General features: G+C 66.5%; 107 protein-coding genes, 2 pseudogenes and 2 riboswitches (1 of these 111 running past the window's edge). Of the genes and pseudogenes, 50 read left to right on the forward strand and 59 right to left on the reverse strand.

The genetic code is table 11. From position 1 onward, the window contains the following. From ACH49N_RS24395 to ACH49N_RS24405, 3 genes are all read left to right on the forward strand, one after another. On the forward strand, positions 1-567 hold a 567-nt coding region (locus ACH49N_RS24395), incomplete at its 5' end, for a carboxyl transferase domain-containing protein (RefSeq protein ID WP_397504783.1). Next, the gene (locus ACH49N_RS24400) at positions 564-920 is read left to right on the forward strand and encodes an acyl-CoA carboxylase subunit epsilon (RefSeq protein WP_358275240.1); all 357 of its coding nucleotides are present in this window, start codon (positions 564-566) and stop codon (positions 918-920) included. The genes ACH49N_RS24395 and ACH49N_RS24400, both read left to right, overlap by 4 nt. Before the next feature lie 34 nt (positions 921-954). Then, entirely contained in the window at positions 955-1599 is a 645-nt protein-coding gene (locus ACH49N_RS24405) for a nucleoside triphosphate pyrophosphatase (RefSeq protein WP_159925837.1), read from the forward strand. On the opposite strand, the gene ACH49N_RS24410 is transcribed toward ACH49N_RS24405, so the two are convergent. Then, on the reverse strand, positions 1519-3303 hold the full coding sequence (locus tag ACH49N_RS24410) for an MFS transporter (protein WP_358275238.1): 1785 nt from the start codon (positions 3301-3303) through the stop codon (positions 1519-1521). The genes ACH49N_RS24405 and ACH49N_RS24410 overlap by 81 nt on opposite strands. A 250-nt stretch (positions 3304-3553) precedes the next feature. Here ACH49N_RS24410 and ACH49N_RS24415 point away from each other — a divergent pair, with 250 nt between their 5' ends. The 10 genes from ACH49N_RS24415 (at position 3554) to ACH49N_RS24460 (ending at position 12749) form a co-directional block, all read left to right on the forward strand. Further along, complete coding sequence (locus ACH49N_RS24415; protein ID WP_358275236.1) at positions 3554-5035, forward strand: condensation domain-containing protein; 1482 nt, start codon at positions 3554-3556, stop codon at positions 5033-5035. Next, positions 5035-6477, forward strand: a complete 1443-nt coding sequence (locus tag ACH49N_RS24420; protein ID WP_358275234.1) for a condensation domain-containing protein — start codon at positions 5035-5037, stop codon at positions 6475-6477. Before ACH49N_RS24415 ends, ACH49N_RS24420 begins: the two co-directional genes overlap by 1 nt. Before the next feature lie 36 nt (positions 6478-6513). Continuing rightward, positions 6514-6939, forward strand: a complete 426-nt coding sequence (locus tag ACH49N_RS24425) for a hypothetical protein (protein WP_358275232.1) — start codon at positions 6514-6516, stop codon at positions 6937-6939. 91 nt (positions 6940-7030) lie between these two features. Further along, on the forward strand, positions 7031-7930 hold the full coding sequence (locus tag ACH49N_RS24430; protein WP_358275231.1) for a sulfurtransferase: 900 nt from the start codon (positions 7031-7033) through the stop codon (positions 7928-7930). Continuing rightward, complete coding sequence (locus ACH49N_RS24435) at positions 7927-8343, forward strand: SufE family protein (protein WP_109331326.1); 417 nt, start codon at positions 7927-7929, stop codon at positions 8341-8343. Before ACH49N_RS24430 ends, ACH49N_RS24435 begins: the two co-directional genes overlap by 4 nt. Before the next feature lie 20 nt (positions 8344-8363). After that, a complete protein-coding gene (locus ACH49N_RS24440) occupies positions 8364-9740 on the forward strand; it encodes a condensation domain-containing protein (RefSeq protein ID WP_358275230.1) in 1377 nt (458 codons plus the stop codon). 131 nt (positions 9741-9871) lie between these two features. After that, positions 9872-11662, forward strand: coding sequence for an acetyl/propionyl/methylcrotonyl-CoA carboxylase subunit alpha (locus ACH49N_RS24445; protein WP_358275229.1), 1791 nt, complete (start codon positions 9872-9874; stop codon positions 11660-11662). Between the two features lie 16 nt (positions 11663-11678). Continuing rightward, positions 11679-12074, forward strand: coding sequence for a DUF1707 domain-containing protein (locus ACH49N_RS24450; protein WP_159925823.1), 396 nt, complete (start codon positions 11679-11681; stop codon positions 12072-12074). A gap of 1 nt (position 12075) precedes the next feature. Further along, a complete protein-coding gene (locus ACH49N_RS24455; RefSeq protein ID WP_159925821.1) occupies positions 12076-12414 on the forward strand; it encodes a hypothetical protein in 339 nt (112 codons plus the stop codon). 2 nt (positions 12415-12416) lie between these two features. Further along, positions 12417-12749: a VanZ family protein gene (locus ACH49N_RS24460; RefSeq protein ID WP_159927560.1), complete on the forward strand. Its 333-nt coding sequence runs from the start codon at positions 12417-12419 to the stop codon at positions 12747-12749. Here ACH49N_RS24460 and ACH49N_RS24465 read toward each other — a convergent pair. From ACH49N_RS24465 to ACH49N_RS24475, 3 genes are all read right to left on the reverse strand, one after another. Next, the gene (locus ACH49N_RS24465) at positions 12713-13501 is read right to left on the reverse strand and encodes a tyrosine-protein phosphatase (protein ID WP_358275227.1); all 789 of its coding nucleotides are present in this window, start codon (positions 13499-13501) and stop codon (positions 12713-12715) included. The two genes, ACH49N_RS24460 and ACH49N_RS24465, sit on opposite strands and share 37 nt — an antisense overlap. Continuing rightward, the gene (lat, locus tag ACH49N_RS24470) at positions 13498-14841 is read right to left on the reverse strand and encodes an L-lysine 6-transaminase (protein WP_358275226.1); all 1344 of its coding nucleotides are present in this window, start codon (positions 14839-14841) and stop codon (positions 13498-13500) included. The genes ACH49N_RS24465 and lat overlap by 4 nt, the downstream gene beginning before the upstream one ends. Positions 14842-14906: 65 nt before the next feature. Then, complete coding sequence (locus ACH49N_RS24475; protein ID WP_358275225.1) at positions 14907-15371, reverse strand: Lrp/AsnC family transcriptional regulator; 465 nt, start codon at positions 15369-15371, stop codon at positions 14907-14909. 30 nt (positions 15372-15401) lie between these two features. Here ACH49N_RS24475 and ACH49N_RS24480 point away from each other — a divergent pair, with 30 nt between their 5' ends. From ACH49N_RS24480 to ACH49N_RS24495, 4 genes are all read left to right on the forward strand, one after another. Next, positions 15402-16628 carry a 2-oxoadipate dioxygenase/decarboxylase family protein gene (locus tag ACH49N_RS24480; RefSeq protein WP_358275223.1) on the forward strand — a complete coding sequence of 409 codons (1227 nt, stop codon included), beginning with the start codon at positions 15402-15404 and terminating at the stop codon, positions 16626-16628. After that, positions 16625-18142 (forward strand): aldehyde dehydrogenase family protein, encoded by a 1518-nt coding sequence (locus ACH49N_RS24485; protein ID WP_358275222.1) that lies wholly within the window; start codon positions 16625-16627, stop codon positions 18140-18142. Before ACH49N_RS24480 ends, ACH49N_RS24485 begins: the two co-directional genes overlap by 4 nt. Positions 18143-18172: 30 nt before the next feature. Further along, a complete protein-coding gene (locus ACH49N_RS24490; protein WP_358275220.1) occupies positions 18173-19177 on the forward strand; it encodes an acyl-CoA dehydrogenase family protein in 1005 nt (334 codons plus the stop codon). Positions 19178-19265: 88 nt separating this feature from the next. Further along, the gene (locus ACH49N_RS24495) at positions 19266-19409 is read left to right on the forward strand and encodes a hypothetical protein (RefSeq protein WP_159925809.1); all 144 of its coding nucleotides are present in this window, start codon (positions 19266-19268) and stop codon (positions 19407-19409) included. A 27-nt stretch (positions 19410-19436) separates the two neighbouring features. On the opposite strand, the gene ACH49N_RS24500 is transcribed toward ACH49N_RS24495, so the two are convergent. Beyond that, the gene (locus ACH49N_RS24500; RefSeq protein WP_358275217.1) at positions 19437-20894 is read right to left on the reverse strand and encodes a DUF222 domain-containing protein; all 1458 of its coding nucleotides are present in this window, start codon (positions 20892-20894) and stop codon (positions 19437-19439) included. A gap of 112 nt (positions 20895-21006) precedes the next feature. Between ACH49N_RS24500 and ACH49N_RS24505 the strand changes: the two genes are divergently transcribed. Beyond that, a complete protein-coding gene (locus ACH49N_RS24505; protein ID WP_358275215.1) occupies positions 21007-25515 on the forward strand; it encodes an ATP-dependent helicase in 4509 nt (1502 codons plus the stop codon). A 1-nt stretch (position 25516) separates the two neighbouring features. Next, positions 25517-26266 (forward strand): DNA-formamidopyrimidine glycosylase family protein, encoded by a 750-nt coding sequence (locus ACH49N_RS24510; RefSeq protein WP_159925803.1) that lies wholly within the window; start codon positions 25517-25519, stop codon positions 26264-26266. Here the strand turns inward: ACH49N_RS24510 and ACH49N_RS24515 are convergent. Both ACH49N_RS24515 and ACH49N_RS24520 read right to left on the reverse strand, forming a co-directional pair. After that, positions 26263-26994, reverse strand: coding sequence for a DUF1353 domain-containing protein (locus tag ACH49N_RS24515; RefSeq protein WP_358275214.1), 732 nt, complete (start codon positions 26992-26994; stop codon positions 26263-26265). The two genes, ACH49N_RS24510 and ACH49N_RS24515, sit on opposite strands and share 4 nt — an antisense overlap. 7 nt (positions 26995-27001) lie before the next feature. Continuing rightward, positions 27002-27580: a TetR/AcrR family transcriptional regulator gene (locus ACH49N_RS24520; RefSeq protein WP_358275213.1), complete on the reverse strand. Its 579-nt coding sequence runs from the start codon at positions 27578-27580 to the stop codon at positions 27002-27004. Between the two features lie 53 nt (positions 27581-27633). Between ACH49N_RS24520 and ACH49N_RS24525 the strand changes: the two genes are divergently transcribed. Both ACH49N_RS24525 and ACH49N_RS24530 read left to right on the forward strand, forming a co-directional pair. Beyond that, positions 27634-28593 (forward strand): oxygenase MpaB family protein, encoded by a 960-nt coding sequence (locus tag ACH49N_RS24525; RefSeq protein ID WP_358275211.1) that lies wholly within the window; start codon positions 27634-27636, stop codon positions 28591-28593. Between the two features lie 41 nt (positions 28594-28634). Next, positions 28635-29171, forward strand: a complete 537-nt coding sequence (locus ACH49N_RS24530; protein WP_159925797.1) for a hypothetical protein — start codon at positions 28635-28637, stop codon at positions 29169-29171. Here the strand turns inward: ACH49N_RS24530 and glpD are convergent. Next, positions 29149-30891: a glycerol-3-phosphate dehydrogenase gene (glpD, locus tag ACH49N_RS24535; RefSeq protein WP_159925795.1), complete on the reverse strand. Its 1743-nt coding sequence runs from the start codon at positions 30889-30891 to the stop codon at positions 29149-29151. The two genes, ACH49N_RS24530 and glpD, sit on opposite strands and share 23 nt — an antisense overlap. Before the next feature lie 50 nt (positions 30892-30941). Here glpD and glpK point away from each other — a divergent pair, with 50 nt between their 5' ends. After that, the gene (gene glpK / locus ACH49N_RS24540) at positions 30942-32435 is read left to right on the forward strand and encodes a glycerol kinase GlpK (RefSeq protein WP_358275210.1); all 1494 of its coding nucleotides are present in this window, start codon (positions 30942-30944) and stop codon (positions 32433-32435) included. On the opposite strand, the gene ACH49N_RS24545 is transcribed toward glpK, so the two are convergent. From ACH49N_RS24545 to ACH49N_RS24555, 3 genes are all read right to left on the reverse strand, one after another. Further along, positions 32420-33604 (reverse strand): PLP-dependent aminotransferase family protein, encoded by a 1185-nt coding sequence (locus tag ACH49N_RS24545; protein ID WP_358275209.1) that lies wholly within the window; start codon positions 33602-33604, stop codon positions 32420-32422. The two genes, glpK and ACH49N_RS24545, sit on opposite strands and share 16 nt — an antisense overlap. A gap of 167 nt (positions 33605-33771) precedes the next feature. Continuing rightward, entirely contained in the window at positions 33772-35175 is a 1404-nt protein-coding gene (locus ACH49N_RS24550; protein ID WP_317746887.1) for an NAD(P)H-quinone dehydrogenase, read from the reverse strand. Positions 35176-35332: 157 nt separating this feature from the next. Beyond that, entirely contained in the window at positions 35333-36229 is an 897-nt protein-coding gene (locus ACH49N_RS24555) for an SDR family oxidoreductase (protein ID WP_358275207.1), read from the reverse strand. A gap of 181 nt (positions 36230-36410) precedes the next feature. On the opposite strand from ACH49N_RS24555, the gene ACH49N_RS24560 reads away from it, so the two are divergent. Further along, the gene (locus tag ACH49N_RS24560; RefSeq protein WP_109335211.1) at positions 36411-36872 is read left to right on the forward strand and encodes a gamma-glutamylcyclotransferase; all 462 of its coding nucleotides are present in this window, start codon (positions 36411-36413) and stop codon (positions 36870-36872) included. A gap of 15 nt (positions 36873-36887) precedes the next feature. On the opposite strand, the gene ACH49N_RS24565 is transcribed toward ACH49N_RS24560, so the two are convergent. The 3 genes from ACH49N_RS24565 to ACH49N_RS24575 are packed head-to-tail and all read right to left on the reverse strand — an operon-like array spanning position 36888 to position 39907. Beyond that, positions 36888-38039 carry a M20 family metallopeptidase gene (locus ACH49N_RS24565; RefSeq protein ID WP_159925785.1) on the reverse strand — a complete coding sequence of 384 codons (1152 nt, stop codon included), beginning with the start codon at positions 38037-38039 and terminating at the stop codon, positions 36888-36890. Continuing rightward, the gene (locus ACH49N_RS24570; protein WP_159927556.1) at positions 38036-39184 is read right to left on the reverse strand and encodes a M20 family metallopeptidase; all 1149 of its coding nucleotides are present in this window, start codon (positions 39182-39184) and stop codon (positions 38036-38038) included. Before ACH49N_RS24570 ends, ACH49N_RS24565 begins: the two co-directional genes overlap by 4 nt. A 24-nt stretch (positions 39185-39208) precedes the next feature. Further along, the gene (locus ACH49N_RS24575) at positions 39209-39907 is read right to left on the reverse strand and encodes an enoyl-CoA hydratase/isomerase family protein (protein ID WP_250769133.1); all 699 of its coding nucleotides are present in this window, start codon (positions 39905-39907) and stop codon (positions 39209-39211) included. Between the two features lie 20 nt (positions 39908-39927). Between ACH49N_RS24575 and ACH49N_RS24580 the strand changes: the two genes are divergently transcribed. Continuing rightward, entirely contained in the window at positions 39928-40710 is a 783-nt protein-coding gene (locus tag ACH49N_RS24580; protein ID WP_213577237.1) for a purine-nucleoside phosphorylase, read from the forward strand. Next, positions 40707-42296, forward strand: a complete 1590-nt coding sequence (locus tag ACH49N_RS24585; protein WP_358275204.1) for a phospho-sugar mutase — start codon at positions 40707-40709, stop codon at positions 42294-42296. The genes ACH49N_RS24580 and ACH49N_RS24585 overlap by 4 nt, the downstream gene beginning before the upstream one ends. Position 42297: 1 nt before the next feature. On the opposite strand, the gene upp is transcribed toward ACH49N_RS24585, so the two are convergent. After that, a complete protein-coding gene (upp, locus tag ACH49N_RS24590; protein ID WP_159925777.1) occupies positions 42298-42921 on the reverse strand; it encodes a uracil phosphoribosyltransferase in 624 nt (207 codons plus the stop codon). 190 nt (positions 42922-43111) lie between these two features. Between upp and ACH49N_RS24595 the strand changes: the two genes are divergently transcribed. Genes ACH49N_RS24595 through ACH49N_RS24615 form a run of 5 tightly spaced genes read left to right on the forward strand, consistent with a single transcriptional unit; the run spans position 43112 to position 46570 of the window. Then, on the forward strand, positions 43112-43435 hold the full coding sequence (locus ACH49N_RS24595) for a type VII secretion target (protein ID WP_358275202.1): 324 nt from the start codon (positions 43112-43114) through the stop codon (positions 43433-43435). A gap of 2 nt (positions 43436-43437) precedes the next feature. Beyond that, on the forward strand, positions 43438-44625 hold the full coding sequence (locus ACH49N_RS24600) for an NlpC/P60 family protein (RefSeq protein WP_358275200.1): 1188 nt from the start codon (positions 43438-43440) through the stop codon (positions 44623-44625). 8 nt (positions 44626-44633) lie between these two features. Beyond that, positions 44634-44978 (forward strand): hypothetical protein, encoded by a 345-nt coding sequence (locus ACH49N_RS24605; RefSeq protein ID WP_358275248.1) that lies wholly within the window; start codon positions 44634-44636, stop codon positions 44976-44978. After that, positions 44975-45280, forward strand: a complete 306-nt coding sequence (locus tag ACH49N_RS24610; protein ID WP_358275198.1) for a YbaB/EbfC family nucleoid-associated protein — start codon at positions 44975-44977, stop codon at positions 45278-45280. Before ACH49N_RS24605 ends, ACH49N_RS24610 begins: the two co-directional genes overlap by 4 nt. A 48-nt stretch (positions 45281-45328) precedes the next feature. Beyond that, complete coding sequence (locus ACH49N_RS24615; protein WP_358275196.1) at positions 45329-46570, forward strand: primosomal protein; 1242 nt, start codon at positions 45329-45331, stop codon at positions 46568-46570. Positions 46571-46582: 12 nt separating this feature from the next. On the opposite strand, the gene ACH49N_RS24620 is transcribed toward ACH49N_RS24615, so the two are convergent. The 3 genes from ACH49N_RS24620 to ACH49N_RS24630 are packed head-to-tail and all read right to left on the reverse strand — an operon-like array spanning position 46583 to position 49370. Then, a complete protein-coding gene (locus ACH49N_RS24620) occupies positions 46583-47668 on the reverse strand; it encodes an adenosine deaminase (protein WP_159925767.1) in 1086 nt (361 codons plus the stop codon). A 9-nt stretch (positions 47669-47677) separates the two neighbouring features. Further along, positions 47678-48973: a thymidine phosphorylase gene (locus ACH49N_RS24625; RefSeq protein ID WP_358275194.1), complete on the reverse strand. Its 1296-nt coding sequence runs from the start codon at positions 48971-48973 to the stop codon at positions 47678-47680. After that, positions 48966-49370 carry a cytidine deaminase gene (locus tag ACH49N_RS24630; protein WP_159925763.1) on the reverse strand — a complete coding sequence of 135 codons (405 nt, stop codon included), beginning with the start codon at positions 49368-49370 and terminating at the stop codon, positions 48966-48968. The genes ACH49N_RS24625 and ACH49N_RS24630 overlap by 8 nt, the downstream gene beginning before the upstream one ends. 253 nt (positions 49371-49623) lie before the next feature. Here ACH49N_RS24630 and sdhC point away from each other — a divergent pair, with 253 nt between their 5' ends. From sdhC to ACH49N_RS24650, 4 genes are read left to right on the forward strand one after another with little or no spacing between them, the layout of a single operon-like run. Next, the gene (gene sdhC / locus ACH49N_RS24635; RefSeq protein WP_109335215.1) at positions 49624-50028 is read left to right on the forward strand and encodes a succinate dehydrogenase, cytochrome b556 subunit; all 405 of its coding nucleotides are present in this window, start codon (positions 49624-49626) and stop codon (positions 50026-50028) included. Between the two features lies 1 nt (position 50029). Continuing rightward, entirely contained in the window at positions 50030-50473 is a 444-nt protein-coding gene (locus ACH49N_RS24640) for a succinate dehydrogenase hydrophobic membrane anchor subunit (RefSeq protein WP_005239887.1), read from the forward strand. 15 nt (positions 50474-50488) lie between these two features. After that, positions 50489-52240 carry a succinate dehydrogenase flavoprotein subunit gene (gene sdhA / locus ACH49N_RS24645; protein ID WP_159925761.1) on the forward strand — a complete coding sequence of 584 codons (1752 nt, stop codon included), beginning with the start codon at positions 50489-50491 and terminating at the stop codon, positions 52238-52240. Next, positions 52240-53019 carry a succinate dehydrogenase iron-sulfur subunit gene (locus ACH49N_RS24650; protein WP_109331418.1) on the forward strand — a complete coding sequence of 260 codons (780 nt, stop codon included), beginning with the start codon at positions 52240-52242 and terminating at the stop codon, positions 53017-53019. The genes sdhA and ACH49N_RS24650 overlap by 1 nt, the downstream gene beginning before the upstream one ends. 94 nt (positions 53020-53113) lie before the next feature. Here the strand turns inward: ACH49N_RS24650 and ACH49N_RS24655 are convergent, their stop codons facing one another. Then, positions 53114-54478: an FAD-binding oxidoreductase gene (locus tag ACH49N_RS24655; RefSeq protein WP_358275193.1), complete on the reverse strand. Its 1365-nt coding sequence runs from the start codon at positions 54476-54478 to the stop codon at positions 53114-53116. Positions 54479-54493: 15 nt separating this feature from the next. Further along, on the reverse strand, positions 54494-55963 hold the full coding sequence (locus tag ACH49N_RS24660) for an amino acid permease (protein WP_358275191.1): 1470 nt from the start codon (positions 55961-55963) through the stop codon (positions 54494-54496). Between the two features lie 327 nt (positions 55964-56290). Between ACH49N_RS24660 and ACH49N_RS24665 the strand changes: the two genes are divergently transcribed. Continuing rightward, positions 56291-57571 carry a D-alanyl-D-alanine carboxypeptidase family protein gene (locus tag ACH49N_RS24665; RefSeq protein ID WP_358275189.1) on the forward strand — a complete coding sequence of 427 codons (1281 nt, stop codon included), beginning with the start codon at positions 56291-56293 and terminating at the stop codon, positions 57569-57571. Positions 57572-57580: 9 nt separating this feature from the next. On the opposite strand, the gene yhjD is transcribed toward ACH49N_RS24665, so the two are convergent. The 5 genes from yhjD to ACH49N_RS24690 all read right to left on the reverse strand — a co-directional run bounded on the left by yhjD (position 57581) and on the right by ACH49N_RS24690 (position 63198). Continuing rightward, a complete protein-coding gene (gene yhjD, locus ACH49N_RS24670; RefSeq protein WP_250769101.1) occupies positions 57581-58603 on the reverse strand; it encodes an inner membrane protein YhjD in 1023 nt (340 codons plus the stop codon). Positions 58604-58608: 5 nt separating this feature from the next. Continuing rightward, complete coding sequence (trpS, locus tag ACH49N_RS24675; protein ID WP_159925751.1) at positions 58609-59643, reverse strand: tryptophan--tRNA ligase; 1035 nt, start codon at positions 59641-59643, stop codon at positions 58609-58611. A 51-nt stretch (positions 59644-59694) separates the two neighbouring features. Next, positions 59695-60501, reverse strand: a complete 807-nt coding sequence (locus ACH49N_RS24680) for an exodeoxyribonuclease III (RefSeq protein WP_358275187.1) — start codon at positions 60499-60501, stop codon at positions 59695-59697. Positions 60502-60536: 35 nt separating this feature from the next. Continuing rightward, on the reverse strand, positions 60537-61760 hold the full coding sequence (locus ACH49N_RS24685; RefSeq protein ID WP_250769099.1) for an MFS transporter: 1224 nt from the start codon (positions 61758-61760) through the stop codon (positions 60537-60539). 214 nt (positions 61761-61974) lie between these two features. Continuing rightward, complete coding sequence (locus ACH49N_RS24690; protein WP_109331429.1) at positions 61975-63198, reverse strand: NADP-dependent isocitrate dehydrogenase; 1224 nt, start codon at positions 63196-63198, stop codon at positions 61975-61977. Between the two features lie 273 nt (positions 63199-63471). Beyond that, positions 63472-63591: riboswitch (SAM riboswitch) on the forward strand. A gap of 119 nt (positions 63592-63710) precedes the next feature. Between ACH49N_RS24690 and ACH49N_RS24695 the strand changes: the two genes are divergently transcribed. Together ACH49N_RS24695 and ACH49N_RS24700 are read left to right on the forward strand one after the other, a co-directional pair. Continuing rightward, positions 63711-64994, forward strand: coding sequence for a bifunctional o-acetylhomoserine/o-acetylserine sulfhydrylase (locus tag ACH49N_RS24695; RefSeq protein ID WP_317767768.1), 1284 nt, complete (start codon positions 63711-63713; stop codon positions 64992-64994). Positions 64995-64996: 2 nt separating this feature from the next. Beyond that, positions 64997-66115 carry a homoserine O-acetyltransferase gene (locus ACH49N_RS24700; RefSeq protein ID WP_397504784.1) on the forward strand — a complete coding sequence of 373 codons (1119 nt, stop codon included), beginning with the start codon at positions 64997-64999 and terminating at the stop codon, positions 66113-66115. 21 nt (positions 66116-66136) lie between these two features. Here ACH49N_RS24700 and ACH49N_RS24705 read toward each other — a convergent pair whose 3' ends face one another. Genes ACH49N_RS24705 through ACH49N_RS24715 form a run of 3 tightly spaced genes read right to left on the reverse strand, consistent with a single transcriptional unit; the run spans position 66137 to position 67922 of the window. Continuing rightward, positions 66137-66421, reverse strand: coding sequence for a DUF3017 domain-containing protein (locus ACH49N_RS24705; protein WP_109331438.1), 285 nt, complete (start codon positions 66419-66421; stop codon positions 66137-66139). 1 nt (position 66422) lies between these two features. Beyond that, positions 66423-67283, reverse strand: coding sequence for a bifunctional methylenetetrahydrofolate dehydrogenase/methenyltetrahydrofolate cyclohydrolase (locus ACH49N_RS24710; RefSeq protein ID WP_358275184.1), 861 nt, complete (start codon positions 67281-67283; stop codon positions 66423-66425). A gap of 33 nt (positions 67284-67316) precedes the next feature. Next, positions 67317-67922: a pentapeptide repeat-containing protein gene (locus ACH49N_RS24715; protein WP_109331440.1), complete on the reverse strand. Its 606-nt coding sequence runs from the start codon at positions 67920-67922 to the stop codon at positions 67317-67319. Between the two features lie 43 nt (positions 67923-67965). On the opposite strand from ACH49N_RS24715, the gene ACH49N_RS24720 reads away from it, so the two are divergent. Further along, the gene (locus ACH49N_RS24720; RefSeq protein WP_358275182.1) at positions 67966-68433 is read left to right on the forward strand and encodes a tRNA (cytidine(34)-2'-O)-methyltransferase; all 468 of its coding nucleotides are present in this window, start codon (positions 67966-67968) and stop codon (positions 68431-68433) included. On the opposite strand, the gene ACH49N_RS24725 is transcribed toward ACH49N_RS24720, so the two are convergent. Beyond that, positions 68414-69337 (reverse strand): LysR family transcriptional regulator, encoded by a 924-nt coding sequence (locus ACH49N_RS24725; RefSeq protein ID WP_358275180.1) that lies wholly within the window; start codon positions 69335-69337, stop codon positions 68414-68416. The genes ACH49N_RS24720 and ACH49N_RS24725 overlap by 20 nt on opposite strands. A gap of 89 nt (positions 69338-69426) precedes the next feature. On the opposite strand from ACH49N_RS24725, the pseudogene ACH49N_RS24730 reads away from it, so the two are divergent. Then, positions 69427-70404 (forward strand): annotated as a pseudogene (locus tag ACH49N_RS24730) (TDT family transporter); the annotation flags it as partial. 27 nt (positions 70405-70431) lie between these two features. On the opposite strand, the gene ACH49N_RS24735 reads toward ACH49N_RS24730, so the two are convergent. The 7 genes from ACH49N_RS24735 to ACH49N_RS24765 all read right to left on the reverse strand — a co-directional run bounded on the left by ACH49N_RS24735 (position 70432) and on the right by ACH49N_RS24765 (position 78670). Then, positions 70432-70737, reverse strand: coding sequence for a rhodanese-like domain-containing protein (locus tag ACH49N_RS24735; protein ID WP_159925735.1), 306 nt, complete (start codon positions 70735-70737; stop codon positions 70432-70434). Beyond that, positions 70734-71621, reverse strand: a complete 888-nt coding sequence (locus ACH49N_RS24740; protein ID WP_358275178.1) for a DUF4349 domain-containing protein — start codon at positions 71619-71621, stop codon at positions 70734-70736. The genes ACH49N_RS24735 and ACH49N_RS24740 overlap by 4 nt, the downstream gene beginning before the upstream one ends. A 78-nt stretch (positions 71622-71699) precedes the next feature. Then, positions 71700-74954 (reverse strand): error-prone DNA polymerase, encoded by a 3255-nt coding sequence (locus ACH49N_RS24745; RefSeq protein ID WP_358275177.1) that lies wholly within the window; start codon positions 74952-74954, stop codon positions 71700-71702. A gap of 141 nt (positions 74955-75095) precedes the next feature. Beyond that, a complete protein-coding gene (locus ACH49N_RS24750; RefSeq protein ID WP_317767771.1) occupies positions 75096-75827 on the reverse strand; it encodes a (2Fe-2S)-binding protein in 732 nt (243 codons plus the stop codon). Next, the gene (locus ACH49N_RS24755) at positions 75820-76596 is read right to left on the reverse strand and encodes an ABC transporter ATP-binding protein (RefSeq protein WP_358275247.1); all 777 of its coding nucleotides are present in this window, start codon (positions 76594-76596) and stop codon (positions 75820-75822) included. The genes ACH49N_RS24750 and ACH49N_RS24755 overlap by 8 nt, the downstream gene beginning before the upstream one ends. Further along, entirely contained in the window at positions 76593-77678 is a 1086-nt protein-coding gene (locus tag ACH49N_RS24760) for an iron ABC transporter permease (protein ID WP_358275175.1), read from the reverse strand. Before ACH49N_RS24760 ends, ACH49N_RS24755 begins: the two co-directional genes overlap by 4 nt. Further along, complete coding sequence (locus ACH49N_RS24765) at positions 77675-78670, reverse strand: ABC transporter substrate-binding protein (protein ID WP_358275173.1); 996 nt, start codon at positions 78668-78670, stop codon at positions 77675-77677. Before ACH49N_RS24765 ends, ACH49N_RS24760 begins: the two co-directional genes overlap by 4 nt. 106 nt (positions 78671-78776) lie before the next feature. Then, a riboswitch (cobalamin riboswitch) is annotated at positions 78777-78921 on the reverse strand. Positions 78922-79010: 89 nt separating this feature from the next. Here ACH49N_RS24765 and ACH49N_RS24770 point away from each other — a divergent pair. Both ACH49N_RS24770 and ACH49N_RS24775 read left to right on the forward strand, forming a co-directional pair. Further along, complete coding sequence (locus ACH49N_RS24770) at positions 79011-81131, forward strand: MMPL family transporter (RefSeq protein WP_317767775.1); 2121 nt, start codon at positions 79011-79013, stop codon at positions 81129-81131. Between the two features lie 32 nt (positions 81132-81163). Then, entirely contained in the window at positions 81164-83158 is a 1995-nt protein-coding gene (locus ACH49N_RS24775) for an SDR family oxidoreductase (protein ID WP_358275171.1), read from the forward strand. Between the two features lie 10 nt (positions 83159-83168). Here ACH49N_RS24775 and ACH49N_RS24780 read toward each other — a convergent pair whose 3' ends face one another. From ACH49N_RS24780 to ACH49N_RS24815, 8 genes are all read right to left on the reverse strand, one after another. After that, positions 83169-84047, reverse strand: a complete 879-nt coding sequence (locus tag ACH49N_RS24780; RefSeq protein ID WP_358275169.1) for a sucrase ferredoxin — start codon at positions 84045-84047, stop codon at positions 83169-83171. A 29-nt stretch (positions 84048-84076) separates the two neighbouring features. Continuing rightward, positions 84077-84655, reverse strand: a complete 579-nt coding sequence (locus tag ACH49N_RS24785) for a YdeI/OmpD-associated family protein (RefSeq protein ID WP_358275168.1) — start codon at positions 84653-84655, stop codon at positions 84077-84079. Between the two features lie 10 nt (positions 84656-84665). After that, positions 84666-85169 (reverse strand): hypothetical protein, encoded by a 504-nt coding sequence (locus ACH49N_RS24790; RefSeq protein ID WP_358275166.1) that lies wholly within the window; start codon positions 85167-85169, stop codon positions 84666-84668. 55 nt (positions 85170-85224) lie between these two features. Continuing rightward, positions 85225-86199, reverse strand: a complete 975-nt coding sequence (locus ACH49N_RS24795; protein ID WP_358275164.1) for a R2-like ligand-binding oxidase — start codon at positions 86197-86199, stop codon at positions 85225-85227. 144 nt (positions 86200-86343) lie between these two features. Next, complete coding sequence (locus ACH49N_RS24800; RefSeq protein WP_358275163.1) at positions 86344-87120, reverse strand: alpha/beta hydrolase; 777 nt, start codon at positions 87118-87120, stop codon at positions 86344-86346. Positions 87121-87202: 82 nt separating this feature from the next. Continuing rightward, positions 87203-87799: a dihydrofolate reductase family protein gene (locus ACH49N_RS24805; RefSeq protein ID WP_358275161.1), complete on the reverse strand. Its 597-nt coding sequence runs from the start codon at positions 87797-87799 to the stop codon at positions 87203-87205. Continuing rightward, a complete protein-coding gene (locus tag ACH49N_RS24810) occupies positions 87792-89345 on the reverse strand; it encodes a DNA polymerase Y family protein (RefSeq protein ID WP_159925707.1) in 1554 nt (517 codons plus the stop codon). Before ACH49N_RS24810 ends, ACH49N_RS24805 begins: the two co-directional genes overlap by 8 nt. Beyond that, a complete protein-coding gene (locus ACH49N_RS24815; protein ID WP_358275159.1) occupies positions 89342-90178 on the reverse strand; it encodes a hypothetical protein in 837 nt (278 codons plus the stop codon). The genes ACH49N_RS24810 and ACH49N_RS24815 overlap by 4 nt, the downstream gene beginning before the upstream one ends. Before the next feature lie 199 nt (positions 90179-90377). Between ACH49N_RS24815 and ACH49N_RS24820 the strand changes: the two genes are divergently transcribed. After that, complete coding sequence (locus ACH49N_RS24820; RefSeq protein ID WP_358275157.1) at positions 90378-91589, forward strand: serine/threonine-protein kinase; 1212 nt, start codon at positions 90378-90380, stop codon at positions 91587-91589. 13 nt (positions 91590-91602) lie between these two features. Here ACH49N_RS24820 and ACH49N_RS24825 read toward each other — a convergent pair whose 3' ends face one another. After that, positions 91603-92262 carry a response regulator transcription factor gene (locus ACH49N_RS24825; protein ID WP_250769034.1) on the reverse strand — a complete coding sequence of 220 codons (660 nt, stop codon included), beginning with the start codon at positions 92260-92262 and terminating at the stop codon, positions 91603-91605. Beyond that, positions 92259-93566 (reverse strand): PspC domain-containing protein, encoded by a 1308-nt coding sequence (locus tag ACH49N_RS24830; RefSeq protein WP_358275245.1) that lies wholly within the window; start codon positions 93564-93566, stop codon positions 92259-92261. The genes ACH49N_RS24825 and ACH49N_RS24830 overlap by 4 nt, the downstream gene beginning before the upstream one ends. A gap of 197 nt (positions 93567-93763) precedes the next feature. On the opposite strand from ACH49N_RS24830, the gene ACH49N_RS24835 reads away from it, so the two are divergent. Together ACH49N_RS24835 and ACH49N_RS24840 are read left to right on the forward strand one after the other, a co-directional pair. Beyond that, on the forward strand, positions 93764-95221 hold the full coding sequence (locus ACH49N_RS24835) for a PspC domain-containing protein (protein ID WP_358275154.1): 1458 nt from the start codon (positions 93764-93766) through the stop codon (positions 95219-95221). After that, positions 95199-95438 (forward strand): hypothetical protein, encoded by a 240-nt coding sequence (locus ACH49N_RS24840; RefSeq protein ID WP_159925701.1) that lies wholly within the window; start codon positions 95199-95201, stop codon positions 95436-95438. The genes ACH49N_RS24835 and ACH49N_RS24840 overlap by 23 nt, the downstream gene beginning before the upstream one ends. A gap of 63 nt (positions 95439-95501) precedes the next feature. Here the strand turns inward: ACH49N_RS24840 and guaA are convergent, their stop codons facing one another. The 4 genes from guaA to guaB all read right to left on the reverse strand — a co-directional run bounded on the left by guaA (position 95502) and on the right by guaB (position 101813). After that, complete coding sequence (guaA, locus tag ACH49N_RS24845; RefSeq protein ID WP_159925699.1) at positions 95502-97073, reverse strand: glutamine-hydrolyzing GMP synthase; 1572 nt, start codon at positions 97071-97073, stop codon at positions 95502-95504. Between the two features lie 67 nt (positions 97074-97140). After that, positions 97141-98919 carry a GMC family oxidoreductase N-terminal domain-containing protein gene (locus ACH49N_RS24850; protein ID WP_159925697.1) on the reverse strand — a complete coding sequence of 593 codons (1779 nt, stop codon included), beginning with the start codon at positions 98917-98919 and terminating at the stop codon, positions 97141-97143. Between the two features lie 204 nt (positions 98920-99123). Further along, on the reverse strand, positions 99124-100263 hold the full coding sequence (locus ACH49N_RS24855; RefSeq protein WP_159925695.1) for a GuaB3 family IMP dehydrogenase-related protein: 1140 nt from the start codon (positions 100261-100263) through the stop codon (positions 99124-99126). A 26-nt stretch (positions 100264-100289) separates the two neighbouring features. Further along, the gene (gene guaB / locus ACH49N_RS24860; RefSeq protein WP_109331493.1) at positions 100290-101813 is read right to left on the reverse strand and encodes an IMP dehydrogenase; all 1524 of its coding nucleotides are present in this window, start codon (positions 101811-101813) and stop codon (positions 100290-100292) included. Positions 101814-102032: 219 nt separating this feature from the next. On the opposite strand from guaB, the gene ACH49N_RS24865 reads away from it, so the two are divergent. Beyond that, entirely contained in the window at positions 102033-102437 is a 405-nt protein-coding gene (locus ACH49N_RS24865; protein ID WP_005239778.1) for a DUF5319 domain-containing protein, read from the forward strand. A gap of 83 nt (positions 102438-102520) precedes the next feature. On the opposite strand, the gene ACH49N_RS24870 is transcribed toward ACH49N_RS24865, so the two are convergent. The 5 genes and pseudogenes from ACH49N_RS24870 to ACH49N_RS24890 all read right to left on the reverse strand — a co-directional run. After that, the gene (locus ACH49N_RS24870; RefSeq protein WP_159925693.1) at positions 102521-103534 is read right to left on the reverse strand and encodes an anti-sigma-D factor RsdA; all 1014 of its coding nucleotides are present in this window, start codon (positions 103532-103534) and stop codon (positions 102521-102523) included. Beyond that, positions 103518-104096, reverse strand: coding sequence for a sigma-70 family RNA polymerase sigma factor (locus ACH49N_RS24875; RefSeq protein WP_109331498.1), 579 nt, complete (start codon positions 104094-104096; stop codon positions 103518-103520). The genes ACH49N_RS24870 and ACH49N_RS24875 overlap by 17 nt, the downstream gene beginning before the upstream one ends. A 148-nt stretch (positions 104097-104244) precedes the next feature. Further along, a complete protein-coding gene (locus ACH49N_RS24880) occupies positions 104245-105096 on the reverse strand; it encodes a hypothetical protein (protein WP_358275151.1) in 852 nt (283 codons plus the stop codon). Positions 105097-105177: 81 nt separating this feature from the next. Then, entirely contained in the window at positions 105178-105786 is a 609-nt protein-coding gene (locus tag ACH49N_RS24885; RefSeq protein ID WP_358275243.1) for a transcriptional regulator, read from the reverse strand. 159 nt (positions 105787-105945) lie between these two features. Further along, positions 105946-106131 (reverse strand): annotated as a pseudogene (locus ACH49N_RS24890) (MerR family transcriptional regulator); the annotation flags it as partial. 305 nt (positions 106132-106436) lie between these two features. Between ACH49N_RS24890 and ACH49N_RS24895 the strand changes: the two are divergent. From ACH49N_RS24895 to ACH49N_RS24905, 3 genes are all read left to right on the forward strand, one after another. Then, a complete protein-coding gene (locus ACH49N_RS24895; protein ID WP_005239766.1) occupies positions 106437-106730 on the forward strand; it encodes a WhiB family transcriptional regulator in 294 nt (97 codons plus the stop codon). Positions 106731-106889: 159 nt separating this feature from the next. Next, positions 106890-107558: a sigma-70 family RNA polymerase sigma factor gene (locus tag ACH49N_RS24900; RefSeq protein ID WP_358275149.1), complete on the forward strand. Its 669-nt coding sequence runs from the start codon at positions 106890-106892 to the stop codon at positions 107556-107558. A 1-nt stretch (position 107559) separates the two neighbouring features. Then, positions 107560-108291 carry an anti-sigma factor gene (locus ACH49N_RS24905; protein WP_358275148.1) on the forward strand — a complete coding sequence of 244 codons (732 nt, stop codon included), beginning with the start codon at positions 107560-107562 and terminating at the stop codon, positions 108289-108291. Positions 108292-108408: 117 nt separating this feature from the next. Here the strand turns inward: ACH49N_RS24905 and groL are convergent, their stop codons facing one another. Together groL and groES are read right to left on the reverse strand one after the other, a co-directional pair. Continuing rightward, positions 108409-110019 carry a chaperonin GroEL gene (groL, locus tag ACH49N_RS24910; protein WP_109331503.1) on the reverse strand — a complete coding sequence of 537 codons (1611 nt, stop codon included), beginning with the start codon at positions 110017-110019 and terminating at the stop codon, positions 108409-108411. 93 nt (positions 110020-110112) lie between these two features. Further along, complete coding sequence (gene groES, locus ACH49N_RS24915) at positions 110113-110412, reverse strand: co-chaperone GroES (protein ID WP_003940763.1); 300 nt, start codon at positions 110410-110412, stop codon at positions 110113-110115. A 229-nt stretch (positions 110413-110641) separates the two neighbouring features. Here groES and ACH49N_RS24920 point away from each other — a divergent pair, with 229 nt between their 5' ends. Further along, on the forward strand, positions 110642-112360 hold the full coding sequence (locus ACH49N_RS24920) for a TIGR03767 family metallophosphoesterase (protein ID WP_358275146.1): 1719 nt from the start codon (positions 110642-110644) through the stop codon (positions 112358-112360). On the opposite strand, the gene ACH49N_RS24925 is transcribed toward ACH49N_RS24920, so the two are convergent. Then, on the reverse strand, positions 112361-112894 hold the full coding sequence (locus tag ACH49N_RS24925; protein ID WP_250769011.1) for a potassium channel family protein: 534 nt from the start codon (positions 112892-112894) through the stop codon (positions 112361-112363). A 208-nt stretch (positions 112895-113102) separates the two neighbouring features. On the opposite strand from ACH49N_RS24925, the gene ACH49N_RS24930 reads away from it, so the two are divergent. Then, positions 113103-114668, forward strand: coding sequence for an Hsp70 family protein (locus ACH49N_RS24930; protein ID WP_358275144.1), 1566 nt, complete (start codon positions 113103-113105; stop codon positions 114666-114668). On the opposite strand, the gene tsaD is transcribed toward ACH49N_RS24930, so the two are convergent. Beyond that, positions 114661-115343, reverse strand: partial view of a tRNA (adenosine(37)-N6)-threonylcarbamoyltransferase complex transferase subunit TsaD gene (gene tsaD, locus ACH49N_RS24935; protein WP_159925679.1) — the 3' portion only. Its footprint extends 355 nt past the window's final position; only the last 683 of its 1038 coding nucleotides appear in the window; its start codon lies off the right edge, out of view; the stop codon is at positions 114661-114663. The two genes, ACH49N_RS24930 and tsaD, sit on opposite strands and share 8 nt — an antisense overlap.

The following is a 115343-nucleotide window of genomic DNA, read 5'->3' on the forward strand; positions in this document are numbered from 1 at the left end:
GGCTGCCTCGACATCGACGCCTCCGAAAAAGCCGCCCGCTTCGTGCGCACCTGCGACGCGTTCAACGTCCCGATCATCACCCTCGTCGACGTCCCGGGCTTTCTGCCCGGCACCGACCAGGAGTTCAACGGCATCATCCGCCGCGGCGCGAAACTGCTCTACGCCTACGGCGAGGCCACCGTCGGGAAGATCACCGTGATCACCCGCAAGGCCTACGGCGGCGCCTACGACGTGATGGGCTCCAAACACATGGGCGCCGACGTCAACCTGGCCTGGCCCACCGCCCAGATCGCCGTCATGGGCGCCTCCGGCGCCGTCGGGTTCGTCTACCGCAAACGCCTCCTCGAGGCCGCCAAGAACGGCGACGACGTCGACGCACTGCGCCTGCAACTGCAACGCGAATACGAAGACACCCTCGTCAACCCCTACGTCGCCGCCGAACGCGGCTACGTCGACGCCGTCATCCCGCCCTCCCACACCCGCGGACAGATCGTGGCCGCCCTGCGCCTCCTCGAACGCAAAATGGTCACCCTCCCGCCCAAGAAGCATGGGAACATCCCCCTATGACCGCTTTCACTGAAGAGCGCACGGAGAACGGTTCGGACACGGCTGCCGAGAGGTCGTCGGTCAACGGTTCCGCCGCCGAGGCCGCCCTCGCGGACGCGGACACCACGCTGTTGCCCGGTGCGGAACCGGGTGCCGCCGCCACCGAACCCTTCGTGACGGTGATCAAGGGCTCGCCCACCGATGAGGAGATCGCGGCCCTGGTCATCGTGTTGACGGCCGCCGCGAACAGCGGCAGCGGAAACCCCGATTCGCATCTGCCACCGGAGTCCTGGGGCGCTCCCACGCGTATGCACCGCAGTGTGGCGCCCTTCTCGCCGTACGCGTTCCCGAATGTGTCGGCATCCCGGCGTTGACGGTGACGCTGCCGGTGGTCGTGAGGCGCCAACTGTGACGGCGTTCGTACTTGCCTCGGCCTCCCCGGCGCGGCTCGCTGTGCTGCGCAGCGCCGGGGTCGAGCCGATCGTCCGGGTGTCCGGCGTCGACGAGGACGCGCTCATCGCGGCACTCGGTGCCGAGGCGCCCCCGGAGCACGTCGTCACCGAACTGGCCCGCGCCAAGGCGAAGGATGTGCTGCCCGGCCTGACGAGCGAGGGCCTCTCCGACTTCGTGGTGGTCGGATGCGACTCCATGTTGCTGCTCGACGGCGAGTTGCAGGGCAAACCCGGGTCGGTCGAAGTGGCGCGCTCTCGCTGGGCGTCCATGGCCGGCCGTAGCGCGACCCTGCTTACCGGGCACAGTGTTCTGCGGGTGGTGAACGGCTCCGTGATCGGCGACGCATACGAGTCGAGCGCCACGGTGGTTCACTTCGCCAGCCCTGAGGACTCCGACCTCGAGGCGTACCTAGCCACGGGAGAGCCCCTGCAGGTTGCGGGCGCGTTCACACTCGACAGTCTCGGTGGTTGGTTCGTCGAGCGCATCGACGGTGATCCGTCGAGCGTGATCGGGATCGGTCTACCCCTCGTGCGCACTCTGCTCGGCCAGGTGGGCGTCGGTATCGCCGAGTTGTGGGCGACGTCGGGCCGTACCGCCTGACTCTGCTTCGCCCTGCCGGTTCCGCCGCGGAAGGGTGAGCGACGCCACGCCGATTGCCGCGGCCACCGCCGAGATGATCCACAGGATGCGCCGCTCCGCCTGCAGGAAGGCCTCACCCGCCGCCGCACGCGTGGATTCTCGGGCGGCGACCAGGGCGGAATCTGCGATCTGCTGCCCCGAAGCACCCAAGGCCGTAGCGCTTCCCGACCCGAGCGACCGGCAGTCGTCAGGCACCTTCATCGGCGAGGTCGACCCGAGCTGGTCCGTGGCACACCGCACGAAGGTCTCCTCGGCCCGCGGAACGAGGGGCGCCGGCACACCGACCCGTACCAGTTCCGCGGTGAGGGAAGATCTCTCCGCCTGGACAGCCTCCGACGACTGCGTAGCCACCAGGTTGAAGAACACCACCCCGATCAGGGCGAGGCCGAGGGAACTGCCTACCTGCTGGACCGTGGGAAGCAACCCGGACACCGAGCCCGCATTGTCCGGTCGCACAGTGGCGAGGATCGCCGTCTGCAGCGGGGCGACGAACAACCCGAGCCCGGCACCTCCCAGGAACAACGGACCTGCCAAGGCCCCCCACCGTGGATCGGTTCCCTCGTGCTGTAACTGAGCGGCCAGCACGACGAGCGAGCCCGCGAACAGGAGCATCCCCAGCGGAAGTACGAGGTTGCCGATTCGCCGGTAGACCACCGAAGACGTCAGCGCGGCGAGACCCGTACCCAACGCCCACGGCAACGTCATCACCCCCGCGCGCAACGGCGAAAATCCGAAGCCGAACTGGAGCGTGAGCGAGATGGTGAAAATCAGCGAGGTAAGTGTCCCGAAGAATACGAAGGCGATGACGGCGCCGATCGAAAACGCACGATCGGCGAACAGTTCCACCCGCAGCACCGGGTCACCACCCCGGCGCCCGAGACGCCACTCGTACACGACGAAGGTGATGAGCACCGGCACCGAGCAGGCCAGCATCACCACGATCGAGGTCGGCCAGTCCCGCTCGCGTCCCTCCGCCAGCGGGAAGATGAGCAGGAAGAGGCCCACCGCCGACAGGACGGCGCCGCCCACGTCGAGTCGCCGGACACCGTCAGCCTTGGCGTCGACGAGATAGAAGTACCCGAGCACCAGCGCGGCGATGCCGAGCGGGATGTTCACGAAGAAGATGAGGCGCCACCCCCAACCGAGCAGATCCCACTGGATGAGAAGCCCCCCGACGAGGGGACCTGAGATCGTCGCAAGCCCGATGATCGCTCCGTAGATACCGAAGACCCGCGGGTGGGCACGTTGGGGAAACAGGCCCGAGATGATGGCGAAGGTCTGGGCAGACATCGATCCGGCAGCCAGGCCCTGCCCGGCCCGCGACAGGACCAATTCCATCGGCGTCTGTGCCAGCCCGCAGAGCAGGGATGCGAGAACGAACACGGCCAGAGCGGTGAGGAAGACCCGGCGCCTGCCGAGCAGATCACCCAACCGAGCGGCCGTGATCAGCGAACATGCGAACGAGAGGGTATACACGCTCACCATCAGCAGCTGGGCAGACACCGAAGCGCCGAGGTCGACCGCGATGCTCGGCAGCGCGACGTTGACGATCGTGGCGTCGAGGAGTTGCATGAACACGGCAGCGAGACTGGTGGTGAGACCCAGCCACGGGGCCCATCGACCGAGCTCTCTGCGGTCGGGGATTTCATGCTGTGTCACAGGCATCCGCACAGGCTAGTAGCCCGAAGTGTGCCGCGGGTTGTGAGGTAGTTCAAAAAACCGAGATATTACGCCAGGAAGTTGCAGCGTAGGGGGCGTTTGATCGACACTTGACTGGACTGGAACCGACCTGTAATCAATCTCCGTACTCCGTTACCTCTCGCGGTAAGGCACTCAGTGCCGCATCCTGTTGCGAGACGCGCGTGCACGACCGAACTCGCACACCTCGACATTCGACTACCTCAGGAGCCGCTCGATGGACTTGAACTTGATCACCCACTGGACACCACAGCCTGGGAGGGTCGTCGAGTGGAAAGTCACGGACATAAGTGCACGAGCGGCTGCGCAGGCCCCGGTCGACCCTGCCCTGCCGACCACCATGCAGGAACGACACCTGAGGCGGGCACGACTCGCCGCGCAGAACGGGGAGACGCAATCCCCCTGGATCGGTATCGCGTTCGATTTCCCCGGCAGACTCGACATGGCCGCCATGACGCGAACCCTCGAGCGGTACGTTCTGCGGCACGACACCCTCCACAGCTGGTTCTCGTTCGCCGACCCAGCAGCAGATCCCACGGATACGACGAATCCCATTCGGCAACACGTCGTTCCGGCCGAGTCCATCAACCTCGCCCCAGCCGAGGGCGCCGTTCTGGACAGGCCTGAGCAGGTACGCGACCACGTCGCGGCGCGCTTCGCGAACGACACCAGTGCACTCGCCTGGCCGGCCTTTGTATTCGGTGCGGTAGAGCACTACGCGACTGACGCCCCCGACGCCGAGGAGAGCTTTACTCTCTTCCACGCGATCGACCATGCGCACACCGACATGCAGTCGATGATCCTGATGTTCGCCGAGACGAGAATGATCTACCAGGCCGAACTCGACGGCGTGGAGCCGGAATTGCCGGACCCCGGCAGCTACGTGGACTACAGTCGGCGCGAGCGTGAGAAGGCCGCGACGTTGACGATGGCGTCTCCGGAGGTGCACGGCTGGATCGGCCACCTCACCCGTAACGGAGGAAGCTTCCCGAGCTTCCCCCTCGACCTCGGAGCGTCCGACGCGCCGAAGCCGGCCATCGGCAGCCGGTTCGAGCTGGCCGACGCACGGGACTGCGAACTGTTCGGGGTCGCGTGCAAGGCCAATGGTGCCAACTTCATCGGTGGTGTATTCGCGGCGCTGGCCATCACCGAGCACGAGCTCGTCGGACGCGACCGTTACATGGCGCTCTCCCCGGTCACCACCCGCAACGATCCGCAGTTCTACTGGTCACAGGGGTGGTTCATCAATCTTGTTCCGGTCGGATTCGAATTGGACGGCGCCACCACGTTTTCCGGGCTCGCGCAGCGCGCGCAAGAGGCATATCGCTCAGGGAAGACTCTCGGCGAAGTCTCGGTGCAACAGGTGATCGACACGGTGCTGGCCGCCTCGGGCCCCGGCACCCTGTCACAGCACACGACACTCACGCCTCCCCCGATCGTGTCGTACATCGACGGACGCAGGTTGCCCGACACCGAGAACTTCTCGTCCACCCGCGCCACCGGCATCGTGGGAGGGAAAGCAACCCAGATCGCCTCCATCTGGATCAACCGGGTCCTCGAAGGAACGTGGATGGCCATCTCCCATCCCGATACCCCGGAAGCACATCGCTCCGTCGCCGCCTATGCAGGACGCCTGTCGACCATCATGAAAACGGTAGCCCGCGAGGGTGATTACCGCTCGCCGGAGGGGGTGCGCTAGTGCACGTCACGTCCATCGACAAGTACATGCTCGAACCCGGCATCGTGACCGAATGGTCCGTGGACCCGGGGGTGGTGTCGCAATCGGCGGTGCCGCCGTCCTACAACCAGCAATTCCACCTCGACACGGCGCGCACCCACGGTATCGGCCGGAGTGTATGGATGGCAGCGGCTTTCGATCTTCCGGGCCGGCTCGACAAAGAGGCCCTGGAACTCGCGCTCGTTCACTTCATCCGGCGTCACGACACCCTGCAGACCGGGTTCGATGTCACCTCCGACGTGTTGATGCGGGTCGATCTCGACCCTGCCCTCGCCTCGGTGGTCGCCACCGATCCGGTGCTCACGTCGTCACCAGACGAGCTTCGTGACCATCTGCGACGCCGCTTCACCGAGGCCTGCGACCCGTTGACGTTTCCCGCGTATCTCTTTGCGACCATCGAGCGGGACGACCACTACACCGTGGTCAGTGCCTTCGATCACACTCTGGTCGATGGCTACTCGCTGGTCATTGCGCTGGGTGAACTCCGACAGATCTATCAGAAGCTGTTGTCGCACAGCGTGTCCCGCGACATCACCGCGGCGGAGTTGACCGAGGGACTCGGCGATCCCGGCAGCTTCCTGCGGTATTGCGAACTCGAGGCCGAGACACCGGTCACCGAGCTGGGTGACCCCCGGGTTCGTGAATGGGCACGGTTCTACGAGCGGTGCGGTGGCACCGCGCCGAGTTTCCCGTTGGACCTGGGTGTCGAAGCCGGCAAGCCTGCACCGCAGGGCGCCGACGTCCGCCCACTATTGGGCACCGCCGACGCCGAACGCTTCGAGGAGATCTGCTTCGACTCCGGCGGAAGTCTGTTCACCGGCACGCTTACCGCGATGGGGTTGGCTGTCCAGTCGATCAACGGCACATCCCGGATGCCGCTGCAGTTTCCGCTGCACATTCGCCAGGACCCGCAGTGGGCAAACGCACTCGGATGGCTCACGACGAGTGCCCCCCTGACCGTGGAGGTGACTCCCGACGGCGACTTCCAGTCCTCGCTGGCGCACACGCATGCGTCCTTCCGCACCGCCCTGACCTTGAAGGGCGTCACGATGGCCCAGGTCCGCGAATCGCTCGGCGACGCGTACCGGCGAGCCCGGACGGACGTGTTCATGGTGTCCTACATCGACTACCGCCGACTCCCGGGCACCGACGATCACGACGAGTTGAACGCCCACCACATCAGCAACGTGACGGTGGCCGACGACGCACAATTCTGGATCTCACGAACAGGGAGGGGCCTTGCGCTGCGCTCCCGATTCCCCGAAACCCCGACGGCAAGGCGTGCGGTCACCGACTTCCTCGAACGGCTGCGCGAGATCATGCTGAACATTTGCGAGAACGGTGTCGCACCCATCGCCGAACTGACCACCCAGCTGCACCTCGAGGGCACTCCCGTCATCTGACGCCTGCCCAGCTCGCTCGGACGGATCGAGAATGCGTTGCCGCATGGTCAGCGCGATGTCGACCGCTCGCACCCGTGCACGGCATGCGACCTCGCCGCCGAACAGGTCGTCGACACTGGCGGTCCACAGCTCGACCCATCGGTCGAAATGCCGGTCGGTGAACCCGTGCTGACCGTGCAGCGCGCGGTGGACGGCGAGGACGCCGCCGCGGTAGCTGCCGGACCCCAGAAGGACCGACTCCCAGAAGTCGCACATCACGGGCAGATGGTCGTCGAGTCCGACGGTCGCGAGTGTGTCGAACGCTGTTCGGAGAATCGGATCGGTGAACGCCCGTGCGTAGAAGTGCCGCAGCAGCAACTCCAGGTCGGCACGGGTCGAGATGTCGGGCATGAAACCTCCGTTCACGGGGCGAATCTACGCATGCCGAACGCGCTGCGGCCAACCCCCGGACGGTTACTGTGAACGCCGTTCGGACGAACTCGAGCCGTCGGCCTAGAATTGGCTTTCGTCCCACCGAGTCTGCCCCGTCGTCCAATCCCGCAGGAGCCCGCCCGTGCCCGTAGCGCCAGATCCCACGCCCTCCTTCGCCGAGTACGCCCACCCCGAACGGCTGGTGTCGACGGAGTGGCTCAACGCACATCTGGGAGCGCCCGGCCTCAAGGTGGTGGAGTCCGATGAAGACGTCCTTCTCTACGACGTCGGTCACATCCCCGGCGCCGTGAAGGTCGACTGGCACCTCGACCTCAACGATCCGGTCACCCGCGACTACATCGATGGCGAGAAGTTCGCGGAACTGATGAGCCGGAAGGGCATCAGCCGCGGCGACACCGTCGTGATCTACGGCGACAAGAGCAACTGGTGGGCCGCATACGCGCTGTGGGTGTTCACCCTCTTCGGGCACGAGGACGTCCGCCTCCTCGACGGTGGCCGCGACGCGTGGATCGCCGAGAACCGGGACACCGCATTCGACGTACCCGACATCACACCCACCGACTACCCGGTGGTGGAACGCAACGACGCCCCGATCCGGGCGTTCAAGGACGACGTGCTCGCCCACCTCGGCAAGGGCCCGCTCATCGACGTGCGTTCACCACAGGAATACACCGGCGAGCGCACACACATGCCCGATTACCCGGAGGAAGGCGCACTGCGCGGCGGTCACATCCCGAGTGCGCAGAGCATTCCGTGGGCCAAGGCGGCGGCACCGGACAGTCGTTTCCGCTCCCGCACGGAATTGAACGAGATCTACAGCGGCGTGTCCGCCGCCGACGACATCGTCGCGTATTGCCGAATCGGTGAACGCTCGAGTCACACCTGGTTCGTGCTCACCCACCTGCTCGGTTACCCGCAGGTCCGCAACTACGACGGATCGTGGACCGAATGGGGCAACACCGTGCGCGTTCCCATCGTCAGGGGTGAGGAGCCGGGCGAGGTCCCCGGCTCGTCGTCATGACCCTGATGCCCGATTCGCTTGCCGAGATCGTCGACGACTTCGCTGCCGTCGACGGTTCCGACAAGCTGCAGCTGCTGCTCGAGTTCAGCCGTGAACTGCAACCTCTGCCCGCCGAACTCGAGCAGGACGCCATGGAGCCCGTTCCGGAGTGCCAGTCGCCGCTGTTCCTGTCGGTAGACAGTTCCGATCCCGAGCACGTGCGACTGCATTTCAGCGCGCCCCCGGAGGCGCCGACGACGCGCGGTTTCGCGTCGATCCTCCAGCAGGGTCTCGACGGCCACAGCACGGCCACCATCCTCGGCGTACCCGACGACTTCTACTCCGCCCTCGGGCTGGCCGACGCCGTCAGCCCGCTCCGGTTGCGCGGCATGTCCGCGATGCTCGCACGCATCAAGCGGCATCTGCGCGGCTAGGCAGATTTAGACGACAGCCTATGGAATTCACAGAACTCGCCGATTACCCCATACCCGTGGGAGCACTCACCGAGTGGTTGCCGTGTGCGCGCTCGGCGTGGATCGACGATCCACGCCCGGCGTCGTACATCCACGAGGCGCACCTGCGCCGCTGCGCCGCTGCCGACGGGCGTGAGTCCTGGCTCGGGACCGCTTTCGAGATCGAGGGCCGCCTCGATGTCGCCGCTTTTCAGTCGGCACTCGAGAAGTGGACCGACCGGCACGAGGTGCTGCGCTCACACACCTCGTTCGATCCCGCCCACGACACCATCCGACGGCGCACAGTGCCGGCCGGCGGATTACACATCGGCGTCATCAGCCACGGTTACGACGCTGCGGGCGGTGACAACTTCGCCCACCTCCAGCAACTGTTCGACGAGTACGCGTCTCCGCACAGCTGGCCGTCCTATGTGTTCGCGACGCTCGAACCGGTGGAGCGCGATCGGTTCACCGTGTTCTTCGCTGCCGACCACTCGATCATCGACGGGTTCTCGATCGTGCTGGTCGCGCACGAGTTGACGGCGCTGTACGAAGAAATTCTGTCGGGCCGCGCCGCCAACCTGTTTCCGGTCGGAAGTTACGTCGATTTCGGGCGGGACGAGCGGGAGTCACCCGCCGACGCCGACGTGCAGCGCGAGGCACTCGACGTGTGGCGGGGTGCTCTCGCCGATCGAGGACTGCCGGAGTTCCCTCTCGAGATCGGGCCGCGCACACACGATGCGCAGCAGAACCTGTCGGCCTGGATTCTCGACGCCGATCAGGCAGCGGCCTTCTCTATGGCTTGCAGAGACGCCGATGTGGGGTTCTTCTCCGGGCTCCTGGCGTGCTTGGGCCTGGCAGGCGCGGAAGTCGCCGGGCAGCAACGTTTCCGCACCATCACACCGGTCCACACCCGGCATGCGCCCCAGTGGGCGTCGGCGCTCGGATGGTTCGTCGGGCTCAGCCCGGTCGATTTCGAGCTCCCCTCCCACGAGTTCGGGGAGGTGGCCCGCGCCGCGGAAGCGAGCACGGCCCGGACCAAGCCGATCGCCGTCGTCCCGTTCGACCGGATCGAGCGAGAACTCCACCTCCCCATCCGGCCTCGCTTCGTCGTCTCCTACATGGACGTCCGATTCGTCCCGGATGCGGGCCAGTGGGTCGACCGCAATGCCCGGGCGCTGCGAAGCCGGCAATACACCCACGATGTCTATGCATGGATCAATCGCACACCTTTGGGAGTCAATCTGGCGGTCCGATATCCGGGCAACGACATCGCTGCGGCGAGCGTCCACACCTGGGTGGCGAGCCTTCGGCGGCAACTAGAACAGGTTGCAGTAACCTACCCGTCGGTAGGGCGCGAAGTGTCGCTGAAGCCCTGACGGAAATCTCGATCCGGTGACAACCGCGTTCGGTTCAGTGCTTAGACTCCGAAGTGATGCCCGTATCCCGCCGCTGGTGCGACTTCACGGAACCACCGCGGCGACCGACCACATGAACCACAGGAGGCTCAGTGCCCAGTCATGCCAGCGCGCACATCACGAAGGTGCTCGTCGCGAACCGCGGTGAGATTGCAGTGCGGGTGATCCGGGCCGCCGCCGATGCCGGGTACACCAGTGTCGCGGTCTACGCCGAACCCGACGCCGATGCCCCGTTCGTGCGCCTGGCCGACGAAGCGTTCGCGTTGGGCGGGCAGACCTCCGCCGAATCGTATCTGGTGTTCGACAAAATCCTCGACGCCGCCGCCAAGTCCGGTGCCGACGCCATCCACCCCGGCTACGGCTTCCTCTCCGAGAACGCCGACTTCGCCCAGGCCGTGATCGACGCCGGCCTGATCTGGATCGGCCCCTCCCCGCAATCGATCCGCGACCTCGGCGACAAGGTCACCGCCCGCCACATCGCCGAAAAAGCGAAGGCCCCAATGGCCGCCGGCACCAAGGACCCGGTCAAGAGCGCCGACGAGGTCGTCGCGTTCGCGAAGGAATACGGGGTTCCGGTCGCGATCAAGGCCGCGTTCGGCGGCGGCGGCCGCGGCATGAAGGTCGCGCACACCATCGAGGAAATCCCCGAACTGTTCGACTCCGCCACCCGCGAGGCCGTCGCCGCGTTCGGCCGCGGGGAATGCTTCGTCGAACAATATCTGGACAAGGCCCGCCACGTCGAAGCCCAGGTCATCGCGGATCAGCACGGCAACGTCATCGTCGCCGGCACCCGCGACTGCTCCCTGCAGCGCCGCTTCCAGAAACTCGTCGAGGAGGCCCCCGCCCCGTTCCTCACCGACGACCAACGCAACCGCATCCACACCTCCGCCAAGGCCATCTGCAAAGAGGCCGGCTACTACGGCGCCGGCACCGTCGAATACCTGGTCCAGGGCGACACCGTCTCCTTCCTCGAGGTCAACACCCGCCTGCAGGTCGAACACCCCGTCACCGAGGAAACCGCCGGCATCGACCTGGTGCTGCAACAGTTCAAGATCGCCAACGGCGAGAAACTCGACATCCTCGAGGACCCCACCCCCCGCGGGCACGCCTTCGAGTTCCGGATCAACGGAGAGGACGCCGGCCGCGGATTCCTGCCCGCCCCCGGCCCGGTCACCAAGTTCGTCCCGCCCACCGGCCCCGGTGTGCGGATGGACTCCGGCGTGGAAACCGGATCGGTGATCGGCGGCCAGTTCGACTCGATGCTCGCCAAACTCATCGTCACCGGCGCCACCCGCGACGAGGCCCTCGCCCGCGCCCGCCGCGCCCTCGCCGAATTCCAGGTCGAGGGGCTGGCCACGGTCATCCCGTTCCACCGGGCCATCGTCTCCGACCCCGCGTTCATCGGCGACGGCACCGGCTTCGACGTCTACACCAAGTGGATCGAAACCGAGTGGAACAACCAGATCGAACCGTTCACCGGCGGCCAACCGGTCGACGAGGACGACTCCGGGCCCCGGCAGAACGTGGTCGTCGAGGTCGGCGGCCGCCGCGTCGAGGTGTCCCTGCCCGGCCAGTTCAGCCTCGGCGCCCCCACCACCGGTGGTAATGGTGCCGTCCGGAAGAAGCCGAAGGCCCGCACCCGCGGCGGCGCCGGCGGCGGCGCCGCGTCCGGTGACGCCGTCACCGCCCCCATGCAGGGCACCGTCGTCAAGGTCGCCGTCGAGGAAGGCCAACAAGTCGCCGAGGGCGACCTCATCGCCGTCCTCGAGGCCATGAAGATGGAAAACCCCGTCAACGCCCACAAGGCCGGCATCGTCACCGGCCTGACCGTCGAACCCGGCGCCGCCATCACCCAAGGCACCGTCCTCGCCGAACTCAAATAGGTCCGAGATCACTCGCATGTCCGACCTCCCCGACATCCGTATCGGCACGGCCGAACGTGAGCAGGCCCTCGACCTGCTGAGCGAACATTTCGCGGCCGGCCGCCTGACGGTCGTCGAGTTCGACGAGCGCAGTGCCACAGTGGCCGGGGCGACCACCCGCGGCGAGCTCGATCGGGTGTTCGCAGACCTCCCGACTCCCGCCGTCGCCGCCCCGGCCACAGCTCGCCCCACGTCGACGAAACCCGACGGTGACCACAACTGGCGTCGCATCGTGATGTCGGTGATCCCATTGGTGGCGCTCGTGTTGTTCTTCGTCGTCCCGGTCGACAACAGCTGGCTGTTCTTTCTGATGATCCCGGCCGGCGGAGCAATCCTTTTCGGGATGCGGAACGACCGCGAGCGGGATCGCTGACATGGAACCGGTCGAAGTCAATGCCGGCGGCTGGTATCTGCGGGCACTCCGCGCGGATGAACGAGTCGACGACCGGCCGGCCCTCGCCGACGGCGGTATCGACGACGCCGACTACATCGCCCGACGGACCGCGCAGTGGTCGAGCGACGAGCACTATTCGTGGGCGATCTGTCAACCCAACACCGGTGAGATGCTGGCCGAGGTCGGGCTGACTCGATCGGGTGATACCGCGGTGCTCACCGGATGGGCTCGGAGCGGGCACGACGCCGCCCTTGCCAGTGGCGCCGATGCCGTACAACGCTTCGCGGAGGGCGCGTTGGGGTTGACGGTCCAGCGGTGACGATGCGGTCCGTTCCCGTAGTCGCGCTCACTGGGTTGGCGCTGATCATGCTGCTGTCGCCGGCGTCGGCGACGCCATCGGGTCCCGAACACGCCGACAAGGTGGTGCACGCCCTGCTGTTCGCGGCGCTCGCAGGCGCCTCCCGCTACGCACTGCTACCGGTTCGGGTCACGGTGCTGTGGCTCACAGCCTTCGCTGTGGTCACAGAGATCCTGCAGGGCATTCTGCCGATCGGGAGACACGGATCCGTGTGGGATCTGCTTGCGGACACGCTAGGTGTAGGACTGGGCCTCGCCGTTCACTCCGCAGTCATGCGCTCCCGGAGCAACGCCTGACGCTCCGCGTCGAGGCCCAGGCCGTCGGAGAAATAACCCTCGATTGTTCCGAATGACGTCCGCATCGTGGCGAGGGACACCTCCAGATATTGCCGGCGTACACCGAGCACCGGCTCGAGCAGCGAGGGGTCTCCACCTGCATCGGTGAACTTCTCGAAGACCCCGGCGAAGGACGGCAGTAGAAGTTCATTGGTCAGCAGGTAGTCGTCGAACACGTCCTCTTCACTGACACCGAGCAACAGCAGCAGGGCTGCGGTAGCCCATCCCGTCCGGTCTTTGCCGGTGGTGCAGTGCACGAGGGCGGGTGTGCTGTCATCCGCCGCAAGGTCCCGGAAGAGCTCCCGGTACGACGACACCGCGCTCGGCATCGATACGAAATCCCGGTAGCTGCCCTCGAAGTATTCGATCGCCCGGCCGCCGCCGAGTTCACGTTCGGCAATCATCGGGTCGGCGATCACCTGGAGCATCTGCGCGGGGATCGATCGGATCCCCTTGTCGGCGAGAACGTCCAGGGCAACTGCTCGGGCCCCGTCCGGCAGCTTGTCGGGTGCGACTTCGCGTTCGTCGGCGGTACGGAGGTCGTAGACGGTCCGAATTCCGAGGTCCGCGAGTAGCGGCATGTCTGAGTCCGCTACCCGACTGAGATCGGTCGAGCGATATAACACGCCGGTGCGCACCTTGGCCCCACTCTCTGTCCGATATCCGCCGACGTCTCTGAGGTTGGGCACGGAGGTGAGCGCAATGGGGGTCATCCGTCGACGGTACCGCCCACCACTCGGCCCAGCGCATCGACTGCGGCGTCGAGTTCTGCGGTAGTGACGTTCAACGGAGGACGGAACCGTATCCCGCACTTACCTGTCGGGAGAACAAGTACCCGTTCGCGCTCTCGCAGTGCCGTGACCACTTGGTCCCGCCGCGATGTCGTCGGCAGGCTGATCGCGCACATCAGACCGCGACCACGCGGCTCGGTGATCTCTGGCACTGCCGCGGCCAGCCGGCGGAGCCGCTCGAGAAGGTGCGCCCCCGTCAACCGGGCGCGGTCCACCAGGCGATCGTCCTCGATGACCTCGAGGATCCGGCGCGACCGCACCATGTCGGTGAGGTTGCCACCCCAGGTGGAGTTGATGCGGGAACTCACTGCGAACACGTGGTCCGGGATCTCGTCCACCCGGCCACCGGCCATGATTCCGCACACCTGGGTCTTCTTGCCGAATGCCACGACGTCGGGGCGAACACCCAGTTGCTGATACGCCCAGTTGGTTCCGGTCAGTCCACACCCGGTCTGCACTTCATCGAGAACGACGAGGGCATCGTTCTCGCGGCACAACTGCTCCATCGCCTGGAAGAAGTCCGGCCGGAAATGGTGGTCGCCTCCTTCGCCTTGGATGGGTTCGGCAATGAAACATGCGATGTCGGAGGGGTTGTCGGCAAACGCGCGCCGCGCTTGTTCCAGGGCACGGCGCTCGGCCACCTCGACGTCGCGTCCCTCGGACAGGTAGGGAGCGTCGATCCGCGGCCACTGGAATTTGGGGTATCGCGCTACTTTCCCCGGTTCGGTGTTCGTCAGCGACATCGTGTATCCGCTTCGGCCGTGGAAAGCCTCGGTCAGATGCAATACCTTCGTTCCGAGCGCGGGGTCGATACCGCGGCGTTCGTTGCATCGGCTCTTCCAATCGAAGGCGACCTTCAACGCATTCTCGACCGCGAGGGCACCGCCGTCGACGAAGAAGAGATGCGGCAGTGCGGGATCCCCGAGTACGCGGAAAAAAGTGTCGACGAAGCGCGCCATCGGCACCGTGTAGATGTCCGAGTTACTCGGCTTGTTGATCGCCGCTTCCACCAGCTCCTCGCGGAAGTCGTCGCTCTCCGCCAGAGCCGGATGATTCATGCCGAGCGCGGATGAACCGAAGAACCCGAACATGTCGAGGTAATCCGTTCCGTCCCGCTCGTCCACGAGGTGCGTTCCCCGAGACTGCTCGAGATCGAGCACCAGGTCGAAACCATCGACCAGAATGCGTGCACGCAGTACGTCCTGGACCTGGTCGGCGGACAACTCGCCCCCGCCGCCGGGAAATCGAATCGCTGTGCTCATATCGAGAGATTACGTCATATTTCCTGCCATACGCGTGTCAACCGAGAAAACATACGGTGATCCCACTAGCTATCGTAAAATGTCTGGAGGATGATCGTGCTGCGGGTGTGTACGTTGGCGGTAGCGCGGATCTCCTGAAGGAGATGTTCGAGCTCCCGGGGGGACGCCACCCGCACCAGAAGAACGTAGCTTTCGTCCCCCGCCACCGAATGACACGCCTCGATGGCGGGCAAGTGGCGCAGACGGGCAGGCGCATCATCCGGCTGAGACGGATCGAGAGGGGTGATGGCGACGAACGCCGACAAACCATGGCCCAGCGCTTCGGGGTCGATCTTCGCGGTGTACCCGCGGATGATTTTTCGGGCTTCGAGCCTGCGGACCCGGGACTGGACCGCAGAAATCGACAATCCCGCCTTCTCGGCGAGAGTCGCCAGGGTCGCACGGCCGTCGGCAACCAACTCCTGCATCAGAACCCGATCGATGTCGTCGAGAGGAGTATGGGGTGTGTCGCTGCGAGAAGATTCCACCACCAGCGCAGGCTAGCCCAGCGGAGGTGCGTCATGGTTGAAACGTGGGAGCTCCGAACCCGGTTCGCCCGTGCACTGTCGGTGATGTACGGCCGTGAGGTACCGACTTACACCACGCTCCGACAGGTGACCGGAGAGGTCAACGCCGATTTCGCCGAACGCGAGCCCGCGGAGGCGGAGCGATGGGGCAGCCTCGATCGAGTCACCGCGGAGCTGCACGGCGCGATCCGCTTGGGTAGTGCCGCAGAACTGCGTCAGGCCGCGATACTGTTTGCCGGATTCGGGATGCACCCCGTCGGCTTCTACGACCTGCGCGATGCCGCCACCCCTGTACCCGTCGTCGGGACCGCCTTCCGTCCGATCGACTCGTTCGAACTGAACCACAACCCGTTCGGCATTTTCACCTCGGTGCTCACGACTGCGGATCACCGGTTCTTCGACGCCGATCTACACGCACGCCTCGAAAGGTTTTTCGCCGGGCGGTCGCTCTTCCCGACGGAGCTGCTGCATCTCGCCGCGCTCGCCGCCGAGGAGGGAGGTGTGACTGCTCCCTCGGCCGAGCGGTTCGTGTCACTCGCGACCACGGTGTTGGCGCGGACGGAACTACCGGTCGACAAGGGGTGGTACTCCGAGCTCGAAGCGGTGTCGCCGGTCGCCGCGGAGGTCGGCGCAAGCGCCGGCACCCATATCCACGCCCTCAGGCCCCGCGTGTTGGACATCGACGAGTTGAGCCGCCGCATGCGGGCGCTGGGCTTCACGATGGTCGACGGCATGCAGGGCCCTTCCGGGTGGGGTGGGCCCGCCGTTCTCCTCCGTCAGACCTCGTTCCGTGCGATGTCGGAGCCCCACCGGTTCATCTCGGGCGTCGGAGCAGTCGTGGGAGAAAGGTTCGCGGGGGCCGAGGCTCGTGGCCTCGCCCTGACGCCTCCCGGACGCGAGCTCTACGACCGGTTGGCTGCCGCGGACGCCGACGCGGCCGAGTGGGACCGCCGGTTCCCACGCACCGAAGCCGAACTCGACAGTCGAGGGATGACGTACTTCACGTATCGGCGCGAGGGTGACCGGCACATCGCCGAACCGATCGTCTACGAAGACTTCCTCCCTGCTCCGACGGAAGACGCCTGCACCCGCGCCGAGGTCGACTGCGGCGCCCGGTACCACCTACCCTGGCTCGCCGAGACACTCGGCCGGGCCGTGCACGACCCGTTCGCGCTCTATCAGGAGCAGCAGGACAGATCCCGAGAGAGGACAGCATCGTGAACGTTCCCGACCCCGAGGAGTTGCGCCGACGCGCCGAGGAAGCACTGATCAGGTGCGGTGCCGACATCGGTGCTCCCAGCGGTGCACTCGTGGCCCGAAGCCCCATCACCGGAACCGACTTGCGGACGGTCGACACGAGTAGCGCCGACGACGTCGACGCGGCGATCTCCGCGGCACACGAGGCCTTTCTCACGTGGCGCTCGGTTCCGGCACCCCAGCGCGGTGCCATCGTGCGGCGGCTCGGACAGCTACTGACAGAACACAAACGCGAACTGGCGGAACTTGTCACCCTCGAGGCCGGAAAAATTCCCTCCGAGGCGCGGGGCGAGGTGCAGGAGATGATCGACATCTGCGAGTTCGCCGTCGGTCTCTCCCGGCAGCTGTACGGCAGGACGATGGCATCGGAACGTCCGGGGCACCGCTTGATGGAGACCTGGCATCCGCTGGGTGTCGTCGGTGTGATCTCCGCCTTCAACTTCCCTGTCGCGGTGTGGTCCTGGAACACGGCGATAGCGTTGGTGTGCGGGGACACCGTGGTATGGAAGCCCTCGGAGAAGACTCCGCTGACGGCGATCGCCTGCGACGCCCTGCTGGCGCAGGCCGCACACGATGTGGGAGCGCCCACGGGCCTGCACGCACTGGTGCAGGGATCCGTGGACGTCGGCGAGCAACTGGTGGACGACGCCCGGGTCGCCTTGGTCAGTGCCACCGGATCTGTGCGGATGGGCCGCGCCGTCGGACCGCGGGTCGCCGCGCGTTTCGGCAAGAGCCTGCTGGAATTGGGCGGCAACAACGGCGCAGTCGTGGCCCCGTCAGCCGATCTCGACCTCGCTGTGCGCGGCATCGTCTTCTCGGCTGCAGGGACTGCAGGTCAGCGTTGCACATCGCTGCGCCGGTTGATCGTGCACTCCTCCATCGCGGACGAGCTGCTGAACCGGATCTCCGCGGCCTATCGAACATTGACGGTCGGAAACCCCTTCGACGACGGCGTCCTCGTCGGCCCCCTCGTGGACTTGCAGGCATTCGACGCCATGCAGACGGCCCTCGACAAGGCTCGCGCCGACGGCGGGATAGTAATCTGTGGCGGCGAACGTCGCGGGACGGACAGCGCCGCCTACTACGTCTCCCCCGCATTGGTACGCATGCCGGCACAAACATCGGTGGTGCGGGAAGAAACGTTCGCGCCCATCCTCTACGCCCTCACCTACGACACATTCGACCAGGCCATCGCGATGCACAACGAAGTCCCGCAGGGGCTTTCGTCGTCCATCTTCACCACAGACCAGCGTGAGGCCGAACGGTTCCTCGCCGCGGACGGTTCAGACTGCGGCATCGCCAACGTCAACATCGGCACGTCGGGGGCGGAGATCGGCGGGGCGTTCGGCGGAGAGAAGGACACCGGCGGCGGACGGGAATCCGGATCCGATGCCTGGAAGGCCTACATGCGTCGCGCCACGAACACCGTCAACTACTCCGACCAATTGCCGCTCGCGCAGGGTGTCGAGTTCACCTGATCGCGCCGGTGGAGCGGTTACGCTCGGGACGTGAGCAACTGGGCCGAAATGGCGCGAGAGATCGCCGAGAACGTCCTGTTCCCGGTGGCGGACAGCGTCGATGCCGATGGCGAGATCCCCGACAGCCATTTCGAGACTTTGGCCGCCGACGGTTTCTACGGTCTCGCAGCGCCTGACGACGAGAGCGTGACACCGTCCGTCCTGGTCGATGTACTGGAAACCTTGTGCGGCGGGTGCCTCGCGACTGCCTTCACGTGGATGCAGCATCACGGAGTGGTCGCCGGTCTCGCGGCCTCACCCAACACCACCCTGCAGGGACGGTACCTCGACGGGCTCGTCGACGGCACCGTGCGAGCCGGAGTCGCGCTGGCCGGAGCCATTCCGGTACCACCCACGCTGTGGGCGCGCCGGGTCGAGGACGGGTACGTGCTGGACGGCGTCGCACCGTTCGTCACCGGTTGGGGCATCGTCGATCTGCTTCAGGTTTCGGCCCGCGACGAGTTCGACGACACCATCGTGCACGTCATCATTCCCGCCCAACCGCTTCGCGGACTCACCGCAGCAGACCTACCGCTGATCGCCGCCCGCGGTTCCAACACCGTTCGCCTCACCTTCGACGGCCTCGCAGTGCCAGGCGAACTGGTTAGCGCCGTCGTCTCGCCCGACGACTTCGCGAAGAGCCAACTGTTCGGCTCCTGGATCAACGGGTGCATGGCCATGGGCATCACCCGCCGCGCGATCAGCGAACTCGAAACGCTGGGAGTCGATTCGGACCCGTTCGAGGAGCAAGCTGCAAGAGCACGACTCGACCTCAACGCGGCACTGGAGGGCAGGGCAGACATCGCCGACGCGCGGGCACGGGCATCCGAACTCGCCGTGCGGACCGCGACGGCGCTCGTCACCGCCAAGGGCAGCTCCGCTCTGATCGCGGGCAATACCGCCGAGCGGTTGGTGCGCGAAGCTACCTTCACTCTGGTCGCCGCCGGACGTCCTGCAATCAAAACCGCACTGCTGGAACGCCTGAGCCGCGACTGACCGTCCCACTCCGACGTGTCGGTACGTTCGTCTACGGTCTGACGATTGCCCCGCGAAGCCGGGCCCCCTCCGACCGAAGCGAGTCAACGTGTTCAGGATCGTCCGCGCAGTGGCAGTGGTGTTGCTCGCGTGCGTCATCGGTGCGTATGCCGCGGCGGCCGCGCAGCCGCCCGACACGGTCGAAGTGCCGTGGCCGTTCGCGCCGGCGTCCGCAGATTCCGACCTCACCTGACCAAGCTTGGCAGCGGCCACAACTTCGCTACGGCACAGCATCATCCCCTTCTCGTGGTGCACGCATTTCACGCCGTGCGTGGTCGATCAACTCGCCGGGATGATGGCGATGATTGATGCGAGGCCTTCGGTCGGGGTCGACGTGCGGCGGCGGAATCCATTCGGTCCTACCGGGATATCGACCCTCAGCAGTCCTGGTGACCCACCCGGCGGCGCTGTCGTCGACCCGAGCATGGCAGCCATCACAAGCGAGAGTGAGGCCGTCGATGTCGGTGGTACCGCCTTTCTGCCAGTCCGTGACGTGGTGGACCGCGCACATGCTGGCCGGCGTCGCGCATCCGGGGCGGGTGCATCCGCCGTCGGCGGCGATCAACGCAAGCCGCTGATCCGCACTGGCCAGACGTCGGCGGCGTCCAAGATGCAGGGGACGGCCGTCATGGTCGAACAACACCAAGACCGGGTGGGCCTGCTCGGCCAGCGCCAACGCATCCTCGATCGGTAGAAGGCCCCCGCTGGCTGTGGTGGCAACCCCTCCGATCGCCCTCTCGAGTTGCTCGAGCGTCATGGTGATGATCGTGGTGGCAGGCAGACCCCGGTGCCGGCCGAGGATTCCTGATTCCAGCACGGCTCGAAACATGGCACTGAACGCGTCGTGGTTGCGTTGCGCCGTGGTGCGCGTGTCCCGGGCGGCCGCGGCGGCGAGAACGTCCGAATCCACAGTGGGGTGCTCGGCATCGCCGGTGGGCGAGGATGGATCGGCCGGATTGTTCATGCCCGGTCGCGCCCACTTGGCGAGAATCGGATCGAGAAGTGCCCGCGCCGTGGGGTCGAGTTCACCGGAGATTCGCGACATCAGTTCCGTGTCCTGCCGGCCGAGGGTGAGTGCCCGGCGGCGGGTGCGGTCGATGTCGTCGCCGAGATTCCCGTCCGGATTCAAATACGCGAGAAGTCGGTGCCCCGCCTGCTCGACGTCCTCGGGCGTCCCGTCACAAGCCACTCGCGCGAGAGTCGATTCCGCGGCCTTGGTGTCGTCGGCGTCGACCGCGTGCGGGATTTTGCGCAGAATTCTCGACACGGCTCGGGCATGATCGGCACCTATGTCGCCGTTCCGTTGCGCGGCCGCGGTATCCGGTAGAGCGGCCGGGAGAGATTCTCCGGTCGAGGCGTGCCACACCCCCAGTTGGCGGGCCGCGCTGACCCGGGCTGATGCGTCGGCCGCGGATATTCGCAGGACGTCGACGAGGAATTTGTGGGGCGAACGGTAGCCCAAGGATGCGGGCAGGGACCGTTCCACGCTCTCCACAACCAGCCTGTGCGACACCGCACCGGCGCGGCGAAGGGCGCGTTCCAGGTTCCTGATCGCGTCGACCACCTCGGCGTCCGACAACCCCACCACGTCAGCGCCCAGCAACCCGTCCACCGCAGCGGTGAGCAGCGACAGCTGCCCCGCCACCCGGCTCTCCGCCGACCCCCCAGTCGAACTCATGTGCGAAACCTATCTCATCGCTCCGACACACTTCTCCAGGCGCACTCTCGCCCTCTTGGCCGTTCTGAGCAGACGTGCGGTGTCTGTCGGACCTCCGGTGCACTATGGAACGGTGACCGAAGTCCTCGGCAAGTTCTCTGCCGCCACCAGGGAGTGGTTCGACGGCGCCTTCCCCGCGCCGACGAACGCGCAGCTCGGCGCCTGGGAGTCGATCGCCAGCCGCGCCAACACGCTGGTGGTCGCACCTACGGGGTCGGGCAAGACCCTCTCGGCCTTCCTCTGGTCCCTCGACCAGCTCGCGGCGACGGGCGAGAAGGACCGGTCCACCAAGGTTCTGTACATCTCACCGCTGAAGGCACTCGGCGTGGACGTCGAACGCAATTTGCGAGCCCCATTGGTCGGCATTACCCAGACAGCGAAACGGCTCGGCCTGACACCGCCCGAGATCTCGGTCGGTGTCCGCTCGGGCGACACCCCGCCCGCCGACCGCCGCGCGCTGATCAAGAATCCGCCGGACATCCTCATCACCACCCCCGAGTCGCTGTTCCTCATGCTCACCTCGTCGGCGCGGGAGACGCTGACCCGGGTCGATACCGTGATCGTCGACGAAGTGCACGCTGTCGCAGGAACCAAGCGTGGGGCGCACCTGGCACTGTCGCTCGAGCGACTCGACCGGCTCCTCGACACCCCCGCGCAGCGCATCGGACTGTCGGCGACGGTGCGCCCGCACGAAGAAGTGGCACGCTTCCTCTCCGGTTCGGCGCCGATTCGGATCGTCGCTCCGCCGTCACCGAAGACGTTCGACCTGACCGTTCAGGTTCCCGTCGAGGACATGACGGAGCTGGGTCTCGCCGAGCCTGCCGAGGGCTCGGCATCGTCGACTCCGCAGGCCGGGTCGATCTGGCCACACGTCGAGGAACAGATCGTGGATCTCGTCCTCGCACACCGATCGTCCATCGTGTTCGCCAACTCGCGGCGGCTCGCGGAGCGACTTACCGCACGACTCAACGAAATCTATTCCGAGCGTAGTGGCGCCGACGTCGACAAAAACCCGAAGCCCGCCTCGCAGATCGGCGCCCCTTCCGAGGTCAACTTCGGCGCCGACCCTCTGCTCGCGAGGGCTCACCACGGTTCGGTCAGCAAGGATCAACGAGCCCTCATCGAGGACGACCTCAAATCCGGACGGCTCCGCTGTGTCGTCGCGACGAGCAGCCTCGAACTCGGAATCGATATGGGCGCAGTGGATCTCGTGGTCCAGGTGGAGGCTCCGCCCTCGGTGGCGAGCGGCCTGCAACGTGTGGGCCGCGCCGGACACCAGGTCGGGGAGATCTCCCGTGGTGTCGTGTTCCCCAAGCACCGCACCGACCTGATTCACTGCGCCGTCACCGTCGAACGCATGGTGACCGGCAAAATCGAAGCACTCGCGGTGCCGGCCAACCCACTCGACATCCTCGCTCAACACACCGTTGCGGCCACCGCACTCGAACCGCTCGATGTCGACGACTGGTTCGAGACGGTCCGCCGCAGTGGCTCCTTCGCCTCTTTGCCGCGCTCGGCTTACGAGTCCACGCTCGACCTGCTGGCAGGGCTGTATCCTTCCGACGAGTTCGCGGAACTGCGCCCCCGGCTCGTCTGGGATCGCGAAGCCAACACACTGACGGGTCGTCCCGGCGCGCAACGTCTCGCGGTCACCTCGGGGGGTGCCATCCCCGATCGCGGACTGTTCACCGTCTACATGGTGGGCGAAAAAGCCTCTCGGGTCGGCGAACTCGACGAGGAGATGGTGTACGAGTCTCGGGTCGGGGACGTCTTCGCGCTCGGTGCCACCAGCTGGCGGATCGAGGACATCACCTTCGATCGGGTACTGGTCAGCCCGGCGTACGGTCAGCCCGGCCGTCTCCCCTTCTGGCACGGTGACGGCCTCGGCCGACCGGCGGAACTCGGTGAGGCGCTCGGACAGTTCCTCCGGGAGATTTCGCTCGGCCACGAAACGGAGGTGAAGGAACGGTGCCTCACAGGAGGTCTGGACGACAATGCCACGAACAATCTGGTTCAGCTGGTCAACGAACAGAAGACCGCCACCGGTCAGGTTCCCACTGATCGCACCCTGGTGGTCGAGCGATTTCGCGACGAGCTCGGCGACTGGCGTCTGATCCTGCACTCACCTTATGGACAGCGTGTGCACGCACCGTGGGCTCTGGCTGTCAGTGCTCGGCTCAGCGAGCGCCACGGTCTCGACTCCAACGCGACTGCATCGGACGACGGCATCATCGTCCGCCTTCCCGACACGGAGGACACACCGCCAGGGGCAGACCTCTTCGCCTTCGATACCGACGAGATCGAGGACATCGTCACCGAACAGGTGGGCGGGTCTGCGTTGTTTGCCTCGCGGTTCCGTGAATGTGCCGCTCGCGCTCTGCTGTTGCCGCGCCGCAATCCTGGAAAACGGGCGCCGCTGTGGCAGCAGCGTCAACGTTCGGCGCAGCTCCTCGACGTCGCCCGCAAGTATCCGACGTTTCCGATTCTGCTCGAGACCGTGCGCGAATGTCTGCAGGATGTGTACGACCTTCCGGCGCTGAAGGATCTGTTCCGCCGGATGGCGCGGCGGCAGATCCGCATCGTCGAGGTCGAGACACAGTCACCGTCGCCCTTCGCCGGCGCGTTGCTGTTCAACTATGTCGGTGAATTCATGTACGAGGGCGACAGCCCGCTGGCCGAACGCCGGGCCGCCGCCCTGTCCCTCGATTCTGCCCTACTCGCAGAACTGCTCGGCCGTGTCGAGCTGCGCGAACTTCTCGACGCCGATGTCATCACGCAAGCGGAGCTGGAATTGCAACGCCTTCTCCCGGACCGCAAGGCGAAAGACCTCGAAGGCGCGGCCGACCTGCTCCGAATTCTCGGCCCACTCACCACGGAGGAGGTCACCGCACGCTCGACGCAGGATCCCACACCGTGGCTGGACGAGCTGGTTCGCGCCAAGCGTGCGCTCGCCGTCTCCTTCGCCGGTGCCCACTGGTGGACGGCGATCGAGGACGCCGCGCGCCTGCGAGACGGACTGGGTGTTCCGCTGCCCATCGGTACGCCGGCCGCATTCATCGAACCCGTCGACGACCCACTCGGTGACCTGCTCAGCCGATACGCGCGCACCCACGGACCATTCTCGCTCGGCGATGCAGCCGGGCGCTTCGGCATCGGGTCCGCTGTCGCCCGCGACGTTCTGCAACGACTCGCCTCGGAAAAGCGGGTCATGGAAGGGGAATTCCGCCCCGGTGCCTCCGGTAGTGAGTGGTGCGATTCGGAGGTCCTCCGTCGCCTCCGCAGGCGTTCACTCGCTGCAGCCCGCCAGGAAGTGGAGCCCGTCAGCACTGCCACCCTGGGCCGCTTCCTCCCGAGTTGGCAACATGTCGGCGGCACTCTGCGCGGAATCGACGGAGTCGCCACGGTTGTGGAACAGCTTGCCGGCGTGCCGGTTCCCGCGTCGGCGCTCGAGTCGCTGATTCTGCCGTCCCGCGTCGCCGACTACTCCCCCGCCATGCTCGACGAACTGACCTCCACCGGAGAGGTGTTGTGGTCGGGCGCAGGAAACATTTCGGGAAAGGACGGGTGGGTGTGTCTCCACCCGGCCGACACCGCCCCCCTGACGCTGACGACCCCCGCCGAGTCGGATCTGTCCGACCTGCAGCGTCGGATCCTGGACACGCTGTCCGGCGGCGGTGCGTACTTCTTCCGTCAGCTCGCCGACACGCTGGAGATGTCCGAGGACAGTGCATTGGCCACTGCTCTGTGGGATCTCGTGTGGCTCGGGCACATCGGCAACGACACCCTCGCCCCATTGCGTGCTCTCCTCTCGGACACGTCGAGAACCACCACCAGCCACCGTTCGCCGCGGCGCCCACCGCGCGCCCGTGCGTACCGCAGCCTCGCGACCCCGGTTCGCACGGCGCCGCCCACCGTCGGCGGCCGGTGGTCGATTCTTCCGGGCGCCGAGAGGGATGCCACCCTGCGTGCCAGCGCTACTGCCGAACTTCTCCTCGAACGCTACGGCGTGGTGACACGCGGATCCGTGACGACCGAGAACGTTCCGGGTGGATTTGCTCTGATGTACAAGGTGCTCGGCACCTTCGAGGACAACGGGCGGTGCCGCCGTGGGCACTTCGTCGAGTCGCTCGGCGGCGCACAATTCTCCACTCCCCATGTCGTGGACCGGTTGCGAAGTTACGGTGATTCGCTGGAGGGCCGGCACACGTTGCTGCCCGCCGTGACACTCGCCGCCAGCGACCCCGCCAACCCGTACGGTGCGGCGCTGCCATGGCCCAAGCGCGGCGACGACGCACCAGGTCATCGCCCCGGGCGCAAGGCAGGCGGCCTCGTGGTCCTGGTCGAGGGCGAGTTGATCCTGTTCGTAGAACGCGGCGGGCGAACAGTTCTGACGTTCACCGACGATCCCGGTGTACTACGCACTGCGGCGTCTGCTCTCGCCGGAGTGGTCAAACGTGGGGGAATCGACCGAATCGTCGTGGAGAAGGTCGACGGCGAGACCATCCATGGCAGCGATTTCGCGCCGATTCTCACCGAGGCGGGGTTCGCGCCAACGCCCCGCGGCTTCCGGTTGCGAGCCTGACATGCCCGAAGGCGACACCGTCTGGCGCACGGCCAACTCGCTGCGTGACGCACTCGAGGGTCACGTACTGACCACGTGTGATGTGCGGGTTCCGCGGTACGCCACCGTGGACCTGTCCGGGTTGAAGGTCGACGAAGTCGTCAGCCGTGGCAAACATCTCCTCATCCGGGTCGGTGGGTACTCGATCCACACCCATCTGAAGATGGAAGGTGCGTGGCATATCTACCGGGCGGACGCACGGTGGCGTCGCCCAGCCCATCAAGCCCGTATCGTGCTGGCCACCGAAGAACGTGTCGCTGTGGGCTTCTCCCTCGGCATCACCGAGATACTCGACCGGAGTGCGGAAGCCGCCGCGGTCGGTCACCTCGGGCCCGACCTTCTCGGGCCGGACTGGGATGCAGACACGGCCGTCCGCAATCTCCGGGCGGCCGGTGATCAACCTATCGGTGTTGCCCTCGTCGATCAGCGCAACCTCGCGGGTCTCGGCAATGTCTACCGAAACGAGGTGTGCTTCCTCCGTGGCGTCGATCCCTACACTCCCGCGCGCGAGGTGACAAACCTGCCGGCCATGGTCGCGCTTGCCCATCGCATGATCCACGCAGACAAGAACAATCCGGTCCGGCACCGTCCGTGGGTGTACGGCCGCGCGGGCAAGCGTTGCCGCCGGTGCGGAACGGTGATCCGAAGCCGGGAACTCGGGCAGCAGGACATCTTTTTCTGCACCTACTGCCAGCCACCGTTCGACCGCTAGCGCAACACCGTGGTCGGCGGTCCGAGCGGTGGAGGCTTGCGCGTCACTCGGCGGCCGAACAGCCAGGCGGTGACGTCCGGTATCCACAGTACTGCCGCGGTCGCCAACGTCAGTAGGTAGGTCGGTGCGACCACCGGAAGGAGTATGCATCCGAGCAGTGCCACGGGAAAGTCCCTGCGCCACAGGAGTGAGAGGACACACGGAAGTGCGAGAAGGCCGACCGCTGCTGGGTAGTGGGAGGTGGTGATCGCCCACGGCACTCCCAACACCCAGCACACCATTCCGAGGATGTGGTGGGCGATCAGCAGGAACCTCGTGTACGTGGTGAAAGTCCAGATCCGCCCGACCTCTACCCCGACCCAGAAGATCCGGCTGCGAAACGGTCCGACGCCCTCGTCGAGCAGCGCAGTCCGGAACAACTCGTCGGCCCGGCGGCGTAGCGCCATGCCGGATTTTCCGTGAGCTTCCGCATGGTGACACAGATCGTCGTGCATGATCGCGGGAAGCAGCTGGCGGCCGTACGGAGCGAGCAGTCCCCGGAGCGGCGCGGGCACGGAGGCGAGGTCGGTCCGGAGTACACACGGCTCCGGCGCGCAACCGGGCACCGTCACCACCGTCTCACCGTGGACGTACACGAAGTGGTCGGTGAGCTGAAAGTATTTGTGGTCGAGCACCCGAAGGGACGGCTGTGGACGAGCCGGGTCGTCCGCTGATACCTGAAACGGCATGCTCACCTCATTCGTGGCCGGACCGGTTGGCCTCCATCACCAGAGTGACGCAATGGGCGACGAATTGCTCGCGCGACGCGGCAACGGTTCCGTCGAGATATCCGATGAACAACGTCGTAAGCGCGCCGACGACGCCGATCGCGACGAGCTGCTTCTCCACCTCGTCATCCACGGCCGAGAGTTGGTCGTGGACGAGCGCTACGAACCCGGGCATGAGGTCCATTCCCCGCCGGCTCAGCGCGGGCTCGGACAGCGGCGCGAGCAGCAGCACCCGGCCCCTCTCGGGGTTGTCGACCATCAGCTCGACGAACGCTTCGACGGCGGCCTCGGCTCGCGCCCGCGCGGTGTGGGTCGACGCCACCGCGCCCAGAAGCGCCGCCTGTGCCTCGTCGCCGACCGTGGAATAGACGGATCGGACGAACTCGTCGCGGTCGGCAAACGACTCGTAGAAGTAGCGCTCGGTCAACGAGGCAGCACGGCAGACGGCCCGGACGTTGACTGCAGGCCCTTCAGGGGCGCCCAGGAGCGTGATTCCTGCCCGCAGGAGCGCCGTTCGCCGGGCCTCGCGACGGTCTTCCAGCGTCACGCTTCCAGTTCCCACTGTTGACTACGCACGTTGTCGGATCCTAGTCTGACAACGTGCGTAGTCAACGGAAGTCGAACAGCGCGTCCGTGCAGGACACCGCCCCCACACCGCTTGGACCCGACTCGCTGACCTGGAGGTACTTCGGCGACTGGCGCGGAATGTTGCAAGGCGTCTGGGCCGGCTCGATGCAGAACATGCATCCGGGCCTCGGCGCTGGAGTCGAAGAACATTCCGAGTTCTTCGACGAGCGGTGGGAACGCTTGTATCGCTCGCTCTATCCGATCGGCGGCGTGGTGTTCGACGGTGACCGCGCCCAGCGCACGGCCGAGCAGATCCGGGGATACCACAACACCATCAAGGGCGTCGACAAGCACGGGCGGAAGTATCACGCGCTCGATCCCGACACGTTCTATTGGGCGCACGCCACCTTCTTCATGGGCACGATCCTCACGGGCGACAATTTCATGGGCGGCCTCACCGACGAGCAGAAGCGGCAACTGTTCACCGAACACATTCAGTGGTACCGCCTGTACGGAATGAGCATGCGTCCGGTCCCGGAGACCTGGGAAGCGTTCCAGGAGTATTGGGACCACATGTGCCGCAACGTCCTCGAAGACAACAAATCCACCCGTGACGTGCTCGATCTGTCCGGCCTGGGCGTCCCACCGTTTTTGAGATGGCTACCCGACCGAGTATGGGCCCTCGCGCGCATCCCAGTCGCCAAGGGCTTCGTCTGGCTGACGGTGGGCATGTACGACGAAGCGGTACGAGAGCGACTCGGGTACCGCTGGACGGCGCGCGACGAACGCCTGCACACCCTGGTAGGCCGGACGGTGAATGCCCTGTTCCGCCTCGTCCCGTGGCGCTACCGTTACCATCCTCGCGCCCGCGCCGGGTGGGACCGTGAGACGGGGCGCACCCGCCGGGACGCCCCGCTGGTGCATACGCCGCCGCGGAACCTCCCGCCCCTCGGGCGTCGCGACGACCCGAAGCACTACAGCCCGCGGGTGTGATTCCCAGGGAGAACACAGGCAAATCGTGACATGCTCGAAGGATGGAGTGGGACCTTCCGAGGCTCTTGAATCGCCCGCCGCTGATGAGCGAAAAAACGCTGTCGCCCGACCATGCGGCAAGCCGCATCAGCGCGTATATCTACGGCAACATTCTTGTGCTCGCCGCGCTCATTCCCGTTACCAAATCCCAGGAGACCCTGGGCATTGCCATCGTGGTGGGCGCCGCTCTGTCCACGTTCCTCGCCCACGCTTTTGCCGAGTCCGTGGGCCAGACACTCCGGCTCGGCAGATCGCTGTCCAGAACCGAAAGAGTTCGGGAATTGCGGGACGGTCTCCCTATCCTGACCTCCGCGGTGGTGCCCACCGTGATCCTCGGCACAGCTTATGTGGGTTGGCTCGAGCCGCGAACGGCACAACTGACCGCGGAGATCGTGATGATCGTCCGCATCGGCTCGATCAGCTACGTGATCAGCCGGCTGCGGCGCGAAGAGGTCACCCACATGACGCACTGGGCGGCGATCGGCCTAGCATTCGTTGCCGCAGTGATCGTGGTGGTCAAGGTACTTCTGACACACTGACGGGCGGTTCGAGCAATTCGACGCGAGATTCGGGTGCCGCCGCCCGCAACGCGTCCGCGGAGAGGTCGTCCGGCTGCGCTTGGGACTGCACCTCCGCCTCCACACGCGCACGGTAGGTCTTCAGTTCGCGGTCGATCATGTCGGCGTCCCACCCGAGGACGGGGGCCACCAGCTGTGCGACCTGCTCGGCGCAGTTCACACCACGATGCGAGTATTCGATCCCGATACGCGTCCTTCTGGTCAGGATGTCGTCGAGGTGCAGCGCGCCCTCCGCCGCAGCGGCATAGACGGCCTCGACCTGAAGGTAGGCCGGTGCGTCGGTAATGGGCTGCAGCAGTTCGGGTTTACCCTCCGCCAGATCGAGCACTTCACCGATCAGCGAACCGTACCGATCGAGGAGATGCTTGACGCGGTAGGGGTGAAGTCCGTACAGCTGACCCAGGTGCACGGTCTGGTTCACCAGCGCGTAGTAGCCGTCCGCACCTGCCAGCGGCACCTTCTCGGTAATCGAGGGCGCGACCCTGGCTGGAATGTCATCAGCAGCCAGATCCACCGCGTCCTCAGCCATCACTCGGTACGTGGTGTATTTGCCGCCCGCGATCGCGACCAATCCGGGCGCCACGCGCGCGACTGCATGCTCGCGCGACAGCTTGGAGGTTTCGTCGCTTTCCCCCGCTAGGAGGGGGCGCAAACCTGCGTAGACACCGTCGATGTCCTCGTGCGTGAGGGCCGTCACCAGGACCTTGTTGACGTGCCCCAGAATGTAATCGATATCGGCTTTGGTAGCTGCCGGATGGGCGAGGTCGAGATTCCAGTCCGTGTCGGTGGTTCCGATGATCCAGTGGCTGCCCCACGGAATCACGAACAGCACCGACTTCTCGGTCCGCAGGATGATGGCGGCATCGCTCACGATGCGATCCCGCGGTACCACGATGTGCACACCCTTGGAGGCGCGGACACGGAATCGGCCGCGCTGTCGGGAAAGCGCCTGTATCTCGTCCGTCCAGACACCGGTCGCGTTGATGACGACGTGCGCCTGCACCTCCGCGGTTCGCCCGTCTTCACAGTCACGGATCCGAACGCCGGACACGCGATCCGCTTCCCGCAGGAAACCCACGACCTGAGTGGACGTGCGCACCACCGCGCCGTAGTGGGCAGCGGTTCGGGCGACGGTCATGGTGTGGCGCGCGTCGTCCACGACGGTGTCGTAGTACTGGATGCCGCCGGTGAGCGAGTTCCGCTTGAGTCCCGGTGCCATCCGCAAGGCACCTGCCCGGGTGAGGTGTTTCTGCGCGGGCACCGATTTGGCCCCGCCCATCCGGTCGTAGAGGAAGATCCCCGCCGCCATGTAGGGGCGTTCCCATACCCGATGGGTGATGGGAAACAGGAACTTGAGCGGCTTCACGAGATGGGGCGCCAGCGTCGTCAGCGACAATTCACGTTCCCGCAGGGCCTCCCGCACCAGCCCGAACTCGAGCTGTTCGAGATAGCGCAACCCGCCGTGGAACATCTTCGACGAGCGGCTCGACGTTCCGGACGCATAGTCCCGCGCCTCGACCAGGGCGACCTTGAGTCCGCGGGTGGCTGCGTCGAGGGCCGCACCGGCACCGACGACACCGCCGCCGATCACGACGACGTCGAACTGTTCGGTCTGCAGCTTCTCCCACGCAGCGTCGCGCTGCCCGGGACCGAGGAACTGCACACCTGGCGAACTACTCAACTCGGGCTCCTGTGAGATGACGACGGATTCATGCCCAGGCTAGTAGCTTCATGCGTGTGATTCAGTACATCGCTGCGATAGACCAGGGCACCACCTCGAGCCGCTGCATGATCTTCGATCACGACGGAGCGGTGGTCAGCGTCGCTCAGAAGGAGCACCAGCAGATCTTTCCCCGTGCCGGTTGGGTGGAGCACGACCCGAAAGAGCTCTGGATCAATACGCGCGAAGTGGTGGCATCCGCCCTTGCGAAGGCGGATCTCACCAAACGTGACATCGCCGCCATCGGTATCACCAATCAGCGAGAGACTGCGGTGGTGTGGGACCGGAACACCGGAGAACCGGTGTACAACGCCATCGTCTGGCAGGACACCCGGACCGACGAGTTGTGCATCCGGCTCGGCGGCGACGAGGGGCCCGGGCGTTATCAGAAGCGTACGGGTCTGCCGCTGTCGACGTATTTCGCAGGACCCAAGGTGCGATGGATCCTCGACAACGTCGACGGCGCCCGTGCACGAGCAGATGCCGGCGAACTGTGTTTCGGCACCATCGACAGCTGGATTCTGTGGCATATCACGGAAGGCACGCACGTGACGGATGTCACCAACGCCTCCCGTACGTTGCTGATGAATCTGGAGACGCTCGACTGGGATCCGGACATCTGCGCCGACTTCGAGATCCCACTGTCGATGCTTCCCGAAATACGCAGTTCCTCCGAGATCTACGGCGTGGGCCGTCCCCACGGCACCCTTCCCGGAGTACCGGTCGCAGGGATCCTCGGTGATCAGCAGGCCGCGACATTCGGGCAGGCCTGCCTGTCCGAGGGGGAAGCGAAGAACACGTACGGGACGGGGAACTTCTTGCTGCTCAATACGGGGACCACCCCCGTGCACAGTAAGCACGGCCTCTTGACCACGCTGTGCTACAAGATCGGGAACGCTCCTGCCGTGTACGCGCTCGAGGGGTCGGTGGCGGTGACCGGTTCACTGGTCCAATGGCTGCGGGACAACCTGGGGATCATCTCGTCGGCCGAAGACATCGAGCCGCTGGCGAATTCGGTCGACGACAACGGAGGTGCCTATGTCGTCCCGGCGTTCTCCGGGTTGTTCGCACCTCGGTGGCGACCGGACGCGCGCGGTGTGATCGCAGGCCTGACCCGTTTCGTGAACAAGGGTCACCTCGCCAGGGCGGCTCTCGAAGCCACCGCCTATCAGACCCGGGAAGTGATCGAGGCCATGCGTGCCGACTCCGGAGTCGAGCTCGCCTCACTCAAGGTGGACGGCGGCATGGTCGTCAACGAAACACTGATGCAGTTCCAGGCCGACATCCTGGGAGTTCCGGTCATCCGCCCCGTCGTCAGCGAGACCACCGCGCTGGGCGCCGCCTACGCCGCGGGACTGGCCGTCGGCTTCTGGTCCGGTGAACAGGATATTCGCGACAACTGGGCCATGGACAAGCGGTGGGAACCCGGGATGGACGAAGCGGAGTCCACCAGGCTGTTCGCCGAGTGGAACAAGGCCGTCGAGCGCACCTACGACTGGGCGTGAGCCAGGTAGGCGCTGCCGAGTCTCTCGCAGGCACCTGCCAGAACTTCCTCCGGGCAGGTGGCGAAGCACAGTCGTAGTGCGGCGCCGAGATCTGCACCGACACCGAACGCCGACCCGGGGACGAACGCCACCCCGTGCTCGACCGCCGTCGGGAGCAGATCCGCAGTGTCGATGGTGTCGTCGGTGAACTCGACCCAGCAGAACATCCCGCCCTGCACGTCGGACAGCGTCGCAGCATTACCGAAAGTGGTCGTCATCGCGGCGGTCAAGGCTCGGGCCCGGTCACCGTAGCGGGTACGGAGCGTGTCGAGGTGAAGTGCCAGCCACGCCTCGTCCGACAGCATCGCCGCCGTGATCTGGTGAGTGAGCGAGGAGCCGCACAGATCCGCGCCCTGTTTGAGAAGTTCCACCGCCTCGCACACAGCGCGATCACCGTGCAACCAGCCGACCCGCAACGCCGGAGCCAGAATCTTCGAGGCACTGGACAGGCGGATCACCCGGTCCGAGAATGTAGCGACCGGAGGGGGCGGCGGAGCGTCGAAAAACAACTCGCCGTACGGGTCGTCCTCGATGACCCAGAAACCGTACCGGTCGGCCAGCGCCGCCAAGTGCTCCCGCCGATCGGCGGCGAGAACGACGCCACGCGGATTGTGGAAGTTACTCACGGTGTGGACGACAGTGGGGCGCACGCCCACTTCGAGAAGTTTCTGCAGTGCGGTCGTGTCCATGCCGTCGCGATCGATCGGCACCGCGCGGACGTCCGCCTGAGCCGCCCGAAATACCTGCAGCGCACCGGTATACGCGGGCTCTTCGACAACCACGATATCGGCCGGGTCGAGTAGAACCTGAGCGAGGAGGCTCAACGCCTGCTGCGATCCGTGGGTGACGGCCACCTGGCCCGGGTCCAACGGCCGTCCGATCCGGCGGCCCTCACGGGCAGCGAGCACGTCACGCAATCGGCGCAGGCCCGTGGTTTCGCCGTACTGGACCGAGGCGGGATCGACGAGCGCACGCTCCGCTTCCTTCCGAATCCGTTCTCGCGGAATGAATTCGGGGTCAGGAAGACCGCCGGCCAGGCTGACGACGTCCGGGCGGGCGGTAAGGGTGAGGAGGTCACGGATGGCGGAACTGCGCAAGCCGTCCATCCGGCGGGAAAATGTGTGCGGCATATCGACTCCCAGGGGCACGTCGAGACAGAGGTCAGGAGAAGAACACCCTGTCCGTCCTGGGTCTGCGGGGCGGTAGAGCGCCGAGGCACGGCCGATGAATGTGGACCGTGCCTCGACTATCCCACCACTGCTGTCAGTATGTGAAATGTATTTCTCAGATATCGGGATCAGTCAAGGTCGTCGTGGCGCATCAGCTGGCGGGCGGCCTCGGTGATCGAGCCGGTGAGCGACGGGTACACCGAGAACGTCGCTGCCAAGTCGTTGACGGTCAGGTTGTTCTGGACGGCGATCGCAATGGGCAGGATCAGCTCCGACCCATTGGGCGCCACCACGACGCCACCGATCACGACACCGGTGGCAGGTCGGCAGAAGATCTTCACGAAGCCGCGCCGCAGGCCGGACATTTTTGCCCGCGGATTGGTGTTGAGCGGGAGCATGACGGTGCGGGCCGGCACTTCGCCGTTGTCGATCGCGGCCTGACTGACGCCTACCGTGGCGATTTCGGGCCGGGTGAACACCGCCGAGGCCACCGTCTTCAGCTTGATGGGACTCACGCCCTCGCCCAGAGCGTGGTACATCGCGATGCGACCCTGCATGGCGGCAACCGAGGCCAACGGCAGCAGCCCCGTGCAGTCACCCGCGGCGTAGATGCCCGAGACCGGCGTCCGCGACACTCGGTCGACTCGCAGATATCCGCCCTTGTCCAGTTCGATGCCGACCTTCTCGAGTCCGAGGTTCTCGGTGTTGGGAACCGAGCCGACCGTCATCAAGGCGTGACTGCCCTCCACGGTTCGTCCGTCGGCGAGCACGACGACCACACCGTCTTCGGTGCGCTTGACCGCGTCGGCGCGCGCGTGCTTGACGAGGGTGACACCACGTTCGGCCAGGACGTCCTCGAGTACGAGTGCGGCGTCGGCGTCCTCACCGGGGAGCACCCGGTCTCGGCTCGACACCAGCGTTACCTTGACACCCATTTCGGTGTAGGCGGACACGAACTCCGCGCCGGTCACACCGGAACCGACGACGACGAGGTGGGTGGGCAGTTCGTCGAGGTCGTAGAGGTCACGCCAGGTGAGGATGCGCTCACCGTCCGGCTCGGCCCCGGCGATCACCCGAGGACTGGCACCGGTGGCGATGAGGACGACGTCGGCATCGAGCGTCTTCTGCTCGCCGTTCGCGAGGGTGGCGCGGACCTGATGTGATGCCATGCCGAGGCGCGGGTCGGTGAGCTCCGCAGTACCCGAGAGCAGCTCGACACCAACCGTCTGGAGCCTGGTTCGGATGTCGGCGGACTGAGCCTGAGCGAGACTCTTCACCCGGGCGTGGATCTGAGGCAGGGCAATGGTGGCCTGCGCCGGATCGAGAGCGATACCCAGATCGGTGGCGCGGCGCATGTCCGTGCGTACACCCGTCGAGGCGATGAAGGTCTTGGAGGGCACACAGTCGTACAGAACGCACGCCCCGCCCACCCCGTCCGAATCGATCAAGGAGACGGCGGCGCCGTGCTGAGCGGCCACCAACGCTGCCTCGTATCCGGCAGGCCCGCCACCAATGATCACGATTCGGGTCATCTGTCCTCCATATAGACGTGCCGACCAGGGTCTCCGGTCTGCAACTCGAGCATCACAGCGCGTCGTGTCGTGCACTGCCAGGGAACAGATTACTAGTCGCAGATCGGGGCCGTCGCCGCGTAGACCGCGGGCGGCGACTCGGCGCGGGATCGAGCGGTCAGGTCAATGGAGTGCCGCCGGTGACGCCGATGATCTCACCGGTGATGTAGCTCGATTCCTGGGAAGCCAGGAAGACGTACGCGGGCGCCAGCTCCGCCGGTTGCCCCGGGCGGCCCAACGGCACGTCGCCTCCGAACGACTCGAACTTCTCGGTCGGCATGGTCGCCGGAATCAACGGCGTCCAAATTGGCCCCGGGGCAACGGCGTTGACCCGAATGCCCTTCTTCGCGACATCGGCGGCGAGGCCCTTGGTGAAATCGATGATGCCGGCCTTGGTGGTGGCGTAATCCAGCAACTCCGGGGATGGGTTCGCGCCCTGGATCGAGGACGTGTTGATGATGGTCGATCCCGGCTCCATCACCGCGACCGCAGCCTTGCACAGCCAGAACATCGCGTAGAGGTTGGTCTTCAGAACACGGTCGAACTGTTCCGTACTGATCTCGGCGATTCCGCCCATCCGCACCATTTGATAGGCAGCGTTGTTCACCAAAATGTCCAGCCCACCGAGTTCGGACACGGCAGTGTCGACGAGCGCTCGGCAGTGCTCCTCCGACCTGATGTCACCGGGCACCGGCACCGCCTTACGGCCGGCGTCCTCGATGAGCCGAACCGTGTCCCGGGCGTCCGGCTCTTCCGCTTCGAGGTAGCTGATCAGCACGTCGGCACCCTCGCGCGCGAACGCAATTGCGACCGCTCGCCCGATACCCGAATCACCTCCGGTGATGAGAGCCTTCCGCCCTTCCAGCCGCCCGCTCCCCCGGTAGGTCTTCTCACCGTGGTCGGGTGCCGACACCATGTCCGAGGTGAGCCCCGGATGTTCGATCTCGCCCTGCCCTTCGCGGTCCGGCATCGGGTACGCGGTGGTGGGATCCTGTTTCGTGTACTGATCTGCCATTGCTCTCACCCTTTCGCTACGCCGACCAGGTCCCCTCCGATGTACCCAGTTTCACGGATCGAAATCGAGTGAACGACAGGTGAGCTGCGCCTCGCGCGTCTCCCGCGCGGTCGTGCAACTCCTCACGGTTCATGCCTACGCCTTTGCATCCCTGAGCAACCCGGTATGTAGTCTGACCTGCGTGAGTTACTACGCCGCCTATGGGTCCAACATGCATCCGGAGCAGATGCTGCAGCGCTGCCCTCACTCGCCGATGGCGGGAACGGGCTGGTTGCACGGTTGGCGGCTCACATTCAGCGGCGGTGACATCGGCTGGGAAGGCGCGCTCGCCACGGTGGTCGAAGACCCCGATTCCAAGGTCTTCGTGGTGCTGTACGACGTACCGGAGGAGGACGAGGTGAGCCTCGACCGCTGGGAGGGCTCCGAACTCGGGATTCACCGCAAGATCCGGGTACGGGTCGACACCGACGGAGAACCGGTGCTGGCCTGGCTGTATGTGCTCGACGCCTACGAGGGTGGGCTCCCGTCTGCGCGGTACCTCGGGGTCATGGCCGATGCCGCCGAAATCGCCGGGGCACCCGCCGACTACGTGCGCGACCTGCGTACCCGCAACAGCCGCAACGTCGGCCCGGGCACCGAATAGGGCGTCCCGGAGCAGTCAGCCCAGCACGAGGCTGGACAACACCCGCACGCCGACACCGAGCGCCCGCTCGTCCAGATCGAATGTGGGTTGATGGATGTCGAGCTGTTCACCGACGCCCGACCACACGCCCAGCCTGGCCATGGCACCCGGAACTTCCTCGAGATACCAGGAAAAGTCCTCGCCACCACCGGACTGCGGGGTGTCGGCGAGGGCGTCCGCACCCACGGTGCGGATAGCATTCTCGAACATTCGGGTCGACACCTCGTCGTTGACGACGGGCGGCACGCCCCTGCGGTAGTTGAGTTGGTATCGCACTCCCGTGGGCGCCAGCAGTCCGTGCACGATGTCGCGAACGAGCGGCTCGAGCATTTCCCACGTCTCGTGGTCACCGGTCCGCACCGTGCCGGTCATCATGCCGGTCTGCGGAATGGCGTTGGGGGCCCGGCCCGCGCTGACCGCTCCCCACACCATGACGGTGCCTGTACGTGGATCGATTCGCCGGCTCAGCATGCCCGGCAGGCCGGTGACCACGGTGCCGAGCGCGAAGACCAGATCGGTGGTGAGGTGCGGCCGCGACGTGTGACCGCCGGGTGAGTCGAGCACAACCTCGATCGTGTCGGCAGCAGAGGTGATGGCGCCGAGCCGAATTCCGACGCGCCCGGCCGCAAGACGGGGATCGCAGTGCAGCGCGAAGATGCGGGAGACGCCTTCGAGTCGCCCTGCCGCGACCACCTCCAGTGCGCCGCCGGGCATCACCTCTTCGGCGGGCTGGAATATCAGGCGGACACCGACCGGTAGTTCCGGAATCTCGCTGAGGGCCAGGCCTGTCCCGAGCAGGATCGTGGTGTGGGCGTCGTGGCCGCACGCGTGGGACACACCCGGCACTGTCGACGAGTACGTCGCCCCGGTGAGTTCCTGCAGCGGAAGCGCGTCCATGTCGGCGCGCAACGCGATCCGGGGTCCGGTGTCCGGGCCGAGATCACAGGTGAGTCCGGTACCTCCCGGGAGCAGTTCCGGTGAAAGACCCGCGGCAGCAAGCCGGGTCGCCACGAACTCCGTCGTGGCGTACTCGTGCCGCGCCAACTCCGGGTTGGCATGGATGTGCCGACGCCAATGCGAGAGGTCATCGGTGTGAGCACTGATCCATTTGTCGACGGCCGCATTCACCGGCGATCAACTCCTTCCAACAGCCGCACCCGCTGTGTGTCGTCCGTTGCAGCGCGAACTGCCGTCCGAGCCAACGCAATTGCCCCGTCTACCACGGCGCGATCCGCCGACTCGGTGATACATGCCGCCGCGAAGCCGGGCTGATGCGTGACAGCACCGCCCGAGTCCAGTCCGATGATCGGATGGATTCCCGGTAGGACGTTCGTGACGTTCCCCATGTCGGTACTGCCTAGGGGACGGGTGCCTTCCCACTCGAGTGGCACCGGTGTCCGTCCCATGTCGAGAATTTCTTCCCGGTAGGTCGCGACGAGCCACGGGTCGGGGGTGAGCTCCGTGTACGTCGGGGACACCGTGCGGATCTCATGGGTACATCCGGTTGCGAGCGCGCCTGCAGCGAAACACGCCTCCGCACGCGCGGTCAGTTCGGACAGCGCCCACGCCGTCTCGGCGCGCAGGTAATAGAGCATCTCGGCCCGCGCCGGCACGATATTGGGTGCGGTGCCACCGTCCGACACGATCCCGTGAATCTGCTGGCCCGGCGAAAGATGCTGGCGCAGCAGGCCGATACCGACCTGCGCCACAGTCGCGGCATCTGCCGCATTGCGGCCGAACTCGGGCGCGGCCGACGCGTGCGCCTCCCGCCCGGTGAAGGTGATCGCGATGTCCGCGAGCGCCAGTGACGTGGCACCCGTGATGTCGACCGGCCCAGGGTGCACCATCAGGGCGGCTGCCACACCGTCGAAGATGCCCTGCTCGAGCATGGTGATCTTTCCGCCACCACTTTCCTCGGCAGGTGTCCCGATCACTCGCACCGTGATGCCCAGGCGCTCGGCGACCGTCGCGAGGGCAACTCCGGCACCGACCGCCGATGCCGCGATGATGTTGTGCCCGCAGGCGTGGCCGATCTCGGGAAGCGCGTCGTATTCGGCGCAGATGCCGAGCACCAGATCACCGCTGCCGAAGGTCGCGTCGAACGCGGTAGGCAGGCCCGCCACTCCCTGCCGCACCTCGAAACCGCTCCGTTTCAGCAGCTCGGTGACCTTTGCGACACTCCGAAACTCCTCGAACGCCAGTTCCGGTTCCGCGTGGATCGAATGGGACAGCGCAACCAGGTCGGTCTCGATGGACCGGACCGCCGCCTCCATATCCGCATTCACGTGCTCATTCTCTCACCCGAAGCTGAAGTTGCTCTTGTCCGTCACCGTGGCGAGGGCGGTGAGGGCTTCCTGATGGATTCCGCGCTTGATGCCGGCCAGGTTGTCACCGCGTGTCGCGGTGAGCGCGGATGCCCGGGTCACGGCCGCCGTGAGCACGGAATTCCCGTCCGCAACCTCCTCCACGATGCCCGTGGCGAGCGCATCTGCGCCGCCATAGCGACGGCCCGTCGTCATGGCCTCCACGGCGGTCTGTTTCGGCAAGCGGGTGGTGAGCAGCGCCGACATACCCACGGTGAACGGCATGTTCAGCGTCACTTCCGGCAGGCAGTAGAACCCGCGGTCGGCGCGCATCACCCGGAAATCGTGGGATGTCGCGAGCATGGCGCCCGCGCCGAATGCGTGCCCCTGGACGGCCGCGACCGTGGCCATCGGAAAAGTCAGCAGCCGGGTGTAGAGAGTGTGGACGCGGTCGAGGTACTCCGGGAGCTTGTCGGCGTTGGAGAAAATCCAGGTGGTGTCCAGTCCGTTGGTGAAGAACTTGCCCGTTGCGGTCGTGACCAGCGCGGCGGGGCCTTCGTGCGACTCGATCTCGTCGAGCGTGGCGTGGGTGGCATCGATCCAGTCCGGGGAGAAGCGGTTCTCGTTGTCCACCTCCCCCTCGTTCCCGAGGTACAGGATGAATACGTCACCGTCGCGATCGACATAAGGCATGAGTGGAAGACTATCGCCTCATGGGAACGCCAGACGCCGCGGCTGCCGCGCTCGCCGAGTACACCGACTGTGCCGAACACCCGATTGCCGTCGTCCTCGGATCGGGGTGGAACGCCGCCGCCGACCGGTTCGGGGAACCGTTCGCCACCGTGCCGATGGCCGAACTACCAGGCTTCACGCCGCCGTCGGCGCTCGGGCACGCAGGGACGATCCGATCCGTCGACGTGGGCGGGCGGCGGGTACTTCTTCTCCTCGGACGTACGCACGCCTACGAAGGTCATCCGCTGGACTCCGTCGTGCATCCCGTGCGGACTGCGGTCGCCGCGGGCGCGCGCACCGTCATCCTCACCAACGCCGCCGGCGGAATCCGGAGCGAGTACGCGGTCGGGCAGCCCGTTCTCGTCAGCGACCACCTCAATCTCACCGGACGTTCGCCCCTCGTCGGCGCGGAGTTCGTCGATCTCGTCGACGCCTACGACCCCGAATTGCGGGCGCTCGCCCGCGACATCGACCCGAGCCTTGCCGAAGGGGTCTACGCCGGACTGCCCGGACCGCATTACGAGACCCCGGCCGAAATTCGGATGCTGCGCACGCTCGGCGCCGATTTGGTCGGTATGTCCACCGTGCACGAGACGATCGCGGCGCGTGCCCTCGGTGCCCGGGTCCTCGGAATTTCACTGGTCACCAATCTTGCTGCCGGGATTACCGGTGAACACCTCGATCACGAAGACGTGCTCGCCGCGGGCCGCGCGTCCGCTGACCGCATGGGCGGGCTTCTGCGCAAACTGGTGGAGCGCCTGTGAGCGACGTCGTCACCCGGTGGATCGCCGAGGACCCCGACCCACAGTCGCGCGCCGAACTGGCCTCGCTGTCCGCCGACGAACTCGCTGACCGCTTCTCCGCGCCGCTGAGCTTCGGCACCGCCGGCCTGCGCGGGCCGGTCCGGGCGGGGCCCAACGGCATGAACGTCGCGGTGGTGGTCCGCACCACTGCCGGCCTCAGCGCCTGGTTGAAGGACCGGTGCCTGGGCGGTTCCACCGTGGTGGTCGGCCGTGATGCGCGGCACGGGTCCGAGAAGTTCGCCCTGGCCGCGGCGGAGGTTCTGGCCGGTGCCGGTTTCTCCGTTGTCTTGCTGCCGCGTCCGCTCCCCACGCCGATCGTCGCGTTCGCGGTACGCCGGCTCCGCGCGGCGGCCGGAGTGCAGATCACCGCGTCGCACAACCCGGCATCCGACAACGGTTACAAGGTGTACCTCGACGGCGGCGCACAGTTGATCTCGCCGTCGGACCGGGAGATCGAGGCCGCTATTGCCGCGGTGGGGCCGGCACACCTCGTCCCGCGCAGCCCGGTGATCCCGGCGTCCGACGAACTCGTGCAGTCGTATCTTGCGCGGGTCGCCTCCCTTCCGAGGGGAACGTCGCGCACGGTGCGCATCGCACTCACCGCGATGCACGGCGTCGGCGGCGAGACGGCGGTGGCGGCCCTAGGGGCTGCCGGGTTCACCGATATCCACGCCGTCGCTTCCCAATTCCACCCTGACCCCGACTTCCCGACTGTCGAGTTCCCGAATCCGGAGGAACCCGGAGCGTCGGACGAGCTTCTCGCGCTCGCCGATCGGGTCGACGCCGACCTCGCACTCGCCCTCGATCCCGATGCGGATCGTCTCGCCGTGGGTGTGCCGGGACCGGACGGCTGGCGCATGTTGCGTGGCGACGAGACCGGGGTCCTGCTCGCCGACCACGTCCTCGCGTGCGCACCGCCCGACCCGCTCGTCGCCACGACGATCGTGTCCTCGGACCTGCTCGAGAAGCTGGCGTCGGCGCGCGGTGCGCGAAGTGCGCGGACGCTCACTGGTTTCAAATGGCTCGTCCGCGCAGGACACGGGCTCGTGTACGCCTACGAGGAAGCGATCGGTCATTGCGTCGACCCGGAGGTGGTGCGCGACAAGGACGGAATCTCCGCCGCCGTCGTCGCCGCCGACCTCGCCGCTACCCTGCGCAGCGAGGGCTCGACCCTGCTGGATCGCCTGGACGATTACGCGCTCGAATTCGGTCTGCACGCCGGCGACCAGGTGTCCCGTCGAGTCGCGGACATCAGCGAGATCTGGGCCATGATGCGGCGCCTGCGGGCGAACATGCCGACGGAGTTGGCCGGCGAGCCGGTGCGGGCAACCGACCTGGCGGAGCTGCGCGGCTCATCCCGCACCGACGCCGTCGTCCTCACCGGTTCCTCCCTCCGGGTGGTGGTCCGGCCCTCCGGAACGGAACCGAAACTCAAGTGCTACCTGGAGGTCGTGGTCGGGGCACCGGACCGGGAGGGGCTCGGCGCTGCCCGCGCCACGGCACGGGAGCGGCTGACCGTTCTACGCGACTTCGCCCACTCTCTCTGAGTCAGCGGGGGCCGAATTGACGGTCACCGGCATCCCCCAGTCCCGGCACGATGAAGGCGTCCTCGTTCAGCCCCTCGTCGACGGCAGCGGTGACGAGCCTGACCGGATGTCCCGACTCCTGCAGCGCCGCAACACCTTCGGGTGCCGCCACGACACAGACTGCGGTGACGTCGGTGGCCCCACGGGCAACGAGTAGATCGATGGTGTAGATCATCGACCCACCCGTCGCCAACATGGGGTCGAGAACGAAGACCGGCATCCCGGAGAGATCCTCCGGCAGCGACTCCAGGTACGGAACCGGCCGGTGCGTCTCCTCGTCGCGGGCCATCCCCACGAAACCGACACGGGCCTGCGGGATCAAGGAACTGGCCTGCTCGACCATGCCCAGTCCGGCACGCAGCACGGGAACCAGGAGAGGTGGCTGCGCGAGCCGCACCCCGTCCGCGACCGCGACCGGAGTTACCACGTCGAACGTTGCGACGGGAGCCTCACGCATCGCCTCGTACACCAACATGTGCGTGAGCCTTCTCAACGCGCCGCGGAAGATGGCATTGTCGCTGCGCGCGTCGCGCATGGTTGTCAGGAGGACCGCTGCGAGCGGATGGTCGACCACGTGCGTGTTCATGCTCGAAGAATAAGGGGATCGGGCGGGGATTCCCTCGGGATCGACTTCGCCGGGCCACACGGGTCCGTCGACATGGGTATTCGGATTACCCGTGCAGCACGTCTCGGGTGTCAATGGGGGGTGGAACCGTATCGATGTCGACGGCGTCCAATAAGGTGACCGGTATCAAATCCGACTGGGGGGATTGACGATGAACGACTTGAGGGCGGATACCGCGAGTATCGCCACGTTCGCGGCCACGGCCGCGACCATGGGGGCGGAGATGCAGGCGGCCGGGCTGACCGCTGCAGCGGCGGGCCCGCTGCTGCTGGGACCGGTGTTCGGCGTGATCGGCGCAGACTTCGTCGCCGCCTTCGCCACGGCGCACGCCGCGCACCTGGCGTCGATCGAGAAGCTAGCGGGTGTTCTCGGCGGGATCAGCACGACCGCGCTGGCCAACGCCGCCAACTACGACAGCACCGACATGGCCACGACGGCTGCGCTCGCCGCCGATGCTGTCGGGCTGGGGGCCTGATCATGATCCCCATCGATCTGCTCGCCCGCCCAATGCTCGATCTCCTCGGCGCCTTCGGCAGCGGTGTCCCCCCCGCGGGCGGTCCGGCTGACGCTCTCCGTACATCCTCGGTCGCCATCGACGCCGTGCACGACACCGGGCGAACCGGGATCAGCGCCGTCTACGGAGACTGGGAAGGACGAGGCGGTACGGGCGCGATCGTGAAGACCGAAGAGGCGCAACGATCCACGGTCGCCGTCGCCGATCGCGGCAACGACATGGCTGCCGTCGTGGCCGAGGCGTCCGAGATCGTGCGGGCCGGAATGGCGCAATTGCAGGAGATCCTGCAGTCGTTCCTCTCCCTCGCGATCGCGGCCGGACCGGTGCTCGCCACCCCTCCGGGACAAGCCATGATCATCGCTGCCGCGATCGACCATCTCGGGAGAGCGACCACCGTCGTCGCCGCGGTACGGACCCAACTGAGTCAGCAGACCGCGCGAATGGTGGAGCTCACCCCTGCCGAGGACACACCGACCGCGCCCGCCGCAACCGCGCCCGCGAGCACGTTCGCCGCGAGCACCGTGCCCGCGGCCGCAACGCCGGTGTCCCCCGCGGGCGCCGACCCGATGAGTCGCGCGGCGTCCGGATTCGCGAGTTCGTCGAGCGCGCCGTCGATGTCCGGATTGATGAGTCCGGTGTCGAACATCGCCTCTTCGGGTGGCCGGGGCGCGAGCGGGAGCCGATCGGATTCCCTCATGGGCAATTCCGGAGTTACCGGCCGCGGCGCCGCCACTTCCGACGCCACGCACAGCGGTGAGGGCGTCGAGGTTGTTCTCCCGGACGGCAGCACTGCCCTGGCACCCAACAAGGAAGCCGCCGACGCCGTCCGCAATGCGCTGTCACAACAAGGTGTCCCGTATGTCTGGGGTGGCACCGCTCCCGGCGAGGGCCTCGACTGCAGCGGTCTGACGCAATGGGCGTATGGCGAAGCCGGAGTAGGGATTCCGCGTCTTGCACAGGAGCAGAACGTGGGTACCGCGGTCGACCCGGGCGACTTGATGCCGGGCGATCTGGCCGTGTGGGACGGACACGTGGCAATGGTGATCGGCAACGGCCAACTCGTGGAGGCCGGTGACCCCGTGCAGCTGGGCCCCATCCGAACCAGTAACAGCGGCATGGGCTTCTACGGCTTCTACCGACCTACCGAATGACAGGAATCATGTTTCCTCCCACCCCACCCTCGGCCGGAGTCACGGCAGCAGTGAGCAATCGATCGGGCACCGTCTCGGTGCGCACCACCGAGCACGGTCTCCCCCTCGAACTTCGCATCGATCCACGCGAACTGCGCTACGGCGGCCAGCGCCTCGCCGACGAGATTCTGACGCTGTGCCGTCGTTCCGCCATGGAAGCCGGCGCACGGCGCCGCGACGAACTGGCCCGTGACGGAATGCCTGCCGACGTGCTCGACAAGCTCGGTCTGCCCACCCGCGCCGACGTGGCAGCGGCCCAGGCCGCCGAGGACGAGGAAGAACCCGCCCCGACGAGCTGGATGCGACCACTGTGAGCGAACACGAAATGGACACCATCGTCGGCCGTGCCACCGAACAGGTCGCTCTCCTCGAGGAAGCACTCGAGGGACTGCGGTCGATCAAGGCCCGCGTCTCGAGTGAGTCCGATCACGTCACCGCTGAGGTGGACGGCAACGGAACCCTGACCGGCCTGTGGATGAACGATTCCATCGCCGGCCTCGACCCCGTGGCCCTGGCCACGCTGATTACCGGCACCACCCAGGAAGCCGCGCGCCTGGCCGCCGAACAGCGCAGCCAGGTCATGACGACGTTGCACGACGAGTTCGGGAAGGTCTAGCCATGGGCCGGGTATATCTTTGGCCGCCGGGTCGATAGGCTTCCCGCCATGGCTGGAGACATCGTCCCGATCGAACTTGGTCTCACCGACGGCGACCTCGTCACACTGTGGGCCCCACGGTGGCGTGAGGGCGACGACGAGTGGGAAGCATTCCTGGGTCACGAGGAAGACCTGTACGGGTTCGAAACGGTGGCGGAGTTGGCTGCGTTCATCCGCACGAATACCGACAACGATCTCGTCGAGCATCCTGCGTGGAGCGTCGTATCCGGGCTGTCCGCCGCCGAACTCGAACCGGACGAGAACTTCTGTTTCGATCTGATCGGGGTGCCGGAACTCGCTGCGAGCGACCCCGACGCCATCGTCGTCAGCGAACTCGAAGACACCCTCAACATGGTGCGCAACATCGGCGAAGTCTGCGAGCTCGACGCCGTCGTCAAATTCTTCAGCGCCAATCCGATCCTCGGCGCGCTCCCCGCAGGTGTGGGTGCATTCGAGGGTCGCGAAGGCGAAGAGCTCTGGAGCCAGATCGGAACGGCCATAGCGAAAGGCTGGGACGACGTCCTCGACGCCATCGACGGCATCGTGTCCACTCCCGACGTCGACGCCGATGCGGTGGCCGTTGCGGAAGCAGAGTTGCTGGCCGCCGACGAGAACACCGTGGACGTGGACGACGCCGCGGAGGCCGAAGAAGAGGAGGAGTTCGTTCCCCTCGATCTGGAAGAAGAAGACGACGACGAGGACGACTCGTTCTGGGGTTCGGTGGGCGTCGATCCCATCAAGATCATCACCTCGGGCGGCACCTACTTCACCCTTCGGTGCTATCTCGACGATGACGCTCTCTTCCTGGGACGTGAAGGCGTGATCTTCGTGTTCACCTCGGAGCGTGCCCTCGCGCGTTACCTTGCCGACAACCACGACCACGCCCTTGCCCAGGTCAGCACCTACGAAGAGATCCAGGTGGCGGCCGTGGACGGCTCACTCGAGGTGGAGGTCACGGACGAGAACGTGTACGTCCTCCCCGGTTTGGCCGACGACCTGGCCGCCGGACCGAAAGCCGTGGACGCGGACCAACTCGACCTCGCCGTCGAATTGTTCACCGATGCAGCGGACTTCGCCGACGACGACTCTGTGGAAACCGCGCTCGCCACGTCCAACCCGCTCGGCTGGTACGTGTCGTTCATTCTCGACCCCGACCCGACCCGCCTGGCGCCCAGCGCGCCGTACGACGCCGAGGCCGACGCATGGCGCACCCTCGAGCGCGAATTCGAGGCTCGCCTGCGCGCGGTCTAGGCACGAGAACGCTCAGCCCACGAGGACGGCGAATCCCGGCTTGATCACTTCGTCGATCAGCTGGAGTCGCTGATCGAACGGGATGAACGCCGACTTCATGGCATTGATCGTGTAGCGCTCGAGGTCCGTCCAGCCGTAACCGAACGTTTCGACCAGTCGAAGCATCTCGCGGCTCATCGTGGTATCGCTCATCAACCGGTTGTCGGTGTTGACCGTCACCCGGAACCGCAACTGTGCGAGCAGGCCGAACGGATGATTCTCGAGGGCATCGACCGCCCCGGTCTGAACGTTCGAACTCGGACACAGCTCCAACGGAATCCGCTTGTCGCGCACGTAGTTCGCGAGCGATCCGAGAACGGGGACACCGTCGTCGCCGATCGTGATGTCGTCGGTGATGCGAACCCCGTGCCCTAGCCTGTCCGTGCCGCAGAAGGCGATGGCCTCGTGGATCGACGGCAGGCCGAATGCCTCGCCGGCATGGATGGTGAAGTGTGCATTGTTGTTGCGCATGAATTCGAAGGCGTCGAGGTGACGGCTCGGCGGGTTACCGGCCTCGGCCCCGGCGATATCGAAACCGACCACACCGCGGTCGCGGAACCGCACTGCGAGTTCTGCGATTTCCCGGCTTCGCGCCGCGTGCCGCATCGCGGTGAGCAGGACTCCCACGCGCACTCGCTGACCGCGCGTCTCCGCGGCCGACTCCCCCGCCCGGAAGCCGAGCAGTACCTGCTCTACCACCTGATCGAGCGTCAGCCCCTCCTCGAGGTGCTGCTCGGGAGCGAAGCGGACCTCGGCGTACACCACGCCGTCGTCCGCCAGATCCTCCGCGCATTCCCGGGCCACCCGCTCGAGCCCGGTCGGTGTCTGCATTACCGCAACCGTATGAGCGAACGTCTCCAGGTAACGCTCGAGCGACCCGCTGTCCGCAGCCTCGCGGAACCAGGTGGCGAGTGCCGGCGCGGTATCGGCGGGCAATCCGTCGTACCCGCAGTCGCGGGCCAGTTCGAGAACTGTCTCGGGCCGGAGACCTCCGTCGAGATGGTCGTGCAGCAACACCTTCGGCGCTCGGCGCAGGGCCGACAGATCCAGTGCGGTCATGCGTCGACGTTAGCCTGAGGGCTCCTCGATTCGCTCGATGACGAGCGGAGCCGTCACGCTCGGCGCGTCGGCGACGATGGTCCATGCATTGGCGAGCGACACCTTCGCCGACCTGAACCGCTCCGGCGTGTCCGTGTGCAGCGTGGCCAGCGGAGTGCCGACCGTGACGGTCTGCCCGGGTTTCGCGTGCATCTCGATGCCTGCCGCCGCCTGCACCGCCTCACCTTGGCGCGCTCGACCCGCGCCCAGCCGCCACGCAGCGAGACCGACCGCCATGGCGTCGAGACCACACACCACACCCTCGGTCTCCGAGAGAATCACCTCGGTGTGGCGGGCCTTCGGAAGCGGGGCGTCGGGGTCGCCGCCCTGCGCCCCGATCATGGCCCGCCAGCGGTCCATGGCGGATCCGTCCCGAAGCTTGTCCGCGGGGTCGACTCCGTCGATTCCGGCTGCTTTCAGCATCTCTCGGGCCAGCTCGAGGGTGAGCTCGACCACGTCGGCGGGGCCGCCGCCCGCCAGCACCTCCACCGCCTCCCGCACCTCGAGGGCGTTGCCGGCGGTGAGCCCGAGGGGTGCGTCCATCGCCGTGAGCAACGCCAGTGTCCGCACCCCGGCGTCGTTACCCAGATCCACCATCGTCTGCGCGAGCTCGCGCGCATCGTCGAGCTTCTTCATGAACGCGCCCGACCCCACCTTCACATCGAGCACCAGCGCTTCGGTGCCTTCCGCGATCTTCTTGCTCATGATCGAGCTGGCGATCAGAGGAATCGATTCGACGGTCCCGGTCACGTCGCGCAACGCATACAGCCGCCGGTCGGCGGGGGCGAGGTCGGCGCCGGCCGCGCACACCACGGCCCCGATAGCCGGGTCGGACAGGATTTCGGCCATCTTGGAGGTGTCGAGGTCGGCGCGCCAGCCGGGGATCGCCTCCAGCTTGTCGAGTGTCCCCCCGGTGTGGCCGAGGCCGCGGCCGGACAGCTGCGGTACGGCGGCCCCGCACGCGGCGACGAGCGGCGACAACGGCAGGGTGATCTTGTCGCCCACTCCCCCCGTCGAGTGCTTGTCCACCGTGGGGCGTCCCAGGTGCGTGAAGTCGAGCCGGCGACCCGAGGAGATCATCGCGGTGGTCCATCGGCTCACCTCCTCGCGGGTCATGCCACGGAAGTAGATCGCCATCGCCAGCGCCGACATCTGCTCGTCGGCGACGACTCCGTGGGTGAATGCCTCCACGACCCAGTCGATCTCTGCACCGGTCAGCTCCCGGCCGTCTCGTTTGGCGGCGATGATCGAGGCAGCATCATGCACGGCGGATCCTTTCGGTCTCGTCCGGACCGAAGGCGTCCGGCAGCAACTGGTCCAACGGCCGGATTCCGGCTCGGTGATCGACGAGCAATCGAGGGCCTCCGTGCTCGAGGAGTAGCTGACGACAACGTCCGCACGGCATCAGTATCTCCCCGGCCGCGTCACAGCAGGTGAAGGCCAGCAGCCTGCCACCCCCGCCCGCAAATAAGTTACCGACCAGTACACACTCGGCGCAGAGCCCTAACCCGTATGAGACATTTTCCACATTGCATCCGACGACAATTCGCCCATCGTCCACCAGTGCAGCCGCACCCACGGCAAATCCCGAGTAGGGCGCATAGGCCCTACTCATCACCCGTTGCGCGTTGGCGCGCAACAGATTCCAATCGATCTCGCTCATGGTTGACCATCCAATCATGCCCACTGAATGGATGCAGAGAATCCCCCTGAAGCCGTCATTTCGATTTGGGGAGGCAAACCTAACTTCGTTTCCGCAGGCTGTACGAATCCGGAGTCGAGTTAGTTCCCGAGATTCTGTTGGGTTTACAGTTCAGAGAAGTCGGTTCAGGATCTCGTCGGGTCCAGCTGAGGTACCCCCGAAAAGCTACGCAGGCTCGACGCGTCCACCAATGACGTTGGAGGCACAGCACTCGATGAGTAGCACGACTGAAGCCGCTCCGGCCAAGGAGCGCACACGGTCGCTTTACCGGGGCGACCCCGGAATGTGGTCCTGGGTTTTGCACCGGATCACAGGCGTAATGACGTTCTTCTTCCTTTTCGTCCACGTGCTGGATACCGCGCTGGTGCGCGTGAATCCCGACACGTACGACAGTGTCATCGAGACCTACAAGAACCCGATCGTCGGGCTCATGGAACTCGCGCTCGTCGCCGCGGTGCTGTACCACGCACTGAACGGTGTCCGGGTGATGCTGGTGGACTTCTGGTCCAAGGGGCCGCAATACCAGCGCCTCATGCTCTGGGTCATTCTCGCGATCTGGTTCCTGGTGATGATCCCGGGCGCCGGCCGCATCTTCTACAACATGTTTGCGGGGCACTGACATGACGACAGAAGCCAAGAGTCTCGGCAAGACCTACGACCGTCCCGCCAGCCTGGACAACCCGCGCTCACCACGCCGGACGTCGAAGAACAACTTCGAGCTGTACGCCTGGCTGTTCATGCGGTTCTCCGGTCTCGCGCTGATCTTCCTCGTCCTCGGCCACCTGTTCATCATGCTGATGCTCGACGACGGTGTGCACCGCATCAACTTCGCGTTCGTCGCAGGCCGCTGGTCCAGCCCGTTCTGGCAGTTCTGGGACCTCACCATGCTCTGGCTTGCCCAGCTGCACGGCGGCAACGGACTCCGGACCGTCATTGCGGACTACTCCCGCAAGGACTCCACGCGCTTCTGGCTGACCACGATCCTCGTTCTCTCGATGATCCTGATCATGGGCCTGGGCACGTACGTCATCTTCACCTTCGACCCCAATATCTCGGCGAGCTAGGGGAGCACAGACTTCATGCAGGAACACCGTTATGACGTGGTCATCGTCGGTGCCGGCGGCGCCGGCATGCGCGCAGCGATCGAGGCCGGGCCGCGCGCCCGCACCGCGGTACTGACCAAGCTCTACCCCACCCGCAGCCACACGGGCGCTGCCCAGGGCGGCATGTGCGCGGCACTGGCGAACGTCGAGGAAGACAACTGGGAGTGGCACACCTTCGACACTGTCAAGGGCGGCGACTACCTCGCCGACCAGGACGCCGTCGAGATCATGGCGAAGGAAGCCATCGACGCGGTGCTCGACCTCGAGAAGATGGGTCTGCCGTTCAACCGCACTCCCGAGGGCAAGATCGACCAGCGTCGTTTCGGTGGCCACACCCGCGATCACGGTAAGGCCCCCGTGCGCCGTGCGTGTTACGCCGCCGACCGCACCGGCCACATGATCCTGCAGACGCTCTACCAGAACTGCGTCAAGCACGACGTCGAGTTCTTCAACGAGTTCTACGCGCTCGACATCGCCATCACCGAGACGGAGAACGGCCCGGTTGCCACCGGCGTCATCGCCTACGAGCTGGCCACCGGCGAGATCCACGTGTTCCACGCCAAGTCGATCGTGTTCGCCACGGGCGGCTCGGGACGCATGTACAAGACGACGTCCAACGCCCACACCCTCACCGGTGACGGCATGGGCATCATCTTCCGCAAGGGCCTGCCGCTGGAGGACATGGAGTTCCACCAGTTCCATCCCACAGGCCTGGCCGGGCTCGGCATCCTCATCTCCGAGGCGGTGCGTGGTGAAGGTGGCATCCTCCGTAATGCGGACGGTGAGCGCTTCATGGAGCGGTACGCCCCCACCATCAAGGACCTCGCCCCGCGTGACATCGTCGCCCGCTCGATGGTGCTCGAGGTACTCGAGGGCCGCGGCGCAGGACCGAACAAGGATTACGTCTACATCGACGTGACCCACATTCCCGAGGAAGTTCTCGACGAGAAGCTCCCGGACATCATGGAGTTCTCCCGCACCTACCTCGGTGTCGACCCGGTCAAGGAACCGGTGCCGGTGTACCCGACGTGCCACTACGTCATGGGCGGTATCCCCACCAAGATCAACGGTGAGGTCCTGCGCAACAACGAGGACATCGTCGCCGGCCTGTACGCCGCCGGTGAATGCGCCTGCGTCTCCGTGCACGGCGCCAACCGCCTCGGCACCAACTCGCTGCTCGACATCAACGTCTTCGGACGTCGCGCGGGCATCGCCGCCGCGGAGCACGCGAACACCACCGAGTTCGTGCCGCTCCCCGACGCCCCGCAGAAGATGGTCGAGGACTGGATGGAACTCATCCTCTCCGATCACGGCCACGAGCGTGTCGCGGACATCCGCAGCGAACTGCAGCAGTCCATGGACAACAACGCGTCGGTGTTCCGGACCGAAGAGCGCCTCACTCAGGCCCTCAAGGACGTACGCGCCCTCAAGGAGCGCTACAACCACATCACGGTGCAGGACAAGGGCAAGCGCTACAACAGCGACCTGCTCGAGGCCGTCGAGCTCGGCTTCCTGCTCGAAATGGCAGAGGTCACCGTCGTCGGTGCGCTCAACCGCAAGGAGTCCCGCGGCGGCCACGCTCGCGAAGACTTCCCCGACCGCAACGACGCCGAGTACATGAAGCACACGATGGCATACAAGGAGGGCGACGGCCTGCTCTCCGACATCCGTCTCGACTACAAGCCGGTAGTCCAGACCCGTTACGAGCCGATGGAGCGTAAGTACTGATGAGCGCACCTGCAGTCGACAAGAGCGAAGACAAGTCGGATCTCCCTGCCATCCCCGAGGGCGCCGTCATGGTCACCCTCAAGATCGCGCGGATGAACCCGGAGTCGGGCGAGGGTCAGCACTGGGACAGCTTCCAGGTGCCGGCGCTGCCCACCGACCGCATGCTGAACCTGCTCCTCTACGTGAAGGGCTACCTCGACGGCACCCTCACGTTCCGGCGCAGCTGCGCCCACGGCGTGTGCGGCTCGGACGCGATGCGGATCAACGGCGTGAACCGTCTGGCCTGCAAGCTCCTCATGAAGGACATGCTGCCCAAGGACGGCAAGCCGGTCACGATCACCGTCGAGCCCATCAGGGGTCTGCCGGTGGAGAAGGACCTCGTCGTCGACATGGAACCCTTCTTCGACGCATTCCGCGCCGTGAAGCCGTTCCTCATCACCACCGGCAACGAGCCCACCCGCGAGCGCATCCAGTCGCAGCACGATCGCGCACGTTTCGACGACACCACCAAGTGCATCCTGTGCGCCTGCTGTACGACGTCGTGCCCCGTGTACTGGAGCGACGGCAGCTACTTCGGTCCCGCTGCCATCGTCAACGCGCACCGCTTCATCTTCGACAGCCGTGACGAGGGCGCCTCGGAGCGCCTCGACATCCTGAACGACAAGGACGGTGTCTGGCGCTGCCGGACCACCTTCAACTGCACCGACGCATGCCCGCGTGGCATCCAGGTCACGAAGGCGATCCAGGAAGTCAAGCGCGCATTGCTGTTCGCGCGCTGAGCGAATTTCCCAGCACACCAGCAGTTCCCGAGCGCCTGCGGTAACCGGACACGGTTACCGCAGGCGCTCGTCTGCGTCGAGCAGCATGCGGGAATCACCTCGCCGTCGACAACCTCGGTCCAGCCGGTGACACGGGTACGCTCTGCTCGAAATTGAAGACGTTGTCCGGATCGTAGGCGGTCTTCACCTGACGTAGCCGCTCGCAGTGCGAGCCGTAGTACTCACGCTCCCAGTCCGCTGCGGCAGCGTTGGGTACGTTGACGTAGGCGCCGTCGCCGTAGGGGCGCAGTGCGCGCCAGAAGTCGGCCGCCCAACTCAGTGCCGTCGAGTTCAGGGCGGGGTCGTTCCAGGCCGCGCCCGGCTCGCAGTAGAACAACGCGTCGCGGTGCGGGAACGCCGATCCACCGGGTGGCGGGTGCCGTACGGCTCCGCCGAAGCTCGAGCAGAAGAAGTTGCTCGGCGGACTGGGCGTGTTGCCCATATAGCGGACGATCAGATCGATTGCCTCGTCGGGGAATGGACGACTGACGAACTGGGAGTGGAACTTCCAGAACGGAACGTCGTCCGGACCTCTGTCGACGTCGCCGTAGATGGTCGGCCAGGCGCCCTCCGTCACGGTGACGTCAGGCGTGCCGATCGCGAGCAGCGAACGTAGCTCGTCCTCGAGCCCTGCCCGTGAGCCACCGTGCAGCAGGGCAGACAGCTCGACCGCCGTGGAATCCACTTCCAGCGCACTGGTCAGCCGCTCGTCGGCGATCGGCGCCTCGCGCTGCCATGTGCGCAGCAGTTCGCCCAGGTGGTCATGGCCGGTCCACCTCGCGACCAGGTAAGTGACGGTCGAGAGCTCGTGCAGCTTCAACGTGTACGAGGTCGCAATTCCGAAGTTGCCTCCACCGCCGCCGCGGCACGCCCACAGCAGGTCCGGGTTGTCGTGCTCGGTGGCCTGGACGACCGTCGCCGAACGGGAGCCGTCGGCCACCACGATGTCGGCGGCGAGGAGGTTGTCGCAAGCCATGCCCAAGCTGCGGGTCAGTAACCCGAAGCCACCGCCGAGGATCACACCGCCCAGACCGACCCCACCCTCCGAGCCGGTCGGAACAACGAATCCGCGTTGTCCCAGCGCCGCGACCGTCTCCTGCTGTGTCAGCCCCGTCCCGACCGTCGCCGTGCGCGCGGTGTCGTCGATGACGACGCTCTTCATCCGACTGACGTCGATGACCAGGCCCCCGTCGAGCGACGACCAACCCTCGAGACTGTGGCGTCCGCTGCGCACCCGCAGGGCAATGCCTTCCGTACGTGCCCATCGGACCGCGTTGATCACGTCCTGGGTGCTGCAGCAGAACACGATCGCCTCGGGATAGTGCGAATACACACGGTTCCAGCCGACCCGCGCCGCTTCGTAGCCGTCGTCACCCGCACGCACGACCTCGCCCGTCAGATTTGCCGTGGTGAGAGTCATCGGTTCACTTCCAGGTCAGTGCGAGAAGACATCGGCGTCTCCCGGCTCGGTTTCCAGTACCTCGCGTGTGAACACCAGGAGGTAGAGGAAGTACACCCCTCCCGCGAGGAGCACACCGAGCGCAATCAGGAGTGACGTCACAGCACTCGAGGGCGACATGATCACGAACAGCACCACAGCCGACCACACGAGGGCGCCGTACGCGATCGGCATCTCGAAGCGCCCGAGGTCGAACGCGCCCTCCTTACGATCCAAACGCTTGCGCACCGCAAGGTAGAGGACAATTATCGCGCCGTAGAGGACCGCTGAAATGACCGTCCCCACCGTGAGCAGCTCGAGCAGTGCCCCACCCGGCAACGCGGCCATCAGGACCACCCCCACGACGACGATCAAGATGGTCGCCGGAATCGGTGTCTGCGTGCGCGGGTTGACCCGGCGCATCAGCCGGTGAGCAGGGAAACGTGCGTCGCGCGACATGGCGAACACCATCCGCGAGCAGGTGGCCAGGGTCACCATCCCGGCGCCGAAGAAGGCGAACGCGATCGCGACCAGCAGCGTCCTCTCCATCACCGGACCCAACTGATCGCGCAGAATCGCCGCCACCGGTGTGTCGCTGGCGCTGACCCGGGCGACGTCGTCGATCGCAATGGTGAGTGCAACCAGGAACACCAGTCCCAGCACGCCTGCCGCCACCACCGATCCCACGATCGCCCGCGGAACGCTGCGGAACGGGTCTTTCGCCTCCTCGGCCATGTTCGCCGCGGAGTCGAACCCGACGAGCGTGGCAAGCCCCATGATCATCGCAGCCATCAATCCACCGCCGACGGCGAAATAATTGGGGGCGCCCTCGGCGATACCGCGTGAGGTGAGGTTGCCGATCGAGCCCTTGCCCGTGAACGCCACAGCGACGAAAAGCCCGATCGCCAGCACCACGACGATCACCAGCTCCAGCCCCACCGCGCCCGACGTGATCAAGCCGACGAGACGCGTGGAGAACACGACGAAGACCGCCTGAATGAGCACCACGACGAGCGTGATCACCCGCGCGGTGCCTTCGTCGGGCTGCATGCCGAACAGGGGCATGAGAGCGCTGCTTGCCATCGCATTGTCGACCGTCACCACACCGATGGCGAGATAACAAAAGGTCAGCCACCCGAACAACCAGCCGACTTTCGGGTTCGCCAGCCGCGACGCCCATTGGTAGGAGGAGCCGCTGAGTGGTATTCGGGCCGCGAATTGGGCGATCACCAAGGCGATCAGGGTCTGACCTAGCGCGACGACGACCCAGAGCCAGATGCCGACCGGACCGGCGTCCCGAAGGACGTCGTTGTACGTGCCGAAAATCCCGACCGCCACCGAGATGAACGCGAACGACACCGCGAACACCTGGAAGGAGCCCAGAGTGCGCTTCAGCTCGGGCTTGTAGCCGCAATCGCGACATTCTCGGTCTGCGGTCTGCGCGCCCACCACATCTTCTGCCGTCATCTCGGCCGCCTCACATCAGAATCGGGAATTGCCGGAAGTGCGGATCGCTGGGAACGACGATGTCGCGACGCTCGCTGCCACCATTAGAGCGAGACTGGTCTGTTTCATACTCCCCCTACTGGGCACGTATGTCAGCGTTGGTTCGGCTCCCTAAATACTCTGCTCCGGCACATTCGGGGTGAGGCCTGCCACACTCGGCGCGACGTCTTCGCTCGGGCAGGAGGGCACGCGCTCGCCCCGACGTCACGAATGGATGTCACTCGGCCAGTGCTTTTCTCGCGCTCGGTACCCATGACATACGCTCCTTCTCCGATGAGGTGGCGTCGAGTGGGTATCGCAGTCGTGTCCGGGGTTCTCTTCGCCGGACTCTCGGTGACGTCTGTGGGCGCCATTCCTCCCGTCGTTCCGTCGCCGCCCACGTCGACGCCGTTCACCACTCCCAACACCGACAACTGTCCGAACCGGTCGTCTCCCGCTCCCGCCGTCGACTCTTCGGAGGTTCCTCGGCCGGGTGATCCGACACCGAGCGCGATGGCCGTGCCCGACCGCCCTGTCGGTGGTGCGAAGCTCGGTGCCTGCGGGGTGGTTCTTCCCGACGACGCACCGCCACCTCCCGCGGACATCTCCGCGTCGGGATGGGTCGTCGCGGACATCGACAGCGGGGCCGTGCTCGCTGCCAAGGACCCGCACGGCCGATACCGGCCTGCCAGCACCATCAAGATGCTGCTGGCGCTCGTGGCTCTCGACGAGCTCGACCTCGACAAGACTGTGACGGCCACCGCCGAAGACGCCGAGGTGGAGGGCAGCGCCGTAGGAATCGGCAAGAACGGCCGATACACCAATCGACAACTGATGCAGGGCCTGGTGATGGCGTCGGGCAACGATGCGGCTCATCTACTGGCACGGCAGTTGGGCGGCGACGATATCGCGGTCGAGAAGATGAATCGCCTCGCCGACACTCTCGGCGCCCACGACACCCGTACGGCGACGCCGTCCGGACTGGACGGGCCCGGCATGAGCAGCTCCCCGTTCGACCTGGCCCTGATCTTCCACGCCGCGATGAAGAACCCGACGTTCGCCGAGCTGATCTCCACGGAGACTGTGCAATTCCCCGGATTCCCCAGGGACCCCGCGATACCCGGGGATCAGGACCGTCCCCCATTCGCGTTGGCCAACGACAACCAACTGCTCTACAACTATCCCGGCGCACTGGGCGGCAAGACCGGATTCACGGACGATGCGCGCCACACCTACGTCGGCGGCGCCGACCACGGTGGCCGTCGATTGGTGGTCACCCTCATGGGCGCCGAAGCTCAACCCATCCGGCCCTGGGAACAGGCCGCCCGGTTGCTGGACTACGGGTTCGGGCTCGGTTCAGACGCGGAGGTGGGTTCCCTCGTCGATCTCGAACCGTCCGAGGACTCCTCCGGCGCGGTACTTGCAGCAACGCCGGATCAGAATTCGGCTGACACGACCAGCTCTGGCGTCGCCTCCAGCTCCGATCGCGCCGACGACACCACGGCTCTGCGCATCGGTGTAGGCGTCGGCGGTTCAGCGATCATCCTCGTGCTGCTGCTGTGGGCGTGGCGCCTCCTGCGCCGTCGTTGACTGCCGCCGTCAGCGTTTACTGCGGAACAGAAGGCCGGACAGTCCCAGCGCGGCGAGTGCGCCTGCGCCGACGAGAGCGAGTCCGCCGCCGATCCCGGGACCTTCGTTGACCTGGACGCGAGGCGTGATGACCGCCGGATCCGGCGGGGGGACGAAGGCGAGCGCCAGACTCTCCTGGGTAGTGGCCGCCCACGCGGTCGCGAAGAGCAGCATCCGGCACGTCAGATAGATGAAGACCAGGAGACCGATGATGGGTCCGAACGCCACGCCGGCCGGACCGCTGGTGACGATCGAGAGATAGATGGCCCCGACCTGCTTGAAGGCCTCGAACACCACCGCGGCGAGCACAGCAGCTTTCATCGCACTGCGGAAGGCAACAGGTTCGCGGGGCAGGCGGGAGATGACCCAGGTGAACACTGCCCAGGTGGCGACCAGGGACACCAGCGTCGACAGGACGCGCAAACCGAGGTCGATGCCCGCGATGTTGTCGAGGTTCAACACCCTCACGACTGTGCCTGCCACCGGACCACTACTGAGGGCCGACGCGCCCAGCGACACCACCATCGCCAGACCGAGTCCGATGAGAGCCCCTGCATCACCCAGCTTGGTCTTCAGGAAGCCCGGGGATTCGTGGGTACTTTCCCACATCGCGGTGAGGGCATCGCGCAGATTCGCCATCCACCCGAGCCCCGCGTAGGCGGCGCCGAGCAGGCCGAGGACACCCACGCCGGCGCGGGACGCAATCGCCGAATCGATGACGGTGTTGAGCGTGTCCCCGAGACTCCCGGGAACATTCTTGGTGATGCTCTCTTGCAGTTCCTGCAACAACTCCGGCTGGCCGGCGAGTATGAAACCGGCGATGGCGAACGCGATCATCAGCATCGGAATGAGTGACAGCACACTGAAATACGTGATTCCGGCGGCGTAGTAGTCGCCCTTCTGCTGCTGGTATCGCCCGGCGGCCCTTATCACGTGGTCGAACCAGGGGCGCGCTGCCCGCTGTTTCTCGAGGATGCTCGCTTCGTCCGCCACAGTGCTCAACCCTTCGGTGTCAGGAACCCGACCTTCTCGTACACGGTCGCCAGCGTCTGCGACGACACCTCACGGGCGCGGTGCGCACCGGCGGCGATGATCCGATCCAGTTCGGCCTCGTCCGCGAGGAACTCGTCGACCTTCGCCCGTAACGGTGTCACGAAGTCGGTGAGAACGTCGGCCGTATCGGATTTCAGATCGCCGTATCCCTTGCCCTCGTAGCCCGCCACCAATGTCTCGATGGGCGTGCCGGACAGTGCGGACTGAATGGTCAGCAGGTTGCTCACACCGGGTTTGGTCTCCCGGTCGTAGCGGATCTCCCGCTCGTTGTCGGTCACCGCGGACTTGATCTTCTTCGCGGATACCTTGGGGTCGTCGAGCAGATTGATCAAACCGGCGGGACTCGGCCCCGATTTGCTCATCTTCGACGTCGGATCCTGCAGGTCGAAGATCTTGGCGGTGCCCTTGATGATCTGGGCCTCGGGGATCACGAACGCCTTGCCGAACCGGGTGTTGAACCGCTGGGCGAGATCGCGGGCCAGTTCGAGGTGCTGGCGCTGGTCTTCGCCGACCGGTACACGCTGCGGCCGGTAGAGCAGGATGTCCGCGGCCATCAGCACCGGGTAGGTGAACAGGCCGACGCTGGCGTTCTCGGTGCCCTGCTTTGCGGACTTGTCCTTGAACTGCGTCATGCGGCTGGCCTCACCGAAACCGGTGATGCAGTTGAGGACCCAGGCCAACTGCGCATGCTCCGGAACCTGGCTCTGCACGAACAGCGTCGAGCGGTCGGGGTCGATTCCGACGGCGAGCAACTGGGCCACAGCGATCTTGGTGCGACGACGCAATTCCTTGGGATCCTGCGCGACGGTGATCGCGTGCAGATCCGGGATGAAGTAGAACGCGTCGAATTCGTCCTGCAGAGGAACCCACTGCTGCAGCGCGCCCAGGAAGTTGCCGAGGTGGAACGAGTCGGCGGTGGGCTGGATGCCGGAGAGCACCCGGGGCCTGGCGGTGGGCTTCTGATCTGCAGGGGTCGACATGAGTACTGATCTTTTCACGTGGGGCGGAACGAGACGAATCAGATACCGGGGTCAGCGGTACTGGACGGTGACGGGTGCGTGATCCGACCACCGCTGGTCGTAACTCTCCGCTCGCTCGACCACGGCCTGCTTGGCGCGTTCCGCGAGCGCTCTGGTGGCGATCTGGTAGTCGATGCGCCACCCGGAGTCGTTGTCGAACGCCTTTCCCCGGTAGGACCACCATGAGTACGGGCCGGCGATGTCGGGGTGGAGGAGACGCACCACGTCAGACCAATGGGCGTCCTCCGCAAAGAGAGCGCTCATCCATTCGCGCTCGTGCGGCAGGAACCCGGAATTCTTCTTGTTGGTCTTCCAGTTCTTCAGGTCGAGTTCGGTGTGAGCGATGTTCCAGTCGCCGCACACCACCATGTGCCGCCCGGCTGCGACCGCAGCGCGGGCGCTGTCTACCAGGTAGCGGCCGAAGGACTGCATGAACCGTTCCTTCTCCTCCTGCCGGGGCGTTTGCGCCTCACCGGACGGCAGGTACAGGCTCGCGACCGTCAGATCGTCGAAGTCGGCCTCGAGGTACCGGCCCGCTCCCAGGAATTCCTCGTCACCGTGACCCACCCGAAAGGCGTCCGCCGGTCTACGCGAGAGGACGGCGACACCGTTGCGTCCCTTCGCCGACGGCTCCGCGGACGCGAGATGCCAGCCGCTCGCCAGTGCAGGCGCGAGAGTCTCGGCCAGCTGTTCGTCGGATGCCCGCGTCTCCTGCAGGCACACGACGTCGGCCTCGGTGCGCTCGATCCACTCGGTGAGCCCCTTGCGGGCGGCGGCGCGAACGCCGTTGACATTGACGGTGGTGATGATGTGTGGCACGGCAAGCACCGTAGCGGACGCGTACGACAGCGCGGCTACCGAGACGAACGGGCGCTGCGGCGTTCCATGGCGACCGCCACGGTGAGGACCACGAGCCCGGCCACGGCGAGCAGCGCACCGACCGCGGCGGGCGCCGTGTACCCGTAGCCGGCCGCGATCACGACACCACCGATCCAGGCTCCGAAGGCGTTCGCGATGTTGAGCGCGGCGTGGTTGAGGGACGCCGCGAGCGTCTGGGCGTCCGCGGCGACGTCCATCAGCCGGGTCTGCAACCCGGGCACCATCGAGGCACCCGCCGCGCCCACACCGAAGACGAGCACGAGCGCCGTGTACGGGTTGTGGGAGGCGATGACGAAAACCGCGAGGAGTACCCCGAGCGCCGTCATCGAGACGAAGAGACCGGGAACCAGTGCCCGGTCGGCCAGTCGGCCGCCGAGGAGATTGCCCGCCACCATGCCGAGCCCGTAGATCATCAGCGCCAGTGGCACCAGGGAACGGGAGAGGCCGGCGACGTCGGTGAGCGTCGTACTGATGTACGTGTAGACGGCGAACATGCCACCGAACCCGACCATGCCGATGATCAGCGTCATCCACACCTGCGGGCGGCGGAGGGCGCCGAGTTCGGTGAGCGGATTGGTCATCCGCATCGCCGCGAGTGGAGGCAGCCAGGACCAGATGGCGACGAGGGTCACCGTGCCGATGCCGGCAACGAGGACGAAGGCGCTACGCCAGCCGAGATTCTGGCCCAGCCACGACGCGGCGGGCACACCCACGACGTTGGCCACGGACAGTCCCATCATTACGAGGGCCACCGCCTTGGCCCGCTTGCCGCGCTCCGCGAGGTGCGCGGCGACGAGTGCTGCGACACCGAAATAGGCACCGTGCGGTAGGCCCGCCACGAAGCGTGCAGCCATCAGGACCCCATAGTTCGGTGCCAGCACGGTGGCGGCGTTGCCGAGCGTGAAGGCGGCCATCAACGCGATCAGCAGCGTCTTGCGTTGCACTCGCGCCGTCAGGGCGGCGATGAGCGGCGCCCCGACGACCACTCCCAGCGCGTACGCCGAGATGACGTGCCCCGCAGTCGGCTCGCTGATGCCCAGGCTCGCCGCCATGTCGGGCAGGAGGCCCATGGCGACGAACTCGGTGGTCCCGATGCCGAACCCACCCAGGGCGAGCGCGACCATGGCGAGCGTGCGGACCGACGAATGATGCGCGACGACACCGGCCGGCTCGGGGCGGACGGACGTGGAGGTGCTCACGGAAGACACACTTTCGGATAGAGACGTACACGACTACACGGCAGAGAGCGCCTCAGTCGGCAACCACCTCCGGAAGGATTCTCTTCCCTGTTCCGGCCCCGCCGTGCATGGGACGGCCGTGAGCTCACTCACCCACGGCTGACCTGCGAACACAGAACGGGACGTCCCCACAGAGGGAACGTCCCGTATCTGTACTGCTGGCGGTGCTGTGCGCTTACTGCTCGGCGATGGCCTTCTGGAGGTTGATGTCGAGCGCACCGAGGAACTCCTCGGTGGTCAGGAAGCCCTGATCGCCGCCGACCAGCATCGCGAGGTCCTTGGTCATCTGGCCACCCTCGACGGTCTTGATGACCACGTCCTCGAGCTTCTGCGCGAAGGCGATGACGTCGGGGGTGTTGTCCAGCTTGCCGCGGTGCTCGAGTCCACGGGTCCACGCGAAGATGGACGCGATGGGGTTCGTGGACGTCGGCTTGCCCTGCTGGTGCTGACGGAAGTGACGCGTCACGGTGCCGTGTGCGGCCTCCGCTTCACAGGTCTTTCCGTCCGGGGTCAGCAGCACGGAGGTCATGAGGCCGAGCGATCCGAAGCCCTGGGCCACGGTGTCGGACTGCACGTCGCCGTCGTAGTTCTTGCACGCCCAGACGTAGCCGCCCTCCCACTTGAGCGCCGACGCCACCATGTCGTCGATGAGGCGGTGCTCATAGGTCAGACCTGCCGCGTCGAACTCCGACTTGAACTCGGTTTCGTAGACGTGCTGGAAGATGTCCTTGAACGCGCCGTCGTAGGCCTTGAGGATCGTGTTCTTGGTCGACAGGTAGACCGGGTAGTTCTGCTGCAGGCCGTAGTTGAGCGAGGCCCGGGCGAAGTCCGTGATGGACTTGGTGAAGTTGTACTGACCCTGGACGACGCCGCCGTCCTCGGGGAAGTTCACCAGCTCGTGCTCGATCGGCTCGCTGCCGTCCTCGGGCGTGTAGGTGATCATCACCTTGCCGGGGCCGGGAACCTTGAAGTCGGTGGCGCGGTACTGGTCACCGAAGGCGTGGCGGCCGATGATGATCGGCTTGGTCCAGCCCGGAACCAGTCGCGGAACGTTGGAGATGATGATCGGCGCACGGAAGATCGTTCCACCGAGGATGTTACGGATGGTGCCGTTGGGCGACCGCCACATCTTCTTCAGGCCGAACTCCTCGACACGGGCCTCGTCCGGGGTGATGGTCGCGCACTTGACGCCCACGCCGTGCTTCTTGATGGCGTTGGCCGCGTCGACGGTCACCTGGTCGTCGGTCTCGTCCCGGTATTCGATGCCGAGGTCGTAGTACTCGAGGTTCACATCCAGGTAAGGATGGATCAATTTGTCTTTGATGAACTGCCAGATAATGCGCGTCATCTCGTCGCCGTCGAGTTCGACGACGGTGCCCTCAACCTTGATTTTGGACATGGGTGCTTCGCGCCCTCCTAGGAAGTTTCCCTGGTTACACGGTTGCGGGCACACTTTGTGAGTGGGTCCGCGAACGGTTCGCTTATCAAACGTAGACGGTCAGGACGGTCGCTGGGAGACCGCGCCTAAACAAGACAAGCGTACTGCTATGCGCCGGGCTCGCAACACCTGGGTCCCTGCAACCTGCTCCTACTCGCGGGTAACTTTTCCCTGCTAGGGGCCCTGATCGGTGCCGTTTCCGGTCGTTCGGCTCCAGCCGCTAAGATCACCAGAGGTCATGAGTGCCAGCAACGAGCCCCGGCTAGCTGGCCGGCAACCCTCCACCGCGGTGGGGTGCCCCGGGTGATGACCTGGTTCCCTGATTAACACGCAGTCGGGTGACAAGCGCGGGTCCGACATCGGAGGTTCATGATGTGTTGTTGTTGTCGTAGATAGACCCCAGCCACGCCCTGTGCGCGAACGATCCCGAATATGTCGTCCGCGCCTCGTCAGACCACTGGAGTAGACAGCACATGACCGAGAACTGGTCGTTCGAGACCAAGCAGATCCACGCCGGGCAGACATCCGACGCCACCACGAAGGCGCGGGCACTGCCGATCTACCAGACCACCTCGTACACCTTCGACAACACCGATCATGCTGCCGCACTGTTCGGCCTGGCCGAGCCGGGCAACATCTACACCCGCATCATGAACCCCACCCAGGACGCCGTCGAGCAGCGCATCGCCGCACTCGAAGGGGGGGTCGCCGCGCTGCTGCTGTCTTCCGGACAGGCCGCGGAGACCTTCGCGATCCTCAACCTCGCCGAGGCCGGCGACCACATCGTCTCCAGCCCCCGTCTCTACGGCGGCACCTACAACCTCTTCCACTACACGCTGCCCAAGCTCGGCATCGAGGTCTCGTTCGTCGAGGATCCCGACGACCTCGAGCAGTGGCGCAGCGCGATTCGCGACAACACCAAGGCCTTCTACGGCGAGACCGTGTCGAATCCGCGTAACGACGTCCTCGACCTCCCGGGCATCTCCGGCATCGCGCATCAGCACGGCATTCCGCTGATCGTCGACAACACGGTGCCCACGCCCTACCTCATCCGCCCGCTCGAACACGGTGCGGACATCGTGGTGCATTCGGCTACCAAGTACCTCGGCGGGCACGGCACGGCGATCGCCGGTGTGATCGTCGACGGCGGCACCTTCGACTGGACCCAGGGCCGTCACCCGAGCTTCACCACCCCCGATCCCAGTTACCACGGGGTCGTCTTCGCGGAACTCGGTCCGCCGGCGTACGCGCTCAAAGCGCGGGTGCAGCTGCTGCGCGACCTCGGTTCCGCGATCTCGCCCTTCAACGCGTTCCTCATCGCACAGGGCCTCGAAACGCTGAGCCTTCGCATGGAACGGCACGTGTCGAACGCGACCACCGTGGCCCAGTACCTCGAGGCCCGGCCCGAGGTCGTCTCGGTCGGCTACACCGGGCTCGCTTCCTCACCCTGGCACGAGCGCGCCAAGCAGATCGCTCCCAAGGGCGCAGGCGCCATCGTGACGTTCGAACTCGCCGGCGGAATCGACGCCGGAAAGAAGTTCGTCAACGCTCTCACCTTGCACAGCCACGTCGCCAACATCGGTGACGTGCGTTCCCTGGTGATCCATCCCGCGTCCACCACCCATTCGCAGCTGACCCCCGAGGAGCAGGCCGCCAGCGGCGTCACCCCCGGGCTGGTGCGCCTCGCCGTGGGCATCGAGGGAATCGACGACATCATCGCCGATATCGAAACCGGCCTGACGGCGGCGGCATCTTGACCGTGAGCGCACTGCAGCAGCTGCCCGTGTCGGACGGACGTCTGGGCTATATCGACATCGGTTCTCTCGAGCTCGAGAGTGGAGCCGTCCTTCCGTCGGTCACCCTCGCCGTGCAGCGCTGGGGCGAGCTGTCCCCCACCCGGGACAACGTGGTTCTGGTCGAGCACGCTCTGACCGGCGACTCCCACGTGACCGGCCCCATGTCCGACGAACATCCTTCCCCCGGCTGGTGGAGCGGGATGGTGGGTCCGGGTGCACCGATCGACACCGACGAATGGTGCGTCGTCGCCACCAACGTGCTCGGCGGTTGCCGGGGCACGACAGGGCCGGGTTCGATCGCCGAAGACGGCCGTCCGTGGGGCAGTCGCTTTCCCGAGATCTCCATCCGCGACCAGATTGCGGCGGAGAAGAAGCTCACCGACCTTCTCGGCATCGGGAAGCTGGCGTCTGTCATCGGCGGGTCGATGGGCGGAATGCGCGCCCTCGAATGGGCCGTCACCTACCCCGACCGGATCGCGTCCGCACTCGTCCTGGCTGTCGGTGCCCGCGCGACCGCGGACCAGATCGGTACCCAGACCACGCAGATCGAAGCGGTCATCAGCGACCCCGACTGGCAGGGCGGCGACTATCACGGCACCGGGCGGATTCCCCGTACCGGGCTCGGCATCGCCCGCAGGATCGCGCATCTCACCTACCGCAGCGAGAGCGAGCTCGATTCACGGTTCGCGAACTCCCCGCAGGTGGGCGAGGACCCGTGGCGTGGCGGCCGGTATTCCGTCGAGAGCTATCTGCAGCACCAGGCGGACAAGCTGGTCGGCAGGTTCGATCCGAGCACCTATGTGCTTCTCAGCGAGGCGATGAACCGGCACGACGTCGGCCGCGGCCGCGGTGGGGTCGCCGCTGCGCTCGCCACCGTGACTGCACCGGTGATCGTGGGCGGCGTCGATTCGGATCGGCTGTATCCGATCCGCCTGCAGGAGGACCTCGCCAACGAGATCCCCACCTGCGACGGCCTCCGGGTACTCAACTCCCGGGACGGCCACGACGGGTTCCTCACCGAGGCCGATGCCGTGGCCAAGTTGCTTGCCGAGACGATGGAATTGGCCCGCACAGGACGCTGACGTTCCGCCTGCTCGGGACCGTCAGTCGGTCCCGAGCGGGTCGATCGACACGGCGAGCCAGACGATGGCTCCCCCGACGGCCACCAGCGCGCCGACGTCGAACGACTTGCTGCGGACGGCGAGAAGGCCGACGCGCTCGGAGGGCATCGTCAAGCGGAAGATCGCGGCCAGCAGCGTCGCGGCGCCGAAGACGAACGCTCCCCGTCGCCACCGTTCGGCCAGCACGAAGACGACGGCCACCGCGATGACGAGGAGAACGGCGAGCATCGGCAGATTCTTCTTCGCGAACTGCCCCCAGTCCGCCATCTCAGCCGCGAGAAGCCGCGACGCGTTCGGCCCGCTCCACGACGTTACTCAGCAGGAATGCGCGGGTGAGCGGTCCGACACCACCCGGGTTCGGTGACAGGAAGCCGGCGACCTCGGCGACATCGGCCGCCACGTCTCCGCGCAAACCGTCCTCGGTGCGGCTGACACCCACGTCCAGCACGGCGGCGCCGGGCTTGACCATGTCGGCCGTGACCAGCCCGGGGACACCCGCCGCGGCGATCACGATGTCGGCGCGGCGAACCTCGGCGGCCAGGTCCCGCGTGCGGGTGTGGCAGAGCGTGACGGTGGCGTTTTCGCTGCGCCGGGTGAACAGCAGACCGATCGGGCGGCCCACCGTGACACCGCGACCGACGACGACCACGTGCGCACCCTCGATCGGCACCTCGTAGCGCCGGAGCAGGTGCAGGATTCCGCGCGGCGTGCACGGCAGCGGCGCCTCCTTGCCCAGGACGAGCCGGCCGAGGTTGACGGGGTGCAGTCCGTCCGCGTCCTTGTCGGGGTCGATGTGCTCGAGGGCGGCGTTCTCGTCGAGCTGCCGGGGCAGCGGGAGCTGCACGATGTATCCCGTGCAGTCCGGGTTGGCGTTGAGCTCGTCGATCGTGGCGTCGAGCTTCTCCTGGGTGATGTCACCGGGAAGGTCTCGTCGGATCGACGTGATCCCGACCTTGGCGCAGTCGTTGTGCTTGCCGCGCACGTACGCGGCCGATCCCGGATCGTCGCCCACCAGGACGGTCCCGAGCCCGGGTGTGATGCCCTGGTCCCTCAGTGCGGTCACCCGCACCTTCAGGTCTTCGAAAATCTCGTCGCGGGTGGCCTTGCCATCGAGGATCGTTGCAGTCACGGAGCCCATTCTCTCAGGTACCCGAGACACGCGTCAGGTCGGTTCCACCACCAGCCCGTGGGCGGCGGCGTAGGCGATGGCCTGGGTCAGTTCGATCTGCGCCCCGTCGAGTGAGGCGGCCGTCCACAGATGCGCGTCCACGTGGGCGCCTCGGAGGTCGGCGCCGCCCAGTTTCGCGCCTCCGGTGCGGGCACCGAGGAGGTCGGCCGCACGCAGAACCGTGCCCCGCAGGTCTGTTCGCACGAGGTTGGCCTCACGGAATCGGCAGTCGGTGAAGTCGAGGTCCCGCAGATCGGCGCCGCCGAGCGAGGCGAGCGTGAAGTCGCATTCCTCGACGATCATCGGGCGCAACCGGCAGCCGTCGAACTCGGAACCGAGGAAGCTGCAATGTCGGAACGTGCTGTGCCACAACGTTGCCCGCGTGAACGAACAGGACCGAAAGGCCGTTCCGACATGCTGCGACTCCGACAGGTCGGCACCGGTGAAGTCGCAGTCCGTGAAGATCACCGATTCCGTGCGGAGTCCGCTGAGATCGGCGTCGCGGAAGTGGCACTTCGTGTAGTGCCGTCGACGCCAGTCCTGACCGGGGAGTCGCGCGTCGCCGAAGTCCTCACCCACCACTTCTTCCACTGCATCCATCCGTCCATCATGCCGCCCGACGGTGTACCCCTAAGCTGTGCGGGTGTTCCGAGTGATGTTCCACGAACCCCGTATCCCACCCAACACCGGCAACGCCATCCGCCTGGTGGCAGGCACGGGATGTGAGCTGCATCTGGTGGGGCCGCTGGGGTTCGACCTCTCGGAACCGAAACTCAAGCGCGCGGGGCTCGATTACCACGACCTGGCGTCCGTGACCGTCCACGAGAATCTGGAGGCCGCGTGGGCGGCAGTCGAACCGGCGCGAGTGTTCGCCTTCACAGCCCATGCCACCGTGTCGTACGCCGATATCTCCTACGAACCGGGAGACGTACTGCTCTTCGGCCCGGAACCCACCGGGCTGTCGCAGGAGGTGCTGTCCGACCCGCACGTGACCGAACGCCTGCGCATCCCGATGTTGCCCGGCCGGCGGTCGTTGAATCTGTCCAATGCCGCTGCGCTGGTGGCGTACGAGGCGTGGCGGCAGCACGGATTCAGAGGGGCTGCGCTGTAAGTCCCGCTCCCGTGGTGGCCCCGACCGCGATGTCGAGGAAGTCCCGTGCGGCGCCGCGCACTCCCCGCACCGGATCCCAGACGGCCGACAACCGCCGCGGGAGGGTCAACCCCTCCACCTGCACCGAGGCCAGCCGCCCGTCGGTGAGGTCGGCTGCTACCGCGAGGGAAGACAGCACTGCCGGCGCGTTTCCGGCGATCACCGCGGCCTTCACCGCAGTGCACGAGGTGAGCTCCAACAGAGGTGGGACACAGTGCGGTACCGCATTCTCGAGTGTGGTGCGCGTTCCCGAACCCGACTCCCGTTGGATCATCGGCGTGGTTGCCAACTCCGACACGGGGATCGGCGAGCGTCGAACCCAATGATGGTCGGGCGGGACGACCACCACGAGATGATCCCGGCCGATCTCCCGGGACTGCAGCCCCGGCGGAATGTCGGGTCCCTCGACGAAACCGAGGTCGGCCTCACCGGACAACACCCGCGCCGTCACCTCGGACGAGTTGAGCAGGCGCACCGATGTGACCACGTTGGGGTACTTGCGCCGCATCGCGACCGTCCAGCCCGGAACGAGGTACTCGGCGATGGTCATGCTGGCCGCCACCGTGAGCCCGGCCTGCCTCTCCCCCCGCAGTGCCGCGACTCCGGACGCGAGCTCCTCCGCTGTCGCCAGGATGTGACTGGCCCATTCGAGAATGAGAGCACCCTCGGCCGTGGGCCGCACTCCGCTGGCGCCGCGGCTGAACACCTTGATGCCGAACAGACGCTCCGCCGTGCGGACCCGCGCGCTGACCGCCTGCTGACTGAGTCCGTGTTCGCGGCCCGCCGCACCCATGCTCCCGAGACGCTCGACCGACAGCAGTACATCGAGGGCATTGAGTTCGGGGACTCGGGGAGAGAGCGGCACATCCCAAGGCTAGTCCCACAAACGCGATTTGTGAGTACGCAACCGCAAGCCTTCTACCGGCGGTGACAGGTACTCGGCAGGCTGTGAGCATGACGCCGAATTGGTTCGCAGCAGTGATGGGAACCGGCATCGTCGCGGTGGTGGCCGCCTCGCTGCCGACCGAGGTTCCCGGCGTACGCGGCGTGTCCGAGGTGTTCTGGCTGCTCGCCGCCGCGCTACTTCTCACATTGGCCACCGCTCTCGGGCGCCACTGGTTCCGGTGTCGCGACCAGGCCCTCGCCGACGTCCGCAGCCACAGCATGTTCCCCTTCTACGGCGCCGTGTCGATGGCCATGTCGACGGTCGGCGCTGCCACCGGCTCGGCCGGTCACCACCGTCTCGGCGAACTGTCGGTGACCGTGGCGGCGGCGCTGTGGTCGATCGGGACGATCGTCGGCGTCGTCACCTACGCGGTGATGGCCGGCCGACTGCTGCAGCCGTACCGGGTGACGCCCACGCCGTCGTGGTTGCTGCCGGTGGTTCCCCCGATGGTGTCCGCCTCGGGCGGCGCCGCACTGGTCCGGCACCTCCCGGAAGGCGCGCCGCAGATCACGCTGCTGGTGTTCTGCTACGCACTGTTCGCGCTGGCTCTCACGGCGGCAGTGGCGGTCACCGTCGTCGTCGGCCGGCAGTTGCTACGCGACGGCCTTCCGGGCACCGCACTCGTCCCGACCTTGTGGATACCGCTGGGCGTGATCGGGCAGTCGGTCGCGGCGATCAACCTACTCGGCGCCGCGTCCGGGCACGCCTGGCTCCACACGGTCGGCGTCGTCTACGGAACTACCGTGGGCGCGGGCGGTGTTCTCGCCCTCGCAACCGTGATCACGGTGACGGCGCGGGCATTCCACCGAGGACTCGACTTCACGCCCGCCTGGTGGAGTTTCACGTTTCCCGTCGGCACCTGCGCTCTGGGCGCCAACGCACTGGGCAGCGCGATGCACTCGACGGTGATCGTGGGCGCGGCAACGATGCTGTGGTGTGCGCTGCTTCTGATCTGGAGCGTCGTGGTGTTCCGCACGCTGCGCTACCTGCATCGACTGCTGGTCGAGCGTGCGCTAACCGGTTTCGACAGGTCGTCCCGACTGCAACCACGCCGAGGTGCCGCCGGCGACGGACACCGCGTTGATTCCTCGACCGTTCAGGTATTCAGCGGCCTGCAGGCTGCGCCCACCGACCGCACAGATCACGTACACCACATCGGCGTCGGGTATCTCCCCGACCCGGGAGACGAACTCGCTCAACGGGATGAGGGTCACGCCCGGCACCCTCACTTGCGCGTACTCGTCGGCTTCACGCACGTCGATGACGGGGGCGCCTGACGCCAACGCCTCGTCCAACGCCGACAGGTCGACTTCGATCATTCTGTGTTCGCCTCTTCTTTCTGCGGCGCCGTACCGGTCGTGGGCCGGCGCGGCGTGTTGTACATCCGGCGCAGACGGTACGCGCCGTAGACGACCAGTGCGATGACGGCCACGAAACCGAACCAGGGAATCAGCGCTCCGACGACCACCGCGCCACCCTTGATCGCCGACAGCAGAGCGTGCCACCCGGCGACGAGACCCTCCCAGAAGTTGTCGGGGCCAGAGCTCGGTCTTTCCGTGTCAGTGGTGGTGACGTCGATCGTGAGGGTGGCGAGTGCGATCTGATCGCTGAGCAACCGCTTCTGCGCGGTCAGGCTGTCCAGTTCACCCTGCCGCTCCGACAGTGCCCTCTCCGCTTCGATCAGGTCGGCGGTGTTCGCAGCCGACGTGATGAGCCCCTGGAGCCGGGTGACCGACGCTGTCAATGCACCGATCCGGGCATCGAGGTCCTGCGACTGCATCGTCACATCGCTCTTGGTGACGCTGACGCTGGTGACCTTGCCGAGTTCTCGCAGATCGTCCAGCGTGCGGGTGAGGTGGTCGGCGGGCACACGGATGGTGAGGGAACTGCTGGCATCCTGATCCTCGGAGCCGGGCTGCTCGGTGAGCTGATCGACGCGACCACCCACCGCATCGACCTTGTCGACGATCTGCCTGCCCACCGCAACCGGGTCGTCGGCAGTGATCGATACCTGGCCGGTGATGATTTCCTGCCGTTCGGTGGGTGCCTGATCCTTCGCGGGCGCCTGCAGCGCACCCCCGGCTTCCAGCGACCTGCTGTCGCCGGGCACCGGCGCGGGCTGGGAAGAGTCGCTGTCGGATCCGCCACACCCCGCGAGCACCAGCGACATGAGGACGATGGCCGACAGAACGTATCTCTTCATGCCCGAATGCTAGCGGTGTGCCGAAGGCCCGGTGACGATCGACGACGACATGCGCCCGCGCCCGATCACCGAGCGCGTTCAGCGGAAGTCCCGGGACTTGGCCTTCATCCGCAAGTCCATCAACTGCAGGCGATCCGCCACCACCGTGACGGCTCCCTCCGCATTTTGGACCTTGCCCCGCACCAGGAGCGCAGGTGCAGTGTTCGCGAGCTTCCGGTACTTCGCCCACAGCCCCACCGAACACACCACATTGACCATCCCGGTCTCGTCCTCGAGATTGATGAACGTGACACCGGCTGCAGTCGCCGGGCGTTGCCTGTGTGTCACGGCACCGCCCACCAGGACCCGATCGCCGTCGGGAATCTGCAGCAACCGGGCTGCCGGAATCACCCCGAGCGCATCGAGTTGCGGGCGAAGGAACTGGGTGGGATAGGTGTCCGGGGACACTCCGGTGGCCCACACATCCGCTGCCGCCAGTTCGAGATCACTCATTCCCGGCAGGGTCGGCGCCCGAGTGGACGCCCCCATTCCGGGAAGCCGGTCACGCCGCTCCCCTGCCGCGGCGCCCGCGGCCCACAACGCCTCCCGCCGGGTGATACCGAAACTGTCGAGGGCCCCTGCAGTGGCGAGCGACTCGGCCTGGGCAGTGTTCAGTTCCACCCGGCCCGTGAGATCGAGGAAGGAGGTGAACGGACCCCCGTCGTTCCGGGCTTCGACCATGCGCTCGGCCAGTGCGGTGCCGATGTGCCGCACCTCCCCGAGACCGAGCCGCACCTCCAGGCCCCCGGCCTCGACGGTGGCGTGCGCGAGGCTGGCGTTGATGTCGGCACCGTGCACCCGCACCCCGTGCCGTCGGGCGTCGGCCACCAGCGACTGCGGCGAGTAGAACCCCATCGGCTGTGCCCGCAGCAGACCTGCGCAGAATGCGGCCGGGTGATGCAGTTTGAACCACGACGAATAGAACACCAGCGCCGCAAAGCTCTGCGAGTGACTCTCGGGAAAACCGAAATTGGCGAAGGCGTACAGCTTCTCATAGATCCGGTCGGCCACGTCGCCACCGATTCCGTGCACGTCCCGCATGCCCTGATAGAGCCGGTCCTTCAGCTGTTCCATCTTCTCCGTCGAGCGTTTGGACCCCATGGCCCGGCGAAGCTGGTCGGCCTCGGCCGGAGTGAACCCCGCGACATCGACCGCTACCTGCATCAGCTGCTCCTGAAACAACGGCACACCCAGGGTGCGTTCGAGTGCCTTCTCCAGCGACGGGTGGTCGTAGGTGACCGGTTCGAGCTTGTTGCGACGGCGGATGTAGGGATGCACCGAACCACCCTGGATGGGTCCGGGCCGGATGAGAGCCACCTCCACCACCAGGTCGTAGAAATTCCGCGGCTTCAGCCTCGGGAGGGTGGCCATCTGCGCCCGCGACTCCACCTGGAACACCCCGACCGAGTCGGCCCGCTGCAACATGTCGTAGACGGCCTCCTCGGACAGGTCCAGTTGCGCAAGATCCACTTCGATCCCTTTGTGCTCGGCCACCAGATCGATCATGTAGTGCAGGGCCGAGAGCATGCCGAGTCCCAGCATGTCGAACTTCACCAGACCCACCGCCGCGCAGTCGTCCTTGTCCCATTGCAGGACACTGCGGTTCTCCATGCGCGCCCACTCCACCGGGCACACGTCGGCGATGGGCCGATCGCAGATCACCATGCCGCCGGAGTGGATGCCGAGATGCCGTGGATATCCCTCGATCTGGGCCGCCAGTTCGAGCACGGCAGGGGGTATGTCGGTGCCCTTCCCCTTTCCGACACCTCCCCAGCGATCGACCTGTTTGCTCCACGCATCCTGTTGGCCCTGCGAGAAGCCCAGGGCCCGTGCCATGTCCCGCACCGAGGACTTCCCCCGGTACGTGATGACGTTGGCCACCTGCGCCGCGTACTGCCGCCCGTACTTCGCGTAGACGTGCTGGATGGCCTCTTCGCGGCGGTCCGATTCGATGTCGACATCGATGTCCGGCGGGCCGTCGCGTTCGGGTGAGAGAAAACGTTCGAACAACAATTTGTTGCGCACAGGATCGACGTTGGTGATGCCGATGGCGTAGCAGACCGCCGAGTTGGCCGCCGAACCCCTTCCCTGACAGAGGATGTCGTTGTTCTTGCAGAACGACACGATGTCGTGGACCACCAGGAAGTAGCCAGGAAAGTTCAACGTCGTGATGGTGTCGAGCTCGTGCTCGATCTGCCGGTACGCCTGCGGGTGGTCCTCCGGTGCACCGTAACGGCGGCGCGCCCCTTCCATCGTGAGCTGACGCAACCAACTGGCCTCGGTGTGGCCGTCGGGCACGTCGAAGGGTGGTAGCTGCGGTGCGATGAGCCGGAGGTCGAAGGCGCATTCCAGCCCGAGTTTCGCCGCACCGCTGACCGCTTCCGGGTACGCGGCGAAGAGATGGGCCATCTCCTCGCCGGAACGCAGGTGGGATCCGCCCGTCGGAGGTAGCTGTCCGGCCGCGTCGTCGAGGCTGCGGCGACCCCGGACCGCGGCCATCGCCATCGCCAGCCGCCGGCGCGGGGGAGCCGCGAAATGTGCTGCAGTGGTGGCTATTACACCCAGGCCGTGCTGCTGCGCGAGTTCGGCGAGGCAGTCGTTGCGTTCACCGTCCTCCGGAATGCCGTGGTGTGTGAGTTCCACCGTGACCCGCTCGGCCCCGAACCGGTCGATCAGCTCGCGCAACCGGCGGGCCGCCGCGTCCGGACCGCCGTGGGCCAAGGCCTGACGCACGTGCCCCTTGCGGCAACCGGTCAGGATCTGCCAATGACCTCCCGCCGCATCGGCGAGCCGGTCCATGTCGTAGAGGACTTTGCCTTTCTCTCCTCCTGCCAGGTGCGCTGCCGCGATCTCCCGGGACAGACGGCGATACCCCTCCTGCCCTCGTGCGAGCACCAGAAGATGGGCGTCGCCCACGGTGAGCTCGGAACCGAACACCGTGCGCATGTTCAATTCCTTCGCCGCCTCCGCGAACCGGACCACACCGTAGAACCCGTCGTGATCGGTGAGCGCGATGGCCTCGAGACCCAGTCGGACCGCCTCTTCCACCAATTCCTCCGGCGGGGAGGCACCGTCGAGGAAGCTGAACGCCGAATGCGCGTGCAGTTCGGCGTAGGGGACGGTGGAGCCGGCACGTATCTGCTCGCCTGCCCGATACTCTCCCCGCTTGCGTGACCACGCCGGACTGTCGCTGCCGTCGCCCGGATACAGCGACTGCGGGTCGACGCGTCCGGGCCTGCCCGACAGGACCCGCTCCATCTCCGACCACGACGGCGGACCGTTGCCCCAACCCACTACTACACCTCTTCATGCCGCGCACGTGCCGTGCCGAAACCATGGAAGATGCCACTGGGGAAGACGCATCATTCGAACGCGAGTTCGAACACTCTCAGTGTGCCATCACACTCGCGGGCAGGTCAACGCGGGCCACCGGAGTCAGGTCACGAGCGCGGCCAGACCACTCAGACGATCCTCGGCCGGCCTCCGCGGGCAGCTCACACACTTGGCCGACCCGGGGGTCTCGTAGATCAGGCAACACGACGCCCGCTGCGTGAACCGGCGGGTCACCGCACCGGCATGCACGTCGACGAACCGCGGCCGGGGCAGCACCGTCCCGTCGGCACGCATGGCGTCGACGAGCTGCCGGGCGAACATGCTCCCTCTCACACGATCACCGATGCCGTCGCCGGCGTCGAGCGCGCGGTTGGCGATCGAATCGGTGGTGATCGCCCACAACACTGCCCGCCGCACCCCGGACGCCTCGGCCAGTGCGTCGATGAGAACGGTCAACGTTCCGGCGAGTTCCGACGCCAGATCCGCCACCGGCAGCACCGATGATGCCGTCAGACCGCCGAGGTATCCATCGGCGGTCAGGAACGCCCGGGCGCCCTCCAATCGAGGGCAGGCAGCGACACCGGCGACGAGGGCCGTCGCGATCGGGATCCCGGTCAGGGTGGAACTGGCCGAATACCACCACAGGGTGCCGTTGACCCGGGGATTCCCACTGCCCCACCGGCGCGCGGTGTCCGTAAGCCGGTGGGCCATCCACTCGGCGTCTGCCATGTCTGCTGCCGGAAACGAGCGGCCGTCGGGAAGCGCCGTCCAGGTGGCCAGCAGCGGAACCCGACGGGCGGTCAGCGCGTACGTCTGCGCCAGGTGCTCATCCATCGGCCAACCCCAGAATGTCCATCGACCGCCTCGGCCCCGACCGCACAACGGCGCGGATTCCGAACACCTCGCCCAGCACCGTGTCGTCGAGGACATCGGGTGGTGGGCCGGCGGTGATCACCCGTCCATGCTGCATCACCGCCAGCGTGTCGCAGTACTGCACCGCCAGCCTGAGATCGTGCATGGTCACCACGAGTGCGAGTCCGCCGGCGGCGAGATCGCGCAGCAATTCCATCAGGATGAGCTGATGACGAAGGTCGAGGTGATTGGTGGGTTCGTCGAGGAGCAGGACGCGCGGTTGCTGCGTGAGCGCCCGCGCGATCGCCACCCGTTGACGTTCACCTCCCGAGAGCGCCTGCACGTCGCGCCCAGCGAGTTCCGCCAACCCCACCTGCTGCAGGCACCTCTCGACGATCTCGCGGTCGGCGGCGCTGTCGCGCTCGAACCAACCCTGGTGGGGAATCCGGCCCAGCGACACCGACTCGCGCACCGTCACCCCCGCCGACGACTGCGGCTCCTGCGGAACCGCCCCGACCGTGCGGGCGAGTTGTCGCCGCGCCAGGTCGGCAACGTTCACCCCGCCGACGACGACGGCGCCCGCGGTGGCGGACACCGCGCGGTAGCAGCAGCGCAGCGCCGTCGTCTTGCCGGACCCGTTGGGCCCTACCAGACCGAGCATCTCGCCTGGCCGGACAGCGAAGTCGACCCCGTGCAGCACGTCGCGTGAGCCGAGTTTGGCCCGGAGTCCTTGCACGCCCAGCCCGGTCATCGTTCGGCCCGCCGGTACCGGCGCTGCAGCATCCACACGAACAGCGGGGCGCCGACGAGCGCAGTGACGACACCGACAGGCACCTCGAGGCTCGACGAGATCGACCGTGCCGCGGTGTCGGCTCCCACCATGGCGATCGCACCGAGCAGCGCGGCGACCGGTAGCAACCGGGCGGCGCGGATACCGACGACGTAGCCGGCCAGGTGTGGCACGAGGAGGCCGATGAAGCCGATACCCCCTGCGACCGAGACTGCAGCGCCGGCCAGTAGTGACACTCCCAGCAGGTGGACGATCCGGAAGCGGGGCACGTTCATGCCGAGCGCGGTCGCTCCGTCGTCCCCGGTCTGCAGTACGTCGATCCGGCGGGCACTCCACAGCATGGCAGTGCCGACCGTCGCGAGCGCCGATACGGGAAAGATCATCGTCGACCAGCGCGCGTCACCGAATCCGCCTGCGAGCCAATGCATCACCGAACCGAGTTGCCGTTCGTCGGCGAGCACGAGGAGCGAGAAGGTGATCAGTGCCGAGAAGACCTGTGCCAGCGCGACACCGACGAGGATGATCGCAGTAGGTTGCGGATACCGTCCGCCGATTGCCAACGACAGGAACAACGGCACCATCGCGCCGACGAACGCCGCCACGGGAACGGTGAAGACCCCGAGCATTCCGGCGCCGAACCCGAGCACCGTCACGATCACGACACCGAAACCGGCACCCGAGGACACGCCGAGCAGGTATGGGTCGGCCAGCGGATTGCGGGTCACGAGCTGCGCCACCGCACCGGACAGTGCCAGCGCGGCGCCCACCGTCGCCGCGGTCAATGCCCGCGGCAGACGAGAACCGACGACGATGGATTCCCGTGCCTGCGACCACCAGACGTCGAACACACCGGGCAGCAACCGGTTCACCACGATGGCCCAGACGTCACCCACCGGTATCCGCACCGAACCGAACGACACGGCGAGCCCGATCACGAACAGCGTGGTCAGCACCAGAAGTACGATCAGCCCGGCAAATCCGAGAGGGGAACGAGCCGACCGCGAGGATGGGCGCACCTCGGTCCGTTCGGTGAGCGCCGTCATCGCGCGGAGAAGGCGCCGGGATGGACGGCGCGCGCGATGGTCTCGACCGACCGCACCAGGCGGGGGCTCTCGAAGAAGTCGTCGAGCGGTACGACGACGAAGCGGCCTGCCTTTACGGCAGGGGTCGCCGACATGATCGGGTGTGCAGTCAGGAAGTCGATCTTGTGTTGCGCACTCGTCGCGCCGTAGTCGAGGACGACGATCACCTCGGGACTGCGTTCTCCGACAATCTCCCAGGTGGCCGTCGAAAACGGTTTCTGCCCCTCGGAGAAGATGTTCGCGGCACCCGCATGGTCCGCGATGAGCTGACCGATTCCGACACCGCCGACAGTCAGCGGGACGTCCTCGCCGGAATCGTAGAAGAACACCGGGACGGCGGTACTGCCCGCAAGTGTCGCGTGCACGGACTGCAATCCGGACGTCACTCGGTCGCTGATCGCACGCGCCCTGTCTGGAACTGCGAGGATTTCGCCCAGCTGTGTGAAGTCGTCCCGCATCAGGGCGATGTCGGGGAAGCCCTGCCCGCAGTACTCGGAGAACAGGAACGTGGGAATGCCGTGCTCGGCGAGGAACTCTCGCGACCGCCCCTCCTTCTCGTCGAATGCGCTCCGCATTCCCCCCACCACCAGGTCTGGCTCGAGGTCGAGCAACTGCTTTCGCGTCGGATACTCCTTCGACCGATGCGGGATCTTCGCGAATTCCTCGGCGAATGGGGGTAGCGGGGTGGCGTCGCCGTACCCGGTGCCGACGATACGGTCGCCGACACCCATCTCGATCAGAACCTCGGTGACATGATCGTTCATGCTGACGATGCGCTGGGGTGGTGCATCGAAGCTCTGCGCGAGCGAACAGTTGGTGATCGTCACCGCGGCGGTGAACGACTCGGCGGAAGTAGTGCCCGAGCCAGGTTCCCCACGCGAGCAGGCGGCAGCGAGCAGCACTGCCACGGCGGCGGTGAGCAATCCGGACCTTCGGAACAACGGACGGTGCATGTAAACCTCATTGCGGCTCAGAGCCACGAATGAAAGTCGTGCAGGTCACTTCACGACCGGAGTCGCGGTGCGCCTGCGGGACTCCGCTTCGTAGACCACGACGAATGGATGTCGCACACCACACACCGGGTAATCGGGCTCGCCACCGGAAAATACTCCGATGGCCCACCGTTGCGGGTCAGCGCCGGATTCGGACCGGCTTCCCCCATGTGTGTGGCTGCACGTGCACATCCGAGTATGCATCATGGCGCGGGAGCCGGATCACACCACCGCCGCTCACCGCAGCACGCGCACTACAGTCGGCAGTCGCACAATGCCGACCACGACCCGGAGATGACGCATGACACGTTGGGCCTCGACCGTTGTTTCCCGGCGATGGTGGATTCTGGTGCTTGCCGTGGCCGCCGTACTGGTGAGCGGCGTCTGGGGTACGGGGGTGTTCGCGAAACTGGGCTCGGGCGGCTACACCGACCCGGGCAGCGAGTCCGCTGAAGTGGCGAGGATCGTCGAGGCCAACCTGGGTCCGCAGACCGCGGACATCATCGTCGTCTACACCGCGCCCGAAGGGAGAACGCTCGACGACATCGGTCCCGAGGTGACCGCCGATCTCGAGCGGTTCGCCGCCGAGGTCCCCACACACAAGATCACCTCATACTGGTCCGCGGACACCACGACGAAGCAACGGATGGTGTCGGAGGACGGCACCAAGGCGTCGGCCGCGGTCACCGTCGACCCCGAAGCCGGAATCACGGTGGCCGCCTTCGACCGTCTGCTCCCCAAGCTCGAGGTCGAGGGCATCGACACCGAGTTCGCGGGCAACTCGGTGGTGGGTGTGGCTTTCAACAACCGGCTCCAGCAGGATCTGGTGCTGGCGGAGGCGATTGCGCTTCCCATCACACTGGTCCTGCTGGTCTTCCTCTTCGGCGGCGTGGTCGCCGCGGCCGTACCCGTCTTCGTCGGACTGCTCTCCATTTTCAGCGCGCTGGCCACCCTTCGGGTGCTCACCCTGTTCACCGACGTCAACTCCTTCGCGATCAATGTCGCCTCTCTGCTCGGTCTCGGGTTGGCCATCGACTACGGGCTCTTCGTCGTCGGACGTTTCCGTGAAGAACTGGAGTCGGGCGCCGACACTGCCGAGGCCACCCGGCGCACCGTGCTCACGGCCGGCCGCACTGTTCTGTTCTCCGGACTGCTGCTGGTGTGCGCCTTCTCGGGCATGCTCGTGTTTCCCCAGGACGTCATCGCATCGCTGGGATTCGGTGCCATGGCCGCGGTCGCGAGTGCGGCGCTGCTGTCCCTGACCGCCGTCCCGGCTCTCCTCGCGATCCTCGGCCCGCGCATCAACGCAGGGAGCTGGCGCAAGGACGCAGCCCAGCGCAGCGAAGCGCGGGCCCGCACGTTCTGGGGGTCCGTCGTCACGTGGGTGATGCGCAGGCCGGCCGCGATCGCGGTCGGAATCGTCGCCGGACTTCTCCTTCTGGCAGCTCCCCTGCTCAGCGCCTCCCTCGGAGAGGTCACGTACACCGCGCTGCCCGAGGACGACCCTGCGCGCATCGCCACCGACACACTCACCCAGGAGTTCCCGACGACGGGCAACGGAGCCACCCTGATTCTGCGAGGCACGGACGGCAGCAGACCGACTGCCGCGGACGGTGCCGCCGTCGCCGAACAGGCCGGACAGGTGGAGGGCATCGGTGCGGCCACTGTCGTGGCGTCGAACGGTGAACTGGTCGCCGTCCAGGCGGTATACGCGGAGGGCGTCGACAGCGACGACCAGAGTGGTGCGGTCGCGGCCCTGCGCGACATCGCAGTACCGGAAGGGACCGAACTCCTCGTCGGCGGTGGACAGGCCACCGTCGACGACAGCAACGCGGCGATCGTCCGCTGGTTGCCCGCGATGGTGGCGATCATGGTGCTGTCGACGCTGGTGCTGCTGTTCCTGGCGTTCGGCTCGGTGGTCCTGCCGCTCAAGGCGGTGGCCATGGCGGGACTGAGCCTGGCCGCCACCTTCGGCGTCCTGACCTGGATCTTCCAGCTCGGTCACGGCGCGAGCCTGCTCGGGGTCAGTCCGGCGCCGCTCGAGGCGACGTTCGTCGTCCTGATCCTCGCGGTCGTGTTCGGCTTGTCCACCGACTACGAGGTGTTCCTGATGTCACGGATGGTGGAGGCGCACGCGGCGGGGGCGACCACGGAGGAAGCGGTGCGCTTCGGAACGGAGCGCACGGGGCGGATCGTGACCGCGGCCGCTCTGCTGCTCGTCGTGGTCACCGGAGCATTTACCGTGTCCGGCCTGTCGATCATGCGGTTCCTCGGAGTGGGCATGATCGTGGCGCTGCTCGTGGACGCCACCGTGGTGCGCATGTTGCTCGTGCCGTCGCTGGTGAAGCTGATGGGTCCGGCCAACTGGTGGGCTCCGGCGTGGATGACGAAGGTCCATTCCAAGGTCGGAATCCGTCACTAGTGCATCATCTTACTTCGGAGTAAGTTCGGGGAATGGCCACCTACCTCGTCACGGGCGGAACCGGATTTCTGGGTCGACACGTCCTGCCTCTGATCCTCGACCGCGATGACACAGCAGAGATACACGTCCTCGTCCGCCCCTCCTCGCTCACCAAACTCGACGCCCTCACCGAAAGCATGCTCGGCGGCGATCGTGTGCATCCGCTGATCGGCGACCTGACCGAGCCCGGCCTCGGCCTCGCCGCGGTGCCGGCGGCCCAGCACGTTCTGCACCTCGGCGCGATCTACGACCTCACCGTCGGCGACGAGCAGGCGTCGACCAATGTCGACGGCACGCGCGCGGTGGCCGCCCTCGCGACAGAGCTGGGCGCAACCCTTCATCACGTGTCGTCGATTGCGGTCGCGGGCGATTACGCGGGCACCTTCGCCGAGTCGGATTTCAATCGGGGACAGAGTTTTCCGACGCCATACCACCGCACCAAGTTCGAGGCGGAGAAGATCGTTCGAGACAGCGTGGGACTGCGCTGGCGGATCTACCGCCCGGCCGTGGTGGTCGGCAGTTCGGTCACCGGTGAGATGGACAAGATCGACGGACCGTACTACCTGTTCCCCGCCATCTCGACTCTCGCCAAGCTCCCGGCCGCACTCCCGGTGGCTGTCCCCGACATCGGATCGACCAACGTCGTTCCCGTGGACTATGTGGCGGCGGCCATCGTGGAGCTGATGTCGGCACCGGACCGCGACGGTCAGGTGTTCCACTTGGTCAATCCGCGCCCGCAGCCGGTCCGCGAGATCTACGCGGGGCTCGCCAAGGCCGCCGGTGCCCCGCGCCCGGCGGCGAGCCTGCCCGGCGGACTGGTCCGCCCCTTTCTGGCACCCACCCCGGACTCGACTCTCGACACGGGCCGCAAGTTGGTCCTCGAGGGGCTCGGCATCCCGCCCGTGCTCGTGGCGAACATGACGCTGCCTACCGTCTTCGTCAACGAAGAAACGCGAAAGGCTCTGCAGGGTAAGGGAATCGAGGTTCCGCCCTTCGCCTCCTACACGAAGGCGCTGTGGACCTACTGGCAGAACCATCTCGATCCCCATCGGGCCCGCCGCTCCCATCCCGGCGGGCCGCTCGTGGGACGGCACGTCGTCATCACCGGGGCCTCCTCCGGGATCGGTCGCAGCGCGGCGATCGCCGTGGCCCGCAAGGGCGCGAAAGTTCTTCTCCTCGCGAGACGTACCGAGGAACTCGATGCCGTGGTCGCGGAGATTCGCGCGGCGGGCGGTGCGGCGTTCGGATATCCGTGCGACATCACCGACGAGACGTCGGTCGAACGCACGGTCGCCGCGATCCTCACCGAGCACGGTCACGTGGACATGCTGGTCAACAATGCCGGCCGGTCGATCCGGCGGGGCCTCTACCGCTCGACCGAGCGGTTCCACGACTTCGAACGCACGATGGCCGTCAACTACTTCGGTGCCGTCCGACTCGTCCTCGCGTTCCTTCCGCAGATGCGTGAACGCCGGTTCGGGCACATCGTCAACATCAGCAGCGCCGGGGTCCAGGGGGCAACACCGCGATTCGCCGCCTACGTCGCCAGCAAGGCGGCGCTCGACGGGTTCACCGATGTCGCGGCCGCTGAAACACTGTCGGACGGCATCACGTACACCACCATCCACATGCCACTCGTCGAGACGCCGATGATCGCACCGACCGGCAACTACAACGTCGGACCCATCACCTCACCGGAGAAGGCGGCGGCCATGGTGGTCCGGGCCCTGGTCGAGCGGCCGAAGCGCATCGATGTCCCCAGCGGCACTCTCGGCGAACTCGGCAGTATGTTCGCGCCTGCCGTCAAAGACAGGGTGATGCATCAGATGTATCGCATGTTCCCCGACTCGCCGGCGGCCAAGGGACAGAGCGTCACCGAGAGGACACCCGGACCTCCACGAACCGACGGGGTACGCGCGCACAGGTCGACACCGTGGGGACGCGCTGCCCGCAAGGTCGGAAGGCTGGTACCTGGCGCCCATTGGTGAGCGCTCTCGGTCAGGCCAGCGGGCGTACCCCGGTGGCGACGACGGGACGAACCGGTTTCGGTGCGGCTCCACAACTGGGCGGCCTGGGCGCGAGTTCCCGCTCCTCGACATCGACGGACCACCGGCGTCCGTCGATGTGGGTGACCACCGACGCCCCGTCCACCGCCAGCTCGTTCGGGCCCGCGGTCACCAGTTCCCGGACCGCGAGTTCGGCAACCTGGCCCCGCTCGTCCCAGCAGCTTCGTCCCCGTAGTCCCTGCGCGTACACCTCGTCCCGGGCGGCGGCGCGCACCGCCTCGGCGCTCTGTTCCGCAGAGAGCCGGCCGTACGTATATCCGGTGGGCAGCAGAATCATCGACGGCGCGAACCGGTGTCCTCCCGTGTGCGAGCATTCCCACACGGTGTCGCCGAACTCTGTGGACAGCCGGGCGGCGATGGGCCGTCCCAGGACGGCACAGCACTGATCCCGTTTACCGTGCGCGCACACCAGCACCACCGGCTCCGCGACCGGCTCCCCCCACCGCGGAGCCGGACCGGCGACCGCACCGAGGTCGAGGTCGAGGAGGTCGGCTGGACTGCCGATGTCCAGGCGTTCACACCAGGCCGACGCGGGGTGCGAGTGTGCAAGGAGAACTGTGCGCTTCGCCGGATCGGTCGTGCTTCGTCCCGGCCGGCGGATGAACATGAACCGTACTCCGGCCGCCTTCGCACGGGCGTCGAGTTCCCCGGCGAGTTCGCTGCCCAGCGCGGTGCCGTCCACCACGTCCCGGCCCCACGCACCCGGGTGTTCGAGACACACCCAGCCCGTGACGTGCGCAGCCGTTCCCGGCAGGGGTTCGTCGACGGCGGACAGCGCGGAGCAGGCGGTAGTGGTGATCGTGTCGTTCACGAGGCCATTGTGTCAGGCCGATTTTTCGCTCAGTCGTGGAACTTGCGCCGTTCCGACAACTGCTGAACGAACTTTTCGATGCGCCGGGCACGCGTCTCCGGACGTTTCGCGTCCTGCAACCGGTAAATGACCGCGTAGCGGTTGTGGCTGTTCAGCGTCGCAAAGAACGCCTCGGCCTCCGGATTCTGTGCGAGGGCGGCAAGGAAGTCCTCCGGAATTTCAGCCGTCTTCTGTCCGGCATAGGCACGGTCCCACCGCCCGTCGGCTCTGGCCTTCTCCACTTCCGCCGCTCCGGCAGCCTCGAGGGCCCCGGCGGCTTCCAGTTTCTCGGCATATTCGCGGTTGCGTTTCGACCACGGACTGCGCGCCGATCGTGGGGTGAACCGTTGGACATAGAAATTTTCGTCGACCCGGCGGACTTGGCTGTCGATCCAGCCGTAACACAACGCCACCTCGAGTGCCTGGTCGTAGGTGATCGACGAGTGGGCCGATCCCTTCTTCGCCATCTTCAGCCAGATTCCGGGTGAGGTGGCGTGATGAACCGCGAGCCAGTGGCGGAATTCGATCTGCCCGGTGAAGTACTCGACCGGCAACTCTGCTGCACCCATGCGCCGGTATCTATCGGCCCCGTGCCCACACCCGCACGAAACCCTGCGACAGATACGCAAGCGAGCCGAGGGCCAGCACCCACTTGGTGATGCTGACCGCGGAGGTGGCGCGGACGGTGGCATCGGTGATGTGCTCCCGATGTGTCAGCAGATGCAGGCCGACGACATTTTCGACGTAGTCACCGGCCGCGGCTACGACCGGCGCAGCCGCCAGCATCTTGCGCGTGGTGGGCGACAACGGCGTCAACTCCGCCAGCCGTCGCGCACCCGTACGCAGAGCGACGGCGTAGATGGCGGGATGGATGAAGTCGGGGTAGTAATGACTCCGATATCGCGCGGTCTCGGTGGCGTCCATGCCGTCGAGGATCGCGGTGTAGTCCCGGGCGGATCGCGCCGTCTGAATCTCGGCCACCCGGGGGGCAGCAGGACCGAGCAGTCGGGCGATATTCGCCTGTGAGATCACGAACGCGGCAGACCAGCCGAGGAGTTTGCGGTCGAGCGAGGTGAGCGCCATGGCCAGATCCTCCCATGGATACCCGACGGTTGATCGTCCCTTCGTCCGAGTCCGGTCAGCCTGCTGTCTCGGTCAGCGCCTTGGCGTCCTCCTCGCCGAACCGCTCCTCGAGCACCTCCGGGGAGTAGTCGAGGTCGATTTCCTCGACCGGCCGGCCGCGTGCCGACTCGATCGCCGAGAGGCGACGCTGCGCACGGTCCGCGGCGTAGGCCAGGAACTCGTCGTTGTCGAGCCCGAACGGCTGAACCTCGAATTGTGCGTTGACCCAATCGATCATGCCCAGTGCCATCGGCATCAGCTCCGCCATCCGCTCCTGCACCACATTCCAATTGTTGTCGTCGGCCGCGACATGCCGTCGGCAGGTGAAGGTTCCCCAGGCCATGTGACGACGTTCGTCGTCGCCGATCCGCTTGACGAGATCCTGCATGCCGGGAAGTATCCCGCGGGTCGCGCACACCTTCTGCCACGCGTAGTACCCGGTCAGCGCAAGACTGCCCTCAATGACGTGGTTATAGGTGACGCTGGCGCGAATCTGGTTGGCGGGGCTCGGATCCGTCTCGAGAACGCCCAGAGATCCGGGAAGCTCCTCGTAGAACAATTGGCGGTAGTACGGATTGTCGGCGACGAACGGATGCAAGTCCTGCGTGAGCCCGACCGCGTCCATCCACAACCGGAACACCTGCGTGTGCTTGGCCTCTTCGAAACAGAACTGAGTCAGGTACATCTCGTCACCGAACCGGCCCTCTGCGGCCATCGCCTTCATGAAGGGCTGAATGTCCTCGGTGACCGCCTCCTCACCGGCGATGAACTGCGCGCACAGGTACGTCGCGCTCCGCTGCTGCTCGCTGTTCAACTCCTCCCAGTCCTGCGCATCCCGGCTGAAATCGAGCTCGACGGGATTCCAGAACTTGGCATTCCCCTTGGTGAACAGTCGCAGCGGAAAGGCGTCCCAGTTCAGGCCGCCGGAGCGGAGCGAACTGAACCCCTCCCTGCCGGGTGCGTACGGTCGTCCGGGTGTGATCGTCGACATCTCGTGCCTTCTTCCCGATGTACAAATACCTGTGCAGCCGGGTCCGAGCCCCCGCTTCTACTCCACGCTAGTCCTGCCCAGGCCGCTGCGGGTTTACATTTGCGGACTTTTGTCTGAATCCGGCCGACGGTGAACAGCGCACGCTCAGTTCGGCTCGGACTCCATCAGGAACGGCATCGCCGCCGCCTCGAACTCGTCGTACCGATCACGGTGAATGCTGTGTCCCCCGGGGAAAACCACCACCCGGCATCTCGGTATCGCGGCGACTGCGGATTCGAGTCGACGGGCATCCACCATCCCGCCGGGACCGCCGCGCAGGATCAGTGTGTCCGCCTCGATCCGTGGCAGCTGGTCCCACCACAACGGGTCCGGTCGGCGGAACTGCTCGAGCGCCGAGCGTGTCATCGACCGGTCGAAGGCGAACACGGCCCGCGGGTGCCGGATCAGGCTCGTCGTCGCATGCCACAGCTCCGGCAGGGACGGCAGCCTGTTCGAGAAGACCTGCTCCGGGTCACCGGGCCGCAGCGGAAGTGGGGCCTCCTCGATGACCAACCGCCGCACCAGCTCGGGGCGGGTCTGGGCGGCGAGTGAGGCGGCATGACCGCCGAGCGAATGACCGACGAGATCGACCTGCGACAGGCCCAGGTTGTCGCACACTTCCACCACATCGGAACCGAATTCTTCGAACAGGTACGACGCAGCGCGGGCACTGCGACCGTGTCCCCGTAGGTCGAGCACGACGACCCGGCGCCCGCGGGAGACCAGCGCCCGCATGAACCGATCCCACGTTCTGCCGTCACCGCCCATTCCGTGCACGAGAACCACGGGCACGAGATGAGCGGCCGGGCCACTGCGCACTCCGCTGTCGCGGTACGCGAGGGCGACACCGGTGCGGGTCGCGGTCGTCCTGCTCGTCTCCACGAGGAGTAAGCCTAAGCGGACGGTCGCGCCGGCCCGCCCTGACCTCCCGAGCCGTACGGGCGGTCTGTCCACAAGTTGGGTTTCACGGTGTGGCGGGGACGACCCGATAGCGCAGCGTCACGATCCCCGACTCGTAACCCTTGGCCTCGAGGAGCGTGAGGGCGTGCATCCCGGTGTCCTCGTCGAGGAGACGCTGCCCGCGCCCCAGCAGCACCGGCACCACGCGCAGCTGAATCTCGTCGACCAGATCTGCCGCGAGTAGCGACTTGGCCAGGGTGATGCTCCCCCACACGACCACGTCACCACCGGGCTTCCGCAGCAACTGCCGCACCCGCTCGATCACGTTCCCGTCGTACACCTGCGCCGGTTCCCACGATCCCCACGGCGCCCTGCCGAGGGTGGATGAGAACACGAGCTTGGGAAGCGTGTTCACCACCTCGGCCACCACCTCGCCTTCCGCGGTGGGCCAGTACTCGACGAACATCTGATAGGTGTTGCGGCCCAACAGAACCAGATCCACGTCGGCGAGAAGATCTATGTTGTCCCGATCGACCTCACCGAAATCGGACACCGCCTCGAAGAAGTCGAGCTCGCCCGACGGCCCGGCGACGAACCCGTCGAGAGTGGTCAGTTCCTGCACGATCACCCGGCGAGTTGCGGGCGTAGACACCTCACTCATAGATTCCCTCCACCGTCCACCGATCCGCCGTGCAGATCACCAGCAGCGCCCGCGACTCCTCGAGCAGCACCTGCGCCCTGGCCGCCGTCCGGGCGGCCGGCGGATCCCACCACCGCTCGTCCACCGGCCACGGTCCCGCCCATCCGCACACCGTCCACTCTTTACTCCCCCAGCGCAACCGGGCGGGAGGCGCACTGAACACACCGCGTTCCGTGACCGTCACGGCAGCACCCCGTGCGTCCACGATGCCGACCTCGGGATGTGCCGTCAACACAGCGGAAGGTGCCGGTTCGGGGAGCGTTCCCGGCCACGGCTCCGACGGATCGGAACGAGGAATCAGCTCATCCCCCAACGGCAGCAGGGTGATGCGCTCCGCCGGACCCCGCCCACCACTGAGAACACCCACCTGCACGGCCTCCCCGCCGAGAAGTCCCTGCACCCGCACCAGGGCTCGCCGGGCCCTCTCGTCCTGATCTCCGACTCCACCCCACAGCCCCAACTGCAGGGCGCCGGAAGCCACCACCTCCACCGGCTCGAGCCGCAGGACCGCGATACCCGCGGTGGGACGCTTCTCGCTGCGCCCGGTCAACCACCCGTCCAACTGCCACCGCACCCGGTCCGCCGTCGCCTCCGGCGTCAACGGCTCCGCGCATCGCCACGTCCGGGACAACTGCTCCCCGTTGCCGGTGATTGCCGACACCGATAACCGAGTACAGGCCACCCCCGCGTCGGACAGCGTGCGGTGCAGTTTCTCCGCCAACGCCCTGCCTGCGAACGCTGCGGCGTCGACCCGTTCGATCACGGGGTCGCAGTGTTCTTCCACCTCCAGGTCGGGAGGTAGCGATCGCGCCGACGGGGGACGCTCCGGCTCACCCCGCGCCGCACGATGGGCAAGCACCGCGTCGGTTCCGAAGCGGGACGCCACATCACCTGCCGGCAGCGCCGCGAAGGCGCCGATGGTGCGCAGTCCCAGCCGGTGCAGCAGATCGACCAGTTCACCACGGTGAGCTGCCGCGAGACTGGGTTCGGCAGCCAGTTCCCTCATCGGCAGCGGTGCCAGGAACTCCGCTCCCCGGCCGGGAGGCACGAGCACCCCTCTGCGAGCGGCGATCACGGCCGTGGACAGTTGATCGGCAATGCCCACCTGACACTCGACCCCCACAGCCGACACCTGGTCCACCAACCGCTCCGCAGCGGCTTCCTCGGAGCCGAAGTATCTGCTGACGCCCCGCGCCGACAACACCACGAGCCCGGGACGCAGCACCTCGACTCCGGGAGCCACGGCGTCGATGGTCGCGGCAACCGGCTCGAACAACCGCGCGTCCCGCTCGGCATCCGCTGTCACCACGTGCAACCGGGGGCACCGGGCCTGGGACTCGCGGCGACGCAGTCCCCGGTGCACCCCGTCAGCCCGGGCCGTCGCCGAACAGGCCACCACACGATTACCCGACGTCACCGCCACCGGATGAGTGGGCGGGAGGTCCACGGCTGCAGCAGCTGCGACCGCAGGCCAGTCGGGACACCACAACGCCACTACGCGACTCACAGCCCCACCACTTCCGCCGCTTCCGGAAAGCCTGCCTCCGGGAGAGCGATGTCCGGCGTGCTCACCCACTCCACTCGACCCTGCGCCGAACGCACGTCCAGCCGGGTGGTGCGCGGCTGAAACGACCGCCCCCGGGCGCACACCGCCAGGCTGAGGGAACGTAGCCGGCCGCACCCCCGTTCCTGAGATCCCTTGCCCAGTCCCGCATATCCGCGGACCCGGGCATCCAGTCGCATCTCAGCACCGTCCCAGTGTCCGTCGGTGACCACCAGGGTTGAACCCTTGCTCCGCGCGCGGGCCACCACCGCGCGGGCACGGGACGGCGCCACCGAGGCTCCACCCAGGCCGAGTACCACCAGTTCCATACCGTCCAGCAGCACCGCGGCGATCTCCACCGGATCAGCTCCGGGGTCGGGAATCAGAGCGAGGCGTTCGAGCTGCGCCCCCATCTCGACAGCGGCGAGCAACCCGAGCTGGGGATGCCCGATCACAGCGACATGTCCCCCGTCTGCGGTGACCGACGCGATCAGCCCCAGCAGAAGCGAGGTGGCACCGGAAACCGATACCACGGAACCCCGCACCAGCCCGCCTCTCGGAAGAAGGTCGGCCAGCGCAGCCGGAACCGGGAGCACCCCGGCCGTGTCCGAATCGGGGGCCGAAGACTTGCCCGGTGTGTGCAGCGCTTCCTCCATCGGAGCGCGATTCGCCACCGCTTCCCCGCGAGCGGGGACCGCCGCCATCCTTCGCCGGAGGAAGTCCAGACGCTCCTGACGGGAGAGCCCCGACAACTCCGGCGGCGCAGCAGACTCCGGAACTGCGGCCACATCAGCCAACTCGACACCCCTGTCACTCGGCACCAACAGCGGTCGGCAACCACGGGGAAGACGCGGCTCGAACAGACGCTACGTTCGAACGTATTTTCGAACTCGTTTCCAGTAAAGCCGGTCGGTGAGTGCCCGTCAAGTGGACCACGTATTCGCAGGTCAGGAGCGTCACACCGCCCGTGTCCGCATCATCCTCTAACCTGAACGCGTGACTGAGCAGGCGCAGAGCGAAAGGGGCATCGGACCCGAATACCTGGTGGCGGGAAGGTACCGTCTGAGGTCCAAATTGGGCGGCGGCGGCATGGGTGCCGTGTGGCTGGCGAGAGACACACTGCTGCACCGGGACGTAGCCGTCAAACAGGTCATCACGACGGCCGGACTCGACCCCGACGAGGCCCGCCGCGTCCGTGAACGCACTCTCCGGGAAGGGCGCAACGCCGCCAAACTCACCCACCGCCATTCCATTGCGATGTATGACGTGGCGCTCGAAGCCGGGGAGCCCTGGCTGGTCATGGAATACCTACCGTCCCGCAGCCTCGCCCAGGCGATGAACATCGCCGACACGCTGCCGCCCCTCGAGGTGGCTCAGATCGGTGCGCAGGTGGCGGACGCCCTGGTGGCCGCGCACGCGGCGGGCATCGTGCACCGGGACATCAAACCGGGCAACATCCTCGTCGCCGACCGGGGCCGGGAACTCGGCACCGTCAAGATCAGCGACTTCGGCATCGCCCGCGCCAAGGGCGACGCCGCCGAATCCACGAACGGCGTCATCACCGGAACCCCCGCGTACTTCTCCCCCGAGGTTGCTCGCGGCCAGGATCCCACCGAGGCCAGCGATGTCTTCTCGCTCGGGTCCACGCTGTACACCGTGGTCGAGGGGCAGCCGCCGTTCGGCATCGATTCCGACTCCATCGCACTCCTGCATCGCGTCGCGAAGGCCGAGATCTACCGCCCGGCCAAGGCCGGGCCGCTCACCGAAACGCTGTTGCACCTACTCGAACCCGACCCGGCGCGACGTCCCACGATGGCCGAGGCCCGCGACGCGCTGGCCCGGGTGGCCATGGGCGGGGGCGGTGATGTCGCCCACCTCGTCGGCTCACCCGTCTATTCCGCCGACGGCACGATTCCCTCCTGGGCCCACCGTTCCACTCCGTTGCCCCCTCCGCACCGACGGAGCAAGATCGGCTCCACTCAGGCCGGCCTCCCCGCGGTGCCCCAGAGCACTCCCTTGAAGAACGTTCCCCGCCCGCTGGGCAAACTGCAGTGGCCGCCGCGGCCCACTCCGCCCGCCCCCGGTGCACCCGAACCCACCGTCCGCGATCAGGTGGTGGCGTGGGCACCGATCGCCATGGGCGTGATGGTCGCCATCTTGATACTGGCCGTGCTCGTCGCCGTGGTCGTCCTGCTGGCCCAGCCCTGAGCGGACCGACGTATCAGTCGATCCGACGACGGTGCGCCCACCGGGTCAGCGCATTGCGGTTCGACTGCTGCGTTTTGCGCAGCACGTTGGATGCATGGGTTTCCACCGTCTTCACCGAGATGACCAGTTCCTCGGCGATCTCACGGTACGTGTACCCCCGCGCGAGCAGCCGCAGAACTTCCATCTCACGCGGGGTGAGCGAATCGAGTTCCGGATCCAGCTGCGGTTCAGGAGCATTGGAGCGGCCGGTGAAGGAGTCCAGCACGAATCCGGCCAGCCTCGGGCTGAACACGGCGTCACCCCCGGCCACCCGGCGGACTCCGTCGGCCAGCTCCCCACCCGAGATCGTCTTGGTTACATAACCGCGCGCACCCGCCCGGATCACGGCGATCACATCCTCGGCGGCGTCGGACACGCTCAGCGCCAGACACACCGGGCCCTCCTCGATGCCGCGCAATACGGCGACACCACCACCCTCGGGCATGTGAACGTCGAGGAGGACGACGTGCGGGGCGGTGGCGTTGATACCCGACACCGCCTCTGCCACACCGCCGGCCTCCCCCACGACCTCCATGTCTGCTTCCCGTCCGAGTTCGGCACGCACACCGGACCGGAAGACGGCGTGATCATCTACGAGAAAGACGCGATACGGCGGTGTTTCAGGCAAGCTCACTGTGGCTGTTCCTCGGCGTGGACGGTAGTGTCGCCCCACTCTAGGCCAGCGTCGTCCGTAATCTCGGTAGCATCCGCCCCGGCCTTGGCATGGCCGTTTCGCGGCATGGAGATCCGGACCTCGGTGCCCTTGCCGGGCGCCGACCGCACGTCCACGTGTCCACCCCGGCGATCGATCCGCCCGCGGATCGACTTAGCCAGTCCCTGCCGATCCGACGGCACTTCGTCGATGTCGAAGCCGACACCACGGTCCCGGACGAACACACTGACCTGTTCGCGCTCCGCCTCGGCGAAGAGGTTGATGTCGGTCTCGCCGGAATGCTTGGCCGCGTTGACGAGTGCCTCCCGCGTCGCACCGAGCAAGGCTGTGAAGCTTTCCTTCGACAGCCCCTCGCCCGTCCCCTCGACGTCGAGGGAGACGTCGCCCACCGTCACCGGCCGCACCGTCACACCGTGCTGGTCCTCGACCTCACCGGCGATGATGCGCAGCGCCTCCGCGAGACTCGACTGGTCGGCGTCGCCGCCGCCGAACAACCACTTGCGCAGTTCGCGTTCCTGTCCGCGCGCGAGCCGGGCCACCTCCTGTGGGTGATCTGCCTGTTTCTGGATCAGCGCCAGCGTCTGCAGGACCGAGTCGTGCAGATGCGAGGCGATCTCCTCACGCTCCTCGTTGCGAATTCTCGCTGCCCGTTCCGCTCCGAGGGCACGCCACAGCCGCAACCACAGGGGCACGGTCAGTAGGCCGGCGCCGACAAGGGTCACCACGACCGCCAGCAACGACGACCGCAGGGCCTCCAGATCGACCTGAGCGAGGATCACCACGCCCAGCCCGGAGACGATCAGTGTCACGCCACCGAGAACCCGCGCCCAGGTGAGAACGGTGGGCCGCTGCGGCAGCCCGATCACGGTGCGCGGGCCCTCCGAATCGAATTCCCGCCACACCAACGCCGCACCCACCGCCACCACGATGATCGGCGCAATCACCGATCCCGCACGGCCACTGAACAACCACGACAATGCGGAGGCGCCAGCGAGACCGATGGCGATCAGGCCGATGGCCCTGCGTCGTTCGGACGCGCTGGGCTTCTCCGTGTCGGCACCCGCCGACGTGAAGATCCACAGGAGGCCGTACGCGACGATGCCGGCACCGGCCAGCGCCGCCAGAGCGGCGAACACGACGCGCACCTTCAGGACGTCGACACCCAGCTGATCGGCGATACCGCCCGCGACACCACCGACGACACGACCCGCGGCCCGGCGTTCGAGCCGCGGCATCGGCACATCGCCCGGCGACAGCGGTGGCATCAGCGGGCCACCACCGGTCTGCGCTGCAGAAGGCACGGCGTTCGACACAGATTGCACATACTCGATACTGGCACGATCACCCCGCCCGGGCATCAGGGTCCAACCCTGACTTCGCGGACCGGCACGGCCCGTTCCGAGTGGAAAGATCAGGGTAGTTCCCGATGTACGCGCGGGGCGTCGGCCGCAACGATGGTCGTATGAGCAATGGGAGTTTCCAAGAGCAGATGCACGATCTGTGGCGGACCCGGCCGGTGCGGTTGCCCGGGCGAGGTCACGTCGCCGGTGTCTGTGCGGGAATCGGATACCGCTACGGCGTCGATCCCGTACTGATACGAGTCGCTTTCGTGGTGTCGACCATCTTCGGCGGCGCCGGTGTACTCCTCTATCTGGTGTGCTGGCTCGGCCTCACCAAGTCCGGTGACCCGGCCTCGCCGGCGGAGTCCCTCGTCGGCCGCGGCCACAGCTCGGATTCGGGCACCAAGACCGTCGTCCTCCTCGTCGCTCTCGCCATCGCCGCCAGCACGGTCGGGCCGTTCGGTGTCGGACTCGGCGGATCGGGTCTGATCAGCATGGCGTTGATGCTCGGCGGACTGTGGTTGTTGTATCAACGGCAACCGGTGCCGCCGCCCCTCCCGCCCGGGGTCGCACCGACCGGAGTCGGAACGGGCTATCCGGGCACGAGTTACGCCCCCGGACCGTTCGGCGGCAACCCGTTCGGCGCCGACCCGTATGGCGCCGGTGCCTACGGCGGCAGCGCGTACGGCGCCGGCCCGCACCCCACCTACAGTCCGTACACGAAGCTCCCCGATTCCTACACGCCGAGCAGCGCGGCCACTCCCACCGCGGACAGCACGGATCGAACGAACACACCGCCCCTCACCGAACCCCCAGCGAGCGAGCAGAAGACTGTGTCGTTCGAGAAGTCTCCGGAGCCGACCCCCAGCAGCTTCGCGCCTCCGGCACCGTTCGCACCACTCGAACCACGTCCACCGGCCTGGGATCCGCTGGGAGTGGCCCCCTTCGCCTGGGACCTTCCCGAGCCGGCCGTAACTCCCGCACCCGCCGCGGCACCCGGACGTAAGCACTCTCGCCTGACCACCATGGTCATCGGACTCGCCATCCTCGCTGCCGCAGCCGCGACGGCACTGTCGGTCGCCACCGGATCGGAATGGCTGAACCCGGGCCGTATCGGTGCCGTCGCACTCGCCGTGATCGGCGCAGGCCTCGTAGTCGGAAGTGTTGTCCGCAAGGGCTACGGATTGCTCGTCGTCGCCGGACCACTGGTGGGATTCGTCGTTCTGGCCTCGCTCGTCGGCTCACTGAACTTCGACGGACGCAGCATGGGCGAACAGAGATGGGAGCCCATGTCGGCGGCCGACCTCGATTCCGAATACTCGGGCGGTTTCGGCAGCTTCACACTCGACCTCCGCAGGGTCGAGCTCACCGAGGACAAGACGGTGACCGTCAACGGAAACGGTGAGGTGATCGTGCTCCTGCCACCGAACATGAACGTCCGCAACGACTGCTCGGTTCAGTTCGGTGACAGCCAATGTCTGCCCGACGGTCTCGACGGCGGAGCGGACGGACCGGAAGGACACATTTTGAATCTCGACGTGAACGCACAATTCGGAAATGTGGAGGTGCGTCGTGGATGACATCGACGACACTCAGGACACCGGCACCACCTCACGGAAACGGCCGTCCCCGCTCCTGTTCCTCGCAGGTCTGGCAGCACTGCTCGTGAGCGGCTGGGCCCTCGTCGGTCCCTTTTCCCTCGAACCCCTCGCGAATGTCGAATTCCGCTGGCTGTTCGTCCTCGTCGCCGTGGTCGTCGGTGCAGTTCTCGTCTTCGCACCGAATAGAAAGAGATAGCCCGGGCAACACGGAAGCGCGGTGGGCGGGTCCTCGGACTCACCCACCGCGCTTTTCAGTGCGTCACTCCCACTCGATGGTGCCCGGCGGCTTGCTGGTGATGTCGAGCACCACTCGGTTGACGTCGTGCACCTCATTGGTGATGCGGGTGGAGATGCGCTCGAGTACCTCGTACGGCACTCGCGTCCAGTCCGCCGTCATCGCGTCTTCACTCGACACGGGCCGCAACACGATCGGGTGACCGTACGTCCGCCCGTCACCCTGCACCCCTACGCTGCGGACGTCGGCCAACAGCACTACCGGGCACTGCCAGATCAACTTGTCCAGCCCGGCAACCGTCAACTCTTCGCGCGCAATGGAATCGGCGTGCCGCAGGATGTCGAGGCGCTCTTCGGTGACCTCGCCGATGATGCGGATACCGAGTCCCGGGCCCGGGAACGGCTGGCGTCCCACGATCTCCTCGGGCAGGCCGAGCTCGCGGCCGACGGCACGCACCTCGTCCTTGAACAGCAACCGGAGCGGTTCGACGAGCGTGAACTGCAGATCTTCCGGCAACCCGCCCACATTGTGGTGACTCTTGATATTGGCGGTTCCGGTGCCGCCGCCCGACTCGACCACATCCGGGTAGAGCGTGCCCTGCACCAGGAAGTCGACGGTGTCACCGTGCGCAGCGTTTTCACCCAGCACGTCGCTGACTGCGCCCTCGAAGCTGCGAATGAACTCGCGGCCGATGATCTTGCGCTTGGTTTCGGGATCCGACACCCCGGCCAGGGCGCCGAGGAAGGTGTCCGCGGCATCGACGGTGATCAGTTTCGCACCTGTCGCGGCCACGAAGTCCTGTTCGACCTGCACTCGTTCGCCGGCACGCATCAAACCGTGATCGACGAACACACAGGTCAGTCGGTCGCCGATCGCGCGCTGCACGAGGGCCGCCGCAACCGCGGAATCGACGCCACCGGACAACCCACAGATCGCCTTGCCGTCTCCGACCTGCTCGCGCACCTGCTCGATCAGGGCGTCGGCAATGTTCGCGGCCGTCCACGCCGGCGGAATGTTCGCGATCTCGTGCAGGAATCGGCTGAGTACCTGCTGACCGTGCGGCGAATGCAGGACCTCGGGGTGGTACTGCACTCCCGCGAGTTTGCGGGCCCGGTCCTCGAACGCGGCCACGGGGGCGCCCTCGCTGGTCGCGGTCACCTCGAAGCCTTCCGGCGCTTCGGTGACCGCATCCCCGTGGCTCATCCACACCGGCTGGTTCTTGGGGAGGCCGTCGTGCAGCAGCCCGCCCTGCACCGTCAAGTCGGTGCGGCCGTACTCGCGTGTGCCCGTATGCGCCACCGTGCCGCCGAGAGCGCCGGCCATGGCCTGAAATCCGTAGCAGATTCCGAACACCGGGACGTCCAGATCGAACAACGCCGGGTCCAGCTGCGGCGCACCCTCGGCATACACGCTCGACGGCCCACCCGAGAGCACCACGGCGAGAGGTTTCTTCGCCTCGATCTCCGCGACGGTCGCGGTGTGCGGGACCACCTCGGAGTAGACCTTCGCCTCACGCACCCGCCGGGCGATCAGCTGCGCGTACTGCGCGCCGAAGTCGACGACGAGGACGGGTCTCTGTTGCTCGATATCTGTCACCGGGTCAGTCTAATCGGCGCAGCTCTGTGGTCTGCGCGACCCCATGTCCGTGCACGACCGCCGCTCTTCAGGCGACACCGTGACTCTGGGCGACACCCTGGTTCTGGGTGACACCCTGTTCCTTCGCGGCCGCCGTCGAGGAACCGTTGCGGATTTCGACGATCGGCAGCACCAGCGCTGCGGGCGCGTCGGCGGGAACCACCGGCGCGGTCGGCGGCACCGGGTTCAGGCGGCGGTATCCCTCGCCCTGGGCGGGGCGTAAGTCCTTCTCACCCTTGTTCGGCCACAGCGACGCTGCCCGCTCTGCCTGCGCCGAAATGGTCAGCGACGGGTTCACCCCCAGGTTCGCCGACACCGCGGCACCGTCGACCACGCTGAGCGTCGGGTATCCCCACACGCGGTGGTAGGGGTCGATGACACCGTGCTCGGGGTCCGAGGCGATCGTGCAGCCACCGAGGAAGTGCGCCGTGAGCGGAATGTTGAACACATCACCCCACGTGCCTCCCGCGCGGCCGTCGATTTTCTCCGCGATGCGCCTCGTGGCCTCGTTGCCCGCAGGAATCCAGGTGGGGTTCGGCTCACCGTGACCCTGTTTGCTCGTGAACTTGCGCCGGCCGAACAGGCCCTTCTTGGTGTACGTCGTGATGGAGTTGTCGAGATTCTGCATCACCAGCGCAATGATGGTCCGCTCACTCCACCGGTACGGGGTGAGCACCTTCAGCGCCTTCGGATCCTTCGCGAGTTCGCGGAGGAACGTCATCCACCGTCGGCCGCCGCCGTCGGTCAGGAGCGTCTGCAGCAGCGCCATCGAGTTCGAACCCTTGCCGTAGCGCACGGGCTCGACGTGGGTGTCCGAAGTGGGATGGAACGACGACGTGATGGCGACGCCCTTGGTCAGCTCCAGCGCGGGATCGACCTTGTTCTTGGCCGCGCCGAGAATCGACTCGGAGTTGGTGCGGGTCAGCACACCGAGCTGATCGGAGATCTTCGGGAGCGCGCCCGTCTCCTTCTGGTCGAACAGCAGGTGCTGCGTGCCCCACGTTCCGGCGGCCAGCACGACCTGGGCAGCCGTGTACGTCTTGCGCTTGCGGTTCTTGACCGGGCCGGTCCGCCGGGTGAAAACGTCCCAGGTGCCGTCCGAAAGCTCCCGCAGACCGGTGACCGTCGTCATCGGGATGATGTCGGCGCCCGCCTTCTCGGCGAGACCGAGGTAGTTCTTCAGCAGGGTGTTCTTGGCACCGTGCCGGCAGCCGGTCATACATTCGCCGCATTCGATGCACCCGGTGCGGTCGGGACCCACTCCCCCGAAGTACGGGTCGGGAACCGTCTTGCCCGGCTCACCGAAGAACACGCCGACCGGGGTCTGGATGAACGTGTCACCCGCCCCCATGTCCTCTGCCACCGACTTGATGATCTCGTCGGCCGGCGTCATGTGCGGGTTCTGAACCACGCCGAGCATCTTCCGGGCCTGGTCGTAGTAGGGGCTGAGCTCGTCGTACCAGTCGGTGATGTGCGCCCACTGCCGGTCCTGGAAGAAGGAGGCGGGCGGCTTGTAGAGCGTGTTGGCGTAATTGAGCGATCCGCCGCCCACTCCGGCGCCCGCGAGGATCAGGCAGTCGCGCAGGAGGTGAACCCGCTGGATGCCGAAAAGTCCCAGCGCAGGTGCCCAGAGGAACTTCTTCAGGTCCCAGCTGGTCTTGGCGAAGTCGGCATCGGCGTAACGCCGGCCGGCTTCGAGGATGCCGACCTTATACCCCTTCTCCACCAGCCGGAGCGCGGTGACGCTGCCACCGAATCCGGACCCGACGATGAGAACGTCATAGTCCGTCGCGCGTTGCTTCTTCATCCTCGACCTCCACCGAACCTGGGTTATTACTCGCCAGTATGCACCCCAGCGCTGTGACAGCTGCCACAAGGGTTACCTTAACTGTAACGATTGGTATCAGGAACGGCTGCGCACCAGCACAAGATAATCGCCCAATGCCGCACCGGTGCTGTCGAACTACACCGAGGGCATTGGGCGAGGAGAGAAAGTGGAGCGGACGAGGCTCTACGCGCGGACCGTCAAGCCCACCTTCTGGAATTCCTTGAGGTCCGAGTAACCGGACTTCGCCATGGATCTGCGCAGGCCGCCGACGAAGTTCAGAGAACCGTACGGATCGTTCGAAGGGCCCGCGAGGACCTGGTCGAGCGACGGTCGTTCGCCGAAGGACACCGGCAGCATCGTGCCACGGGGAACCGACGGATGGGCTGCCGCCGACGGCCAGTACCAGCCGCCGCCGGGCGCCTCGGCCGCGACCGCGAGCGGCGCACCCAGCACCGCTGCGTCCGCACCACAGGCGATCGCCTTGGCGAGGTCGCCCGAAGACGCGATGTCCCCGTCCGCGATGACATGGACGTACCGCCCACCGGTCTCGTCGAGGTAGTCACGTCGAGCGGCCGCTGCGTCGGCAATGGCGGTGGCCATGGGAAGACCGATGCCGAGCACTTCACCGGTGGTGGTAGCCCCCTCCGTGGAGCCGTACCCGACGATGACACCTGCCGCTCCCGTGCGCATCAGGTGGAGCGCGGTGCGGTGATCGCTCACCCCGCCGGCCACGACGGGAACGTCCAGCTCGGAGATGAACGTCTTGAGGTTGAGCGGCTCACTGTCGCCGTGGGCGACATGCTCGGCGGAGATGATCGTGCCGTGGACGACGAGGAGGTCGATGCCGGCCTCGATCAGATGCGGAGTCAGCGCCCGCGCATTCTGGGGGCTCACCCGCACAGCGGTGGTGACCCCGGAGTCACGGACCTGCGCCACCGCGGCAGCGAGCAGGTTCGGCTGCAGCGGCGCAGCATGCAGTTCCTGCAGCTTCCGGATGGGAGCTTCGACGTCGACGTCCGATTCCGCTAGGGCGACGAGCTCGGCGAGTTTCGCCTCGACATCGGCGTGGCGGCCCCACAGTCCTTCACCGTTGATGACACCGAGACCACCACGCTTGCCCAACTCGATCGCGAACGCCGGCGACACCAGCGCGTCGGTGGGATGCGCGAGCACGGGAATGTCGAAGCGGTAGGCATCGAGCTGCCAGGACGTGGACACCTCCTTGGAGGAGCGCGTCCGCCGGGAGGGGACGATGTCGATGTCGTCCAGCTCATAGGTTCGTCGGGCTGTTCGGCCCATGCCGATCTCAACGAGGTCGCGCACGCGCGCCCCTTTCTCGTGACTGGTTGCTAGCGAGCGGTGTAGTTGGGAGCTTCCACCGTCATGGTGATGTCATGCGGGTGGCTTTCCTTCAGACCCGCAGCGGTGATCTGCACGAACTGGGCGTTCTGCAGCTCCTCGATGGTCGACGCTCCCGTGTAACCCATGGCTGCCCGCAGACCGCCGGTGAGCTGATGCGTGACCTGAGACAGGGGGCCGCGGAACGCGACCCGGCCCTCGATGCCCTCGGGCACCAACTTGTCCTCGGACAGCACGTCATCCTGGAAGTAGCGGTCCTTCGAGTACGACTTGGCCGCGCCGCGGCTCTGCATGGCGCCGAGGGAACCCATCCCCCGGTAGCTCTTGAACTGCTTGCCGTTGACGAGGATCAGCTCGCCCGGCGACTCCGCGGTGCCGGCGAGCAGCGACCCGAGCATCGCCGTCGACGCGCCCGCGGCGAGCGCCTTCGCGATGTCGCCGGAGAACTGCAGTCCGCCGTCTGCGATGACCGGCACACCGTGCGGTTTCGCGGCGGCGACGGCCTCGAGGATCGCAGTGATCTGCGGGGCGCCGACGCCGGCGATCACACGGGTGGTGCAGATGGATCCGGGGCCCACACCGACCTTGACGGCGTCGACTCCTGCCTCGATGAGTGCCGCCGCACCGCTACGGGTGGCGACGTTGCCTCCGATGATCTGGACCCGCTCGTCCACTTCGGCTTTGAGCTTCGAGATCATGTCCAGCACGCCGGCGGAGTGCCCGTGCGCACTGTCAACGACCAGAACGTCGACGCCGGCGTCGGTGAGCGCCATCGCCCGACTCCACGCCTCGTCGCCGACACCCACCGCCGCACCGACCAGCAGGCGCCCGTCTCGGTCCTTGGTGGCATCGGGGTGCTGTTCCGTCTTCACGAAGTCCTTGACCGTGATGAGGCCGGTGAGCTTGCCCTGACCATCCACGATCGGGAGCTTCTCGATCTTGTGGCGACGGAGCAGACCCAATGCCACCTCCGCGGTCACACCCTCCTGGGCGGTGATCAACGGCGACTTGGTCATGACTTCCGACACGGCGCGGTTCTGGTCGACTTCGAAGCGCATGTCACGATTCGTGATGATGCCGACGAGCTGACCGGCGTCATCCGTTACCGGGAGTCCGGAGATGCGGAAGCGCGCGCACTTGGCGTCGACTTCGGCAAGGGTGTCGGACGGCTTGCACGTGACCGGGTCGGTGACCATGCCCGCCTCGGATCGCTTGACCGTCTCGACCTGCCCGGCCTGAGCGTCGATGGACAGGTTCCTGTGCAGAACACCCATACCGCCTGCGCGGGCCATGGCGATGGCCATGCGCGCTTCGGTGACAGTGTCCATCGCGGAACTGACGAGGGGAACCCGCAGTCTGATGTCGCGAGTCAGCTGGCTGGACGTATCGACCTGGCCAGGGATGACGTTCGACGCCGCCGGTAAGAGCAGGACGTCGTCGTACGTGAGACCCAGCATTGCGACCTTGTTCGGGTCGTCACCGCCGGTGTGTACATGCCCTGCTGAACTGGTCATGCGGTTCGGGCCCTCCATGGAACTCGGATGCAGCGCCGGTAGCGCCGTCGTGGAAATTTCGGGAATGCGGATACAGACAGAAAGGACGGAGCAACGATCGATATTCCCAGCTCCTCAGACCATGGTATCGGCTCCCCGGGATCCTCATGCGAGCCCACCCACGCTGGGCCTACGCCGAACGGCTGGCGCAGACCGGCCTGACCTGCGTACCGTGGTGCTGTGCGCGATCAACTGCCTCCCGGTCTGCCCCCGGACCCCTTTGCCGGCGACCCCGCCGACCCGTCCGCAGCTCTCGATGCGATCGAACCGGGCCAGCCACTCGACCCCCACGAGCGACTCGCTGTGGAGGAAGACCTGGCCGACCTCGCCGTATACGAGGCTTTGCTGGCCCATCGCGGGATTCGTGGCCTCGTCGTGTGCTGTGAAGACTGTCAGCAGGATCACTATCACGACTGGGACATGCTCCGGGCCAACCTCCTCCAGCTCCTCGTGGACGGCACCGTCCGGCCACACGAGCCTGCCTACGACCCGACACCTGAGGCGTACGTCACCTGGGACTACTGCCGCGGCTACGCCGACGCCTCGATGAACGACGCTCTGCACGGTGACGGCTTCGACGCCTGACCCGAATCACCCGTAGACGCAGCTGTGGCCCGACACGCGAAGTGTCGGGCCACAGTTGTGTGCGCCGGTAACGGCGCACCATGTCAGCTGGTGGGGGGCGGAGGCACCGGAACGGTGGTCGTGGTGGGCAAGGGCACCGTCGACTGCTGCTGTTGCTGCGTCGGCGGCTCAAAGGTCGGGAGATCGTCCGTCGGCTGTGTGGGAACCAACATGATCGTCGGATCGACCGTGGAGGGCGGCGGAGGCTGGGTCTGCGGCAGTTGAGGCAACTGCGGCAAGGGAATCGGGGGGAGTCCCGGCAACTGGAGGTCGGTGCTCGGCAGAGTAGTTCCTGGCTGCGGTTCGACGCCCGGCAACGTGGTGCCCGGCAGTCCTGGCAGCGACGTCGGTAGCTGAGTGGTCAGAGCGGGCGCGTCCGTCGTGGTCGTACCGGGTGCGGGCGCCTGCGCGGTCGTGGTGGGTGCAATCTCGGCCAGCTGGGCTGCGAGCTTTGCACGCCAGACTTCGAGTTCGCGCCGCTGGTCGGCATCGCGGATGCCGCCGGCGCGGTCGGCCGCGTTGTCGAGCAGGTTCTTGACGGACTCGGCGTCGCCGGTCGCGAGCATGCGCTCGGCTTCCTGCAGCTGTGACGTGGTGTCGATCTGCGCCACCGTCGAATCGGCCTGCTGGCTGAAGACCACCGATTTGACGCTCCACAGCGGATCGCCCGGTTCGGCGTTGTAGGAGAAAATGGTGGCGCCGCCCATCACGACCGCGATCGCTGCGGCAGCGCCCGCGATCGGCCGTAGTAGACGCAACTTGCCGCGAGCGGCGCTCCGGGCTTCGCGAGCATCCGCCTCGTCCATGGCCGCGATGACGTCGTCGAGCAGCGGCCCGTCCGGCATCGGTGTCGCGACGATGTCTGCGCGCCAATTCGCGAGCAGGAGTGCCAGCTCGTATTGCTCCGGCGAATCCGTCGCAACAGGACCACCACCGGCGATTGCGTCGATCAGTGCATCGTCACGGCGCACTGCCGCAACGTCCACTGGTGCGTCGCCGCCTGGGAGATCGGCATCGGGATTGCCGATCCGCTTGTTTCCCCTAGCCAAACCTCTCACCTGCCTTTGTCACTTCTTTTTTCAGTTTCGCGATAGCTCGGTGTTGAGCTACGCGGACAGCTCCCGCGGTACTACCCACGGCCGCAGCCGTCTCCTCTGCCGACATTCCGACCACGAGGCGGAGGATCAAGATCTCCCGGTGCTTCTCCGGCAGCGTGCTGAGCAGATCGTTCATCTGCCTGCTCGCTTCCGAGTCGAGCGCCCTCTGTTCGGGTCCGTCATCGTTGGCTACGACATCTGGTACTTCGGCGACCGGTTCCGATTTGTTACGTGCGGAGTTTCGATGCGCGTCTGCGACCTTGTGTGCGGCGATCCCGTAGACGAATGCCATGAAAGGCCGTCCCTGGTCCTCGTAGCGAGGTAAGGCGGTCATCACGGCGAGGCACACTTCCTGTGCCACGTCATCCGCGGAGAGTTGTCCCCTCTCCGCAGCACCGACCCTGGCTCTGCAGTAGCGCACAACCAGGGGCCGAATGTTTTCCAGGACCAGAGCTAAAGCGGCCCGGTCGCCCTGCGTTGCAGCGGCGACAGCGGAGTCCAACTCCTCGCTCGTATTAGTCATCGTCCGTGAATATCCTGGCGTTACAGTGGCACCTCCCCCGATGGGTGTGCTCCCGCTCTCAGCGGAACACTTAAAGGGTAACGGTGCGGACCGAGCGGTATTCGCCCGGATTCGCCCGGAAGCGCCCCTGGACGTCCGACCAGGACCATCACCGCCGGAAGTGTCCGCCGCGGCCCGCGACGATCTCCTCACACTCTTCGCGTGCCTGCTGTGCGCGCGGATCGCCGGTCACGCCGGCGAGCAACATGGCAGCGGCCCACTTCAGCGGTATCAGACCGTGTCGTTCACATCCCTCGAGTACTTCGGCGGCGAGGTGCGCAGCCGGTCCGGAATCGGATTCCCCTGTCATCGATGCGCTGCGGAGCAGTTGGGATTTCAGGTGGTGGCGGACCGAACCGACGTGCGCCGAAATTTCTGTCGCGGCCACGGCGTGGCGGCGCGCCGACGAGAAGTCGGCGCCCGCCAGCGAGAGTTCGGCGCTCACCCAATGCAACCGGACGTGCTGTCGCCAGAGACTCCCGGTGTCGTCCGTATCCGCGCCTTCCCCTCCGAGGTGCTGTCCACAGCGATCGAGTAGACGCCATCCCAGGGCCAGGCGTCCGCATCCCAGTGCGTCGGCGGCGAGCCCGGTGAGCGCATCGCACCGTGCCGCCAGCTCGAGCGCACCCCCCGCGGGGTCAGCCGGTCCGCTGCCGATCAGGGCGAGCGCCCGGCCGTCGAGACCGGACGCGGCCCGGTGGTCCCCCAGCTGCCGTAACAACGAGGCTTGCGTGCTCCAGGCCAGGGATGCGACCGCCGGACCGGCCTGCCGGTCGCGGGTGATGTCCGTGAGCTCCGCCCGCGCCCTGCTGTAGCGGCCTTGACCACCCAGCGCCACCGCCCGCATCCACCGCTCGACGGGACGCGCGGACGTCGGTAGCGGGTGCCGTCCCGGATCGGGGCCGAACGCCGCGCCGGTCAAGATTTTTGTGATGTCGATGTGGCGACTAGTGGTGGGCACGACCGCATCCTGTCACCGCTGCGCCGCAGCTTCATGTCACCGCTGCGCCGCAGCTTCATGTCACCGCTGCGCCGGGGCTGGTCAGATGAGTGCGGTGACGGCGTCGACGGCGTCACCCAGATTCCCGACCGACTTCATCGACCGGGGCAGATGTGCCGCTGCGGCCCCGGGTCCGGCCGCCAGCAATGCAAGGCCACTGCGGCGACGCCGGATGGCGCGCGAGAGAGATGCCACGTCACAGTCTCCCGGCGGCAGCCAGAGCACGATCACGTCCGGTTCCGCGTTGGTCACGGACGCGAGTAGGGCGGTGCGGCCCACCGGCCTCGAGGTGCGGACGTCGACCGACGCCGTGGCCAGCGCAGCGCCGAGCGCGCGGAACCCGAGGTCGTGCGCGATTGACGGCCGTCGAAAGTCGAGGCTGGTGGGGACGTCCACGAGCAGCACCCGTCCGCCGACGGCGATCGGGGCGTCGAGTGTCATCGTCGACAGGATGCCCGTCATGCATTCGACGAAGGCACGGCAGTTCACTGCGGCGGCGTCCGAGTTCCGCCCCTCGTTCGCCCAGTCGAGGACCGGGACGAGCACGGCCTCCCACACGGCAGGCAATCCGCGCTCGGCGGCGGCGCGGGAAACGATGCGGCGGATCGTGACGATGTCGCGAGCGATCAAGGCCCTCGACAGATTCCGCACTGCAGGCTCGACGTCTTCGAGGACGGAAATCGTGGCCGAAAAGTGCGACGAGTTTGTTTTGCCTTCGTTTACAGAGTTGTCACCCAGAATTTGCGGAGAACTCGTCGGTTCCGAATTCGACGAATATGTAGCTATTGCGTTAATCGCATATCTCGCAGCCTCGGCCGGGCTCGCCCCCTCGTCGAGTGCTTGCTGCATACACTCCAGTCGAGCCACATCCCGCGGTGTGTATCGGCGGTGACTGCCGTGAGCATGCGCGGACGGCCCGATCCCATAACGACGGTCCCAGGTGCGCAGCGTCGACGGCGCCACGCCAAGCCGTCTGGCCAGGGCGGATACCGCCATCGTCGGCTCGCTGCCGACAGGATCGTGAGCGTGCTGAGCGTCGGACTCCGCTGACTGGGGCACCTCGACATCGTTACCTGTGACCTATGGTCTTTCAACCCGAAACCGAATCACGGACCGGCCGGAATGTAAATATTTTCCAGGTTAACTTTCAGTTTGTGGGATATGTAAATTCCCACTGTGAACAACTATTGACGCGATTTCCGAAACGACTCTACGGTTAGCGACGTGAAAGATTAGCGGCTTGAACATCGAGCCCACGGTCCGCTCGCCGCCCGAGGCGAGCTTGCAGCTAAGGAGTCCATATGCCTGCACCCAACCACCTCCCCGGTCCGAACGCCGATATCTGGGATTGGCAGATGCACGGACTGTGCCGCGGAGTCGACTCCTCGATGTTCTTCCATCCCGACGGCGAGCGTGGGCGGGCGCGAGCACAGCGGGAGACCCGCGCCAAGGAGATGTGCCGCCGCTGCCCCGTCCTCGCACAATGCCGAAACCATGCGCTGAGCGTGTCCGAGCCGTACGGGATCTGGGGCGGAATGTCCGAGACCGAGCGTGAAATGCATGCGCGGCACCGCCGCGGGCGTATCGCGGTCTGACGCTCCGGGCGGACCGACCCTGGAACCCCTCGTCCACGCCGGCGTCGAGCCGGCGCGTCGATACGGACGGGGGGTTCCGTGCATCACACACCCGGCCCGATCACCCATCCACATCGATGCCGTCTCCGAATGCCTACCGGCTGGAGGAGATGACCGGACATGCACGCTACCGTGGTGCTCGATGAAGCGAGACGAGCGTTCGTGACCCACAACGAGGGCATCACACCGGCCGAAGATGTGTGCCCGGTGGGCTCTGCCGATGCTGCTGCAGTGCGTGCCACCGACAACGCGGAACTTCGTGACGCGATGGTCCGCGTTGCGCGCGGTGATGCCGAGGCCTTCGCGGAGCTCTACGACCGCACGAGCGCCCGGGTCCACGGACTGGTCCTGCGCGTGCTGCGCGACCCCGGATACGCCGAGGAGACCACCCAGGAAGTGTTCCTTCAGGCATGGAACACCGCGTCGAATTTCGACCCGAGCCGCGGCTCGGTGATGTCCTGGCTGATGACGCTCGCCCACCGCCGGGCGGTCGACCGTGTGCGGTCCGAACAGGCGGGTACCGACCGTCAGGCGCTCTACGAGAGCACCTCCCTTTCGGGGCCGTTCGATCACGTCACCGAAGAGGTCACCCGCCGGCTCGAGCATCAATCGGTACTCGCGTGCCTCGACACTCTCACTGCCACCCAACGCGAATCGGTCGCGATGGCGTATTACGACGGACGAACCTATCGAGAGGTCGCCGCTCACCTGGGCGTCGCCCTGTCCACGGTGAAGACCCGTATACGTGACGGGTTGACACGTCTTCGTGGATGCCTGGGAGGTCTGTGAGATGAACGAAGATCTTCTGGGCATGGCCTATCCGTACGCACTGGACGCGCTCGACGACCAGGAACGCCGCGAACTCGACGCCCGGGTCGCCGCCGCCGACGAGGACACCCGAGTCGCGTTCGCCGCCGAGGTACGGGCTATTCGCGAATCCCTCGCCGTAATCAGCGAGGTGGGCGCCGTCGCCCCGCCACCCCAGCTGCGGGCCAGGTTGCTCGAACAGATCGGACAGAGCGCACAGGACGACACCTATGCGCCCGTCCACCTCGACCACCACCGCAACCGCCGGCGTCGTTGGCGGATAGCGGTGGCGGCCGCCGCTGCGGTCGGAATACTCGCAGGCGGAACCGTCATCGCCCGGCAACTCACGGAAGGCCCCGACCCGACCGTAGCCGAGCAGGTACTCCAGGCCGCGGACATGCAGTCGTCGAGCACTCCCATTCCCGGGGGCGGCTCCGCCACGGCCAGCTACTCGAAGTCCGAAAACGCCGCCGTGCTCGTCATGAACGATGTCGTCCCGCCCGCCGCCGACAGCGTGTATCAGATGTGGCTACTGCCCGAGTCCGGCGACGCACCGGTCCCCGCCGGAACCATGACCCCCGACGACGTCCTGCCGACCACCACCGTCGTCCTCGACGACATCGGCTCGATGACGAAGCTGGCCTTCACCATCGAGCCGCCCGGTGGCTCACCACAACCGACGTCGAACCCGTTCGCCGTGCTCACGCTGAGCTGAGCGAACCGGGTCGGCGGGAATACGGCCGCGACACGACGAAACCCCCGCGCGGAAGATCCGCACGGGGGTTTCGTTCGGCCGAAAGATGAGGACATCGATCGGTTCGCGGCTACCGCCTCAGTGGCTGTGTCCGTGACCGGTCTGCTCCTGCTCTTCTTCGGGCTTCTCGACCACAGCGCTCTCGGTCGTCAGGATCATCCGTGCCACCGACGCCGCGTTCACGACAGCGGAGCGGGTGACCTTGACGGGGTCGACGACACCGTCTGCGAGCAGGTCACCGTAGGTGAGGGTCGCGGCGTTGAAGCCGTGCCCCTTGGGCTGCTCGGCGACCTTGCTGGTAACGACGGAACCGTCGAGACCGGCGTTGCTGGCGATCCAGAACAGGGGCGCCTGCAGCGCTTCGCGCACGACCTTGACGCCCGTGGCCTCGTCACCGGTCAGACCGAGGTTGTCGACCAGCTCGGTGCTCGCCTGCACGAGGGCCGATCCGCCACCGGGAACGATGCCCTCGGCGACAGCAGCCTTGGCGGCGTTGACGGCATCCTCGACGCGGAACTTGCGTTCCTTGAGGTCCGTCTCGGTTGCGGCACCCACCTTGATGACCGCGACACCGCCGGCCAGCTTCGCCAGACGCTCTTCGAGCTTCTCGCGATCCCAGTCGGAGTCGGTGTTCTCGATCTCCCGGCGCAGCTGCGCGACGCGGCCCTTGATGTCGGCGTCGGTGCCGGCGCCGTCGACGATCGTGGTCTCGTCCTTGCTGACCACGACGCGACGGGCACTGCCGAGGAGGTCCAGTCCGGCCTCCTTGAGGCTCAGCCCGACCTCGGAGTTGATGACCGTACCGCCGGTGACGATGGCGAGGTCGTCGAGGAACGCCTTGCGACGGTCACCGAAGAACGGCGCCTTCACCGCGACGGCCTTGATCGTCTTCCGGATGGAGTTGACCACCAGGGTCGAGAGAACCTCGCCCTCGACGTCCTCGGCGATGATGAGAAGCGGCTTGCCGCTCTCGGCAACCTTCTCCAGCAACGGCAGGAAGTCGGGAAGTGAGCTGATCTTCTCGCGGTAGAGCAGCACGAGGGCGTCCTCGTACACGGCCTTCTGCGCGTCGAGATCGGTCACGAAATACGGCGACAGGTAACCCTTGTCGAACTGGACGCCTTCGGTGATCACGAGCTCGGTTGCGAGGCTGGAGGATTCCTCCACCGTCACGACACCGTCCGTGCCCACGCGAGTGAGCGCCTCGCCGACCAGTTCGCCGATCTCTTCGTCACGCGAGGAAACCGTGGCGACCTGGGCGATGGACTTCTTGCCCTCGACCGGGGTGGCGGCCGCGAGCAGCGCCTCGACGACCTTCTCGGCGGCGGCGTTGATGCCGACTCCGAGTGCCATCGGGTTGGCGCCTGCGGCAATGTTCTTCAGACCGCCGCGAACGATGGCCTGAGCCAGCACGGTGGCGGTGGTGGTGCCGTCACCCGCGACGTCATTGGTCTTGGTGGCGACGCTCTTGACCAGCTGCGCGCCGAGGTTCTCGAAGGGATCCTCGAGGTCGATCTCCCGCGCGATGCTGACGCCGTCGTTGGTGACGGTGGGGCCGCCGAAGGCCTTCGCCAGTACTACGTGGCGGCCACGCGGACCCAAGGTCACCTTGACCGCGTCGGCCAGCTTGTCGACCCCGCGCTCGAGAGACCGGCGTGCGGTCTCGTTGAACTCAATCTGCTTGGACATGTGTTCCGTCTTCTCCTGGATTTCAGGGTTCTGCGCGTGAACGCACTCCGCCCCGGGATCCTGTAGGGACTCCGGGGCGGATCACGTATGGCCTTACTTGGAGACGACAGCCAGCACGTCGCGTGCCGACAGGATCAGGTATTCCTGACCGGCGTACTTGATCTCGGTTCCGCCGTACTTGGAGTAGATGACGGTGTCACCCTCCTTGACGTCGACCGGGATGCGGTTGCCCTGCTCGTTGACGCGGCCTTCGCCGACTGCGACGACGGTGCCCTCCTGGGGCTTCTCCTTGGCCGTGTCGGGGATGACCAGGCCGGAGGCAGTCGTCGTCTCAGCCTCGTTGGCCTGGACGAGGATCTTGTCCTCGAGCGGCTTGATGTTGACGCTCGCCACGATGAGCCCTCCACTTTGGGGTATCTGGGTCCGAGGAACATCCTCGGACACCTGTTTGAGTGTTCCGTTTACGGCACTTCACACAGCCCCGTCGTCGCGGGTGCCGGAGCTCGATCGGCGCCACTTGGCACTCTATACGTGAGAGTGCCAACGCTCAAGGAGGAGCCCCCGGCTGATCGCGCTCAGCGGAATCCCACCCTCCGGACGGGTTGTCACCTAAGGTCGTCTGGTGTCTGACATGAACCGGCGTACCTTCCTCACGATTGCCGGACTCGGCGCCATCGGAGCGGTGGGCATCAGCGGACGTCCGTGGGGACTGCAGTACGCAGGCGCCGCCCCCCTTCCCACCTCCGGAGCGGGCACCACGCTCGAAGCGACAGCCGTCCCTCTGGGAACGTCCGGATACCGCAAGCTCGGCGCGGGTCCGGGTTGGCCGACGATCGTGCGCACCGAACTCGCCGAGGCCCGGAACGGCCGCGAAGACCGCCGCACCGCGCTCGCTTCGCTGGTGCAGCTCACGGACGTCCACCTCGTCGATGCCCAGTCCCCGGTGCGGTTCGAATACGTCCATCCCTTCACGGGTTCCGCGTTCCGTCCGCAGGAAACCCTCACGGCGCACGGGCTGGTCGCCCTCGTTCACCGCGTCAACGCTCTCGCCGCCGGCCCCCACACCCAGCGGCCGTTCGACGCGGTCGTGAGCACCGGCGACAACACCGACAACAAAGAATTCGCCGAGTTGAGCTGGTTTCTCACCGCCCTCAACGGTGGCACCATCGTCCCCAACACCGGTGCGCCCGACCGCTACGAGGGCGTGCAGAATTCAGGTGCGGATCTGTACTGGAACCCGGAGTCCCCGATCCAGGACATGTACAAGAAAGCCGGCTTCCCCGAAATCCCCGGCCTGCTCGGAGCAGCGATCGACCCCGTCACCAGCCCCGGACTACGCACGCCGTGGTACTGCGTCTTCGGGAATCACGAAGACTCCGTCGAAGGCACTGTGCCCAGCGGTATCCCACCGCTCGACGCGATGTACACCGGTTCACTGAAGTTCGAGGTTCCGGGATCGCCCGACCAGGCGAAGGCGGTCGACATCGCGACGAAGTACGACCCCGGCGCCATCGCCGGCGTCCTCTCCGCCTTCACGACGCCACCGCGGGTGGTCACCCCCGATCCGACACGAGCCCCGTTCACACCACGCCAGTTCATCGCCGCCCATCTGGATCCGGCCAACACCGGCCCCGGGCCGGTAGGCCACGGGTTCGCTCCCGATGCAGGTGATACGGGAATCGGCTACTACGCCTTCGACATCGCCCCCGGTGTGGTCGGTATCAGCATGGATTCCACCAATCACGCCGGTTTCGTCGACGGCTCATTGGGCGCCGCCCAGTTCCGCTGGATCGAGGACACGTTGCTCGCCGGCAGCAGCGTCTACTACGACTCCGCGGGCGCCCGGGTGTCGCAGGCGCGTTCGGACACCTGGTTCGTCCTCTTCAGCCATCACACGAGCACCACCATGGACAACCTCGTCCCGGACCCGGCCAATCCGACCGAACCCCGAATACCGGCTGCACAATTGGTGAGCCTGCTCCATCGCTTCCCGAACGTGCTCGCCTGGGTCAACGGACACACCCACGAGAACCGGATCACCCCCTGGGCCGGACCCACACCGGAACAGTCGTTCTGGGAGGTCAATACCGCATCGCACATCGACTTTCCGCAGCACGGGCGAATCCTCGAAGTGGTCGACAACGCCGACGGCACGGTGTCGATCCTCACCACCTTGTTCGAAGCCGACAGCCCGTACTCGGTCGACTACACGGACCTGTCCGCGCTCGGACTCGCCTCTCTGTATCGGGAGCTGTCCTTCAACGACATTCACACCGACCCCGTCCGGCTGGGCGCTTCCGTCGACCACAACGTCGAACTGTTGCTGTCGTCGGGTCGTTAGTCACTTCCGTCCACGGGCCCAGCCGACGGCTGCCGCCACCACGCGGATGCCGACGCCGATGAGAATCAGGTTCCCGATGATCTGAACACTGACGACAGCGCGCGACGGATCGGTCGTCGCCGTAATGTCCCCGAATCCCACGGTCGAAAACACCGTCAACGAGAAGTACAGGGCATCCATCCGGCTGAGGGATTCGGAGAAGTATGTCGGGTAACTCTGGGACATCAGGCTGTATCCCACGGCGTAGCCGAGCAGATAGACGGGGAGAATCAGTGCCAGCGCCTCGATGGCCTGCAGGGTGGGCACGTCGGACCGCAGAATCTGCCGGATCTGCCACACGGCGACCAGCAGCACGACGAGCAGTCCCCCCACGAGGAGCGTGATCGTGGAGATGCCGTCGACCGAGGTCCATGGGAGCACGAAGTAGCCCACGCCGCAGAGCGCAACCGTCGCGACCGGGCGCACGAGCCCACGGCGCAGCAGGCGCCGACGATCACGCGGGTCGAGGTTGCGAAACTCGCTGGCATTTCCCATGAAAATCCTCCGGACAACTGCGCAGGTGGGACCGGATATCGAGCGCCATCCTCGTCTCGTCGGAGCGAAACTCGAGAGCGAAAGCCACCAGATTTCTGTAACGTTCGGGTAACGGTCGCCGATTCATGGGGCAGGGATGCTTCTTGTGGAGGGCGTTCCGGGAAAGACAGCAGGGCACGACGCGACAATGTGGGAGGGGGTGTGTGGAATGAATATGTCCTTGGGCATGTCCACGGGTGCTGCCGGAGTCGGTTCCGCCCTCGTCACCACCGACTCCAACGGTTCGCAGAGCGTCGAGTTCCGATACCTGTCGGCCGACGAGGCCCACACCGACCTCGGTGACCTCGTCCGTTCCTCTATCTCCCTCATGACCACCCAGGTGCCTGCCGACCCCACGACCCCCGACGCATTCGCCGTCACGTACCGCACTCCGGAACAGGCCCATTCGATTCGCAGTGCCGTCAGCAGGCAGCGGCATCGTGTGCACCTCGTGCCGGAAGCCGCTGCCACCCTCACGTATCTACGCCACACCGGTGAAATTGCCCAGCACGCGACGGTCGCCATCGTCGACTTCGGCGAGTCCGGTTTGTCGGTCTCGGTGGTCGATCAGGTCGACGGCACCGTGCTGCACGCCGACCGCACCGCGCAGGTGAGCGGCAGCGCGATCGACGACCTCGTGTTCGAGTACGCCGTCGCCAATCTCGCCACCCCCCACCACCTGCGGCATCTCGATCGCGAACTGCTCTCGGAGCGTTGCCGCGTCGCGAAGGAGCAGCTGTCGACCGACCTGAATGCCACGGTCGACGTCGAGTTCCGGGGCATGGCGCCGATCCGCCTCAGTCGCAGCGCCTTCGAAGACTTCGCGGCACCGGTGATTCGGGTCGCTGTCGAGTTCATCCGATCCACCGTTTCGGACTCACCACGCGCACCGGAGGCCATCGCGCTGGTCGGGGGCGGAGCGAACATTCCCGCGTTGCGGGCAGCGGTGCGCAGGGCCTTCACTGCCCGTGTCGTCGCCGTCCCCGAACCGGAAACCGCCACCGCCAAAGGCGCCGCACTCCTTGCCGTGTCCAAGGCGATCGAGCAGTACCCGCCCACGGAGTCGACTCGGCCCAGTTCGACGGCCAAGGTGTCCGGCGCACTCGTCGGCGCGTTGGTGGTGGGCGGACTGGTACTGGGGTACGGGGTACGTGAACTCGCGCCGGCACCCGACCCCAATGTCGCGCCCGCCGGGAGCGACACCTTCCACACGTCGCAGCAGCACGCGCCCAGTACGGACACACCGGCTGCTACGCGAATTCCGTCGTACGATCCCACACCGACGTCGGACTTCACCCCGGAGCAGGGTGTGCCGACCACGTCGTCGTCCCAGGGGTGGGATCGGAGCGCTGTGCGGATGCCCGACTCCACGACGAGCACAACGCCTCCCACCACGACACCACCGGCGCCGACCACCACTCCCGCGCCGACGCCCCGGCCTCCGACCGATCCCACTCAACCGGATTGGCCGCACATCGAATGGCCGGCTATTCCTCCGCTGTGGCCGCAGGTTCCCGGGGAGTCGACCCCGGATCAACCGAGCCCTGTCGCACCCTTGCCTGGAGAGAGCGCACCGCCCGCTGAGAGTGCGCCACTGCCACCGCCGCCGGAAGGCGCGCCCGCGCCGCTGCCGCCTATCGGTGACGCCGAAGAGGGAATTGCGGTGGTTCCGGCGCCGATGCCCGTGGCGCCGACTCCGGCATTCGCGCCCCCGAGTGTCTTCCCGTTCAGGTGAATACCTGACTGGTGGCCACCGAGAGGCCAGGATCGCTCGCCACGGTGAGCAGTGACGGCGCTGCACCCCCTGCGACGATGTGTGCTCCCAGCGAAGCGATCATGACCCCGTTGTCGGTGCACAATCGCGGTTTCGGCACGCGCAGCGTGAGACCGGCTTCGGCGCACCGTTCCTCGGCGAGCGAGCGGATGCGTGAGTTCGCGGTGGCACCGCCGCCGAGTACCAACGTGTCCACGCCCGTGTCGCGGGCGGCGCGTACCGCCTTCATCGTGAGGACGTCGGCCACGGCTTCCTGGAAGCTGGCGGCGATGTCGGGGATCGAATAGGTCTCGCCGGCACGCTCCTTGGATTCGACATACCGCGCGACCGCGGTCTTCAAGCCGGAGAAGGAGAAGTCGTGCCGCGCGTCCCTGGGCCCGGTCATCCCGCGGGGGAAGGGAATCGCGTCCCGATCGCCGTCTCGAGCTGCGGCGTCCAGTGCGGGGCCGCCGGGAAATCCGAGTCCGAGAAGGCGGGCCACCTTGTCGAACGCCTCTCCCGCCGCGTCGTCCACGGTGGTGCCGAGCTCGGTGATCGGCTTCGCGAGATCCTCGACATGCAGCAGGTGGGTGTGTCCGCCCGACACCAGCAACGCGACGCACGACGGCATCGGTCCGTGTTCGAGGGTATCCACCG

The sequence above is a fragment of the Rhodococcus sp. NPDC019647 genome, from assembly GCF_044389235.1.
GTDB lineage: Bacteria > Actinomycetota > Actinomycetes > Mycobacteriales > Mycobacteriaceae > Rhodococcus_F > Rhodococcus_F oxybenzonivorans.

What these genes read in the sequence shown, in the direction of transcription:
- lat (WP_358275226.1), bottom strand. Translation starts at nt 14,841, where the DNA reads ATGAGCACAGCGATTCGATTTCCCGGCGGCGGGGGCGAGTTGTCCGCC.
- ACH49N_RS24900 (WP_358275149.1), top strand. Translation starts at nt 106,890, where the DNA reads ATGCACGCTACCGTGGTGCTCGATGAAGCGAGACGAGCGTTCGTGACC.
- ACH49N_RS24570 (WP_159927556.1), bottom strand. Translation starts at nt 39,184, where the DNA reads ATGGAGGCGGCGGTCCGGTCCATCGAGACCGACCTGGTTGCGCTGTCC.
- upp (WP_159925777.1), bottom strand. Translation starts at nt 42,921, where the DNA reads ATGAACACGCACGTGGTCGACCATCCGCTCGCAGCGGTCCTCCTGACA.
- ACH49N_RS24605 (WP_358275248.1), top strand. Translation starts at nt 44,634, where the DNA reads ATGTTTCCTCCCACCCCACCCTCGGCCGGAGTCACGGCAGCAGTGAGC.
- guaB (WP_109331493.1), bottom strand. Translation starts at nt 101,813, where the DNA reads ATGACCAGTTCAGCAGGGCATGTACACACCGGCGGTGACGACCCGAAC.
- ACH49N_RS24600 (WP_358275200.1), top strand. Translation starts at nt 43,438, where the DNA reads ATGATCCCCATCGATCTGCTCGCCCGCCCAATGCTCGATCTCCTCGGC.
- ACH49N_RS24785 (WP_358275168.1), bottom strand. Translation starts at nt 84,655, where the DNA reads ATGGGTGCAGCAGAGTTGCCGGTCGAGTACTTCACCGGGCAGATCGAA.
- ACH49N_RS24530 (WP_159925797.1), top strand. Translation starts at nt 28,635, where the DNA reads ATGGAGTGGGACCTTCCGAGGCTCTTGAATCGCCCGCCGCTGATGAGC.
- ACH49N_RS24690 (WP_109331429.1), bottom strand. Translation starts at nt 63,198, where the DNA reads ATGTCCAAAATCAAGGTTGAGGGCACCGTCGTCGAACTCGACGGCGAC.
- ACH49N_RS24510 (WP_159925803.1), top strand. Translation starts at nt 25,517, where the DNA reads ATGCCCGAAGGCGACACCGTCTGGCGCACGGCCAACTCGCTGCGTGAC.
- ACH49N_RS24735 (WP_159925735.1), bottom strand. Translation starts at nt 70,737, where the DNA reads ATGATCGAAGTCGACCTGTCGGCGTTGGACGAGGCGTTGGCGTCAGGC.
- ACH49N_RS24400 (WP_358275240.1), top strand. Translation starts at nt 564, where the DNA reads ATGACCGCTTTCACTGAAGAGCGCACGGAGAACGGTTCGGACACGGCT.
- ACH49N_RS24840 (WP_159925701.1), top strand. Translation starts at nt 95,199, where the DNA reads ATGTGGAGGTGCGTCGTGGATGACATCGACGACACTCAGGACACCGGC.
- ACH49N_RS24875 (WP_109331498.1), bottom strand. Translation starts at nt 104,096, where the DNA reads ATGACTAATACGAGCGAGGAGTTGGACTCCGCTGTCGCCGCTGCAACG.
- ACH49N_RS24850 (WP_159925697.1), bottom strand. Translation starts at nt 98,919, where the DNA reads ATGAAGAAGCAACGCGCGACGGACTATGACGTTCTCATCGTCGGGTCC.
- ACH49N_RS24770 (WP_317767775.1), top strand. Translation starts at nt 79,011, where the DNA reads ATGACACGTTGGGCCTCGACCGTTGTTTCCCGGCGATGGTGGATTCTG.
- ACH49N_RS24830 (WP_358275245.1), bottom strand. Translation starts at nt 93,566, where the DNA reads ATGCCACCGCTGTCGCCGGGCGATGTGCCGATGCCGCGGCTCGAACGC.
- ACH49N_RS24640 (WP_005239887.1), top strand. Translation starts at nt 50,030, where the DNA reads ATGACGACAGAAGCCAAGAGTCTCGGCAAGACCTACGACCGTCCCGCC.
- ACH49N_RS24750 (WP_317767771.1), bottom strand. Translation starts at nt 75,827, where the DNA reads ATGGATGAGCACCTGGCGCAGACGTACGCGCTGACCGCCCGTCGGGTT.
- ACH49N_RS24740 (WP_358275178.1), bottom strand. Translation starts at nt 71,621, where the DNA reads ATGAAGAGATACGTTCTGTCGGCCATCGTCCTCATGTCGCTGGTGCTC.
- sdhA (WP_159925761.1), top strand. Translation starts at nt 50,489, where the DNA reads ATGCAGGAACACCGTTATGACGTGGTCATCGTCGGTGCCGGCGGCGCC.
- ACH49N_RS24755 (WP_358275247.1), bottom strand. Translation starts at nt 76,596, where the DNA reads ATGACCGGGCTGGGCGTGCAAGGACTCCGGGCCAAACTCGGCTCACGC.
- ACH49N_RS24895 (WP_005239766.1), top strand. Translation starts at nt 106,437, where the DNA reads ATGCCTGCACCCAACCACCTCCCCGGTCCGAACGCCGATATCTGGGAT.
- ACH49N_RS24545 (WP_358275209.1), bottom strand. Translation starts at nt 33,604, where the DNA reads ATGCCGCACACATTTTCCCGCCGGATGGACGGCTTGCGCAGTTCCGCC.
- ACH49N_RS24835 (WP_358275154.1), top strand. Translation starts at nt 93,764, where the DNA reads ATGAGCAATGGGAGTTTCCAAGAGCAGATGCACGATCTGTGGCGGACC.
- ACH49N_RS24550 (WP_317746887.1), bottom strand. Translation starts at nt 35,175, where the DNA reads ATGACCCGAATCGTGATCATTGGTGGCGGGCCTGCCGGATACGAGGCA.
- groL (WP_109331503.1), bottom strand. Translation starts at nt 110,019, where the DNA reads ATGTCCAAGCAGATTGAGTTCAACGAGACCGCACGCCGGTCTCTCGAG.
- ACH49N_RS24555 (WP_358275207.1), bottom strand. Translation starts at nt 36,229, where the DNA reads ATGGCAGATCAGTACACGAAACAGGATCCCACCACCGCGTACCCGATG.
- ACH49N_RS24655 (WP_358275193.1), bottom strand. Translation starts at nt 54,478, where the DNA reads ATGACTCTCACCACGGCAAATCTGACGGGCGAGGTCGTGCGTGCGGGT.
- ACH49N_RS24450 (WP_159925823.1), top strand. Translation starts at nt 11,679, where the DNA reads ATGTCCGACCTCCCCGACATCCGTATCGGCACGGCCGAACGTGAGCAG.
- ACH49N_RS24580 (WP_213577237.1), top strand. Translation starts at nt 39,928, where the DNA reads ATGGGAACGCCAGACGCCGCGGCTGCCGCGCTCGCCGAGTACACCGAC.
- ACH49N_RS24500 (WP_358275217.1), bottom strand. Translation starts at nt 20,894, where the DNA reads ATGAGTTCGACTGGGGGGTCGGCGGAGAGCCGGGTGGCGGGGCAGCTG.
- ACH49N_RS24410 (WP_358275238.1), bottom strand. Translation starts at nt 3,303, where the DNA reads ATGCCTGTGACACAGCATGAAATCCCCGACCGCAGAGAGCTCGGTCGA.
- ACH49N_RS24575 (WP_250769133.1), bottom strand. Translation starts at nt 39,907, where the DNA reads ATGCCTTATGTCGATCGCGACGGTGACGTATTCATCCTGTACCTCGGG.
- ACH49N_RS24650 (WP_109331418.1), top strand. Translation starts at nt 52,240, where the DNA reads ATGAGCGCACCTGCAGTCGACAAGAGCGAAGACAAGTCGGATCTCCCT.
- ACH49N_RS24925 (WP_250769011.1), bottom strand. Translation starts at nt 112,894, where the DNA reads ATGGGAAATGCCAGCGAGTTTCGCAACCTCGACCCGCGTGATCGTCGG.
- trpS (WP_159925751.1), bottom strand. Translation starts at nt 59,643, where the DNA reads ATGTCGACCCCTGCAGATCAGAAGCCCACCGCCAGGCCCCGGGTGCTC.
- ACH49N_RS24930 (WP_358275144.1), top strand. Translation starts at nt 113,103, where the DNA reads ATGAATATGTCCTTGGGCATGTCCACGGGTGCTGCCGGAGTCGGTTCC.
- ACH49N_RS24765 (WP_358275173.1), bottom strand. Translation starts at nt 78,670, where the DNA reads ATGCACCGTCCGTTGTTCCGAAGGTCCGGATTGCTCACCGCCGCCGTG.
- glpK (WP_358275210.1), top strand. Translation starts at nt 30,942, where the DNA reads ATGCGTGTGATTCAGTACATCGCTGCGATAGACCAGGGCACCACCTCG.
- ACH49N_RS24630 (WP_159925763.1), bottom strand. Translation starts at nt 49,370, where the DNA reads ATGAGCGAGATCGATTGGAATCTGTTGCGCGCCAACGCGCAACGGGTG.
- ACH49N_RS24905 (WP_358275148.1), top strand. Translation starts at nt 107,560, where the DNA reads ATGAACGAAGATCTTCTGGGCATGGCCTATCCGTACGCACTGGACGCG.
- ACH49N_RS24805 (WP_358275161.1), bottom strand. Translation starts at nt 87,799, where the DNA reads ATGAGTGAGGTGTCTACGCCCGCAACTCGCCGGGTGATCGTGCAGGAA.
- ACH49N_RS24595 (WP_358275202.1), top strand. Translation starts at nt 43,112, where the DNA reads ATGAACGACTTGAGGGCGGATACCGCGAGTATCGCCACGTTCGCGGCC.
- ACH49N_RS24615 (WP_358275196.1), top strand. Translation starts at nt 45,329, where the DNA reads ATGGCTGGAGACATCGTCCCGATCGAACTTGGTCTCACCGACGGCGAC.
- ACH49N_RS24775 (WP_358275171.1), top strand. Translation starts at nt 81,164, where the DNA reads ATGGCCACCTACCTCGTCACGGGCGGAACCGGATTTCTGGGTCGACAC.
- ACH49N_RS24465 (WP_358275227.1), bottom strand. Translation starts at nt 13,501, where the DNA reads ATGACCCCCATTGCGCTCACCTCCGTGCCCAACCTCAGAGACGTCGGC.
- ACH49N_RS24515 (WP_358275214.1), bottom strand. Translation starts at nt 26,994, where the DNA reads ATGCCGTTTCAGGTATCAGCGGACGACCCGGCTCGTCCACAGCCGTCC.
- ACH49N_RS24435 (WP_109331326.1), top strand. Translation starts at nt 7,927, where the DNA reads ATGACCCTGATGCCCGATTCGCTTGCCGAGATCGTCGACGACTTCGCT.
- ACH49N_RS24795 (WP_358275164.1), bottom strand. Translation starts at nt 86,199, where the DNA reads ATGTCGACGATCACACCCGGACGACCGTACGCACCCGGCAGGGAGGGG.
- ACH49N_RS24660 (WP_358275191.1), bottom strand. Translation starts at nt 55,963, where the DNA reads ATGACGGCAGAAGATGTGGTGGGCGCGCAGACCGCAGACCGAGAATGT.
- ACH49N_RS24695 (WP_317767768.1), top strand. Translation starts at nt 63,711, where the DNA reads ATGACCGAGAACTGGTCGTTCGAGACCAAGCAGATCCACGCCGGGCAG.
- ACH49N_RS24460 (WP_159927560.1), top strand. Translation starts at nt 12,417, where the DNA reads ATGCGGTCCGTTCCCGTAGTCGCGCTCACTGGGTTGGCGCTGATCATG.
- ACH49N_RS24705 (WP_109331438.1), bottom strand. Translation starts at nt 66,421, where the DNA reads ATGGCGGACTGGGGGCAGTTCGCGAAGAAGAATCTGCCGATGCTCGCC.
- ACH49N_RS24620 (WP_159925767.1), bottom strand. Translation starts at nt 47,668, where the DNA reads ATGACCGCACTGGATCTGTCGGCCCTGCGCCGAGCGCCGAAGGTGTTG.
- ACH49N_RS24415 (WP_358275236.1), top strand. Translation starts at nt 3,554, where the DNA reads ATGGACTTGAACTTGATCACCCACTGGACACCACAGCCTGGGAGGGTC.
- ACH49N_RS24480 (WP_358275223.1), top strand. Translation starts at nt 15,402, where the DNA reads ATGGTTGAAACGTGGGAGCTCCGAACCCGGTTCGCCCGTGCACTGTCG.
- sdhC (WP_109335215.1), top strand. Translation starts at nt 49,624, where the DNA reads ATGAGTAGCACGACTGAAGCCGCTCCGGCCAAGGAGCGCACACGGTCG.
- ACH49N_RS24760 (WP_358275175.1), bottom strand. Translation starts at nt 77,678, where the DNA reads ATGACGGCGCTCACCGAACGGACCGAGGTGCGCCCATCCTCGCGGTCG.
- ACH49N_RS24440 (WP_358275230.1), top strand. Translation starts at nt 8,364, where the DNA reads ATGGAATTCACAGAACTCGCCGATTACCCCATACCCGTGGGAGCACTC.
- ACH49N_RS24715 (WP_109331440.1), bottom strand. Translation starts at nt 67,922, where the DNA reads ATGGATGCAGTGGAAGAAGTGGTGGGTGAGGACTTCGGCGACGCGCGA.
- ACH49N_RS24455 (WP_159925821.1), top strand. Translation starts at nt 12,076, where the DNA reads ATGGAACCGGTCGAAGTCAATGCCGGCGGCTGGTATCTGCGGGCACTC.
- ACH49N_RS24790 (WP_358275166.1), bottom strand. Translation starts at nt 85,169, where the DNA reads ATGGCGCTCACCTCGCTCGACCGCAAACTCCTCGGCTGGTCTGCCGCG.